Here is a 115,343-nt window from a genome sequence, read left to right as displayed (position 1 = left end):
ATGGCTGAAAATGGAGTATGCCCAAAATCCCAAAAACGACTCATTTTTCTGGATTCTGCTTCAAAGCTATTTACTGGATAGGTATCAAAACTTCTTCCTCCAGGATGGGTTACAAAATAGGTACATCCACCAATAACTTTATTGTTCCAAGTATCTACCAAATCAAAAACTAGCGGGACATCAACTCCAATATTAGGATGCAATGCAGATGGTGGATTCCAAGATTTGTATCGAATTCCAGCTACATATTCTCCTTTAGTTCCCGTATTTCGTAACGGAATTCTACATCCTTTGCATAATAAAATATGACGATCAGGGACAATTCCAGAAACTTTTACTTGTAATCGTTCCAGTGAAGAATCTACAAATCGAGAAGTTCCTGAACTAGAAAGTTCTTCACCCAATACGTGCCAAGGTTCAATTCCGAGTCTAATTTCTAATTGAATATTGTCTATAGTTAAGCTTCCATGATGCGGGTATCGGAATTCGAAAAATGGATCGAACCAAGAAATATCAAAATGATAACCAGCATCTTTTAAATCATTTACCACATCAATCATATCCAAATAAGCAAAATGAGGCAGCAAAAACTTATCATGCAGTTCCGTTCCCCAACGAATGAGTTTTTTCTCGTATGGATTTTTCCAAAACTTAGCGACTAAAGCGCGAACGAGTAAATTTTGAACTAAATTCATATGTTTGTGCGGAGGCATATCAAAAGCACGAAGTTCTAAAATCCCAAGTCTGCCTGTGGATGAATCAGGTGAATATAGTTTATCGATGCAAAATTCGGTGCGATGTGTATTTCCTGTAATATCGGTTAATAGGTTTCTGAAAATTCGGTCCACCATCCAAAAAGGCACTTCTTTATCCTTAGGGATTTGCTCAAAGGCAATTTCCATTTCGTACAAACGTTCGTCTCTTCCTTCATCAATACGCGGTGCTTGACTGGTTGGCCCAATAAAAGGACCTGCAAACAAATAACTTAAAACAGGGTGATGTTGCCAATAAGTGATAAGACTTCGCAATAAATCAGGTCTTCTTAATAACGGACTGTCTTCGGGTCTTTCGGCACCCAGAGTAACGTGATTTCCTCCGCCAGTTCCAGTATGTCTACCATCAACCATAAACTTATCGGTTCCTAAACGGGACAAGAAAGCTTCTTCATATAAAGCGGTTGTATTGTCAACAATTTCTTGCCATGTTTTGGCGGGATGTACATTTACTTCAATGACACCAGGATCAGGAGTCACCATCATCTTTTCTACCCTATAATCTGTTTTAGGTTGGTAGCCTTCAATTCGCACTGGCATTTGCAATAATTCTGCGGTATTTTCAATAGAAGTAATTAAATCTACATAATTTTCTAAATAGTCTGTTGGTGGTAGAAAAACATACAGCATACCATCTCGTTCTTCCACACATAAGGCAGTGTTAAAAGTGTCGACCTCAAATAACAAAGCATCTTTTTCTTTGTCTTCGGTTTCTTTTTTGGTTAAAATTCTTTTAGCTGCTTCGAATAGTTTCGAAATGGTTCCGTAGCGTTTTTTTACTTTTTCATTGTAGTCGCCTAAGGCAGGTAAATCTTCAAATAGACTTCGGTCAACAACCGTCTCTCTTTTGTTTTTTGAAACTTTTGGAAGAGAATCTAATGGCAATCGCAATCCTATTGGGGAATTTCCAGGAATTAAAAAGCAGTTTCCTCTTCTGAATTCCCAAGCGCAACTTTCCCAATTATCTTCCACATGATTTTTGCGTATGGGTAATACAAAACCCGATGGATTATTTAGTCCTTTTTCTAAAGTTTTTGCCAGATTGTGTCTTTGTATCGAATCTTTTAAATTTACTTTTAAAGGATCTAAATTTACGGGGAGTTTCCCTTCTTCTAAAGCCCAATAAATAGGGTCTTCATAGGTTGGAGTAATGTTTTTAGTGTCAATTCCTAAGTATTTGGTCAATTCGGTAGTGAATTTTTCAGCATCATGAAAAGTGAATTTTGTTTCTCCTTCTTTGGCTACTAAAGCATCGTTTTTCCATAATGGTAATCCGTCTTTTCTCCAGTATAAAGCATATTGCCAACGCGGGAATAATTCTCCAGGATACCATTTTCCTTGTCCAAAATGCAACAATCCTCCGTGTGCAAATCGTTGTTTTAAACGAAGTGCTAGGTCATAAGCTAATTTTCTTTTTAGAGGTCCATCGGCTGCGGTATTCCATTCGGGAGATTCGTAATCATCAATGGAAACAAACGTAGGTTCACCTCCCATAGTCAAACGGACATCGCCATCAACCAAATCTTTTTCGACCACATTACCTACTTTCATGATGTCTTCCCATTGTTTCTCGGAGTAAGGTTTTGTAACTCGTGGGTCTTCGTGAATGCGGCTAACTATATTTTCAAATTCAAAACCAACTTCACATTTTTCGGTGGCTCCCGTTACAGGAGCGGCGCTTTTATAATGTGGCGTGCAACATAACGGAATGTGTCCTTCGCTTGCAAAAAGTCCTGAAGTAGGATCGAGCCCAATCCAACCTGCTCCAGGCAAGTAAACTTCTACCCAGGCGTGCAAATCTGTAAAATCATTTTCTGGACCTGAAGGACCATCAAGAGATTTAATATCAGGAGCTAATTGAACGATATAGCCAGAAACGAATCTGGCTGCTAGTCCAAAGTTTCGTAAAACATGAATTAACAGCCAGGCAAAATCTCTACAAGAACCACTTTTTATCCTTAGGGTTTCTTCGGGTGTTTGAACTCCCGATTCCATTCGGACATTGTATTTTAGTGTTTTGTAAATTTCTTGATTCAAGTAAACTAAGAAATCATTGGTTTTAATCGATTTATTTAATGAGATATTTTCAATGAATTTTAGAAATATAGGACTCTCTTCACTTAATTCTAAATAAGGAACTAATTCTTGTTGCAGTATTTTATCATAAGTAAAAGGAAATTCTTCGGCATATTCTTCTACAAAGAAATCAAATGGATTAATAACTTGCAGTTTAGCAATTACTTCTACTTCTACTTTTAATTCTTTAATTTTCTCTGGAAAAACAATTCGGGCTTGGTAATTTCCAAAAGGGTCTTGCTGCCAATTGATAAAATGATTTTCGGGGCTAATTTTAAAGGAATAGCCTTCAATTGCTGTTCTAGAATGTGCGGCGGGGCGAAGTCTAAAAACATGAGGGAATAATTTAACACTTCGGTCAAATTTATACGTTGTCTTGTGTGAAATAGCGATTTTTACAGACATAATATCGGGTTTTTAGTTTCTAAAATTTACTTAAAAATACGGTATTAATGTTGTTTGATAATTAAAAAAAAATCAACTAAAACAAGAAATAGCAGAATGATAATTTAGAGAGGTGAAATTATGTAATGTGTAAAATTTACATCACTTTAATATGAAATAAAAAATAAGTCTGAAGGAGAAAATGCTTCAGAATCACCGTTTAAGGAAGAACATTCGGTATTCATGTAGCTACAAAAAGCATTTCCAAAAAAACTGGCTACTGCAATTTCAGAGCCGTCTATGCCATGGGCAATTTTTACGATTTTATCTAAAGAGGCTAATCGGGTAGGGTCAAATAGTATCCAAGTATTTCCTAAATAAACTTCAAAACAGGCGTGAATGTCCGGCGGATTGATATCGCTGGCATAACAGGTAAAATAGCGAGCAGGAATGGTTAATGCTCTGCAAAGTGCAATACCCAGATGGGCAAAGTCTTTGCAAACACCTTCTCTTTGATTCAAAGTGTCTAGAGCAGTTGTATTTGCATCGGTAGAACCTGAGATGTATTGTGTATTATGGTATACCCAATCGTTTATGGCAAGTACTTTTTCTAAATCTGTTGAGAAATGAGCAAAATTAGAAAAAGCAAATTCTACTAATTTGTCAGATGGACAATGTCTACTTGGGGATAAATAAGGAATAATGTCATTTGGTAAATCAAAAACAAAAGTGTTTTTTAAAAGTTTCTTTCTTGAGATCAACTTAAATTTAGTTCTAACTCGAGCTTCATAATTAATTGAAAAAGGAATATATGCGCTAGCTTTTAATTTGATGAATCGAGCCGTTGTGGTTTTTAAATGGTATTCTTTAAATGGTAAACCAGCTGTAATATCTAAGGATTCGGATATTATTTTTTGATGCGATGCACTTTTTAAGGCTTGAATATTAAATACAAACGTGGTGGGTGCGTAAATATCGTAATTTATTGTGGTTTTTAGTTTGAATTCCATAAAGTAAATGTACTAATATTGAGGATATTCAATGCTTTTTTGCGAAAAAATAATGTAGATTTGTTTTACTTAAATACCTTAAATGAGCACGCCATTATCTTATATAGAGTCTTATAAAGAAACTATTAAATCCTACGATGAAGTTATTGATAAAAATGGAGAAGTCAAACCTTATTGGGCTACACTTTTTGAAACTTTAGAGTCGCTTGGCATGGATGAGCTGGCTATTCGCAATAAAGCAATAGTTCATAAATTAAAAGAAAATGGTGTTACGTATAATGTATATGACTCAGAAAACGGATTTGTGCGTCCGTGGAAATTAGATCCTATTCCTTTTGTCATTCATCAATCTGAATGGGAAACCATTGAAAAAGGTTTGATTCAACGTGCCAATTTATTGGATTTAATCTATAAAGATATTTATGGTGAACAACTTTTAATTAAAAATAATATTATTCCTGCTGAGTTAGTATATGATAATTTAGGTTTTTTAAGACCTTGTTTTGATATCAAGCAAAAGGCATTTCATCAACTTTTAATTTTAGCTTGCGATATTGCCCGTGGTCCTGACGGGAAAATGTGGTTGTTAGATAACAGAGTTCAATCGCCATCAGGTTCTGGTTATGCGCTAGAAAACAGAATTGTAATGGCAAATGCTTTTCCAGAGCTTAATAAAAATATAAATAGAAATAAGTTAGGACCTTACTTTTTAGAGCTTCAAAAAACCGTTGGTAAATTTGGAGCTAATACCGATAATCCTAACGTGGTGTTTTTGTCTCCTGGAGGAGGGAACGAAACTTATTTTGAGCATGTGTATTTGTCTTCTTATTTAGGTTATACCTTAGTTGAAGGAAGTGATTTGTTAGTTAGAGAAGGCTATGTTTGGTTAAAAACCATTGATCAATTGGAGCGTGTTGATGTTATTATTAAACGTGTTGATGATGTTTGGTGTGATCCTTTAGAATTGAATAAAAACTCGCTTTTAGGAATTCCTGGATTATTACAAGTCATGCGTTTAGGAAATGTAACAGTGGTTAATCCACCGGGGATTTCTGTTCTAGAAAATCACGGATTGATGGCATTTATACAAAATGCATGTAAATTTTTGTTGAAAGAACCTTTAATAATGAATTCTACCGCTACTTGGTGGTGCGGTCAAACAAAGGAGTTGAATTATGTTATCAATAATTTACCTAAATTAATTATTAAAAAGACCAATAGAAATTCGGGTCAAAAATCCATTTATGGGCGTAAATTGAATGAAGAACAAATAAAGGAACTCAAAGCTGCAATTTTAAAAAATCCCAAAGAATACGTTGCACAGGAAGAAGTAAGTTTGTCAACAACACCTTCTTTAATTAATGGTAAAATACTTCCAAGGCTTGCAGTTATTAGAGCTTATGTGGTTTCTGATGGAAAAAATTTTAAAGTAATGAAAGGAGGACTTACCAGAAGTTCTGTAGTGGAAGATGAATTTCAAATTTCGAATCAATTTGGAGGGATTTCTAAAGATACTTGGGTAATAGCCGATAATCAGCAAGAGCAACAAGAACAGCAGGATCAAATTTTAGAAATTAAAAAAACAAGTCCGGTACCTAGAAGTGCTGTTTTGACTAGTAGAAATGCAGAGAATTTATTTTGGGTAGGAAGATTGTCTGAAAGAACATTAGTGTTGACCAGTTTTTTAAAGATAATTTTCAATAAACTCAATGTAAACGTAAGTAGTAAAGGCAAAAAACAACCTGAGTTTTTAATTGTATTGCTAAAAGCGCTTACGCATCTTACCCAAACTTATCCAGGATTTGTAGGTGAGGATGGGGTAGAAGATGAGGCAATTTTTGAGAAGCCTTTGGCTGAATTAATTGTACTAATTAATGATCCTAAAAAGGAAGGTTCAGTAGCTTATAATGTGCAGTCTTTATTATATTCCATCAATAATATTAGTGAAAAATGGAATCACGATACTAAGAGAATAATCAATTTAATAGAAGATAGTTTTACGGGTATAAAAGCGTGTGGTGCTCAAAACATTAATCAAACTACTCATGGACTAGATAAATTGTATATTAGGTTGATGGCTTTTTACGGAAATACCTATGAAACTTTTCCTAGAGAAAGTGGTTTTTATTTGTTTGAAGCAGGAAAAAATATTGAGCGTTTCTTGTCGCTTATTTCCGTTTTTCAAACTTTATTTTGTTTTAAAAGGAGTAAAGAAGCCGAACAACTTTTGTTAGAATCGGTTTTAGAAAATCATAATTTATTGGCGCAATACAGAAGTATTTATAAATCAGAAATGAATTTAGTGACTATTATAAACATGTTGTTTTTGGAGAAAAATTCTCCTTATACACTAGCTTATATTTTAGATACTCTTTCGTATAATATTTCAAATTTACCTAGAAAATCAGCTTTCAATCAGTTAAATGTTGCCGAAAAACAGGTTTTAGAGGCCAGTACAATTATTAAATTAATTGATCCTGAGGAATTAGAACAAGCTGATGGGAATAATTACAGACAAAAATTAGATGAAACCATTAATACCGTTTCGGATCTAATTTCGTCGGTAACCACTAGTTTGTCCAGTTTGTATTTTAACCATTCGGTGATGCAACTTTCATTTTTAGCCACAGATAAAAACAATTCTGATGAGATATAAACTCATACATAAAACTACTTACAGCTATTTGAATTCGGTTCATAATTACCAATGTATCGTTTGTTTGCATCCTGTAAATTCGGACATGCAAATTTGTGAAGATTTTAAATTAACGATACAACCCAATCCTCAGAATTTATATGCCAGAAAAGACTATTTTAACAATACACAGTATTATTTTTCTATTTTGATTCCGCATGAAACTTTAGAGGTTGTTGCTACCAGTATAGTTGAAGTTTTGCCTCCTAAATTGTTATTTGTAAACAATGGTACTTGTCAAGAAGCTTTAGATTTGTTCCAAACAAATCTAACTTTAAAAAATGAATTGTTGCAATTTCAGTTGGCGAGTCCTTTTATTTTTTGGGATGATGAGGTAAAGCAGTTTGCCGAAACCTGTTTGATTCCGGATCAAGCTTTATACGAGTCTGTATTAAAATTATCCGAAAAAATATTTACTGAATTCGAATTTAAATCGGGAGCAACAACATTAAATACTCCAATTAAAACGGTTTTAAAAGAGCGAAAAGGTGTTTGTCAGGATTTTACCCATTTGATGATTGCTGCTTTGAGAAGTTTAGGTTTTGCAGCCCGCTATGTGAGTGGGTATTTAGAAACACTTCCGCCAAAAGGAAAAGCAAAATTACAAGGTTCAGATGCTTCTCATGCTTGGGTATCGGTGTATGTGCCAGGAATGGGTTGGTGTGAATTTGATCCAACCAATAATTTAGTGCCTGGAGAACGTCATATTGTTACAGCTTACGGAAGGGATTATTCGGATATTTCTCCACTAAAAGGAGTTCTTTTTAGTTCAGGAGCGCATAAAGTAAAAGTAGAAGTCGATGTAATTCCAATTGCATAATTAAGTTTCAATTGGTTTATTTTTATTCCTGTATTTTATTTTCAGAAACACAATTGCTAATATTTTTTTGTAACTTTAAAGTAATCTATTACAGAAATAATTAGTAATTTATACGATATGAAAGTTGTAAAACATTCAGGAGCAGTTGTCAATTTTAATCCAGATAAACTTGTTGCTTCTCTTTTAAAATCAGGAGCTGATGCTTTTACAGCAGAAGCTATTCTTAAAGAAATTACCAATGATATTTATGAAGGAATTTCGACTAAAAGCATCTATAAAAAAGCTTTTAGCTTACTCAAAAAGCATACGAAATCTCATGCAGCCCGCTATAATCTTAGAGCGGCTATAGAAATGTTAGGACCCGAAGGTTTTTATTTTGAAAAATACATTGCGCGCCTTTTTGAAGCCGATAGGTATGAAATCAAAACTAATGTGGTTTTGCAAGGCAATTGTGTCATGCATGAAGTGGATATTTTGATAAAAAAAAGCAATGTGGTTTCTATGGTAGAATGTAAGTTTCATGGAGGAAGAGAAGCTGCTTCGGATGTAAAAGTGCCTTTGTATGTTTTTTCAAGATTTAATGATTTACGAGTGAATGATTATACTCTTTTTTCGAATAAAGAAAAAATAGCTCATTGTTGGATTGTTACTAATACCCGATTTACAGCCGATGCGATTGCTTTTGCAGAATGTTCTGGAATTAATTTATTAAGCTGGGATTATCCCGAAAAAAGAAGTTTAAAATCTAGAAATAACCATGATTGTTTGTATCCAGTAACCTGTTTGACCACCTTAACTAAGGCGGAAAAGGAAAAGTTATTGCTGTTAGATATCATTTTAGTCAAAGAATTAGTAGATAATAGAACGGATTTAAAAGAAATTGGAATTAGTCCTAATCGAATAAAAAATGTTTTAAGAGAAGTAGCCGATTTGTGTAAATGTTATTAATAAAGCCAATAGTATGAAAATTAAATTTATAGGAGCAGCAGGAACGGTAACAGGTTCTAAAACATTAATAGAAAGCAATGGAAGTCGTTTTTTAATTGATTGCGGATTGTTTCAAGGAATAAAACCTTTGCGCGAACTCAATTGGGAGCCTTTGCCTATTTTGGCTTCTACAATTGATTTTGTATTGCTTACTCATGGACATTTAGACCATTGCGGTTGGTTGCCTAGATTAGTTAGTCAAGGTTTTAATGGGAAAATTTACTGCACAAGTCCTACAATGGAAATTACCAAATTAATTTTGGTAGATAGTGCTAAAATTCAAGAGGAAGATGCTAAAAAAGCAAATTCCGAAAATAGTTCTAAACATGAAATAGCCGAACCTTTGTACACCGTGGAACAAGCTAAAAAAGTATTTCCTTTATTGACTGTTGTTCCTCTTGAAAATAAGATTACAATAGAAGAAGGAATTGACGCTGAGTTTTTTTTAGCAGGACATATCATTGGAGCTTGTAGTATTAGTGTGCAATTAGAAGGGAAAATGCTGGTTTTTTCTGGTGATTTAGGTAGAGATAACGATGTTTTATTGACTCAACCAACAAAACCTAAAAAAGCAGATTTGGTTTTTTTAGAAAGCACTTACGGAGACCGACTGCATCCTGATACCGATCCTAAATTAGAATTGGAAAATTATATTAATACCACCTATAGAAAAGGTGGAACAGTGATTATTCCCAGTTTTGCAGTAGAACGTGCACAAAGTATCATGTTTTTATTATGGGAATTGAAAAAAGAAAGAAGAATTCCAGATATTCCTTATATCGTTGATTCTCCAATGGGAGTGGGGGCTTTTGAGGTTTTCTTTAATAATACCCAATGGCATAAATTAAGTATAGCCGATTGTCAGGCTATGAGTAAAATGTTTGTAATTAATTCGGATTACGAAGAAACGCTAGCGGCCATAAATAATAAAGGGGCTAAAGTGGTAATTGCCGCAAGTGGAATGATTACAGGAGGTCGTGTTTTGAGTTATTTAGAAAACTATATTGTCATTCCCGAAACTACAATTATCATAGTTGGTTATCAAGCCGAAGGAACTAGAGGACGAAAATTGATAGAAGGAGCTAAGTCAATTAAAATTTTTGGAGAATATTATAAAGTACGTGCTAAAATTGTAGAAATAAATGGGCTTTCGGCACATGGCGATCAGGCTGATTTGTTGGATTGGTTGTCTGATTTAGAGAAGAAACCACATCGCGTTTTCTTAGTTCATGGTGAACATGTTGCTGCAGATGAATTGCGTATTAAAATTAGAGAACATTACGGATTTAATTGTTCAATTCCTTTAATGGGGCAAGAATTTGATTTTTAATGAAATATAAAAGTGTTTTTTGATAAAAAAAGAGCTTTTTTTATCGTTAATAAAACTTTAAAAGAAATGAATAAATTGTGGTTGAAATAATTTATTCTTACTTTCACGCTCAAAATATTTTGATTAAAATCCGTAAGAATGAATAGCTTTGATTGGAAGAATTTAATTGACCCACTTTTTTATATTCATTTTGATATAAATGGAATAAAATTAGGTGTCTATATTGTATTATTTATTGTTTTTGCGGAGACAGGATTGTTTGCAGGTTTCTTTTTGCCGGGAGATAGTTTGCTTTTTCTTGCGGGAATTTATAATAGAGAATTAATAGAAAATATACTGTTTATTGATAGTGATTTTGTCAATGTAACTTTGTTATCTACTATGGTTGGGTTTGCAGGTATTTTAGGAAATATTGTGGGCTATTGGTTTGGTGCTAAGAGCGGGTATTATTTGTATAACAAAGAAGATAGTATTTGGTTTAAGAAAAAATACCTTATTCAGTCTAAAGATTTCTTTGAAAGGCACGGTGGAAGAGCGATAATATTTGCTAGATTTTTGCCTATTTTTAGAACTTTTGCTCCAATTGTAGCAGGAATTGTAACTATGGATAGAAAAAAATTCATGTTTTATAATGTAGTGAGTTCTTTTCTTTGGTCTTTTACTTTAATATTTTCAGGACATTATTTGTATGGCTTTTTATTGGAAAATTACCAGATAGATTTAAAAGAGCACATTGAGATTATTGTAATCGGACTGGTATTTGTGACATTGTCTCCCGTTATTCTTAAATTAACTAAAAAGACGACTACTAAAGAATAAAAAAAAATCCGAAGTGAAAACTTCGGATTTTTTTTGTGTTATTCAATTGATGATTACATCATGCCTGGCATTCCACCGCCCATTGGCATTCCGCCACCAGCATTTTCTTCTTTAATGTCGATTAATGCACATTCAGTAGTTAAGATCATTCCTGAAACTGATGCTGCATTTTCTAATGCTACACGAGTTACTTTTTTAGGATCGATAATACCTGCTTTTAGCATATCAACATATTCGTTAGTCTTAGCATTGTATCCAAAATCACCTTTTCCTTCAGCAACTTTAGCAACAACTACTGAACCTTCAAGACCTGCATTTTCAACAATAGTTCTTAATGGAGCTTCGATAGCGCGAGAAACGATTTGAATTCCTGTAGCTTCGTCAGCATTGTCAGCAATAAGGGCGCTTAAAACAGTTTTAGCTCTTAATAAAGCTACACCACCTCCGGCAACAATTCCTTCTTCAACTGCTGCGCGAGTTGCGTGAAGAGCATCATCTACACGGTCTTTTTTCTCTTTCATTTCTACTTCAGAAGCAGCACCTACATAAAGTACGGCAACACCTCCTGCTAATTTAGCCAAACGTTCTTGTAATTTTTCTTTGTCATAATCAGAAGTAGTTACTTCCATTTGACCTTTAATTTGGTTCACGCGATTTTTGATCATTTCAGCTTCACCTGCACCACTTACAATTGTAGTATTGTCTTTATCAATAGCCACTCTTTTAGCAGTTCCTAGCATTTCGATAGTTGTGTTTTCAAGCGTGTATCCTCTTTCTTCAGAGATTACTGTTCCTCCAGTTAAGATAGCAATATCTTCTAACATTGCTTTTCTTCTGTCTCCAAAACCAGGTGCTTTTACAGCTGCAATTTTTAATGCTCCACGTAATTTGTTTACTACTAAAGTAGAAAGTGCTTCACCATCAACATCTTCAGCAATAATCAATAATGGTTTTCCTGATTGCGCTACTGGCTCAAGAACTGGTAATAATTCTTTTAATGAAGAAACTTTTTTGTCGTATAATAAAATGTAAGGGCTGTCTAATTCCACTTCCATTTTTTCAGAGTTTGTAACAAAATATGGAGAAAGGTATCCTCTGTCAAATTGCATTCCTTCTACAACATCAACAAAAGTATCAGTTCCTTTTGCTTCTTCAACAGTGATAACTCCTTCTTTTCCAACTTTTGCGAAAGCAGTAGCAATTAACTCGCCAATTACTTCGTCATTGTTAGCAGAGATAGAAGCAATTTGTTTGATTTTATCAGAATCGCTACCTACTACTTGTGATTGTTTAGCAAGGTCAGCAACAATAGCTTCAACTGCTTTGTCAATTCCTCTTTTTAAATCCATTGGATTGGCTCCAGCGGCCACGTTTTTTAAACCTTCTTTTACAATAGCTTGTGCTAAAACGGTAGCGGTTGTAGTTCCGTCTCCAGCTAAGTCGTTAGTTTTAGAAGCCACTTCTTTTACCATTTGAGCGCCCATGTTTTCTAATGGGTCTTTTAATTCAATTTCTTTTGCAACAGAAACACCGTCTTTAGTAACAGTTGGTCCTCCAAAAGTTTTACCAATAATTACATTGCGACCTTTAGGTCCTAAAGTTACTTTTACTGCATTTGCTAATGCATCAACACCGCGTTTTAATCCGTCACGTGCTTCAATATCGAATTTTATATCTTTTGCCATTTTTATGTTTATTTGTTGATTCGTTTATTTGTGTATTTTGATTTTAGATAATTGCTAAAATGTCGTCTTCACGCATAATCAAATAATCTGTTCCTTCTAATTTTAATTCGGTACCTGCATATTTACCGTAAAGTACGCTGTCTCCAACTTTTACAGTCATTTCATGATCTTTTGTGCCATTTCCTACGGCTACAACAGTTCCTTTTTGTGGTTTTTCTTTGGCAGTATCTGGAATAAAAATCCCTGACGCCGTCTTAGTTTCAGCTGCAACTGGTTCGATCAGCACTCTGTCTGAAAGTGGTTTAATGTTTAATGTCATGATTTTTAAATTTTAATTAATTATTAATTTGCTTTTTGCCATTCAGAAATTATGCCATTCCATTTTGACTGACAATTTTTCTTAAAGAAAATGCCAGCTTTGACAGGCTGGCATTTTTTAATCTATATAAAATAAGGATTATTTTGCAGGAGCAGCTGGCTCAGTTGGTTGAGCAGCAGGGGCAGCTGGTGTTGTTGCAGGAGCAGCAGCCTCAGTGTTGTCAATAATTTTAGAATCAGTATCGCTTAAAGATCCTGTAAAGCTTAAGCTTGATAATAAAATCAAAGCGATTAAAACGATGGCTAATGTCCAAGTACTTTTGTCTAAAAAGTCAGTTGTTTTTTGTACTCCACCTAACATTTGTGAACCACCAATTGAAGATGACAAACCGCCACCTTTAGGGTTTTGAACCATGATTACTACAATCAGTAGGAAACAAACTATTGTTATTAAAACTAAAAAAATTGAAAATGTGCTCATTATTACTTAATTATTGTTTTGTTGTAAAATCTTAATGTCCGATATGCGGTCTGCAAAGAAACTACTTTTTTCTGGATATTTCAAAATTAATATTTCATAAGCTTGAATTGCTTTTTGATATTTTTTTTGTTCTAAATATACCTTAGCTAAAGTCTCTGTCATCAGCGAAGTAGTGTCTTCTTTATTAATGTCAATTGTGATGCTAGGAGAAGTTCCTTGTTTCACTGCTGAAATCTTAGGATTGCTTTGGATAAATTTATCTATTATAGCTTCTTTTTTCTTCTTAGATTCGTCCTCAATCTTAGTAGTAGCAGGATTTACTTTGGTTTCCTGCTCTCTGTTTATCGGTTGTATTCTTGAAAGTTGAAGCCATTCTTGGAAGGAATGGGTTTCACTTTTAGAAAATTCTAGTGGCTTGCCTAGTTCTAAATTCTCTTCTGGAGAAGCTGAGCTTGTAGGATCTTCAATTTCGTTCGAAGGTTCAGATTCTAAAACAGGACTGTTTTCTATAGCGAGGATTACTTTATTTGGAACAATTTCGATACTATCAATAACCTTAATGGAAAGCAGTTCGTTTGTTTTCTTTTCAAATAATTCTTTTTGAATGGTATTGAATTCTTCCGAACTGATAAAATCAAATAAAACAGCTCTGTCTGTAGTATGTGCAGCTGTAACTTTTAACGCCGAATTGTATTTAAAACTACTTTCATTATAAAGACCTTTTAATTGCAAGGCTCTAGCACTTTGAAAATACGGAAACTCATCCAATACCTTTTCTAAAGCAAGGGTTTGCTTTTCGGAAATAGTGTTGGGTTTGTTAATTAAATAAGTATAATCGGTGACGTTCATAAGTTTTATTTGGTTATTTGGTTATTTGGTTATCGAATAATCGAATCAACAAATAACCGAATCAACATTTTACCATTTGGCTAATGATTCATTAAAAATATCTTGGGTAATTCTATCAAAAATTTCTTTTAATGCTGTGTTTAATATAGCACCTTGCAGCTGTGTCTGTGCTGGGTAATCATAATAAAATTCAAATGTTTTTTCGAAATCGTCAGTCTCTTTATTTTTATTAAAAAATCGTACGTTTACTCTAATTTTTAATCGGTTTTGCGAAGCTTGTTGGTCAGCGGTAGCCGTCATTGGACTGATTCGGTAATCGACAATTTCTCCTTCATAGGTTAAATCAGCTCCGTTTTTTACTAAGTTTAAATTGGTTTGACTTTGAAGAATATCTTGGAGTGCCAGTGTGAAAGTTCTATCAATTCCTGGTTCAACTAATTCGGCATTGTTTTGAAAAAAATTCACCTGAAAGGTTTTAGCGTCAATTTTTCCGGTTCCGGTAAAGTTGTATATTCCACAGCTGTTAGTGATAAACAAAACGATTAGGAATAATAATAAATGTATTTTTTTCATATGCCTTAAGAGAAATTCCAAATGTTACGATTTTTCAAAAGTAAGCTTTTTCGAATTTGGATATTTAATTTTGTTGTTTTTTTACAAATCGAATTGCTTAATTTTTCGATACAGTGTACGTTCAGAAATACCTAATTCATCAGCCGCTGCTTTTCTTTTTCCTTTGTTTTTTTCTAATGATTTCTTAATCATTTCGATTTCTTTTTGTTCCAAACGTAGTACTTCTTCTTCTTCAATGGTTTCTGCAAACAGGTAATTATCATCAGAATTACTATAGTTGTCCGTGTGTGTTGGTGTCATTACGGCTGTTACGGGTTGTTCTTCAAATTCGATTTCGCTGTCTTGTTCTTTAGAACCGTATATTTTTTGAATTAAATTCGGATTGATATCCTGAGCTTTGGCAGCACCACTTTTCATTAATTCAAGAGTTAATTTTTTTAAATCATTCAAATCGTTTTTCATGTCAAAAAGCACTTTGTATAAAATATCCCTTTCGGTGCTAAAATCGCTTTCGCTTTTATTACTTTTAATTACCGATGGAAGGTTGTTGCCCTCTGTAGGCGGTAAATAAGATTGTAAAGTGGCACCCGAAATATCGCGATTGGTTTCTAATACCGAAATTTGTTCGGCTACGTTTCTTAACTGACGAATGTTTCCGCTCCAACGGTATTTTTGCAATAATTGTACCGCATGGTCATCCAGTTTTAAAGGGGGCATTTTGTATTTATGAGCAAAATCGGCTGCAAATTTTCGAAACAATAAATGGATGTCGTCTTTTCGGTCTCTTAAAGGAGGCAATGCAATATCCACTGTGCTCAAACGATAATACAAATCTTCTCTGAATTTTCCTTTTTCGATTGCATTAAATAAATTGACGTTTGTTGCTGCTACTATGCGTACATCCGTTTTTTGTACTTGAGAGGAACCTACTTTTAAGAATTCGCCGTTTTCAAGAATTCTCAATAAACGTACTTGAGTTGTTAAAGGCAATTCGCCCACTTCGTCAAGAAAAATAGTACCGCCATTAGCTACTTCAAAATAACCTTCACGGGTACTGGTAGCACCTGTAAAAGCTCCTTTTTCGTGACCAAAAAGTTCACTATCAATAGTTCCTTCAGGAATAGCTCCACAGTTTACAGCAATGTATTTGCCGTGTTTTCTATGAGAAAGAGAATGGATGATTCTAGGGATGTTTTCCTTTCCTACACCACTTTCTCCAGTAACCAATACCGAAATGTCAGTTGGAGCTACTTGAATGGCTTTTTCTATAGCACGATTGAGCTTTGGGTCGTTCCCAATAATCTCAAATCGTTGTTTTATTGATTGTACTGATTCCATTTCTATTTTATTTAAAGTGTTCTTTTTCCGGATTAAAAATCCTTCTGAATGAAAGTTTACTTTATGGATTTGTTTGATTAAGACCTGTAGCTGTTTTTTCTACTTTATGTTTTGGGAAATAAGTTCTTATAATGTAGAATGTTGCCCCAAATCCTAGAATAAAAGTAGCTATAGCGATGAGTATTTGTTTTCTTGTCATTTTTCTAAAATTAATTCATCTCACTTAAACCAACAGCTTCTCCTTTCAAAGTTCCGCTGGTGCAAGAAGTAATTTTTACATTTACAAAATCACCTATTTTGTAATTCTCTTTTGGGAAAACTACCGTTATACTTTGCGAATTTCTTCCTGAGAATTCATCCTTAGATTTTTTAGAAACTTTTTCGATTAAAACTTCTACTGTTTTTCCAATAAATTCTTCAGAGCGATACCAAGCGTGTTTTTGTTGCAAATCGACAATTTCCTGTAATCGTCTTGCTTTAGTTTCTTCAGGAACATCGTCTTGCATTTTTCTTCCTGCTAAAGTTCCTGGACGTTCAGAGTACGAATACATGTATCCAAAATTGTATTTTACATACTCCATTAAACTCATAGTATCTTGGTGGTCTTCCTCTGTTTCAGTTGGAAAACCGGCAATCATATCTTGTGAGATGGCTGCTTCTGGAATAATAGTTCTTATTTTGTCAATCAAAGCCATGTATTCCTCGCGAGTATGCAAACGGTTCATTTCTTTTAGAATTCTGTTACTTCCTGATTGTACTGGCAGGTGAATGTGTTTGCAAATGTTTGGATATTTAGCAATAATGTGCAGCACACTTTCGTGCATATCCTGCGGATTAGAAGTCGAAAATCGAATACGCATTTTTGGAAAAGAAACCGCTACCATCTCTAATAATTGGTCAAAATTGACTGCAGTTGCTTTTTGCATTTCGCTGGCGTTTTCAAAATCTTTTTTCAGTCCGCCACCATACCATAAATAGCTGTCTACATTTTGTCCTAAAAGCGTGATTTCTTTAAAACCTTTATCCCATAAATCTTGTATTTCACTCATAATACTTTGCGGTTCTCTACTGCGTTCGCGTCCTCTGGTAAAAGGAACTACACAAAAAGTACACATATTGTCGCAACCGCGAGTGATGGAAACCAAAGCTGTAATTCCGTTACTCATTAATCGAACCGGTGAAATATCACCATAGGTTTCTTCTTTAGATAATATGACATTGATGGCATCACGACCTTCTTCTACCTCGCTTAACAGATTGGGTAAATCCTTATAAGCATCCGGACCAACGACTAAATCGACGATTTTTTCTTCTTCTAAAAACTGACTTTTCAAGCGCTCTGCCATACAACCTAAAACGCCCACTTTCATTTTAGAATTAATACGCTTTACTGCATTGTATTTTTCTAAACGCTTGCGAATAGTTTGTTCTGCTTTATCCCGAATAGAGCAGGTGTTTACCAAAACCAAATCGGCTTCTTCTAAAACTTGTGTGGTATTGTATCCGTTACTGGATAATATAGAAGCAACTATTTCACTGTCCGAAAAATTCATTGCACAGCCATAACTCTCTATGTAAAGTTTTTTATTGTTTTCTGGTTTGTTTTCCAGTACAAGACTTTCGCCTTGTTTACTCTCTTCTATAATCTTTTCCATTCTAGTTGTTTCAAAGTACAAAGATAAGAGAAATCAAACGGATATGACAAGATGTCAGATGAAGAATTAACAGTATTTTTTGATTTAGCAGATTGTTGTTTTCTGTTTTATATTTTAGTTTTTATAAAATACTATTTTTAAGGCTACTAGTTGGCTTTTTGATGAATAATGAAAAAATACATATCTCTTCTTTAAATTTTAGGGAACTCCTTAAAAATTAAATCTATGCTAAAGAAATAGCCTCATGAAAGTCTGGAAATTATAGGTATATATAATTAAGGTATATGGTCAAATCTTTTAAAAATAAATTCTAAAGTCTTTGTATTTAAAAAAAATAGATACTTTTGTCTGAGAAAAATATAGCAATGGCAAAGAATTTAGTAATAGTTGAGTCACCTGCAAAGGCAAAAACAATCGAGAAATTTTTAGGAAGTGATTACCAAGTAGAGTCAAGTTATGGGCACATTGCCGACTTGCCTTCGAAGGAAATTGGGGTAGATGTAGAACATGGATTTAAACCTAAATACGAAGTTTCTCCTGATAAAAAAGCCTTGGTTACTAAATTAAAATCTTTATCTAAGAATGCCGAAACGGTTTGGTTGGCTTCCGATGAGGACCGCGAGGGAGAGGCTATTTCTTGGCACTTGGCGGAAGAATTAAAATTAGATAAAAACAAAACAAAACGTATTGTTTTTCATGAAATTACTAAAAATGCTATTTTAAAAGCAATTGATAATCCTCGTGAGATAGATTATAATTTAGTTAATGCACAACAAGCACGTCGAGTGTTAGACCGTTTGGTGGGTTATGAATTGTCTCCGGTACTTTGGAGAAAAATTAAAGGCGGACTTTCGGCCGGTCGTGTTCAATCGGTTTCTGTTCGTTTGATTGTAGAACGCGAGCGCGAGATTCAGGATTTTAATGCAATAGCTTCCTATTCGGTTGTAGCTGAATTTACAAATGAAGCAGGGAAATCATTCAAAGCTAAGTTGCCTAAAAATTTCAACACTAAAAAAGAAGCCGAAGATTTTTTAAATAAAAATATCGGTTCTACTTATAAGGTTTCAGATTTAGAAACGAAACCCACAAAAAAATCACCTACAGCACCATTTACAACTTCTACTTTACAACAGGAAGCAGCTCGTAAATTATATTTGCCAGTTGGAATTACCATGCAGTTAGCCCAACGTTTGTATGAGGCGGGATTGATTACCTATATGAGAACTGATAGTGTAAACCTGTCTAAAGAAGCCATGGATGCTGCTCAGGCTGAAATTATTAAGTCTTACGGAAAGGAGTTTTCTAATCCTAGGACATTTGCTAATAAAAGCAAGGGTGCTCAGGAGGCTCACGAGGCTATTCGTCCTACTGATATGTCACGTCATACAGTGAATATTGATAGAGACCAAGCGCGTTTGTACGATTTGATTTGGAAACGAACTTTAGCTTCGCAAATGAGTGATGCTAAATTAGAACGTACCAATGTAAAAATTGAAGCTAATAATCATAGTGAATTGTTTACAGCTTCTGGTGAAGTATTGCTTTTTGAAGGTTTCCTAAAAGTATATTTAGAAGGCCATGATGACGATGAAGAGGAACAAGAAGGGATGTTGCCTGCGATGAAAGTAAATGAGAAATTAGGAAATAATTTCATTACAGCCACTGAAAGATATTCTCGTCCGCCAGCTCGGTATACAGAAGCTTCTTTAGTGAAAAAATTAGAAGAATTAGGTATTGGTCGTCCATCTACTTATGCGCCAACAATTTCTACTATTATTAATAGAAATTATGTGGAAAAAGGGAATTTAGATGGGCAAGAACGTAATTATACCCAATTAACATTACAATCTGGGAAACTAGGAGAGAAACTGTTAAAAGAAAACACAGGTTCAGATAAAGGAAAACTAGTTCCTACTGATATTGGAACTATTGTGACTGATTTTCTGGTGAAAAATTTCGGAAATATTTTAGATTATAATTTTACGGCTAAAGTAGAACAGGATTTTGATGAAATTGCCGAAGGAAATATTGAATGGGCAACCATGATGCAGGAGTTCTATGATCAATTTCATCCAACGGTAAAAGATGTTGAAGCTAATGCGGACAGAGAAAGTGGAGAAAGAATTTTAGGAACGGATCCGGCAACAGGAAAACCAGTATCGGTTCGTTTGGGGAAATTTGGTCCAATGGCTCAAATTGGTGATGCGGAAGATGAAGATAAGAAGTTTGCCAGCTTAATGAAAGAGCAAAATATTGGAAATATCACTTTAGAGGAAGCTTTGAATTTATTTTTGTTACCAAAAGCTTTAGGGACTTATAAAGAGGAAGAAGTAGAGGTAAATAATGGTCGTTTTGGTCCTTATGTACGTCATGGTAGTGTTTTTATTTCTTTGCCAAAAGGAGAAGATCCATTAGCGGTTACTAAAGAAAGAGCGCAGGAATTAATTGATGAGAAAATAAAAGCCGATGCTCCAATTGCCACTTATAAAGGTGAAGGAGTGCAAAAAGGAACAGGTCGTTTTGGACCATTTATCAAATGGGGTGGTATGTTTATCAATGTGAGTAAGAAATACGATTTTGATAATTTATCGCAAGCTGATATTGAGGCTTTGATAGAAGATAAAATTCAAAAGAATATTGATAAGGTTATTCATAATTGGGAAGAAGAAGGAATTGTAGTTGAAAAAGCAAGATGGGGACGCTCAGTAATTCTGAAAGGGAAAATCAAGATTGAACTGAGTAAAGATGTTGATGCTTCAAAAATGACTTTGGAACAAGTGCAAGCCTTGATTGCTGAAAAAGCTCCTGCTAAAAAGGCGCCAGCTAAGAAAGCAGCGGCTAAAAAACCTGCAGCTAAAAAAACGACTACTAAGAAGAAATAAATTACTGTTTTTCTCTTGTTCTCGGGAAGTAAAAAAGTTGAGAATAAATATTATGATAGGATTTGATTTTCTGGAGCCAATAAACGAAGAATTTTTAGGTGTGTTACAATCGCTTAGCTCTCAACAGTTGGGAAGTAAAGTGGTTTTTCATACTAAAGATGATTTTCCGGATTTGGATAAAATAAAAATAGCTCTTATAGGTGTTTTTGAAAATCGTGGAAGCGCTAGTGTTGAAAATCAAGGAGATTTATCGGTTATAAGGCAGGAATTGTATAGTATGTATCCAGGAAATTGGGATGCTACTATTGCTGATTTGGGCGATATTTTACCAGGAAACACAAAAGAAGACACTTATTTTGCATTGCGTAAAGTAGTGGCTGATTTGATAAAAAATAAAATTATACCTATAATTATTGGTGGTTCACAAGACTTAACATACAGCATGTATCGTGCGTATGATGAGTTAGAGCAAATGGTTAATTTAGTTGCTATTGATAGTAAATTTGACTTTGGTAAAGAAGATGAACTAATGTCTAGTGATTCATATTTGTCTCAAATTATTATTGATGAGCCTAATAATTTGTTTAATTTTTGCAATATTGGTTATCAGACCTATTATAACTCTCAGGAAGAGATTGACTTGGTAGAAAAGTTGTTTTTTGACGCTTACCGTTTGGGTGAAGTCTCAAATAATATTGCTATTGCTGAACCTGTTTTTAGGGATGCAGATATTGTTAGTTTGGATTTAAACGCTGTCAAATCTGCCGATTCTGGTAATTTTGTTTCTTTTGCGCCTAATGGTTTTAATGGAAAAGAAATTTGTACTTTGGCTAGATATGCTGGAATCAGTGACAAGGTTTCTATGTTCGGTGTTTTTAATCATAGTAATTCAAGGCAAGAATCTGTTTTAATTGCCCAGATTTTATGGTATTTCATAGAAGGGTTTCATTATCGTTCCAAAGAATATCCTTTTGGTAGTAGAGAAAATTATATCAAATACAGTGTGCCTATTGAAGAAGAAACATTGGTTTTTTATAAAAGTGACCGAACAGATCGTTGGTGGATAGAAATACCATTTATTACTAATGGGAATAATAAATTAAAGCGAAATACGTTATTACCTTGTTCATACGAAGAGTATTTGGGAGCTTGTAATCAGGAGTTGCCGGAAAGATGGTGGAAAGCACAACGGAAAAATGTGCTTTAAAGCTGTTTTAAAATAGGTTTTAAAGTTTCTAAAAGAAATGTTGATAATAAGATTGTGTAGTTAAAAAATTACGTTTCATCCGATAAATATGCTTTTAATCGTGTTTTTGTGCATTTTATCGATAAAACATTTTTTTTATAATTTAATTAACTTTACATTTGAGTAAGTATTTAATAAAAGAAAAAAAATATTGTTTTATTAATAAATAATAAATACGTTTACACACTTAAAAAATAAAGAATAAATAACCCGAATTTATATGAAGAAGTTCATTGCATTTATAGCAATTTTGTCACTTTTAATAAGCTGTGGTAAATCGAGTGATAAAGGTGAGTTAGTCGGTGTTAAAGGAGCAAAATGGCATCCTGAGAAACCTTATGGAATGGCTTTAGTTCCAGGAGGTGCCTATATTATGGGTAAATCTGATGAGGATGTAGCAGGTGTGCAAGACGCTCAAACTAAAACAGTAACGGTGCGTTCTTTCTATATGGACGAGACAGAGATTACTAATAGTGAATACCGTCAGTTTGTAGAGTGGGTAAAAGATTCAACAATACGTATGAAGTTAGCAATTTTAGCTGATGAAACAGGTTCTAAGCCAGGTGATGGAAAAGGTAAGAAAGCTGGTAGTATTGGTGATTTTGCATTTAATGATGCTGATCCTGAAAAAATGACTGCTTACGATAAGTATATGTATGATAACTATTATAGTTTAGGTACTGCTGAAGATCCTTATGCAGGTCGTAAATTAAATAAAAAGGTAAAGTTAATTACGGATCCTAAAGCTTATCCAGATGAGTATTATGTAGAGGTAATGGATTCTATGTATATTCCAGTTGAGGAAGCTTATAATGGTTTACGTACAATTGATGTAGATAAATTGAAATTCCGTTATTCTTGGATGGATATTCAAGCAGCTGCTAAAGCCAAAGTTGGTAAAAGAAAAGATTTTATAAGAAACGAAGAAGTAAAAGTATATCCGGATACCACTGTTTGGATTAAAGATTTTTCATATTCTTATAATGAGCCAATGCACAACGACTATTTTTGGCATAAAGCTTATGGTGATTATCCTGTTGTTGGGGTTAAATGGACTCAGGCCAAAGCATTTTGTGCATGGAGAACTTTAAACAAAAACTCTTATATTAAATCTAAAAAATCAGGACGTGATTTGATTAACTCTTTCCGTTTACCAACAGAGGCAGAGTGGGAATATGCAGCAAGAGGTGGACTGGAATCGGCTACTTATCCTTGGGGAGGACCTTATACCAAAAATGATAGAGGTTGTTTCTTAGCAAATTTCAAACCCAATAGAGGTGATTATGCTGCCGATCAGGCTTTGTATACTGTGGAAGCTAAATCGTATGAACCAAATGGTTATAATTTGTATAACATGGCTGGAAACGTATCTGAATGGACTGATTCTTCTTATGATCCTAATGCTTACGAATATGTATCTACTATGAACCCAAATGTATTAGATGCATCAAATAAACGTAAAGTAGTTCGTGGAGGTTCTTGGAAAGACGTTGCATATTTCTTGCAAGTAAGTACAAGAGATTATGAATACGCTGATTCTGCAAGAAGTTATATTGGTTTTAGAACTGTTCAGGATTACATGGGAGTTCAAACTACAGGAACATCTAATGGCTTAAGAAAAAGATAAAAAATACCCTTAAATAAATTAAATAAAACCTACACTAACAAACTATTAAAAAACTTAAGATTATGGCATTATTAGGTAAAAAAGCAATGAATTTTGCATACGGAATGGGAGCAGCAGTTGTAATTATTGGAGCTCTTTTTAAAATTACCCACTTTGAAATTGGACCATTAACAGGTACTTTGATGCTTTCTATTGGATTATTAACGGAAGCATTTATTTTTGCGCTTTCTGCATTTGAACCAGTTGATGCTGAATTGGATTGGACGCTTGTTTACCCCGAACTAGCTAATGGCACTCCAAATGGAAATAGAAAACCAAAAGCTGAATCTCCTGCTGAGGCTCAAGGTTTGTTATCTCAAAAATTAGACAACTTATTAAAAGATGCTAAAATCGATGGTGAATTGATGGCAAGCTTAGGTAATAGTATCAAAAATTTTGAATCAGCTGCTAAAGGAATTGCTCCTGCTGCTGATGGAATTGCGGCTACCAAAAAATACAGCGACGAATTGTCTATGGCAGCTGCTCAAATGGAAGCGTTGAATAGTTTGTACAAAGTACAATTAGAAAGTGCTTCTAGAAACGCAGAAGCAAACAAAGAAATTGCTGAAAATGCGTCTAAATTAAAAGAGCAAATGCAATCTATGACGGCTAACATTTCTTCATTGAATAATGTTTATGGAGGTATGCTTACTGCAATGAATAATAAAGGATAATAATTAAGTTCGAAGACTATAAAACAAAATTACTACAACTAATTATTAGAAAATATGGCAGGAGGAAAACTAACCCCTAGACAGAAGATGATTAACCTGATGTACTTGGTTTTCATCGCTATGTTGGCAATGAATGTTTCAAAAGAAGTAATATCAGGTTTTGGATTGATGAACGAAAAATTTGAAAGTTCAAATGTAAATTCAATTCAATCCAATGAGCAAATGTTAGGTGCTCTAGATGCTAAAGCAGCAGAAGCTAAAGGTGAATTTGCTGTAGCATCACAAACCGCTCATAAAGTAAAAGTAATAACCGATAATTTCTATAATTACATCGCTTCCTTAAAGGAGCAAGCGACTAAAGGATATGAGGTAGATCCTGAAACAGGAAAATTACCTTATGAAGATATGGATAAAGGTGATAATATTGACGACTGGTTCACTGGAGAAGGATATACCAAAAAAGGTAACGAAATCATCGCAACCATCAATCAGTATAAAGCAGATATGAAATCGGCTTTAGAAGGAGATAAAAAATATGCTGCTATCATTAAAGAAGTAGAGGCGAAATTTGATGTTTCTGATGTTAAAAATAAAGAAGGTTTAAAAGACAAATTTTTGGCCTATCATTTCAAAGGTTTTCCAGCAATTGCTACAGTAGCAAAGCTTTCGACTTGGCAAAATGACATCAATAAAGCAGAATCTGATGTGTATAGTGCAGCCTTAGGAAAAGCAGCAGTAGCAGCAGCTTCTTATAGTAAGTTTGAAGCTATTGTTGTTTTAGATAAAAATGCTTATTTCCAAGGGGATCAGGTTACTGGTAAAGTTGTATTGGGTAAATATGATCCAGATGCAAAATTTAGTGGTTTCCAAGGTCCAGGTAAAGTTGTAAATGGTCAGGCATTAATCTCTTTAACCGCTGGTGGTATTGGAGAACAAACAATAGGTGGATCATTTAATATTATGGAAGATGGAAAACCGATTCCATTGAAATTCTCAGGGAAATATGTAGTAGTTCCTAAACCAAATTCAGCTACTATTTCTGCTGATAAAATGAATGTAGTGTACAGAGGGGTTTCAAACCCAATCTCGGTATCTTTTGCTGGTATTTCTGACAAAGATGTTTCGGTTTCAGCTCCAGGTTTGTCTAAAGTTGGAAATGGAAAATATGTAATGAATCCACAAGGTGGAAATGAAGTAGTAATTAATGTTTCTGCAAAACTACCAAACGGACAACCCGTTTCAGATAGAAAAGTATTTAGAATCAAAGGAATTCCTGGACCAACTGGAACAATTAGAGGAGAAATGGGAATCGTTAAAGGGCCTAAATCAAATCTTGAAATTGCTACAATTGGTGCTAAACTAGAAGATTTTGATTTTGATGTAAATTTGAATGTGGTTGGATTTAATTTAAAAGTTACTGGACAGCCTACTGTAGTTGTACAAGGAGATAGGTTAAATGCACAATGTAAATCGGTTCTTTCTAAAGCAGGAAGAGGTGATCAGGTTACTATTTCAGAAATTAAAACAAAATTGGTTGGTGCAGGTAATTATTTATTACCAAGAACAGCTCCGGTTATTTTTGAAATTCAATAATAAATACGTTTTACCCACAGGGTTACATCAATTCTTATTAATGATACTATGATGAATATGAGAAATTTTTTGATACTGGCAATCTCTTTAATTGGAGGAGTGGCTTCTTATGCTCAGTCTAATTTACTGAATGCTAAAATTCCAGAAGAAATTGGATTGAAAACTCCTGCGCAACTCATTTCAGATAATGATAAGCCGTTGGCTTATGGGTATGTTCATGATAGAGATGTATTGATGGGTAGAATGGTTTGGGAAATTATTGATTTAAGTGAAAAAATTAATTTTCCACTATATTTTCCTGTAGATACTGCTAATATTGGTTCAAACAGACGTTCTCTTTATGACGTTTTAACTAGAGCTATAAAAAGTGGAGAAATTACCGAAGTATATGCAGATAGTTATTTCAATACCAAAAAAACCTATAGAGATATACAGGCTTCTTTAAGCAGAATTGATACTACAGATGCTGGTAGAGAACAAATAAATGCAGGTCAACGTGTGTCAGAAGAATATGTCTTAAGATCGGATTTAACAGCTCAGGATGTGACTCAGTATAAGATCAAAGGTTTTTGGTATTTCGATAAACGTCAGAGTGAGTTGAAGTATCGCTTGTTAGCTATTTGTCCAGTGACACCTGATGTTTATACGATGAATAGTGATGAGAAAGATTATATTGAATTGTTTTGGATTTTTTTCCCAGATGCAAGAGATGTGCTTCATGAAGCCAAAGCTTTTAATAATAAAAATTCTGCCATGCCAATTTCTTTTGACCAAATCTTGAATTCAAGACGTTTTAATAGTGTCATCTATAAGGAAGAAAATGTTTATGGTGATAGAGAAATTAAAGAATACATGAAAGATAATGCTCAAAGCCAATTATTGGAAGCTGAGCGTGTGAAAGAAAAAATTCGTGATTTTGAATCAGATATGTGGAATTACTAATATTGATGCCACAACAAAATATAAAAACTCTTACCGGATGGTAGGAGTTTTTTGTTTTCTGTATTTTTGTTCCAAATTAAAAAAGTATGATTGATTATTTAATTGTGGGTTGTGGTTTAGCGGGGATTTCATTTTCTGAATTGGCTTTGGCTAATAATAAAAGTATTTTAGTGATAAGTAATGAATCGCAAAATTCATCCAAAATCGCCGGAGGCTTGTATAATCCAGTTATTTTAAAGCGTTTTAGCGAGGTTTGGCAAGCAAAGGAACAATTGCTTTTAATGAATCAATTTTATGCTGATTTAGAGCGAAAACTTAAGGTGAAGCTTGATTTTAAAAAGCCTATTTTACGTAAATTTTTCTCTATTGAAGAACAAAATAATTGGTTTGCTGCCTCAGATAAAGCTGCTTTAGCTCCTTTTTTATCCGCCAAAATTATTACAAAAAAATATGAAGGTATTGATTCTCCGTTCAATTATGGCGAAGTATTACATACAGGTTATGTAGATACGGCTTCTTTATTGGAATTGTATAAAAAATATCTTTTAGGCGAGCAGTTTTTGTTGCAGCAAACATTCGATTATGAAGGATTAGAAATACTTCCAAATGGAGTTAGTTATAGGGGTGTAGAAGCTAAACATATCATTTTTGCAGAAGGTTTTGGTATGCATGCCAATCCTTATTTCAATCATTTGCCCTTAGATGGAACTAAAGGAGAGCTTTTTATTATCAAAGCTCCTGATTTGGATTTGGACGTAATTGTCAATACAAGTGTTTTTATACTTCCTTTAGGTAATAATTTGTTCAAAGTGGGAGCTACTTACAATTGGAAAGACAAAACCGATTTGCCTACCGAGGAAGGAAAACAGGAATTAGTGGAACGGATTAAAGAAATAATCAATTGTGATTTTGATATTGTTTCCCATTTTGCCGGAGTGCGTCCAACGGTTAAGGACAGAAGGCCTATTGTAGGAACACACCCAGATAGCAGCTATATTCATATTTTGAACGGTTTAGGTACTCGTGGTGTAATGCTAGGGCCGGCTATGGCCAAAGCATTATTTGAAAATATTGAATATGGAATTCCTTTGCAAAAAGAAATCAATATTAACCGATTTGAAAAACGTAAAAGATAATTTTAAGCTTTAAAATTAGGGTCGTAATGCACAAACATATTAATGTAAATGTTCCTCGACCATCGCAATACCATTGGCCCTAAAATAATAAGGGTAGCAATTATCATAATAAAGGATGTTTTTATAGTTGCTTCAAAAAATAAATAAGAAACAATAAAAGCGGCAATTCCAATAGCCACATTTAGTCCGTAACTGACATACATGGCTCCGTAAAAAAAGGAAGGCTCAATTTGATATACCAATCCGCAGTGGGAACATTTGGTATTCATTTTTAAAACATTAGCTAAATTGTATGGGTTTTTATCCACATACATGCTTTCATTTTGACATTTCGGACAAGTTCCTGTTAAAATACTATTTAGTTTGGATCCTTTTTTTAACATTTGCAAAAATTTTTATCAAAGGTACATTTTTATAGAAAGTACCCATGTAACATTAGTCACAATATATGCTTAATATACACAATTTATCGGTTTCGTTTGGTGGTACTTATTTGTTTGAAGAAGTTACCTTTCGATTAGGAGCTGGAGATAGAGTCGGTCTTGTAGGGAAAAATGGAGCAGGAAAGTCCACCATGCTTAAAATGTTGGCCGGTGATTTTGCTCCCGATTCTGGAGTAATTTCTCAGGAGAAAGACATGAAAATGGGATTTCTGCGTCAGGATATTGATTTTGAAAGAGGAAGAACTGTTCTGGAAGAAGCTTATGAAGCTTTCACAGAGATTAAAATTGTTGAGAAAAAACTTGAAGAAATCAATCATCAATTGGTTACCAGAACCGATTATGAAAGTGAGGAATATTCTAAGATTATTGAAGATTTAGCAGATTATACCCATCGTTTTGAATTATTGGATGGTTACAATTATGTAGGGAATACTGAGAAGATTCTGTTAGGATTGGGCTTCAAAAGAGAAGTATTCGATAATCAAACGGAAACTTTTTCGGGAGGTTGGCGAATGCGTATTGAATTGGCCAAATTATTATTGCAAAATAATGATGTTCTCTTGTTGGATGAGCCTACCAACCACTTGGATATTGAAAGTATTATTTGGTTAGAAAATTTCCTTCGTAATTATCCGGGAGTAGTTGTGATTGTTTCGCACGATAAAATGTTTTTGGACAATGTGACTAACCGAACCATTGAAATTTCGCTTGGAAAAGCTTATGATTTTAATAAGCCGTATTCGCAATACTTAGAATTACGTGAGGAGCTTCGTGAAAAACAATTAGCTACACAAAAAAACCAACAGAAAAAGATTGAAGAGACTCAAAAATTGATTGACAGATTTCGATATAGTGCTACCAAATCCTCGATGGCGCAGTCTTTAATCAAAAAATTGGATAAGGTAGAGCGCATCGAAGTCGATGAAGACGACAATTCGGTGATGAATATTTCGTTTCCGGTTTCTAAAGAGCCCGGAAAAGTTGTTATTGAAGCTGAAAATGTAACCAAAGCATACGGTGACAAAACGATTTTAAAAGACATTTCGTTGCTGGTAGAACGAGGCAGTAAAATTGCTTTTGTGGGACAAAATGGTCAGGGAAAATCAACTTTTATCAAAGCATTGGTGAATGAATTTGAATACGATGGAACAATCAAATTAGGGCACAATGTTCAGTTGGGGTATTTTGCTCAAAATCAAGCCGAATATTTAGATGGCGAAATTACCTTGTTGCAAACCATGGAAGATGCTGCATTGGATACGAATCGTTCAAAAGTACGCGATATGTTAGGTTCGTTTTTATTCCGTGGAGACGATGTAGAGAAAAAGGTAAAAGTGCTTTCAGGAGGGGAGAGAAACCGTTTGGCATTGTGTAAATTGTTGTTACAGCCAATCAACGTGTTGCTGATGGATGAGCCTACGAACCACTTGGATATTAAGTCTAAAAACGTATTGAAAGCCGCTTTACAAAAATTTGGAGGAACTTTATTATTGGTTTCTCACGACAGGGATTTTCTTCAGGGAATGTCTAATATTGTTTATGAATTCAAAGACCAAAAAATAAAGGAATATTTAGGCGATATCAACTTTTTCCTGGAACAGCGTAATATGGAAAATATGCGTGAAGTAGAGAAAAAAGAAGTGGTTAAAACAGCGGCTCCTAAAGAAAATAAAAAAGTCTCCTACGAAGACCAGAAAAAAGGGAAGACCTTGCAAAACCGTTTGAGTAAAATTGAAAGCCAAATCAGTCAGTTGGAAAAAGACATTCAGCACGATGATAAAATGCTTGCTTCTAATTATGATAAACACATTGAAGATGCTGCCTTTTTTAAAGCCTACAACAAAAAGAAAGCTGATTTAGATCAATTATTACTGGACTGGGAATTGGTTCAGGAAGAGATTGATAATTTGTAGTTTATCTATTGTAATTACGCAGAGATTCCCAAAGGAGTCACAGAGATTCGCCGAGTTTTTTTATTACTCAACGAATATCTGTGATTTTTTTGTTTTTGTGTGTGATTACTTTGTGGATTTTTAAAAAGAATTTTTCGTCAAAAAAAATAAAAATAGTTTTGCAAATTGTTTTTTATTAAATTGCTAATAGATTTATGTTGTTTAGTTTTGAAAGTAGAACTAGAAAATATTTTCGCAAAATCTTTTAAATCATATAAATGAAATGTTTTGACATAATATTGATTAATATTTATAAGTTTTTGAAAATTACAAATTTCGATTATTTTCAAACAAAAAATGTCGATGTCAAATTACATGCTTTTATATTGTTTAGCGGACTTCAAAGTATTAATCTATATAATGCTATAAGTATATTGTATTTTTTTTCTTTTTCTAAAGTTGAACCACAATTACTAATTTATATTGCTTTTATATTGCCTTTAATTTTTAATTATATAATTTATTATAAAAATAAAAGATTTGAGGAAGTATTTAAATCTAAGTTGTCGGATAAAAGTTTTTTAAACTATTTTTTGACTTTCTTATATGTTGTAGTTACATTTTATTTAATGAATATAGTTAGTCAATATATTAGGAATAATTCTTGACTTTTAAGCTCCGCAAAGTTTGTAACCAAGACTGTAAGGAACTAGGCTTTGCTGAGTTTGAAATTAAATTCATATTTGAATCTGCTAAAATGTGCGTGCCATATTTTAAACATAAAGATTAACTAATCAACCCAATTTTCTTAGAATGTGCGATGGCTTCTTTACTTTTCTTAAAATAACAGACCTCTACAGATAGACTTTCCAGATTTTGCAGGGTTTTAATCACTTTGTTTTTTTTTTCTTTGGCTGTTTGTCGGATATAAATGGCCTGAATGGTCAAGGGGAAAATTTTAGCAATGGCTTCGTATAAAAAAGGATCTTCCTGTGAATCATCACCAATAAGCACATATTTTAAGTTAGGGTAAAATTCCAAAATGTGTTTGATCTTCTCAAACTTATGATTGTGTCCGCCTCTGCCGGTCCAGAAAAATTGAGAAAGGCTGGTTTTAATGTCTTTTAGTAATAAAACAGCCTTAGGCAATTGATGAATTTCGGTAAACTTGACAATAAACCGATACAAATTCCACTCACTACTGGAAACATAAAAAAAAGTATTCAGTTCTTGATGGCCATCTCTTCCGGATTGGCTCAAAGCCTGATAATGTACAGTAACGTCTTCAAATATTTTACGTCGGTTGACATTGTGAAATAATAGATTGTATAATTTTCGTAGAGGATTCAAAGTGTAGGAAACCAAAAAAGTGTCGTCTATATCCGAAATAATGCCCAAATGGTCCACTTTTGGACGAATGTAGCTTTCCTTAGCCGCGATGGTTTTTCCCTTATAGGTTAAGCTAACTTCATAGTCTACCCAGCCATAATCATCCTGATTTAGCGGGATACAAAATTTAAAATAGCCATCATTGAGTGTTCGGGTATGGATGGTTTTTTGGTGGTGTTTTAAATAAATATCGGCATTAGACCAGGTTTTCATGCGGTACATTCCTATGATGGAACTCGCATTTTTAAAGTTTTTATCCTGAAAATCATAATCTACTTTTTTGGTGGGCAAAAAAACATGTCCCATTACAATGAGTTCCTGCTCATTCGCATAACCCCGATATAATTTTATAATAGGTTTCATTTAACGCTTTCTTTTGTAATCTATTCTAAATTAGCTAAATTTAAACTAAATAGGAAGAGAAATGCAGAAAAATAATGTCATAATGGTGGTAAATCCCATTTCGGGAGGAATTAATAAGGCTGCTTTGATTGCGCAGGTTTCACATTATGCACAATATTTAAAGCTCAATTTGTATTGTTATGAAACTTCTGGAATTGATGATTTAGAGGGGGTTAGGGATTTTTATAAAGAATATAAACCCCAGCGTGTGATTGTTGCAGGTGGCGATGGAACGATAAAATTAGTAGCCGAAGCTTTAGATGAAGAAGATGTTGTTTTTGGGATTTTGCCTGCAGGTTCTGCAAATGGATTGGCAACCGATTTGGACCTGTTAAAAACGGAAGAGGAAAATATTGCTATTGCTTTTCAAGAGGACTTTGTAATGATTGATTGTATTCTGATAAATGATAAAATCTGCATACATTTGAGCGATTTAGGATTAAACGCTGAACTCATTAAAAATTATGAAAAGAGTGCTCTAAGAGGGAAATTAGGTTATGCTTTGCAACTTTTTAAAACGCTACTATATGCTGTTAAATCATTTCATGTTAAAATAAAAATTAACCAACAAACACTCGAGACCAATGCCCGAATGATTGTTATTGCTAATTCCCAAAAATATGGAACTGGAGTTGTAATCAATCCTATTGGTATTATGGGGGACGGAAAGTTTGAATTGGTGATTTTAAAGCGAATTACTTTTGGTGTTTTTATGAAATTTGTGTTGCGAAAAATTTCAGTTTCCTCTAAAGATGTTATTGTGATTTCTACTGATAAAGCGTCGGTTCAGATTAATAAACCAGTTAGTTTTCAGGTTGATGGAGAGTTTTGTGGCTCAGAAACAGATTTGAATATTAGCATTATTCCCAGAAAATTAAAGATTGCTTTGCCAAAAGCTAATTAATTTCTTTGAAAGGATTTCTTTGTTTCCATTCTAATTTAGGTTCAAAATAATGAAAGGTTTTGGCAACAAATAAATTCAGAAATGAATTATTGTGTTTGATTAACCCATACATTTCAACCGCATTTGCACCTACTGAGCTTTTGATTTCCAATGCTGTTCGGGCAAAAATGATTCGGCTGTATTTTTTGTTTACGGAATAGGCTATCATGTCATACAGCATGTTGAGATACAACATTTTTTCTTTTTGGCAGTTTTCATCATATCCTAAAAAATAGGTATCGATGTCGTTACCATTTTTAATTAAAGTGTTGAACCCAATTAGCTTGTTATTACTGAAATAACCATAAAATAAAAAATGATCTTTTAGATTTTTTTTGAAAATTTTAAAATGATTTTTGCCTAAATAAAAGGTATTAAAAGGTGCTTTTTGAGCCACATTCATATAGAGTTCGTAAATGCGTTCCTGATTCATTTGGATTTCCTCCAGACTCATTTTTTGTTTGTGAAGATCCTCCGATTTTTTTCGGGCTCTTTTGTATTGATCTCTGTATTTTTTAGTAAGTTCTGCTAGATAATTATCAAATGAATGCCATGAATTTCTAATATCGAAAATCATATTGGGTTGGGTAGAAAAACGGTAAAAAGAACGAAATTCAGGAACATCAAAATCTTTAATTTGCTTGTTTGAAAAATCTTTGAAAATAGTGAGATGCGGACCTTTTTCTTGCTTTTGGTATAGCTGTTCCAATGCATCAGCAGCTTGTTTTAGAATTCTGACACAAGTTTTTTCAGGAACTTTTTTGCTAAAAGCGACACCATTTTGTCCCGTTAACATATTGTTTCCAATGATGAGTACTCTGGAGCCAAATCTTTTAAAAACAAAATTTCTAATTTTCATTCGTAAACAATGATCTCTTTCACCAAAAGAAGGAATCTGACTTAAATCCAAAAATTGTGAAACCGCAATTCCAATCAATTCCTTTTTTTGATATAAAGCAATGAATCTACAGTTCATGTTTTTGGGAGCTGCAGTTTCGAGTATTTTTAGATAATTTCGGGAAAGAAAAATGTTTTTATGTGCCAAATCATCCCATGATTCTGGTAATAAATTGATAGTTTCGTATATTATAAAAGAAGAGTCTGATTCCAAATCTGTGAGGGATTAATCGATAGCGAAGTTACTATTTTAAGTGGATTAGTATGTTAAAAGATTCAAAATAACTAACTTTATACAAAAAGAAATATCATGGAGACTTTTAATAAAATTACAGCTGAATCTCTCATGCAGGAATTGAAAAATTGGGTTTTTCAAAAAGATGGAATTGAGAAAAATTTTCAGTTCGAAAATTTTAATCAGGCATTGGCTTTTATAGTACAAGTGGGTTTATTGGCTGAACAACACAACCATCATCCGGAACTCTTTAATGTGTATAATAAAGTAACTATCCGACTATCAACACATGATGCGAATGGAGTAACCCATAAGGACTTTGATTTGGCTAAAGCCATCGATAAATTATCTTAAAAGAGACCTCTCTTAAAAAATGTATAAGAGAGGTTGTGTTTTTATTGCCAAGCACAAATTATTCCGCCCATAACCATAAAGCATAGGGTCCAATATCCACTGTTGATTAAGGTGTATTTCCAACTTTTTCTTTCAAATAGAGCGTTAGTTGCAATCATAGGAAATGCCAGAAAAACTCCAGTTAAAAAACCATGAAGTGCTCCATGTTTAAATGTTCTAAAAGCAGTGCCATAATCAGCCATGAATGCTCCATAAGATGGTTTGATGTCAACTGCTCCTCCGCCACCTACCATACTAAAAGCACCCCATTGATGTATGGTGAGAAATTGTAATATCATTGAAATTAAGAATGCAAAAAAGACAGCCATGATAAAAATCAAGGGCATGTTAGCTCCTTTCATTTTGTCTTCTGTTAATCCAGATTCTTTCATCCAAGCTGTTCCAAAAATCTTTGGATTGTACCAAATAAATCCGATTACTAAAGTCGATAATGCAGCTACAAATAGCGCTAAAAAGTTAATTTCCATAATATTGGTTTTTTTGATTAGTTATTCAAATATAAATAAAAATTCTATTAATTGTTTTTCTGTTTAAAATGTAGGAAAATTATTTTTTAAAATAACTTTAAGGTGTATTTCATCGATTATTTTGGTATTTAAACTGTTTTTTGTACTATATTTATCATTATGAAACTAAAAGCGAGAGTTATGAAAAAAATAGTTACTTTATTTTTAATGGTATTGTCTTCATTTTCAATGATGGCAAATGTGTCGCTTTCTGACAAAGATATTCTCCTAAAATTATATGAGGCTACTAATGGTAGTCAATGGAAAGTAAAATGGGATTTGTCTCAACCGCTAACTTCATGGACAGGAGTGAAAGTAGTAAATGATAAGGTGGTTGCTCTAGATTTACAGGATAATAACTTAGAGGGAGTTATTCCAACTGAATTAGGTGATTTACAAAGTTTACAAGAATTAAATTTGCATAAGAACCATCTTTCAGGAGTCATTCCTGCAAGTTTGGGTAATTTGAAAGAATTAAAAGTTTTAGACTTGTCATTCAATAGTTTATCTGATGCGATTCCAGCTTCTTTGTGTGATTTAAGTAATTTGAAAAGTTTAGAATTGTACATGAATAGACTCACTGGAGAATTGCCTTCTAATTTAGGAAAACTTCAGAATTTGGAAACTCTGGCTGTTTTTAATAATGAAATTCAAGGAGCAATTCCTGCTTCATTCTATCAAATGAAATCATTAAAAACAGTATTGTTAAATAGCAATAAATTAAGTGGAACTTTAAGTTCTGATGTAGCCAATTTGACTCAACTGACTAATCTTAGTTTGTTTGAAAATAATTTTCAGGGTCAAGTGCCTTTAGCTATTGAAAATTTGAATAATTTAAAAGAAATGAATATTTCATATAATAAATTTAATGGTTTGGTGAGTAAAAAGTTGGCTATGTTAGATACACTTAATATGACAATGGTTAACGATAATGGTGTGGCTTATTTAATGAATGTTGCTATTGAAGTTGATAAGAGACCAATTGTGTCTGAGGAATAATAAAGAATGGTTTTTTGGTTAGAGAATTGTTTTTTTTATTAAGTTAGTTTTATAATAAGTTTAGTGTTTGAAAACCTGTGAAAATATTTTTTTCACAGGTTTTTTTGTTTTATCGAAAGTTAGACTCCACTAAATGCGCTAAATCCACCATCAATAGGCAAGACAATTCCTGTGATGAATCGTGAGGCTTCGCTACATAAAAAGTGAATGGCTCCTGCTAATTCATCTGCTTCTCCAAAACGTTTCATAGGTGTATTGTTAATAATACTATTTCCTCTGGCTGTATAAGAACCATCTTCATTAGTTAGTAATTTCCGATTTTGATTTCCAATAAAAAAACCGGGAGCTATGGCGTTGACGCGAATTTTTTCGCTAAATTTTGTTGCCATCTCTACAGCCATCCATCTAGTAAAATTTTCCATGGCTGCCTTAGAAGCCGAATAGCCTACTACACGTGTTACGGCTCTTTCTGCCGTCATAGATGAAAAATTAATGATTATTCCTTCTTTTTGTTGTGCCATAAGTTCTCCAAAAACTAGGGATGGAAGTACGGTTCCATTTAGGTTTAAGTCCGTTACGGTTTGAAATGCATCCATAGATAAATCAAAAATGGTTTGATCTTCACTTATAGTTGCACCAGGCATATTGCCACCAGCTGCATTTAATAAAATATCTATTCTTCCGTAATGTTCTATAATGGTTTTTCGTGCTTGTATTAAGGATTCTTTGTCGAGTATGTTTGCAGCTATTCCTAGTGCATTATAGCCATATTCCTTAAGTGAAGCGATGCTTTGATCTATTGTTTCTTGATTTCTTCCTAGAATCACAATTTTTGCTCCTGAAGCAGCTAAATGTTCGGCAATTGAACTTCCCAGAACTCCAGTTCCTCCTGTAATTACAGCTACTTTGTCTTTTATATTGAATAAATTCATTTTTTTAAATTTTAGATGGTATTATTTATTTTAAAAGCTGTGCGAATTAATTAAAATCCACACAGCTTTCGTTAAAAACTAAACTGAGTATTGTGTTAGAATTTCCACCTTACAAAGGCTTCCATAGCAGCATAATTAGATAAGCCTAGTTGGACATATAATTCTGCGGTTTCTTTATTTCTATCTTCGGCTCTTTGCCAAAATTCTCTTGCATCGGTACCTTGGAATACTACGCCATCTTTTTGAGATTGGTGTTTAAAAATACCATGTCTTTTTGCTAATACTTGGTCTGGACTCATTGGTACAGCCATTTCTATTTCGTCAATGCTCCATTCTTGCCAAGCACCACGATAGAGCCACAACCAACAATCATCCATAAAATCGTTTGACTTTAGTTTTTTTACGGCTTCTAAAATGGCATCTAAACATACTTTGTGTGTTCCATGTGGATCGGCTAAATCTCCTGCAGCAAATATTTGATGTGGTTTTACTTTTTCGATAAGATCCATTGTAAGTTGGATATCTGCTTCTCCTAAAGGTTTTTTTTCAATAGTCCCTGTTTCATAGAAAGGTAGGTTCATAAAATGAATTTGATCGTCGGATAAGCCTACAAAGTGTGCTGTAGCTCGGGCTTCTCCTTTTCGAATAAGTCCCTTAAGATGTCTTACTTCTGGAATGTCTTTTTGACTGTTTTTTTTGTTAATTAAAAACTCATGTGCTTTGTTGTAAATCGTATTTGCTTCAGGGCTATTGATTTGGAATTTCTCATTATAATCGCATACAAAACGAGCAAAACGTTCCGCTTCACTATCTGCTACAGCAATATTTCCAGAAGTTTGATAGGCTACATGCACCTCGTGTCCTTGTTCGTGTAAACGCATAAAAGTTCCTCCCATACTAATAATATCATCATCTGGATGAGGGCTAAAAATAAGGACTCTTTTTCGAGCTGGTTCTGCACGTTCTGGTCTGTTACTATCATCTGCATTGGGTTTTCCTCCCGGCCAACCTGTAATGGTGTGTTGTAATTTGTTGAAAATATTGATGTTAATATTGTAAGCAGGCCCTAAATCGGCTAATAAATCGCTCATTCCGTTTTCAATATAATCGGCATCGGTAAGCCTAAGAATTGGTTTTTTTAAATCTAGTGCCATTCTTAAAACTGCTTTTCGAGTCAATTTATCTGTCCAAACTATTTTTTCAACTAGCCATGGTGTGTTGATTCGTGTTAATTTAGAAGCAGCTTCTTGGTCTAAAACAAAAATGGCATCATTATGTTCTTGTAAGAATGAAGCCGGAACCTGATTAGTCACAGTGCCCTCAACAGAATCTTTAACAATGTTTGATTTTCCTTCGCCCCAAGCCATTAGAATGACTTGTTTGGCTTCCATTATTTTTTTTACTCCAAGTGTAATGGCTGTTCTAGGAGTATTGGTTAAACCAGAAAAATCTTTGCTTGCTGCAACTCTGGTGATATGATCTAAAGCTACTAATCTTGTTTTTGAATTTTGTAAGGAACCTGATTCGTTAAAACCAATATGTCCGTTGCCCCCAATTCCTAGAATTTGTAAATCGATGCCACCTAGTGCTTCAATTTTTTCTTCATATTGGGCACAATATTTTTGAATTTCTTCTTTGGATAAAGTGCCATCAGGAATATTGTAGTTTTCAGGTAAAATATCTACTTGGTTTAATAGTAATTCTTTCATAAACCGTACGTAGCTATTGATGCTGTCTGGTTCCATTGGATAATATTCATCCAAATTGAAAGTAATAACATTTTTAAAACTAAGTCCTTCTTCTTTGTGCATACGAACTAATTCGGCATACAAACCTTTAGGTGAAGAACCAGTTGCTAAGCCCAGAACACAAGGTTCTTGTTGTTTCTGTTTCGATATAATTAAGGCTGCTATTTCTTGGGCAACGGCTACCGAAGCTGTTTTTGAATTTTCGAAAACAACGGTGTTGATGTTCTCAAAACGTTTTTCAAATCCTGTAGCTTTATCGATATTGCTTTTTATCATTGTAATTTTTGTTGTTTAAATTTTACGAGAGCATGATGTAAATTAATACAGTTAAGAAAACTAAAACACTGCCAGCGATGTTCATTCCTGACCAAGATTTTTCGTAATTGTTAGCTAGGTTGTCTTCGTATTCTGTGTTTGATTTTGAAGTAGTATACATTCTTGACACTACAAACATAATGATGAAATTTAAAACAAATTCAATTCCCCATAAATGGACAAAATGAATGTTTATTTTAAATACAAATGAGGTTAAGATATAAAAAACGAAACCAAAGAATAATCCTGCTTTTGCACCTACAGCATTAATTTGTTTGAAAAATAATCCTGCTACTAATATAGAAGATATTGGGATAAAGAAAATTCCATTGAGTTCCTGCAACAGGAAATATAAACCAGAAGGAGCGTAAGCTACTAATGGAGCAACGGATATGGATAAAACGGCAAGTACAACAGATGAGATTTTTCCGTAATAAACTAATTTCTTATCGGAGATATTTTTATTGAATGTTTTTTTGTAAATGTCCATGCAAAAAATAGTACTAGCAGAGTTTAAAACACTATTAAAAGTACTTAAAACAGCTCCTAATATTACTGCTGCAAAAAAACCATATAGATAAGTAGGTAAAACTTTTTTAACTAAAAGCGGATAAATTAAATCAGGTTTATCATAATGTTGTTCTTGAAAATAATAAAAACCTATTAACCCTGGAAGAACTATAATTAAAGGCATTAATAATTTAAAAACACCTGTGTAAATTAAGCCTTTTTGAGCTTCAACTAAGTTTTTGGCTCCAAAAGCTCTTTGGATTATAGTTTGATTCATTCCCCAAAAATAAATTTGGTTGATCATCAATCCCGTAAAAAGTGTTGAAAAGGGTAAAACAGAATCTTCGCTGCCAATTATATCAAACTTTTTAGGTGCAAAATGATAAATTGTACTTACCCCATCAAAAACATTTCCTTTTCCAATTTGATACAAAGCAATAGCTGGAACTAATAATCCTCCAAGCATTAATCCGATTCCGTTTAGAGTGTCGGAGAAAGCAACAGCCTTTAATCCTCCAAAAATGGCATATAATGATCCAATGACTCCAATAACAAGAACGGTATATACTAATGATTGCTCCTTGGTTATGGAAAACATTGTTGAAAAATCAAAAATACTTTCGATGTTAATGGCACCAGAATACAATACAATAGGCAATAAGGTCACGACAAAGGAACTCATCAATAAGAAAGCTACAATGGAACGTATTTGTGAATCAAAGCGCTTTTCTAAAAACTCAGGAATTGTGGTGAGTTTCATTTTCATAAAACGCGGAATAATAAAAATAGCCGCAATTACTAAGGCTATAGCCGAGGTGACTTCCCAGGCTATAACGATTATTCCATTTTTGTATGAGCTACCGTTCATTCCTATTAAATGTTCGGTAGAAATATTTGTGAGTATCATTGAACCAGCAATGATAGGGGCAGTTAAACTTTTTCCAGCTAAAAAATAGCCATTTGAAGTGTCAAGGTTATCTTTTCGGAGTTTGTAACTGGTGTAAAAAATGACTAGGAGCGTGAATCCAAAAAAGCCTAAATAGGTGTATAACATTTCAAAAGGATATTAAATTAAGGAATAAGTATTTTTAGAATTTTAATTTGGCCGGTAAATATTTAGCCACTAATTCTTCATAATAAGGTCTTAAAGCCTTTGAATCTGGTTTGACAGGTGCTTTAGTGTATAAATCGTATGGATTGAATTTTTTTACCCATTCAAACATTTCAATGTCTTTTTCTGTCATCAAATGAGCATAGGCATTTTCTCTGTGTTGGGAATAAAATGAATGATAACGAATCATGTACAAGGCTGGTTCTGGTAAATAATCTTTCATGATTTGGTATAAATATTCGTCATGTCCCCAACTCATTTTTACATTGTCTAATCCGCAATTTGGTGAATACACACCGTATTTTGTATTGTATTTTTCATTAGTACTGTCAGGATTGGCTGCAAAAAATTCTGGATAGACTATTTTATCTGAAAACTGACAGCCTACAGGGAAAGTGTCTCCTACAACAGCCCATTGCGGCTCACCAAAAAGGCACAGCACTTTTCCAATATCATGTAAGAATCCAGTTAGCACAAACCAATCCGGATGACCATCGGCGCGAATAGCTTCTGATGTTTGTAATAAATGTTGAAATTGGTCTAAATCAATGTCTGGGTCGCTATCATCAACTAAAGTATTTAAGAAGTCTACTGCTTCCCAAAGCGACATTTCTTTGCGATCAAACTTTAAGAACTCTTTTTCTTTTTCGCACACAAAATCATAGGTTTGATAGGTATGGTTAATTCTATAAAACTCTCTCACTGTTTCTACTCTTTCAGAATCTACATAATTGCGAAATTCTTCTTTTTCTTTGGTTTCAACAGCAGGATCTGGATAACGTTCGATTAGGTTTTCTTCCCAATCGTCAATTTGATGCATTGGATTGTTGAATTTGTCTGTGTTTTTAGCATTTTCCATGTGGTTGATTTTATTTAATATTTTCTAATGAATGAATTGTAAAAAAAGTGATAGCCAAATCGGCTTTTTGTTTAAATCAAAATTACAGACATATTGTTTTTTGAAAATGGATAAATGCTTCAAAAACATGGATAGATTTTTCATACTGATAATTTTTTATGTAAAAAATTATATAATATATATTTAGTGGTTGTGTTTTTTGTTTTTACTAAAGTCTGTTTTCGGTTTCTATTTCATAAAATTAGAAGTCTTACTCTATATTAAAGTTGTACAAGTAGTATTGTTATGTATTATATAGGTGTTTTTATCTAAGATTTAGTTTTTGCATTTTTTTTTGTTAAAAAGTGATTTAGAAATTAACTTAAATATTTATCAATAGAGAAAGTCTAGCTATTAAGTCTAAAATACTGTCGATTAAGGGTTTTATTAGTGATAATTAAAAAAAATAATGGTTTTAAAGTGTAAAATGTATTTTTTTACCGCTTTCATTGCAGCTAATTGATTAGATTTTATATGTTTTTGACGAATTTGTCCATTCCTAACGGGAATGTAACTGTTAATTTTACCATAATATTATTAACTAATACTAATTAAAAATGAAAAAAACCAATTTCAAATTATTGACGTTATTTTTCTTGATAGCGTTTTCAATTAATTCGTGGGCACAAAAAACACAGGTGTCAGGTAAGGTGGTAGACGATCAGAATATGCCTTTACCGGGAGCCAATGTTGTGGAAGGTGGAACGAAAAAAGGTGTAGTTACAGATTTAGATGGTAAATTTAAATTAGAAGTTTCCAATCCAAATGCTGGCATTGTGGTTTCTTATGTTGGTTTTGCAGACCAAAGCGTTAAATTAAGCGGGTCAAAAACTAACTTGGTAATTAAGTTAGTTTCAGGAGCTAATAATTTAGAGCAAGTAGTTGTAGTAGGTTATGGTAAAAGTTCAAGAAAAAACTTGACTAGTGCTGTTACAACTGTAAAAGCGGAAGCATTAAATCGTGGTGCTATTAGTGATGTTGGACAATTGTTGCAAGGTAAATCTTCAGGATTGAATATTTCGGCTAGTGGTGACCCTAACCGTAAAGCTTCAGTAGTATTACGTGGTGCTTCTACCTTAAATAGTTCACAAGGACCATTTTATGTAGTAGATGGAATTCCAGGAGTTGATATTTCAGTAATTTCTCCAGAGGATATTGCTAGTATTGATATTCTTAAAGATGCTGCTGCTACTGCAATCTATGGTAACCGTGCTGCTAATGGTGTTATTATGGTAACTACTAAAAGAGGTAGTAAAGAGAAAGCACAAATCTCTTATAGTACTTATGTAGGATTTGAAAAAGTTTCCAATCAATTGGATATGATGAATGCTACTCAGTTAAGAGCATTCGTTGATAAAAACAATCTTTCTTTTACTCCTGAGAATGATAAAGGAGCGAATACAAACTGGCAAAAAGCAATTTTGCGTTCTGGAGCTCTTTCTACAAGTCATAACTTATCTTTAAGTGGAGGTGGGGAACATGGGAATTATATGGCAAGTTTAACAACTCTTAATAGAGAAGGAGTTATCTTGACAAGTGATTTTTCTCGTGTAATTGCACACCTTGCTATCGAGCAATATGCTTTTGATGATAATGTGAAGTTTGGACTGAATGTTTCAAATTCGAATACAAATTCAAATAATGTAGCGCAACGTAATACGGTTCTTTTGCAGGCTGTAAATCACTTGCCAGTTTCTCCAGTTAAAAATGCTGATGGAAGTTATTTTGAAAACTTTAATAGTACGGGTTATTTTAATCCAGTTGCATTACTTAAGCATGGAGATGATGATACTAAAACAAATAATTTAGTTGGAAGTTTTACAACAGAAATTAAATTACCTTTTGGATTAAAATACAATTTGAATTTAGCGTATCAAAAAGCGACTACTTTACATGGAGAATTCTATGACAGTTATTACCAACAATATAATAGTGCTAACTTTTATAACAATCCTGATCCACCAGCAACTCATAGTTTAATTAATTTTGGAGTTAATGGATCTGCTTTAAGAAATACCTATACAGATACTAATAATATTATAGAAAGTTTCTTGACTTGGGATAAAACATTTGGAAATCATAAAATCAATGCAGTAGTAGGTTACTCTTGGCAAGAAAATGTATTAGGAGATGGGTTCCAGGCTACAACAACTAACTTTCCTGTAGATAATGTAAGTTATAATAACTTGGCTTTAAGTAACTATACTTCAGTATCGGGTTATAAAGTTGATTTTGGAAGTAGTACAATATATCAAAAAACACGTTTGATATCTGATTTCTTCCGTTTAAATTACAACTATAATGATAAGTATCTTATTCAAGGGTCTATCAGAAGAGATGGAGGGTCTGTATTTGGAACAAATAACAGATGGGGATATTTTCCTTCTATTGGTGGAGCTTGGAGAGTTGATAAAGAAGGTTTCATGGCAAACCAAGGTGTATTTGATGATTTGAAATTACGTGCTAGTTATGGTGTAACAGGTAATTCATCAGGATTTAATGCTTACACAGCCCAATTTATCTCTGGAAGTTTGGGAACTTACTATTATAATGGGCAACAAGTAGGAGCTTATGGACCTAATCAGGCAGCTAATCCTGATTTACAATGGGAAAAAACGGCTACATTCAATGCAGGTCTTGATTTTACTGTTTTAAAAGGGAAATTATCGGGGTCTATTGATATTTATGACAAAAAAACCACAGGTATGATTACTAGTTATAGTGTAAATCCGGTTCTTGTACCAATTGGATCTATCGTTGCAAACGGAGGAAGTATGTCTAACAAAGGGATTGAGTTAAGTTTAAATGCTACTCCAGTACAAACTAAAAATTTCACTTGGTCTACAGGAATGAATGTATCTCACAACAAAAATGAGATTACTAAATTGACAAATCCATTCTTTATCGGAGGAGATTCTATCCGTCGTGTTCAACCAGAAGGAGGAGGACAAACAGGAAGTACATTACAAATTTTTAAAGAAGGAAAACCGTTAGGGCAATTCTTTACTTTGCAATATGCAGGAAAAGATGCTAATGGAGTTTCTCAATATTATGATAAAAATGGTGACTTAACAACGACTCCTGGTATCGGAACAGATTACCACTATGCAGGAAGTGCACAACCAAAAGTATTATTAGGATGGTCTAATGATTTTAAATACAAAAACTTTGATTTAAATATCTTTGTTCGTGGAGTGTTTGGTAACAAAATTTTCAATGCAACCCGTGCGGATTTATTCAGACCTTCTACAGCTATGACAACTAATATTTTAGTAGATGCTGCTAATGAATCTCCAAATGATTTAAATTCTTATAAATATTCAACTCGATTTATTGAAGACGGAAGTTACATTCGATTAGACAATGCTACTTTAGGATATAATTTTCCACAAGTTCATAAATACATTAAAAACTTACGTATTTATAGTACTGTAAATAACCTATTTGTAATTACCAAATACAGCGGAATTGATCCAGAGGTTGAACAAGGAGGAACTGCTCCAGGTGTAGATTCAAATAACTTTTATCCAAAAACACGTACTGTATTATTTGGTTTAAAAGCGACTTTCTAAGAATTAATTGTAATTATAAAAATACTATGAAAAAGATATTTAAATATTTTAGTTTACCAATTATCGGTATTGGTTTATTATGGTCGTGCGACAATCTCGACGTGCCAATTACTACTCAGCTAACGCCTGATGTTTTCCCTCAGAATTCTACTCAATACGTTCAAACTGCTGGACCAGTTTATGCAGCTTTCAGAGGTGAATTTTCATTTGCTTGGTGGTGGACACAATCGTTAACAACAGATGAAGCTATTTTGCCAGCAAGAGGTGGTAACTGGTTTGATAATAGAAATTATATTGCAATGCATTACCATGATTGGAATGCAGATAATGGTATTGTAGGAAGTCTTTGGGATTGGACGTCTAAAGTCATTGGGATAAGCAATCAGACTATTTCAATCTTAGATGCTGCCATGCCAGAAGGTGCTGAAAAAAACACTATGATTTCAGAAATAAAAACCATGCGTGCTATTGCTTATTTTATGATGATGGATAGTTATGGAGATGTGCCAATATATACTGACTATGGTGATTTTACTTCTCATCCAAAATCTACCAGAAAGGAAGTTTTTGAATTTATTGAAAAAGAGCTTCAAGATGCTATTCCTAATTTGAGCGCTGTTTCTGATGTTTCTACTTATGGTAGACCAAATAAATACACTGCTTATGCATTACTTGCTAAAATGTATTTAAATGCTCAGGTGTATACTGGTACACAACGTTATAATGATTGTATTGCTGCATGTGATGAAGTAATCAAATCAAATTTATATACTATTGAACCTAGCAGTACATACCTTAAAATGTTTTATCCAAATAATGGACCTCAAATGAAAGAATTCATTTTTGCAGTTCCTTATGATCCTTCTGCTTCTACAGTTGGTTTCAACGGAAATATGTATCATTCTCGTTATGATGTACCTCGTTCTTTACGTGCTAAATTTGGACTGTCATTTACACCAAGTGCACCAAGAAGTACTTTGCCTGAATTCTATGCTTATTTTCAAAACGATGCTAATGATGTTAGAAATAAACAATGGCTTACAGGAAAACAATATTTGAACGATGGTACAACTGCTGTGACGGTTACCACTACTAAAAAAGGATATGACCAATTCTATACTGGTTCTGATGGAGGAGATCCTTATACATATCAAGTGGAGTTAACTCCAGATATTGTTCTTCGTCAGAGTGTAACCTTGACAGATTTAGGTAATGATGAAATTGCATGGAATATGGGATACAGAAACATTAAGTTTTACCCAGATGCTAGTTCAACAAGCAGAAATCAAAACAATGACGTACCATTTTTAAGATATTCAGATATTCTTTTAATGAAAGCTGAAGCTATTCTTAGAGGAGGAACAGCAACTTTAGGACAAACTGCACTTTCTTTAGTTAATATGGTTAGAGACAATCGTACTACTTCAGCGCAATGGACTAATGTTACTTTGGATGATTTATATAAAGAAAGATGTCGCGAATTTGCTTGGGAATCTTGGCATAGAAATGATATGATTCGTTTTGGAAAATTTGAAGGATCTTGGGGGTTTAAAACAGATGCTAATGTTAAATATCGTCTTTTCCCAATTCCTACGGGTGCATTGGTGCTTAATCCAGCTCTGATTCAAAATCCTGATTATGGAAATAATTAGAAGTTTATAGATTGTTTATTGTTAAGTTGGTTGGTGATTTATTTACCTATGAAAAGAGAAGAAGCTACCGTCTTCTTCTCTTTTCTTCTTAAAAAAAATATTTCGTTTTTTAGAATATTACAAACCTTTTTGATAGAATAAACCTAGTTTAAAACAAAAATACTATTTCAATAGTTGCATTTTTTTGTCTTTGTAAAGAAATCCAACTGTTTTAAAAGTTCAGAAAGCTTGGGTATTTATTTTAATTAGGAATCGTAGTTTTTAATGAATTCTGGATGTTTTTAACATTAAAATCAAAAAAACATAAAGCAAATTTAAATTGAATTTTAATTTCAAAAATTAAGTTTACAACCTAAATTAATTCGCTTCATATAAAGCACTAACAGATAAATATGAATTTATCCCGTTTATTAAAATATAGTTCCATTCCTGTTGCTTTAGTATTCGTTTTTTCCTGTTCCGTGAAATCCAAAGGAGCCCGATATGTAGATTTTGTAAATCCTTTAATTGGGACAGCGCCATCAACAACTATTAGTGCTTTACAACACGGTGAAGATGAAAAAGAGAACAATGCTCAAGTGGTGCCTTATGTAACCGTTCCTTTTGGAATGACCAATTGGACTCCGCAAACAAAGGCAACAGAAACCAAATGTATTGCTCCTTATTATTATACGGACAAAACGATTTCCGGTTTTAGAGGAAGTCACTGGTTGAGTGGTTCTTGCGTTCAGGATTATGGAAGTATGACCATCATGCCCATAACGGGGAAATTGAAATGTCAAGCTGAAGAGAGAGCATCGCTTTTTTCTCATGATACTGAAAAAACGAGTCCATATAATTATAGTGTTAATCTAGCCGATTATCATATTGATGTGAATATGACAGCTACTAAACGTTGTGGTTTGTTCCAATTTACATTTGAAAACTCTGGTGAAGCACATATAATTGTGAATCCCAATAGTGATGAAGGGGAAGGTTTTATCCAAATAAATGCCGATAAAAATGAAATTGTAGGCTATAATCCAGTACATAAAATTTACCAAGGTTGGGGTGATAAAGCAGGTTTTAGTGGTTATTTTGTGTTGCAACTCAGTAAAAGTTCTAACAAGTTTGGAGTTTATCAAAATGAAAAAATCCTTGACGGAAATACACAAATTTCGAATCAGGAAAATATAGGAGCTTATGTTTCTTTTAATGTTGAAAAAGGGGAAACAATTGAGGCTAAAATAGGAACCTCATTTACAAGTATTGAACAAGCTAGGAAAAATTTAGAAGCAGAAACAAAAGATTTAGATTTTGCTGAAGCAAAAGAAAATCTAAAAACGACTTGGGAAAATTTACTTTCAAAAGTTAAAGTAGAAGGAACCAATAAAGATGAAAAAGTAAAGTTTTATACGGCTATGTATCATAGTTATTTGCAACCCAGAACCTTTAATGATGTTGATGGAACCTATGTGAGTTTTAATGGTGGACAGCAATTAATGAACAGCGGAAAAGAAGATTATTTTACAGATTATTCTATGTGGGATATCTACAGAGCATCACTTCCATTATTTAATTTGCTTACGCCAAAAGTAAGTGGACAAATGATGAAAAGTCTATTTTCAATGGCTGAGCAAGGGGATTGGATGCCTATATTTCCATGTTGGAATAGCTATACTTCGGCCATGATTGGAGACCATGCAGTAGCAGCAATAGCAGATGCTTATTTAAAAAATAATATTGAAATTTCAGATAAAGAATATGGCTATTTGTTACAAAATGCTTTCCAAACACCAAATAATCATGCTGATTATGTAAAGGGAAAAGGGCGCCGTGCTTTAAACTCGTATTTGAAATATGGTTTTGTGCCTTTAGAAGATGAAGTATTGGAATCCTTTCATAAGGGAGAACAGGTTTCAAGAACATTAGAATATGCTTTTGATGATTTTGCACTTTCGCAAATTGCTTCTAAAAAAGGAGATACTTTGCACGCTAGAATTTTGAAAAAAAGAGCTTTAAATTATGAAAACGTGTATAGCGTAGCGGATTCTTGTGTAAGAGGCCGATTTGCAGACGGAAGTTTTACCAAAGATTTTGACAAATTTATCCGAAAACCCTACATCACCGAAGGAACTCCGTACCAGTATACCTGGTATGTTCCGCAGGATATCAATGGATTAATGAATTTAATGGGAGGAGCAGATGGGTTTAATGCCAACTTGGATCGTTTCCATGCCGCCAAACAATATTGGCATGGAAATGAACCAGGTCACCAAATTCCGTTCTTGTATAATTATTCGGGAAAGCCTTGGAAAACTCAGGAATTAGTAACGCAAATTATGCAAACCGAATACAGCAATGCTGTAGGTGGATTAAGCGGAAATGATGATGCAGGACAAATGTCGGCTTGGTATGTTTTTGCCGCTTTAGGCTTTTATCCAGTAGCACCATCAGTTCCTCAATATGTGATTTCGGGACCGCATTTTGATAAAATTACTTTAAGCTTAGAGAATGGAAAAAAACTAATTATTAATGCTAAAGGAGCTTCGTCAGGAAATAATTATATTCAGAAAATAAGCTTTAACGGAGAGGCTTATGGTAAAACTTATTTGGATCATTTTTCAATTATGAAAGGTGGAACATTAGATTTTGAAATGGGAAACCAACCGAATAAATCTTGGGGAACAACTAAAGAAAACAGACCTTTTTCTTTGTCTAATCAATAAAAAAAAAGAGTATGAATCCAATCAGTCGTAGCGAATTTTTAAAACTAGGAAGTCTATCCTTGCTTGGTGCTTTGGTTAGCGACTCCATTTTTGCAAATGATAGTCTTTTTAGTGCTACGGCTGCAAAGGTGGATTTAGATTTAATGCAAAAACTTCTTGTAAGTAATGATGCAAATGTAAAAAGCATTCTAAAAAAAGAAGCAATTGACGCTAGTATTCCTTTGAGTAGCTATCGTAATCCAGCAGGACAAATAGCTGTTCTAGTAGCTTCAGTTTCACATTCCCATTCGGAATTTTATAAGTCTAAAGCAGTAATTGAACGTTTGAATCATACTGCTGATATCATGTTGAAAGGACAATACATTGACGGAACTGTTGATGCAGGTGGAAACAGACAATCACCGCCTGATACGGCTTTTGTTTTGGAGTCTATTTGTGCTGCAGCCACGGTTTTAAAACTCAATAAAAATAAGGAATTAGATGAGGTAAGAAATAAATTAAAAACCTTCATTCTAAATGCTGGTGAAGCAATGATAACCGGAGGTGTTCACACACCAAATCATCGATGGGTGATTAGTGCGGCTTTGGCCAATATCAATTCACTTTATCCTGATGTTCGTTACATCAATAGAATCAATCAATGGTTAGCCGAAGGAATCTATCTCAATCAGGATGGCCATTATTCAGAACGAAGTGGCGTTTATTCGGCAGTAATTGATAGAGCTTTTATTACCATGGCTCGCTTGCTCAATAAGCCAGAATTGTTAGAGGCGGTGCAAAAGAATTTGACAACTTATTACTATTATACAGAACCTAATGGTGATTTGGTTACAGTGGATTCTAAAAGACAGGATCAGTTTATGAATTTAACGGTGTCCAAGTTTTATTTACAATACCGTTTTATGGCTATTCATACAGCGAATCCAAAGTTTATCTATATGGTCAATTTGATTGAAAATAGTCCTGATTTTGATCATTCTATTTTATCCGATTCTTTGGTTGAATTTATGGCTAATCCAGTATTGCAGCAGCAAATTCCATTGGAAGCAAATGTTGAAAATGATTTTGAGCAATTTTTTGCTGTTTCTAATTTGGCTAGAATTCGAAGAGGAAAAACATCGATAACACTTTTTGGTGGAAATGATAAACCAGTTATAATAGTTTCAGGAAGATCATCAAACCCAAATTTCCTGATGTATCGAAAAGGAGATGCGGTATTAAAATACATGAGATTATCATCTTCCTTTTTCAGAATGGGGTACTTCAGTAGTGATGGTATTGAAAAAATAGGTAATAAATACATTCTGAAAGAAAGCAAACAAGGCGATTATTACCAGCCACTTGCTCCTGAATTCCAAAAAGAAGATGGAAATTATCAATTATCAGAATCTCAAGATGGAAGATTTTGGAACAAAATGGATTTTGATCATCGAGTTGCAAGTAATGTCAAAACACAAAGCACAGTAATTGAAGTAGAAGAAAATAATGGCGAATTGAGTTTGGATTTTAAGGTAGATGGGCCTCCAAATGTGGAAATTACTATCGAAATGTGTTTTAAAGAAGGGACTCAAGTGGTGGGAGCAAGTTTAGGAGAAAAAGGGAATTATTTCTTGAAATCAGGGAACGCTCAATTGAGTATGGGGAAAGATAAAATCGAAATTGGACCAGGATTAGTTGAACATCAAAATATAAATAATTTAGATAGTGAAGAATACACCTATCATCAAGGGACTTTGAGAACAGAGGGAGTACATGTTTATATTACTGGATTTACACCATTTCATCATAAAATGACCATAAGTTAATAATAACAGAATTCTTCGGGCATTGTAGAAAGTTTACTTAATTTTACGAAAATTAAGTTTAATCTATAAATAATTGAAATTATGAAATTATCATTTATGGCTACTTTGCTGTTTTGCGGTATTTGTATTGGTCAAAATAATACAGACACAAGTTTGTATATGAAGGCTGACAAAATAAGTTACCTAACTGATATAGGTTCTGAATCAGGAGATTTGTATCAAACAATTGGTCATCATGGACCAGCGGTAGAAAACGAGTGGATGGCATTGAGAATCTATTTTAGTGATAAAGTAGCTATTGACGTTTATAACAAAGCAAATCCAGGTTTAGAACTGAAAAAAGCACATTGGTACCCAACACCAGAACAACAAAAAGAAGGATGGGGAGCTGATTATTATAAAGTGGGTGCAACTGTTGGTTTAGGGGGAGTGCGTCTTTGGGATGGAGAAAAAGTACTTCCATTGAATCCTGTAACGAATCGATTGGCTCGTGTTGGGAAAACGGACACAACTTCTTGGATGGAAATGATTTCTAAAGGAGTGCCTTACAAAGGAAAAACAGTAGATATCAAAGTTCGTGTTACAGTATATTCAGGAAAAAGAGAAGCTAAAGTAGAAGCTTTTAGTTTGAATGGAGAAAAAGTACAGTTTGTAACCGGAGTAAATTATTTCAAAGGTTTTGAAACTAAAAAAGGAAAAGATTATATCGCAGTTTGGGGAACGCACCCAGAAGATGTAGCTGCAGAAGTGGTTGGAATTGGAGCAGCAATAAAATACAATCCTAAGGATTATGTAAAAAGTACCGATGATGGTACGGAGTATTTGTTAATTTCTAAAGCTACAAAACATTTAGAGACTGAAATTGTTTCAGCATGTGCTAGAGAAAAAGACATGAACGACTTAGATAAGTTAGAAGCTTACGTAAAATAAAGATATAGAAAATACTGCTTTATTTTTTGTAAGATTTGAAATTTTGAATACACAAAAAATAGTGCACAGTTGATACTAATTAAATCAATCGGTGTTAACTGTGTGCTATTTTTTTTGCCTTTTTTTAAAATACAAGCAAAAGAATTTGGTGTGTTAAGTTGTTGTTTTTTAGTTTTTTAATTGTGAAATGAGTTTTAATTTGAAGAAAAATATACCATGTTAAAAATGAAACTAAAATTGTTTGTTACAAGCTTATTTATAAGCCTCTTTTTAGTTGGTTTTAGTTGTGAAGCTCAGAAAAATACCAAAACGCAAAAGGAGTTTTTAGTAACTGATTTTGGTGCAAAAGCTGATGGACAAACGATGAATACCATTGCTATTCAAAAAGCAATTGATGCCGCATTTAATAATAAAGGTGGATGTGTTGTTTTTCCAAAAGGAGCATTTTTATCGGGTAGTATTCAAATGAAAAACAACGTGAATGTACGTCTGGAAGAGGGAGCTGTTTTGTTAGGAAGTACTAATCCTAGGGATTATGCCAAAATAGATTTTCCAGGAAGACCAGATTCACCTAAAAAGGATGATAATTCGCAAATGGCTTTAATTGTAGCACATAAAGCAGCAAATATAAAATTGTATGGCAAAGGAAAAATAGACGGTCAAGGTTTGCAATTGGCTCTGAATATAGACAGTTTACACCATGCAGGAATTGCAGTAGATCCTAATTATACCGTTCGTAGAAACAGGCCAAATGAAACCATGCGACCTAAGTTGTTTCGCTTTTCTCAGTGTGAAAATGTAACCGTAGAAGGTTTAGAAGTTGGTGCTGCATCCTGCTGGGGATTGTCTTTTGAATTGTGTTCTAATCTTAGTATAGATAGATTAAAAATTGTGAATCGTTCGTATTGGAATAATGACGGAATCGATATTACCGATTGTAAAAATGTAAAAATTACTAATTGTGATATTGATAGTGGTGATGATGGAATTTGCTTAAAATCCTATTATCCAGGATATGCTAACGATGGAATTTATATTGCTAATTGTACGATAAAATCCAGTGCTAGTGCTATAAAATTTGGAACAGCATCTTTCGGTGGTTTTAAAAATGTAGTGATAAAAGATATTGAGGTTTCTGATACGTTTCGTTCGGCAATTGCAATCGAATCAGTTGATGGAGGGGGGATAGAAAACGTATCCGTTTCTAATATCAATGCGGTAAATACTGGGAATGCCATTTTTATTCGAATAGGACAACGAAGTGGTGATAAAGCTGGAAGTATTAAAAATGTAAGTATAAAAGATGTAAATGTGCAAGTGCCTTTTGGACGACCAGATTTGAATTATGATTTAAGAGGTCCTGAAGTCGATTTTTTTCATAATCCATTTCCATCATCGATTGTAGGAATTCCAGGATACAAAATAGAGAATGTAAGTTTAGAAAATATTACTATTTCGTATCCCGGCGGAGCGACTAAAGGAATGGCTTATGTACCAATAAGTCGATTGAATCAAGTACCGGAAGTAATAAAAGAATATCCAGAGTTTTCAATGTTTGGCGAATTGCCAGCTTGGGCATTTTATGTGCGTCATGCTAAAGGAATTAGCTTTAAAAATATTAAAGTGACATTAGACGATACTGATTTTAGACCTGCATTTGTTTTTGATGATGTTCAAAATTTGAATATGGAAGCAATTGATTTACCAAAAGAAAAAACAAACCAAGTGGTATTAAAATCAGTCGATCAGTCCAAAATAGATTTGAAAGAAACCAATATAAAAATCATACGCTAAAACCGCTTTAGAATTAAATTTAATATTATGAAGAAAAGCCAAAAATCCATTTTTGTTTGTTTAACACTATTAATACAGTGTTTGTGTTTGAACGCACAAAATCATCGTTTTGTTGATCCTATGATTGGTTCAGAAGGATTAGGAAATGTTTTTGTAGGGCCATCATGTCCTTACGGAATGATTAAACCAGGACCTGATAATGATTTGAATGCCAATAGTGGTTTTACAACCGATTTGAACAAACCTATTTATGGTTTTAGTCAAGTTCACGTGAGTGGAACGGGCGGTGGAGCTAAATATGGAAATGTTTCCATTATGCCAATTTCGGGAGATTTTGAAACTATAAAACAAGAATCGCTTCGTGAAAACGAAAAAGTAGCCTTAGGATATTATAGCGCTGTTTTGAAAAAGTGGAATATTCAAACAGAGATTACCACTTCAGACAGAGCGGCTTTTTACAAATTCGTTTTTAATTCGAATACTAAAAATGCAATCAAAGTTGACCTAGGAAGATACTTAGATGAATCCATCATTCCTGATGGAAGAGAAACGCAACAATTTGTAGGTTCTCAAGTGGAAGTAATTTCAGATACTGAAGTTCGCGGTTATACAAAGGTTCGTGGCGGTTGGAATAACGGTAGTACTTATACGGTTTATTTTTCGGCAGTTTTTGACCAACCTTTTGCTAATTTCTCTACTTGGAAAGACGAAAAGTTTTTTCCAAATCAGAAAAACCAAGTAGATAGCGGAAAGAAAACCGGAGCTATGTTGTTTTTTGAAACTTTGACTAATAAAACGGTGAACATGAAAATTGGAATTTCATTCCTGAGTTCATTAAAAGCTAGAGAAAATATTGACAATGAAATTCCGCATTGGGATTTCCAAAAAGAATTAGCAGAAACCCAACAAAAATGGGAGAATATTTTTCAACGAGCTGAGGTAGATAAAGAGGCTTTGGTTGAAAAGAAAACCATGTTTTACACTGGTTTGTATCATACTATGTTGATGCCGGTGGATCGTACTGGAGAAAATCCGTTATGGGAAAACAACTCACCCTATTATGACGATTTTTACGCCATTTGGGATACTTACCGTTCTTCAAGTCCGTTGATTACACTTTTAACACCTTCACGACAAGTAAATATTGTTAATGCGATGTTGCAAATTTACAAACGTGATGGTTATTTGCCAGAAGCACGAAGTGGAAATTCGAATGGAAGAACTCAAGGTGGTTCGAATGCTGAGGTAGTTATTGCCGATGCTTTTGTAAAAGGATTAGAGGGCATCAATTACAAGTTAGGATTGGAAGCCATGATGAAAGATGCGCTATTTCCTCCGGGAGGAAATGAAGAGAAAGAAGGTCGTGGTGGATTAGTTGATTACAATAGATTAGGATATGTTTCTACAGATTATGTGCGTTCTGGAAATCGAACTTTAGAATATTCGTATAACGATTATTGTTTGGCAATTGTAGCAAAAGGGACGAAACGAAAAGGGGAATACTGGCGTTTTATCAAGCAATCAGACAATTGGCTAAACCTTTGGAGAGACATTGAAGACAATGGTTCCCGTGGATTTATCATGCCTAAAGATTCGAACAGAAAATGGGTGGATAGCATTCAATGTGCTGCTACGAATGGGAAAATTTCGTACGTACGTTATACGCCTTTAGCACAAGATTGGCCCAATTGCGTTTGCTGGTGGTGCGGTGTTTTCTACGAAGCCAGTTCTTGGGAATATTCACTTTCTGTTCCTCATGATGTGGCGATGTTGATTAAAAAAACGGGTGGAAACGAAGCTTTCAAGAAAAGATTGAATACGCTATTTGACAAAGAGTTTTATAATGTGGCCAATGAACCTTCGTTTTTGAGTCCGAATTTATACCACTGGATTGGGCGTCCAGATTTAAGTAATGATCGAATCCATCAAATCATAGACAACAATTACAATACAAGCCGAAATGGAATTCCTGGAAATGATGATTCTGGTGCTATGTCATCTTGGTTGGCTTTTCATATGATGGGCTTGTATCCTAATGCTGGGCAATCCTATTATTTGATCAATTCACCTTATTTCAAACAAACGGTAATTCATCAAGAAAACGGGAAAGATTTTACCATCAAGGCGAAGAATCTTTCTGATAAAAACAAATACATCAAATCGGTAACATTAAACGGAAAAGCATTCGAAAATGCTTTTATAGAACACAGTGATATTGTGGCAGGTGGGGTATTAGAATTTGAAATGGCCGCAACGCCTTCTAAAACATGGGGAACCAAACAAGTTCCGCCTTCTAAATCAGATGAAGTAATTGAAGAATAATGATTTTTATTGATGATTAAAATACTAGAAATGAAGAATTTTAAACCAGGGGTTTTTATTTTATTGATGAGTGTGTTGCTTATTTCTTGTAAGCAAACGGTGAAGAAGGAAAAACTAGAGTCTAAAGCAAGAATAACAAATCCTATTATACCAGGATATTTTGCAGATCCTTGTATTGTAAAAGAGGGAGATACTTTTTTTATTTATGCCACAATCGATCCTTGGGGAGGAGATGAACTGGCGGTTTTTTCAACAAAGGATTTCTTGAAATTTGAACGTCATCATTTAAACTGGCCAACAAAAAAAGAATGTACAAGTCCGGGGTCAAATGGTTCAATGGTATGGGCACCTTCAGTTAAAAAAGCAGCTAACGGAAAATATTATATGTATGTTTCTGTTGGAAGCGAAATATGGGTTGGTGTGAGCGATACTCCTTTAGGGCCTTGGAAAAATGCGAAGGAAGATTTGTCTCCTTTAGTTTCATCAAAAGATTATCCTGCTGTACATAATATCGATGCCGATTGCTTTATTGATGAGGATGGTCAGGCTTATTTATATTGGGGTTCTGGATTTAATTGGATAAATGGTGTTTGTATGGCGACTAAGTTAAATCCAGATATGATTTCATTTAGTGAAGAACCTAAGGCAGTTACTCCTAAAGATTATTTTGAAGCGCCTTATATGATCAAGCGTTTCGGGAAATACTATTTAATGTTTTCGTCAGGAAAAGCAATCGATGCGACTTACAAAGTAGGATATGCGGTAGGGAATTCTCCGTTAGGTCCATTTGAAACAGCAGCGAACAGTCCTATTCTGGAAACTGCTGCAGATAGTACAACTTATGGACCAGGACATCATTCGGTGTTTAGAGAAAAAGGACAGGATTATATTTTGTACCATCGCATTTTTCCGCAAAAGGAAGAATATGTTTTACGCCAAATTTGTATTGATAGTTTGAATTTTGATGCAAATGGCAACATCCTAAAAATAAAACCGACTGGTATTTCCAGTTTCTAATTTTGTATAATAAAATTTTAAAATAGATGAAAACCAATCTGAAATTAGTCATATTGTTTCTTGTGTTTGTTTTTGAATCCGGTATTTGTCAAGTAACAAAACCGAATACAGAAATAACTAATACCGCAAGCCAGCTTATTGCCCGAATTTTGCCCAATCATGTTTCGCAATTTAGTGTCGAAATAGAATCTTCCAATAAAGAAGATTGGTTTGAAATTGTGTCTAAAGGAGATAAAATTCTCTTAAGAGGGAACAATGGAGTTTCAGTCGCTTCGGCTTTGTATTATTATCTAAATAATTTTACAAATAGCCAAATCACCTGGAATGGAACTAATTTGAATTTGCCTAAAAAATTACCGGCCGTTCCAAAATTGATTCATAAAAAAACACCTTACGAATACCGTTATTATTTGAATTATTGCACCTTTAATTACAGCATGAGTTGGTGGGATTGGAAGCGTTGGGAAAAAGAAATTGATTGGATGGCTTTGCACGGAATCAACATGCCGCTTGCCATTACAGGAGAAGAATACATCTGGGATGAAGTCTATAAATCTTATGGTTTCACCGATGAAGATTTAAGTACCTTTTTCAGTGGACCAGCTTATTTTTCTTGGTTTTGGATGGGAAATTTGGACGGTTGGGGCGGACCTTTGTCTAAACATTGGAAAGATACACACCGCGATTTGCAATTAAAAATTTTAAAAAGAGAACGTGAATTAGGAATGAAAACCGTGTTGCCTGCTTTTACAGGTCACGTTCCAGCTTCTTTCAAAAAGTTTTTTCCAAATGCCAAATTAAAGCAAACCAACTGGGGGAATGATTTTGAGGATACATACATCTTAGATTCTGATGACCCGTTATTTGCCGAAATTGGTAAGAAATTCTTAGAAAAACAATCTGAAGTTTATGGAACAGATCACTTGTATTCAGCAGATACATTTAACGAGAATACGCCGCCGTCGAATGATCCTGCTTATTTGTATGATTTGAGTAAAAAGATTTTTGAAGGGATGAAATCAGCTGATAAAGATGCCGTTTGGGTTATGCAAGGTTGGCTTTTTTACAGTCACAGAGAATTTTGGGAAGCGCCACAAATCAAAGGAATGCTGGATGCAGTTCCTGATGATCGTATGATTATTTTGGATTTGGCTACCGAGATTGAACCGGTTTGGAAACGTACAGAAGCTTTTTATGGTAAACAATGGATTTGGAATATGTTGCACAATTTTGGTGGAAATATTTCGATGTTTGGTCGAATTGAAACCGTAGCTAATAAACCGGCTAAAGCTTTAAAAGATCCAAAATCAGGAAAATTAAAAGGAATAGGATTAACCATGGAAGCTATCGAACAAAATCCAGTTTTGTATGAGTTGATGACCGATAATACTTGGAGAGATACACCTATCGAATTGAATTCTTGGTTGGCTAAATATACTTTGAATCGTTACGGAAAATCAAATGCTGCTGTTTCAAAAGCCTGGGATGTTTTAGTGAAAACGGTGTATAACGGACAAGTAATTCGCGATGGTGCGGAGTCGATAATTGTTTCTCGACCTACATTTGAGGGTTTCCGCCGTTGGGCAAGAACCAAATTAAATTATGCACCAAAAGATTTACTTCCTGCTTGGGATTTGTTTATTCAAGCCATTCCTGCTTGTCAAAAATCGGATGGTTTTCAATACGATTTGGTAGATGTTACACGACAGGTTTTGGCAAATTACGCCTTGCCTTTGCAACAGCAAATTACGGTAGCTTATGAAAATAAGGATAAAGCAGCTTTTGATAAATACAGTGCTGAGTTTATAGAATTAATTGACGATATGGATTTATTATTGGCCAGCAGGCAGGATTTTCTGTTAGGTCCTTGGATTGCTGATGCCAGAAGTTGGGGTGTTGATGAAAAGGAAAAAGCCTTGTATGAGCAAAACGCTCGCGATTTGATTACACTTTGGGGCGGAGCTGATAACAGATTGCATGAATACAGCAACCGTCAGTGGAGCGGGTTGTTGACGGATTTTTATAAGCCTAGATGGCAACAGTTTTTTTCGGATGTAAAAGCCAATTGGGGTACATTCAATCAAACTGAATTTGATGAAAAAATAAAACAATGGGAATGGAAGTGGGTAACAGCAAGAAAAGATTTTCCTGTAAAAGCAAAAGGGAATCCGAATGAGATTGCTAAAGCGTTGCATAAAAAATACCGATCTTGCATTATTCCTGTTACCGAAAAGATGACAACAATTAAATACGATTATTAACTATGGGAGCAATTTCTAACCAAAATTCCAATCGATTTCTTTCTCTAGATGTGTTTAGAGGATTAACGATTTGTTTAATGATTGTGGTCAATACACCGGGAACAGGAGCCCATCTCTATCCCTATTTAGTCCATGCCGAATGGTTTGGTTTTACACTGGCCGATTTGGTTTTTCCATCTTTCCTTTTTGCTATGGGAAATGCGATGAGTTTTTCAATGGGAAAAATGAAAGAAGCACCAGCAAATTTGTTTTGGAAAAAAGTAATCAAACGTACGCTTATTATTTTTCTGTTGGGATTTTTAATGTATTGGTTTCCTTTTGTTCGTCAGGGTATTGATGGAGTTTGGGAATTAAAGCCTTTTGCCGAAACTCGTGTCATGGGCGTTTTGCAACGCATTGCCTTATGTTATTTTGCTACTGCAACTGTTTTTTATTATTTATCAGAGAAAGCGGCGATAATTTTATCAGCATTTTTTTTACTTGGATATTGGGCTATTCTGTATTTATTTGGACAATCGGGTGCCGAACTGGAAATGGCGACCAATGCGGTGACTCGTTTGGATTTATCTATTTTAGGAAACGGACATATTTATAAAAGAGATGCCATACCTTTTGATCCGGAAGGAATTTTAAGCACTTTACCTGCCATTGTTAATGTAATTGCTGGGTTTATAGCCGGGACTTTTATCCAAAGAATTGGGAAAACATTTGAAGGAATCGCTAAATTGTTATTAGTTGGTTTTGCTTTGATGGCATTAGCACGCTGGTGGGATTTGGTTTTTCCTATTTCTAAAAAACTATGGACAGGTTCTTTTGTACTTTACACTGTTGGAATCGATTTATCGGTTATGGCAGTTTTAATTTATTTGATTGAATTGAAACAAAAACATTTTGGAGTGGAATTTTGTACTGTTTTTGGTAAAAACCCTTTGTTTATTTACTTGTTTTCGGAACTTTTTTATGTGGTTTTGCGTCTTGTTAAGGTTAATTCCAATCAGGATGTTTTTGTGTGGTTTAGCGAAAGTATAATCCAAAAGTTGTTTCCAGGCAGTTTCGGATCGTTTGTTACCGCAATACTTTTTATGTTGCTTTGTTGGTCTGTAGGTTGGTGGCTCAATAAAAAACGTATTTATATAAAAATTTAATTGGAATTTTAGATTCTGATTTATTAATCTAAAAAATTATGTTTAAGACTAATTCAAATATTTTACTGATACTATTTGTTATTTTTTTTACGAATCTAATTCAGGCACAAAATGGTGATTTTTCAATTGTTTCCGGAAATGAAAAAGCAAGTATTTTAGTGGATGATAAGGAACCTAAAGTGGTTCATATTGCTGCTAAAATGTTAACAGATGATGTTTTTGCTATTAGTAATCAACGACTTGCTATTGGTAGAAACAGTTCGGGAATAGTAATTATGGCAGGAACCATTGGAAAGAGTAAATGGATTGAAAATTTGGTTTCGAAACAAAAAATTTCTGTTGCCAATGTTGAAGGAAAATGGGAAACCTATACAATTCAAGTTATTGAAAATCCTACAGCAGCAATTAAAAAAGCATTAGTAATCGTTGGTTCAGACCGAAGGGCTACAGCTTATGGGTTACTAGAAATTTCCAGAATGCTGGGTGTTTCGCCTTGGGAATGGTGGGCTGATGTTACTCCTGATAAAAAAGAAAATCTAGTTATAAATGTAGAAAACAAAACTTACGGTTCGCCGTCAGTAAAATATAGAGGTGTTTTCCTAAATGATGAAGATTGGGGATTACAACCTTGGGCAGCCAAAACTTTTGAACCAGAAACAGGTGATATTGGACCAAAAACCTATGCAAAAGTTTTTGAATTGTTATTGCGTTTGAGAGCTAATACGATTTGGCCAGCAATGCACAAAAGCACCAAAGCCTTTTACTCTTTTCCAAAAAATAAACAAGTAGCCGATGATTATGCTATCGTGATTGGGACTTCTCACGCGGAACCGATGTTGAGTAATATCAATGCAGAGTGGAATCACAACACTATGGGTGAATATCGTTATGATACGAACTCAGGAGTTATTAAAGATTTTTTTAGAAAAAGAGCTAAAGAAACGGCTCCTTTCGAGAATATTTATACGGTAGGAATGCGTGGAGAGCATGATTCACCCATGATAGTTGGCGAAGACGATTCGGATTCGCAAGTAAAATTATTGGAACAAGTGATTAGCGACCAAAGAGCCATTTTGAAAAAAGCAACTGGAAAAGAACCGAATACTATTCCACAAGCGTTTATTCCGTACAAAGAAGTATTGGATTATTATCAAAAAGGATTGCAGTTACCGGAAGATGTACAATTGGTTTGGACCGATGATAATTATGGCTATATCCGCCAGCTGAGTAATCCAAAAGAGCAAAAACGTTCCGGTGGTGCAGGGATTTATTACCATACTTCTTATTGGGGGCGTCCGCATGATTATTTGTGGCTGAATTCAACAAACCCGGTTTTGTTATGGGAAGAAATGGCAAAGGCCTACGAATTTCAATCCCGCAATTTATGGATTTTGAATTGTGGTGACATCAAGCCTCATGAATACAATATCGAGCTTTTTCTGGATATGGCCTGGGATATGACTCCTTTTGCTAAAAGCGAAAGTGTAAAAACACATATGCAAAATTGGGCTTCGAGAGAATTTGGAGCAGAAAATTCTAATTCGATTACCGCTTTGCTTTTTGATTATTATCGATTGGCTTTTCAACGTCGTCCAGAATTTATGGCATGGAACCATGTGGAGCCTGTTTCAAAGCCTACTGCTACTGCATTGACACAATTTCATTACGGCGATGAAGTGAGCAAAAGAATTGATGAGTATCAGAAATTGATGGAAGATGTTGAAAGAATACGAAAGTATATTCCGTCCAATCGAAAAAATGCTTTCTACGAACTGCTAGCATATCCAGTAATTGGCGCAGCCAGTTTAAATCATAAATGGCTGTATGCCTATAAAAATAAATTTGTTGCCGAACAAGGAAGAGGAAGCGCAACATTTTTTGCTAAGAAATCAGAGGAAGCTTTTAGGAGAATTCAAAAAGAAACCAATTATTTTAATGACGAATTGGCCAATGGAAAATGGAAAAATATCATGAGTATGGCACCAAGATTTTTACCTGTTTTTACTCAAACTACCTCAGTTAATGCCGTTGCAGAAACAAAACCCCAATTGAAATTGGCTCTGGAAAGTTATGAGATGGAAGTCAATCATAAAACAGAGAATTCCTATGCCGATGTATTGCCGGTGTTTAATGCCTATGTAAAGAATCAATATTTTATTGATGTGTTTATGAAAGGAGAGGGAACGGTGAATTGGCAGGCAAAACCCAAAGCCGATTGGATTAAAATTTCGGAACAACAGGGAACTTTAGATAATAAAGAAAATAGTCAGCAACGCATTTGGGTAAGTATCGATTGGAGTAAAGTACCCAAAGGAGAAAACCAAAAAGAAGCACCATTAGGGCATGATTACCAGTTGATTCCGCCAAGTTATAAAGTGAACTCAGCAATCGATTTTGTGAGCAAGGATACAATAATTACTATTGGTGTTTCGGTCTTTAATCCTAAATATGAAGCATTAGAAAATTATAAAGGATTTGTGGAAGACAAAGGATATATATCAATTGATGCAGCAAATTATTCGAATAAAAAAGAGGGTAAAGTAGCAAAATGGGAAACCTTTGAAGGGATTGGATATGCAGGAAAAGTAAGTGTAGCTTTACCTAGAACAGCCGACTCTGAAGTAGATTTGGAAACTATAAAAAATAACAGTCCCGTAATGGAATATGATTTTTATAGTTTTAATTTTGGAGAAGCAACGATTAGAGTACAAGCTATTCCAACACATGCTTTCTACGAAGGAAAAGGAGTGCGTTGTGCTGTGGCTGTTGACGATGCCCAACCTGTAATTGTAGATTTTCAAACTTTTGGACGCAGTGACCAATGGCAACAAAATGTGTTGCGAAATGCAGCTGTGCAATCGGCGAAACAAATTGTGAATAAAGCAGGAAAACATACTCTGAAAGTTTGGATGGTGGATCCGGGAGTGATGATTGATCAAATTCTAATTGATTTGGGAGGATGGAAAGATTCCTATGCTTTTCCGCCAGAAACGAAAATGTAAACTTGAAAATAATTTTAAGAATGAACTATTTTATGAAAGTATTTGTTTGTGCAATTTTTATTTTAACTGCGGTTGCTTGTTCATCAGTTAAAAACGATGAGGTAAAACACACACAAATTGCCTTCTTATCCGATGTTCATTTACTGGATATTTATGGTGAGTTCTCAGATTCTGATTATAAAGGAATTCGAAATCCTGCTGATGGGAAATATACTTTGGCCCGAACTATGAAATCCCAATTGCAATCGACAAGATTGTTCAACGAAAATTATTTTGCTTTTTTGGCTGCCTTGGATGATGTGGTGAAACGAAATATTAAAATTGTGGCTTTACCCGGTGATTTTAGTGATGATGGTCAACCGATTAATATTAGCGGATTAAAGAAAATATTAGACAATTATACAAATAAGTATGGTATTCGCTTCATAATTACCACCGGAAATCACGATGTAGCCAAGCCCTTTTTGACCAATTCGGGAAAAAAAGATTTTTTGGGTATTGACGGTCGAAATCAGGTAATTATGAGTAAAGAAGGAATGTATGTTCCTAAAAATCCCAAAGAACTTCCAGTTGTGATTACCAAAGATATCGGTACGATGGGGTATGCCGAAGTTTTGGATGAATTAAAGGATTTTGGTTTTTATCCTAAAAAAACAGATTTGTATTGGGCAACTCCTTTTTCTAGCTATAATTCGGAAAATTATAGTTTTGAAAAGGCTTTGAAACAGGCTACAATTGCGAAAAGAAGTTATGCGATTCCGCCTTATAATAATCCAATTCCCGACTTGAGTTATTTGGTAGAACCTCAAAATGGGGTTTGGCTTTTGGCAATAGACGGGAATGTGTATGTTCCAAAGGATTCTGCAAAGGAACATCCTGAGAATCCAAATAATTACAATAGTCCAGGTGTTGGTTACAATCAGGTTTTAACCCATAAAAGGCATTTGGTTGATTGGGTGACCAAGGTAGTTCAGGAGGCAAAAAAAAGAGGTAAAAAGCTGATTGCGTTTAGTCATTATCCAATGGTGGATTTTAATGATGATGCTTCAGAAATGATGAGGAAATTGTTTGGAGAAGACAAAATGCAATTGTATCGGGTGCCAAATGAAGAGGTAAGTGCTGTTTTTGCCGAAGCAGGAATTCAGATTCATTTTGCGGGACACATGCATATTAATGATACGGGAGTGAGGAAATACAAAGATGGAAAAGCATTGTTTAATATCCAGATTCCGTCATTAGCGGCCTACATTCCGGGATATAAAATTCTGACGATTCTAAATAAAAACAAGATGCAAATAAATACGGTTACTATTGATTCGGTACTGGGATTTAAAACATTATTTCCTTTGTATGAACAAGAATACAATTATTTGAAAAGTATTGAGGATTCAATGATTTGGAATAAAGAGATTTTAAAGGCTCGAAATTATCATGAGTATACCAATTGGCATTTGAAAGAATTAGTGCGCAGCCGATTTCTTAGAGATGATTGGCCTGAAGAGTTTAGAGAATTTTTGTTAAAAGCATCAGCCAAAGATTTATTAAATTTTGCCCAAGTGACCCAATCGCAACAAAAGAAATTTGAAGATAAAAATTGGACAGGTTTTGATATGATTTTTGATTTTTATCGCTTACATTCAGCCGATGAGTTAGCTATAAAAGATATTGGAAAAGAAAGAATTCATCAATATGATAAGATAATCAATTCTTTTTTAGAACAGTATAAAAATAACAAGCAGCCAAGCAAAATCGAAACTTCCTTTTTTGAATTTTGTTCCGTTTTCAAAAGTTATCTAAATGGAGCGCCATCCGATAAATTTATTATAAATTTGAAGAGAAATACCATTCAAAAATAATTTTATCAAAACCACCTCAATTATGAAATCTAAATTAATTGTAGTTTTCATGCTCTTCTTTTCTTTGTCTCAAATTATCGGACAGAACATAAAATTTGAGCATTATAATGAGAAGAATGGACTTTCCTATAATTCTGTGAGGCATATTGTTCAGGATAAAAATGGATTTTTATGGTTGGGTACTTTTTTTGGTTTGAATCGTTTTGACGGATACCAATTTAAACCTTATACTAGTGCTGTTCTGGGAAATGATAAAATAAACAATGATGATATTACAGCGATTGAATATGATAAAACCAGCAACAATTTATGGATTGGAACCCGAAAAGGACTGACTGTTTTTAATCTGGAAGATAATACTTTTAAAGTTTTTTTACCAAAAAAAAATAATCCAAACAGTTTGCCGGATGAGGAAATTAGAGCGGTACATATTGACAAGTTTAAGCGTGTTTGGATTGGTACTAAGGATGGAGGGCTTTGTGTTTATGATCCCAAAACGAATAGGTTCTCAAAAATTAATTTAAAAGGATTTGATTATATCAAAGATATATTTGAGGATAAAAATGGAGTGATTTGGGTTGGGAGTTATGGCAAAGGTTCTGTAGCAAAAATTATTTTGAGTTCCAAAGGTGCTATTGAAAAAATAACCAGATACATCTTGACTGTTCCAAATTCGAACGAAGTAAATCCATATATCAATTTTATTTATGAAGATGCCAAATCAGATCTTTTTATAGGTTCGCGTGCAGGACTTTATAAATTAGATAAGAACAAAAATACGTTTGTTAATCTCTATATAAATGATGATGCCTTAAGAAATAAATTAGGTCCTTATTTTGTTTCTGTTGCTCAGGCTCCCGATGGCAAATATTGGGTTGGAACTTTAGGAGGACTTTTGGTTTGTGATCAATTGGAAGATATTTCGAAAGGAAAGTTTAATCGTTATTATTCTGTTTTGTCTGATAATACTTCTTTGGTAGATAATTTGATTACCGCTTTGTATTTTGATGCTTCAGGAGTGCTGTGGATTGGTACAGAAGAAGGTTTGGATAAATATGATCCATATGGAAATCAATTTAAAAACAATAAAGATATTTCTTTGTATAATGAAAATCAGGCACCTAGTATTAGGGGGTTTTCTAAAACTTATGATGGAAAAGTAATTGTGCTTTCGCGTTATAATGGTCTTTTTATTTCAAAAGGGAAAGATTTTGTGCCACTTTTTAATCCTAGAAAAGACATCGCAAGTATCTATTCAGCAGATGGGAAAATATTTTATTGTGGTTTATGGAATGGGCAGGTTTTAGTGTATAATTACAAAACAAATAGTTCTAAATTACTTAATTTAGGTTTCACAGATCCAATCATTTGCTTTGTTCAGGCTGAGGCCAATTCTGTTGTAGTTGGTTCTTTTGGTGAAGGTGCCGTTATATTGGATTCGCAAACATTAGCAATTAAAGTGCCAAAAGGTGTGCTTCTTCCAGGATTTCAAATTAATAAAATTGTAACCGATAAGGCAAATAATTTATGGTTTGCCACCGAAATAGGAGTTGTTAAATACAATTTAAAATCAAAAAAACAGAAATTATATTCTAAACACAAAAACAAAAAAATAGGCTTACCTGAAAACAATGTGAGTGATATTTTGATAGATTCAAATGAAGTAATTTGGGCAGCTACAGTAAAAGGTTTGGCAATGTATGTTCCTGTTAAAGATGATTTTGTTGCTGTTTTGGAACAAAAAGATTTTGAAGATAAATGGATTACCGATTTAGCTGAAGATGCTAAAGGAAATCTGTGGATGAATATCAATAATAATAGTGTCGCTAAATATAAAAAAGGACAAAAAACAGTCAATGTATATCAGGTAAATAGTGGAAACAGGCTGGACGTTTTTAGTTCTAAAGGCTTTTTTAATTTTAATGATAAGGAAATCTACTTGGCAGGAAAAAATGGCATTATTTATTTCTCACCAAACAATATAAAAGAAAATAAATGGGCACCTGCTCCTGTTGTAACTGAATTTAAAGTTCATAACGAGGAAATTTTCCCTGGTGTTGTAGTCGAAGGTCAGGTACCTTTGAAAAAAAGCATCAATTATTTAAGAGAAGTTGAGCTTAATTATAGCAATCGGAATTTTTCTGTACAGTTTTCAGCACCTTCCTATACAAACGAAAGGCTCAATAAATTTCAATATATGTTGGAGGGATTTGATAAAGATTGGATTACTACAAATAGCGACTCCAGAACAATTCAATATACCAACTTAAATCCAAATGATTACATATTTAAAATAAGAGCTAGAAATAGTGATGGAGTTTGGAGTAAAACTACAGCTTATAATATTACTATTTTATCTCCTTTTTGGACAAATACTAAGATTTTTCTATTGTTGATTATGATAGCTTCTGTGTCATCTTATTACATTAGGAAAGAATTAAAATCTCGTATTAAATTAAGACAGGCATTATTACTGGAAAGAGTAAAAAGAGATAGTGACGAACGTTTGTCTAATGAAAAACTTCAATTTTTTACCAATATCTCACATGAATTAAGAACACCATTAACACTGATATTAGGTCCCGCTAAACAGTTGTTGGAACAGGATCAGGGTTTTGAATACGATAAGACAAAACTCAATTTAATTTATCAAAATGCCAATAGATTATTGTTGCTTGTAAATCAAATTTTAGATTTTAGAAAAGCGCAGTCAGGTAAGTTGAAATTGAAAGTTTCTAAAACTGAAATAGTTGATAATACACATACTGTTTTTGATTCCTTTAGTCAATTAGCAGAAGAAAAAGATATTAATTTTCATTTTAATTGTGAGAAAGAGAGTATTGAAGGCTGGATTGATGTTGATAAATATCATAAGATTTTGTATAATTTGTTGTCAAATGCATTAAAATTCACCAACAATTACGGTAATGTCGATTTGTATATTGGCACAAAAGAAGAAGATGGAATTAAAAAGTTAATTGTTGAGGTAAGTGATGATGGAGTGGGTATTCCACTAGAAAGTCAGGAGAAAATTTTTTCCAGATTTTACCAAGTTAAGAGTTCTAAAAAAAATAATACGGGTACAGGAATTGGTTTGTCTTTGGTTATTTCATTGGTTGAAAATCATAGAGGAGAATTAAAATTAAAAAGTGCCCCAACTAAAGGAAGTGTTTTTACGCTTGAACTGCCAATATCTAAAAGTAGTTATAAGAAATCGGAAGTTTTTGATATTGAATACAAAGTGCCAGAACAGTCTTTTGCTACAGATAATAAGCTAAAAAAAGCTATTCAGAGTACAGAATTGAAACAAAATGTTTTAGTGATTGAAGACAATGCAGAACTTCGCTTTTTTATAGTTGATTATTTGTCTGATTATTATAAGGTATATCAAGCAGAAAACGGTGATGAAGGCTTAAATTTATGTAGAAAAATTAAACCGGCACTATGTGTTGTTGATGCTATGATGCCGGTTATGGGAGGTTTTCAATTTGTTGAAGCTTTAAAAAGTGATGACAACATAAGCCATACTGCATTGATTATGTTAACTGCATTGTCGGAAAACGAGAATAAAATAAAAGGATATAATTTAGGGATTGATGAATACATGGTAAAGCCTTTTGATCCATCCTTATTGAAGACGCGAATTGATAATATTATAAAAACGCGAACCGAATTAAAGAAGAAATTTTCAGGAGAAATAGAAACCGAGGCCACAACCTTAACACATTCCCAATTAGATATTGATTTCATCTCTAATGTGACAGATTTAATAGAGAAGAATATTAGTGATACTGAATTTACAGCAACAGTCTTGTGTTCAGAATTAGGGATGAGTTCCTCTAAACTATATAGAAAAATTAAACAATTGACAGATTTATCTCCTAATGAGTTCATTAGAACTGTTCGTTTAAAAAAAGCAGCTCAATTGCTAAAATTAAAAACCTATAATGTCTCAGAAGTTGCTGATAAAGTAGGTTTTAATGATCCTTTGTATTTTAGTAGGTGTTTCAAAAAACAATTTGGTTATTCTCCTAGCCGATTAATTAAATAATTGTTTTTCTAAGATTTATGGCTTTCCATGCATATCTTTTAGATTTTTCTTTATGCAATTTCAATTTTAACGAATATTCAATAAAAATTAAGTTTAGGTATAAATTTGACTAATTGACTTAGCTTATTTTAGAATTTAATACATAAATTAGCAGATATTTAATTTAGGAATCTAATTTTTACAAAAAGTGTTTAAATAAGTTGTATTTTTAAAATTTTGTATAAAATATTTGTGTTTCTTATATTAAGAATTATATTTGTGTAATCGATTACATTTGTTGCAGAGCTTAAAAACTGTAAATTAATATGTAACTTGTTGATTTTGAGTGATTTTGTTTTTGATTTGTCGCTGATTTTTGATCTTTTCTACAGTAGCTAAGCTATTAAGGTAAAGGTCTTGTAATGAATATTTAACTTTAACTTTTTTATAAACTTTTTAATTATGAACCAAGCACATAAAGCTGTTGGAAATTATCGCTGGACAATATGTTCGTTATTGTTTTTTGCAACCACAATAAACTATATGGATAGACAAGTTCTATCTTTAACTTGGAGTGATTTTATAGCTCCAGAATTTCATTGGACAAATAACGATTACGGAAATATCACCGCCTTGTTTTCAATTTTTTATGCGGTTTCATTATTGTTTGCAGGAAAGTTTGTAGACTGGATGGATACTAAAAAAGGATTTCTATGGGCAATAGGGGTTTGGTCTCTTGGTGCTTGTTTACATGCGTTTGCCGGAATTGGAACTTCAGGAATAATTACAGGAAACTGGTTTGTAGGTTTTGAAGGAGCTAAAGAGGCTATCCATACTGTTGGCGATACAGGAATGGTAATTAATGTGAGTGTGACTTTGTTTATTTTTGCACGTTTTGTTTTAGCTTTAGGTGAAGCAGGAAACTTTCCAGCTGCTATTAAAACTACTGCTGAATATTTTCCTAAAAAAGATAGAGCATTTTCAACTAGTATTTTTAATGCTGGAGCAACAGTTGGAGCATTGGCTGCGCCAATTACAATTCCTTTTATAGCAGAAGCTTATGGTTGGGAAATGGCTTTTATAATCATTGGAGCCTTAGGTTTCTTATGGATGGGATTCTGGATATTTATGTATGATAAGCCAGAAAATCACCCTAAAGTAAATGCTGCTGAATTAGAGTACATCCAGCAAGACATATTAGCTGATAGTAAAATTGAAGGTTATGTGCCTGAAACCGCTACAAGAGTTACATTTAAAGATTGCTTTAGATACAAACAAACATGGGCTTTTGCTTTTGGTAAATTTATGACTGATGGGGTTTGGTGGTTTTTCTTATTCTGGACACCAGCTTATTTAAGTTCTGTGTACGGAATGGATTCTACGCAAGCAGCTTTTCCATTGTTCGTATTATATATGATTACTTTGTTGTCTATTATTGGAGGTTGGTTGCCAACTTATTTTGTAGATAAAAAAGGAATGAATCCATATGAAGGAAGAATGAAAGCAATGTTGATTTTTGCCTTTTTTCCATTATTAGCATTGGTTGCTCAGCCATTAGGTCATATTAGTTACTGGTTACCGGTAATTATTATCGGAGTTGCAGGTGCGGCTCACCAAGCATGGTCGGCTAATATTTTTACTACTGTAGGAGATATGTTTCCTAAAAAAGCAATTGCTACCATTACAGGTATCGGTGGATTAGCTGGAGGTATTGGTTCCACCGTTATTAATAAAGGGTCAGGAGTATTGTTCGATTTTACTAAAGAAACAGATATGGCTTTTATGGGCTTCCATGGAATAGAGGCAGGATATTTTATTATCTTCTCCATTTGTGCCGTTTGTTATTTAATAGGATGGACAGTAATGAAATCATTAGTACCAAAATATGCTCCTATAACAGATTTATAAAATTTATAAAGCTCTCTTAATATTACAAGAGGGCTTTTTCTTTTTTTTAACTTTTTATAAAGAACTTGTTTTTTATAAATATAGTAATAAACTAAAATAAATTAATACTTTTGTAATCGATTACATTAAAACTAAATATTATGACAAATTATAGTTCTAGATATGCTTCTAGCCCTCAAGCCGTAAAACAATATGATACCAAACAATTAAGAGACGAATTCTTGATTGATAACTTGATGCAGGAAAATGAAATCACATTAACGTATTCTCATTATGATAGATATATAGCAGGTTCAGCGGTACCTGTAAGTGGTGATTTAACTTTAGAAACAATTGATCCTCTAAAATCATCTTACTTTTTAGAGCGTAGAGAAATGGGAATCATCAATGTTGGGGGAAATGGTGCTGTTGTGGTTGAAGGAAAATCATACGAACTAGGTTTTAAAGATGCTTTATATATTGGAAGCGGAAATAAAGAAGTGATATTTAAAAGTATTGATCCTAAAAATCCGGCTAAGTTTTATATTAACTCTGCTCCGGCTCACACAACGTATCCAACAGTTAAAGTGAGTTTAGCAGAAGCAAATAAATTAGAATTAGGAACTATGGAAACGGCTAATCACCGTACGGTAAACCAAATGATTATTGGAAGTGTAGTAACTACTTGTCAATTACAAATGGGAATGACTGAATTGCGTCCAGGAAGTGTTTGGAATACGATGCCAGCTCACGTTCACGATCGTCGTATGGAAGTTTATTTCTACTTAGATATCCCAGAAAATCAAGCAGTTTGCCACTTTATGGGAGAACCACAAGAAACAAGACATATCTGGATGAACAATCATCAAGCAGTTATTTCTCCACCTTGGTCTATTCACTCAGGTTCTGGTACTTCAAATTATACTTTTATTTGGGGTATGGCAGGTGAGAATTTAGACTATGGAGATATGGATGTTTGTAAAATCACAGATTTAAGATAATTGACAATGAATTTATTTGATATAAAAGGAAAAGTTGCTCTTATAACTGGAAGTACACACGGACTGGGAATGGCAATGGCTAAAGGATTAGGACAGGCTGGAGCAACAATTGTTGTAAATGGAAATTCATCACAACAAAAAATTGACGATGCTGTAGCTGAACTTAAAAGTGAAGGAATTAATGCCGTGGGTTATAAATTTAATGTAACCGAAGAGCAGGAAGTTAAGGCCGCTGTAGCTAAAATTGAAAGTGAAGTTGGTGCTATCGATATCTTAATTAACAATGCCGGAATTATTAAAAGAATTCCATTAATTGATATGGAAGTTGCTGATTTTAGAGAAGTTATTGATATTGATTTAGTAAGTCCATTTATTGTTTCTAAGCATGTTGCTAAAGGAATGATTGAAAGAAGAGCTGGTAAAATCATCAATATTTGCTCTATGATGAGTGAATTAGGCCGTAATACCGTTTCTGCTTATGCTGCTGCAAAAGGAGGTTTGAAAATGCTGACTAAAAACATGGCAACGGAATGGGCAAAATACAACGTTCAAATTAACGGAATAGGTCCAGGGTATTTTGCAACGGAACAAACTAAACCTATTAGAGTTGATGGTCATCCGTTTAATGATTTTATCATTAGCAGAACACCGGCGGCAAAATGGGGTGATCCATCTGATTTAGCCGGAGCAGCTATCTTTTTGTCCTCTAAAGCAAGTGATTTTGTAAACGGACATATTTTATATGTTGATGGAGGAATCTTGGCTACCATTGGTAAACCATCAAATGAAGATTAATATATTATTTAATAACATTATATAATGAGCACTTTTATAAACGATAACTTTTTATTAGAAAATAAATTCGCAGAAGAATTATACCATAATTATTCTAAAAACCAACCGATTATTGATTACCATAATCACTTGAATCCTCAGTTTATTGCCGAAGATAAAATCTTTAACAATATCACTGATGTGTGGATTAAAGGAGATCACTACAAATGGCGTGCAATGCGTACATTAGGGATTAATGAACAATTTGTTACGGGTAATGGTTCTGATAAAGATAAGTTTTTGAACTGGGCAAAAACAGTTCCTTACACTATGCGTAATCCTTTGTATCACTGGACACACCTAGAGTTAGCTCGTTATTTTGATATTACGGATTTATTAAACGAAAAATCAGCAGAAAGAATTTACGATGAAACTTCGGCTAAGGTAAATTCTGCTGAATACAGTACCAGAAACTTGTTGCGTAAAGTAAATGCTGAATTAGTTTGTACTACTGAAGACCCAATTGATAGTTTAAATTTTCATGAGCAATTAGCTAAAAGTGATTTTAAAACTACGGTAAGTACAGCTTTTAGACCTGATAAAGCAATTTTAATTGCAAATGACGGATATAATGAGTACCTTGATGTGTTAGGTCAAAAAGCATCTATCGAAATTAATACCTATGCTGACTTATGCGCAGCATTAAGAAATAGAATTGAGTATTTTAATGCTAATGGTTGTCAACTTTGTGACCATGGATTAGATCAAATTTATTTTGAAAACTATACTGAAAGTGAAGTGGTTGCTATTTTCAAAAAGAAAAGAGAAAACCAAGCCATCAGTAATGAGGAAGCTTTGAAATTTCAAAGTGCTATCTTAGTGTTTTTATGTGAAACTTACCATGAATTTGGATGGGTGCAACAATTTCACTTAGGAGCTTTAAGAAATAATAATGCACGTATGCACCGTATCTTAGGTCCTGATACAGGTTGGGATTCTATTGGTGATTACCCACAAGCTCAAAAACTATCTGCGTTCTTGAATGCATTGGATAGTAAAGATAAATTGACTAAAACAATTATCTACAACTTGAACCCTGCTGACAACGAAGTTATGGCTACTATGATTGGTAATTTTAACGACGGAAGTGTTAGAGGTAAAGTACAATTTGGATCTGGATGGTGGTTCTTAGATCAAAAAGACGGAATGACAAAACAATTAAACGCTTTGTCTAACATGAGTTTAATTAGCTGTTTTGTAGGGATGTTAACCGATTCTAGAAGTTTCTTGTCTTTTCCAAGACACGAATATTTCAGACGTATTCTTTGTAATCTTTTAGGAGATGAAATCAAAAGAGGTGAATTGCCTGCTTCTGAAATGGAATGGATTGGTAAAATGGTTTCGGACATTAGCTATGGTAATGCTAAGGAATATTTTAAATTTCCAGTAAAAGGCTAATAAAATAACTAAAGTATAATTTATAAATATTTTTCATTTGAAAAAAGTAGTCACTTTTGGAGAAATTCTACTGCGTTTATCTACTGACAGGCATTTGAGGTTTTCTCAAGCTGAATCGTATAAAGCAACCTATGGTGGGGGAGAATTTAATGTAGCTGTTTCGCTTGTAAATTACGGGATGAAAGCAGAATTTGTTACTAAAGTTCCTAATAATGAATTAGGAAATTGTGCTATTCATGAAATGCGCAAACTAGATGTAGATTGTCATAATGTAATGAAAGGTGGCGATCGTTTAGGGATTTATTTTCTTGAAACAGGAACTAGTACTCGCGCCAGTAATGTAATTTATGATAGAGCAAACAGTTCAATGTCTACTTTGAAAAAAGGAGAATTTGACTGGAAAGAAATCTTAAAAGATGCTACTTGGTTTCACTGGAGCGGAATTACTCCAGCGCTGTCTGAAACGGCTGCCGAAGCCTGTTTTGAAGCTATTAAAGTAGCACACGAATTAGGTTTAACTATTTCTACTGATTTGAATTACCGTTCAAAATTGTGGAATTATGGCAAACAACCTAAAGACGTTATGCCCGAAATGTTAAAATATAGTAATATCATCTTAGGAGATATTGATACGGCTAACTTCATGTTAGGTTTAGATAAAGTAGATCCTGATTATCAAAAGCCAGAAACTTTACCAGCTGTTTATGATGCTGTTTTCAAGTTGTGTCCTGAATTGAAATACATGGCAACTACTTTACGTTATTCGGTAAGTGCTTCTCACCAACGTATTGGAGGAATTCTTTATGATGGAAAAGAAGTGTTCAAAGCTGCAGTTCAAGAAGTAACTCCAGTTGTAGATAGAGTAGGTAGTGGTGATGCATTCATGGGGGGATTAATCTACGGATTAAATGAAGAACCTTTGGATAAACAAAGAGCCTTAAACTTTGCTGTTGCTGCTTGTTGTTTGAAACACACGATTTACGGAGATTATAATTTAATTACTAAAAATGAAATTGAAAAGTTACTTGATGGAGATTTCACAGGTAAGGTTTCAAGATAAAAAAAGATAAAATGGCTCAATTTACACGTATAGAAGTTGCAACTGCAATGAAAGAAACAGGGATGATTCCTTTGTTTTTTAGTAATGATTTGGAATTAAGTAAAAATGTTCTGAAAGCTTGTTATGATGGTGGTGCACGTTTGATGGAATTTACTGCAAGAGGTGATTTCGCTCATGAAGTTTTTGCTGAATTGACTAAATATGCTATCAAAGAATTACCAGGAATGATAATGGGAGTAGGTTCAGTAACAGATGCTGCTGCTGCTTCATTGTATATGCAATTAGGTGCTAATTTTATCGTTACTCCTGTTTTTAGAGAAGATATTGCTATTGCTTGTAATCGTAGAAAAGTATTATGGTCTCCAGGTTGTGGTACTTTGTCTGAGATTGCAAGAGCCGAAGAATTGGGTTGCGAAATTGTAAAATTGTTCCCAGGAGAAATTTATGGACCACAATTCATTAAAGGAGTAAAGGGACCATGTCCTTGGACTAACATTATGCCTACAGGAGGAGTTTCTACAGAAAGAGATAACCTGAAATCTTGGTTTGATGCTGGTGCTTACTGCGTTGGAATTGGTTCACAATTAATCTCTGCTGCTGTTTTACAAAGTAAAGATTACGCTGGTTTAGCTCAAAAAGTGAAAGAAACGATAGCAACTATTGCTGATTTACGAAAAAAATAAAAAAATAAAAAAGTATACAACCAATTATGTCTGAGGTAATGGAAAAATTAAACAGAAAAAGTCAGGGATTAGAAAAATTAAACCCAATAAAAGTAGTTCAATTTGGTGAAGGTAACTTCTTAAGAGCTTTTGTTGATTACGCTTTTCAAAGATTAAACAATGAAGTTGATTTTAATGCTGGTATTGCAATGGTTCAGCCTTTGGCGGCTGGTATGGTAAACATGATTAATGACCAAGATGGTCTTTATACTTTGTTTATGAATGGAATCAAAAAAGGAGAAAAAATAGAAGATATTCAGTTAATTACTAATGTTGTTAAAGGAATCAATCCTTATACTGATTTTGCTGATTATTTAGCTTTAGCTAAAGAAGAGGAACTTCAATTTATTGTTTCAAATACGACTGAAGCTGGAATTGAATTCGTTGCAACTGATGCTCCGGATATGCAACCACCAACTTCATTTCCTGCAAAATTGACGGTTTTATTATACGAAAGATTCAAGCATTTCAATGGTGATGCTTCTAAAGCGGTTACTATCATACCTTGTGAATTAATTGATTACAATTCAGAAGCTTTGAAAAAATGTATCTTGCAATATTGTGAATTATGGAAGTTGGAAGAAGCATTTGTAACTTGGGTTTCAGAGGCTTGTACGTACCACAGTACTTTAGTTGACAGAATTGTTCCTGGATACCCAAGAGCTAATATTGAAGAATACAATGGTAAATTAGATTATCAAGACAATTTAATTGTTGCTGCTGAACCATTTTTCCTTTGGGCTATTGAAGGGGGTGAGGATTTAAAAGCAAAATTACCATTCCATAAAACGGATTTAAATGTGAAGATTGTTGATGATATTCGTCCTTTCAAAATGATCAAAGTGCGTATTTTGAATGGTGCGCATACTGCTATGGTTCCTGTTTCACTTTTATTTGGTAACAAATTAGTTATGGAAACAGTTAATGGTGATTTTACCGGACCATTTGTTGATAGCGTTATCAGTGAAATCAGCGAAACGCTTCCGATGGATAAAAATGAAATTACGGCTTATGCTGAAGAAGTTATGGATCGTTTTAAAAATCCATTTATCAAACATGCTTTAGCTGATATTGCTTTAAATTCAATTTCAAAATTCAAAGTAAGAGTATTGCCTAGTTTATTAGGATATTATAATGCCAAAAAAGAACTTCCAACTAGTTTGACTTTTTCATTAGCTTGTTTAATCCAATTTTATAAAGGAAATTGGAATAATGAGGCTCTACCAGTAAAAGATACTCCTGAATTAGTGGAAGCATTCAAAAAAGCATGGGAATTAGGGAATTTAGAATCAGTTGTAGCTACAGTTTTAGCTAATACCGATTTCTGGGATCAAGACTTAAATAAAGTAGACGGTTTATCACAAGCTTTAGTGCTTGCATTAAATGAAATTGAAACCAATGGGATTGAGCAAGGGTTTATCAATTTTTCTAAGAAAAACTAAAAGAACAAAAAAATCAAGTGTAAGATGCAAAAGAAATTAATAAAAGTAGATCCTTCGGATAATGTAGCTGTAGCTCTAGTTGACCTAGTTGCTGGAGAAACTATTCCATTTGAGGGAGAAGATGTTTTAGTAATATCAGATACTAAAATGAAGCATAAAATTGCGATGAAAGATTTTGAATCTGGAGACAAAATTTATATGTATGGTGTAATCGTTGGGAAAGCAAACCAAAAAATTGCAAAAGGAGATGTTATTACTACTCTTAATGTAAAACACGAAAGTGCTAAAGTAACTGGTAAAACAGATACTATTGGTTGGGAAGTTCCTAATGTGGATAAATGGAAAGATAAAACTTTCATGGGGTACCAACGTGCAGATGGTCAAGTAGGTACTGAAAATGTATGGTTGTTTTTCCCATTGGTTTTTTGTGAAAACAGGAATATCGAAATCTTAAAAGATATTTTTGAGAAAGAATTAATGAAACCAAAAGAAAACGATTACCAATTGTTATTGCGTTCATTAGTAAAATCTGAAACTGGTGGTGCTGGTAACGAAGCAGCTTCAAATGATGCTGAATTGTTCAATAATATTGAAGTGAAATTCATCACGCACCAAGGTGGTTGTGGTGGAATTCGTCAGGATGCTCATAGTTTAGCTAAATTATTAGCTGGATATGTGAATAATCCTAACGTTGCTGGAGCTACTGTATTGAGTTTAGGTTGTCAAAACTTACAAATTTCAATCTTTAAGGAGGCTTTAGAAGCGATTAACCCAAATAATCAAAAACCAGTTTTGATCTACGACCAACAATCTATTGGTACTATCGAAGCGATGTTGAACAGTGTAGTGAAAGATTCGTTTGAAGCTATCAAAAAAGCAAATGAAATTAAGAGAACTCCAGCTCCATTATCTAAATTAAGAATTGGATTAGAGTGTGGTGGTTCTGATGGATTCTCTGGAATTTCTGCTAACCCAACATTAGGAGTATTATCAGATAAATTAGTAGCTCTAGGAGGAACTACTATTCTTTCTGAATTCCCAGAATTATGTGGTGTGGAGCAAGAATTAGTAAACCGTTGTGTAGATGATAAAGACGGAAAACGTTTCTTAGAATTAATGAAATGGTATGAAAAAACAGTTGTTGATGCAGGTTCCGGATTTGACATGAATCCTTCTCCAGGTAACATCAAAGACGGTTTGATTACTGACGCTATGAAATCAGCAGGTGCTTCTAAAAAAGGAGGAACTTCACCTATTGTAGGAGTGTATGATTATGGTGAGTATATCAATGAGCCAGGATTTACATTATTATGTACTCCAGGAAATGACGTGGAGTGTACTACTGCAATGGTAGGATCAGGTGCTAATATGGTATTGTTTACAACAGGTTTAGGGACTCCAACAGGAAATCCAATTGCACCGGTTGTAAAAGTATCGTCTAACACGCAATTAGCTCAAAAAATGTCTGATATTATCGATTTTAATACAGGTGGAATTATCACAGGTGATAAATCGATTGAAGAAACAGCTGACGAAATGTTAGAATTTATTATAAAAGTGGCTAGTGGTGATGTAAAAACTAAGGCTGCTATATTAAACCAAAATGACTTTATTCCTTGGAAACGAGGAGTATCTTTATAAAGATTGTTTTTAGATTTTGTTTTTAGTTAAAAAGGGAGGTGTTTATTTTAATGCCTCCCTTTTTTTAATTATTTGTAATCCTTGTTGAAGACTGACGAATAAGTAGTTTAGGCATAATCACAACCTTATTTTCAGATTTTTTAGTTACGCGATTATTAATCTTATCTAAAAATACCTGAGCGGCCATTTTTCCCATTTCTAAAGGAGATTGGTCAACTGAAGAAATAGATAATTCCATGAATTTAGTAAAGGGTTCATTTCCAAAACCAAAAACACAAAAATCTTCTGGAATTTTAATTCCGTGTTCTTTAAGTTTTTGGATGGCTCCTAAAGCGGCAAAATCACTAGTGGAAAAAATAGCATTTGGTGGATTTTTTAATGCTAATAATTTTTCAACGGCATCTCTTCCTTCGGTAACATTACTTTTTATGTTGATGATATAATCTTCATTTATAGCAATATTATTGTCAAGTAAAGCTTGTTCGTAACCTCTGTAGCGATCTTCGTAAATTTCTAAGGAACGATCTCCGGAAAAATAAGCAATTCTATCACATCCTTGTTCAATAAGATGTTGCGTAGTTTGATAAGAAGCTTGGTAGTCATCAATGGTTACTGAGCTTACGTTGTCCATTTCTTTTTTTCTGTCAAAGAAAATTAGAGGAATGTTTTTCTGAATTACGCGTTCAATATAGTGGTTGTTTTCCTTTGGAAGATTCGATATCGACATTAAAATACCATCAACTTGGGCATTTAATAAAGTATTGACGTTTTCAATTTCTCTGTTTTCATCTTCATGGGTTTGACATATAATTACTTGGTAACCTTCAGGGTGTAATCCTTCTTCGATACCTCTAATTACCGAAGCAAAAAAATTGGTGTTAATGCGCGGTACAATAACTCCAACATTATTACTTTTTCCACTTCTTAGAGCTAGTGCCAATCTGTTTTGCTTATAGTTCATCCTATTAGCAGTTTCGAGAACCAATTGACGAGTGCTTTGACTAATTTTAGGATTATTATTTAGAGCTCTTGAAACAGTTGCAGCAGTTATGTTTAGCTCTTTAGCAATGTCATATATTGTTGTTTTTTCATTCATTATAATTAGTCTATTCGGGTAAAAATAATATATTTTTTTATATAATTATTTGTTTAGAACTTATATTCATGCAAATTTGGTATATAAAGTACTTTTTTAGCTTATTTTAATAGCTTTTTTTACAGAATTTTATACATAAACTACTAATTTTTCTTTTAATTGAAATAAAACATCTTTTTTTTGTTTATATCTGTTTTTTTAAGATGAATTTTATAGTTTTATAAAAAAATATATCTAGCTTTGTGTAATCGATTGCATTAATTTTGCTTTTTTAATGAAACAGCATTCATTTCAATTGGCTTTTTTGAAACTAAATTTAAAATTATTTAATTTTTATCAATGAAAAATAAAATTTACAAATCGCTTTCCTGTTTTTCTGTTACCGTTTTATCAGTTATTTTTTTTAATTGTGCTACTCAAAAAGGAACTGATGTTTTAGCAAATCCTTGGAAAGTAAAAGAACAAATTGAAAAAGAGGTGGTTGTACCAACTTTTGCTAATAAAAACTATAATATTGTTGATTATGGTGCAAAAAGTGGTGGAGTAGCTAATAATTCAGAAGCGTTTAAGAAAGCCATTGAAGCCTGTACTAAAAACGGAGGAGGAAGAGTTGTTGTTCCCGCAGGTAAATTTTTAACAGGTCCAATTCATTTAGATAATAACGTAAATCTTCATTTAGAAGATGGTGCTGAAATTTTGTTTAGCACTAAATCTTCTGATTATCCATTGGTAAGAACTACTTTTGAAGGTACAGAATGTATGAATCATTCGCCATTGGTGTATGCTTACAATAAAAAAAATATTGCAGTTACTGGAAAAGGGATTTTAAATGGTCAGGCTAATAATGAAAATTGGTGGTACTGGTGTGGTGCTACAAAATACGGATGGTCTGAAGGGAAAGGAAATCAGAATGACCCTCAAAACCGTGTTAGACTTGTAGATTCTGGGGAGCAAAATGTTCCAGTAGAAGAAAGAATTTATGGTGAAGGTTCTTATTTAAGACCAAGTTTTGTGGAGTTTTTTGGTTGTACTGATGCTATGATCAAAGATGTTAAGATTATAAATGCTCCTTTTTGGGTAATTCATCCAATGAAATCAACTAATGTAACTGTAGATGGTGTTACTGTGGAAAGCCATGGGCCTAATAATGATGGTTGTGATCCTGAATATTCTAAAAACGTTATTATAAAAAATTGTTCATTTAATACTGGAGATGATTGTATTGCAATTAAAGCGGGTAAAGATGGAGATGGTAGACGAGTAGCGATGAAAAGTGAAAACATCATTGTAAGAGACTGCAAAATGCTTGATGGTCACGGAGGAGTTGTTATGGGAAGTGAAATGACAGGTGGTATAAAAAATGTATTTGTTGAAAATTGTGAAATGGACAGCCCTAATTTAGACAGAGCTATTCGTATTAAATCCAATTCAAGAAGAGGTGGCATTGTAGAAAATGTGTTTGTTAGAAATATTGAAGTAGGCCAGGTTAAGGAATCTGTTTTAAGAATCAATATGTTTTATAATGTATATGGAAATCAAACGGGTAATTTTATTCCGCAGGTTAAAAATGTTACTTTAGAGAATGTAAAAGTTAAAGATGGTGGTAAATATGGTATTTTAGCTAAAGGATATAAAGAGTTGCCTATTGAAAATGTAACTTTTAAAAATGTAACCATCGATAAAGTAAAAGAGGCATTTTCTATTGAAAATGTAAATAATCTTCAGTTGATAAATACTTATATCAACGGAAAAAAAATGGAAAGTCCTAAAAACTAATTCAAATAAATAATACTAATATAAAAATATAAAATAATGAAAGCAAAGCAATTAATATTCACTTTTGTTTTAATAGGAACTTTGGGTTTTACAAGTTGTAAATCGCAATCGCCTAATAAAGATTTAAATTCTTCCAAGTTGAAATGGTCAGAAAGAATGGCTTTAACTTTAATGATGCGTCATCCTAATGCTTATGAAATAGATGATAGAACAACTCCAAAATGGGATTATGTGCATGGATTAGTGTTGAGTTCTATTGAAGAATTGTATAAAAAAACAAAAGATGAAAAATATTATAATTATGTAAAAGGCTATGCTGACGCTTTAATTGATGAGAATGGTAACATTGCTACTTATGATGCCGATAAATATAATATTGACATGGTTGTGGCTACCAATATTTTATTTGCCATTTATGAGAGAACACATGAAAATAAGTATCTAGTAGCTATGCAAACCATAAGAAAACAACTGGATGGACAACCAAGAACTCCAAGTGGTGGTTTTTGGCACAAAAAAATCTATCCAAACCAAATGTGGTTGGACGGTTTGTATATGGGACAACCTTTTTATGCTGAATACACAGCTAAGTTTGAAAATGGTAAAAACTTAAATGATGTAGCAAAACAATTTGAATTGATTCAAGCTAATGATAAAGACCCTAAAACAGGATTGTTATACCACGCTTGGGATGAAAGTAAAATGATGCCTTGGGCTGATAAAGTTACAGGGAAGTCACCTAATTTCTGGTCTCGCGCTTTAGGTTGGTATGCAATGGCTTTAGTGGACGTATTGGATAACTTTCCAAAAGATCATCCAAAACAAAAAGAGTTAGTAGGTTATTTAAATGATTTGGCCGTTGCTTTAGAAAAAGTACAGGATAAAAAAACAGGATTGTGGTATCAAGTAACGGATATGGGTGGTAGAGAAGGAAATTACCTTGAAGCTTCTGGTTCTTCAATGTTTGCTTATGCTTTAGCAAAAGGTGTAAACAAAGGTTATTTACCAGCTAAATTTAAAAAAGTGGCTAATCATGCTTTTGATGGTTTGACAACCAAATTAATGAAAGTAGATGCTGATGGTGGTATTACATTAACACAATGTTGTCAAGTAGCTGGTTTAGGAGGAAATCCATATCGTGATGGTTCTTATGAATATTATGTAAATGAGAAAAAGAAAGACAATGACCCTAAAGCAACAGGGCCATTTATTTTAGCCGCTATCGAATTAAACAGATAATAGTTTTTTAAATTACAAATAGTAATCAACCATTTATCCTAATATAATGAAGTTTATAAAGAATGCAGTCGCAATAGCATTAGTTGTTTTTTCGAATCAATTAATAGTTGCGCAAAAATCAAATGAATATTCTAAAGTTTGGGTTGCTGATAATGGCGACGGAACTTATAAGAATCCTATTTTACATGCGGATTATTCTGATCCAGATGCTATTAGAGTGGGGGATGATTATTATATGACTGCTTCTTCTTTTAACTGTATTCCAGGTTTGCCAATTTTGCATTCTAAGGATATGGTCAACTGGGAATTGGTGAACTACGCCTTGCCTAAACAACTTCCTTTTGATGTTTTTGATAAACCACAACATGGAAATGGAGTTTGGGCACCTTGTATTCGTTTTCATAATGAGGAATTTTATATCTATTATCCGGATCCGGATTATGGAATTTATATGGTAAAAACCAAAGATCCAAAAGGACTTTGGTCAGAACCAATTTTAGTAAAACCAGGAAATGGAATTATTGATCCAGCTCCTTTTTGGGATGATAATGGCAAAGCTTATTTAGGATTTGCATTTGCAGGAAGTCGTGCTGGGGCTAAGAGTTTATTGGCTGTTTGTACGATGAATCCTGAAGGAACGGTGGCTAATGATGATGCTGTTATGGTTTTAGACGGGCATTTTGATGAAGCTACTGTTGAAGGGCCAAAGTTTTACAAACGCAACGGTTACTATTATATTTTTGCACCTGCAGGAGGAGTTCCTACAGGTTGGCAAACGGTTTTACGTTCTAAAAATATTTTTGGTCCTTATGAAAAACGTAAAGTAATGGATCAAGGAAAATCTCCTATTAATGGCCCTCATCAAGGGGCTTGGGTTCAAACGCAAACGGGTGAAGATTGGTTTTTTCATTTTCAGGATAAAGGTGCTTATGGGCGAATTGTGCATTTGCAACCTATGAAATGGGTTAATGATTGGCCAGTTATTGGAAACGACAAAGACAAAGATGGAATAGGAGAACCTGTGGCTACTTATAAAAAACCAAATGTTGGTAAAACCTATCCAATCATGACTCCTCCGGATTCGGATGATTTTAACGAACCCAAATTAGGTTTACAATGGCAATGGCATGCTAATTATCAAGTCTATTGGGGAATGCCTACATCTATGGGATATTTTAATCTGTTTTGTCGTCCAATGCCTGAAAAAGCAATTAACTTGTATGATGTTCCGAATCTTTTATTGCAAAAATTCCCTGCTAATGAGTTTACAGCTACAGCTAAGATGACTTTCAATGCTCGTTTTGATGGAGAAAGTACAGGATTGGTTATCATGGGATTGGATTATAGTATGTTAAAAGTAAAACAACAAAATGGCGAATTGTTTATCTCTCAGGTTACATGCAAAAATGCAGATAAAAAAGGTACGGAAACCGAGAATAAACCAGTGAAGCTAGGTAGTAATACTTTTTACCTTCAGGTTAAAGTAAAAGAGGGTGGCATTTGTAGTTTCTTTTATAGTTTAGATGGGAAAAAGTTTCAGGCTTTAGGTGAAGATTTCAAATCTCGTGAAGGAAAATGGATTGGAGCTAAAATAGGTTTCACGGCATTAAGAGAAGGTGTAATCAATGATGCTGGAAATGTTGCCATAGACTGGTTTAGATTTAATAAATAAAATTACAAATTAATGAATATTTTTTCTAGAGTTATAGGGATTCTTACCATTGCTTTTGTTTCAGGAACTAGTTCTTATGCTAGTGTTGCTGTTAATTCCTTATCAAAAGATCTTGTGAGTATAGTTGCTCCTAAAGATGATTATAATGTTATTGTTGCTCAAGATGGTAGCGGCGATTATACCACGATTCAAGATGCAATTTACAACTCGCCTTCTTTTCCATACAAAAGAGTTACTATTACGGTTAAAAATGGCGTTTATCATGAAAAAGTTCGTGTTCTGGAATGGAATACTAAAATTTCGTTGATTGGCGAAAGCAAAGAGAAAACCATTATTAGTTATGATGATTTTTTCAGCAAAATAAATTTGGGCAGAAACAGTACGTTTTTAACTCCTACAGTATTGGTAGAAGCAAATGATTTTATGGTAGCTAATTTGACAATTCAAAATACGGCTGGTCCAGTTGGTCAAGCCATAGCTTTGTCAGTTGTGGCAGATAGAGTAGTGGTTTCTAATTGTAATATTTTAGGAAATCAAGATACTTTATATACTTCGGGCGAAGGTTTCAAGCAATATTTTAAAGATTGTTTTATTGAAGGTACGGTTGATTTTATCTTTGGTAGTGCAACTGCAGTTTTTGATAACTGCACTATTCATAGTAAAAGTAATGCTTATGTAACGGCGGCTTCAACTCCTGAAACCTCTAAATATGGTTTTGTGTTTTTAAATTGCAAGTTAACTGCTGATGCCAAAGCGACTGAAGTTTATTTAGGAAGACCTTGGCGTATTAATGCAAAAACGGCGTACATCAATTGCGAAATGGGAAGCCATATTCGAAAAGAAGGTTGGAACAATTGGTCTAAAGCTGATGCTGAAAAGGCTTCTTTTTATGCGGAGTATAATTGCTCAGGACCGGGATTTCAACCACAAAATAGAGTGGCTTGGTCGCACCAATTAACCAAAACGGAGGCTAAAGCATATACTTTAGAAAAGATTCTTGAAGAATCACAATCAAACTTAAAATGGTATTCAAATTTTAAATAAAAAATGATGAGAATTAAATTAGTACTTTTTTTATTGATAGCAACGACTTCATTTGCTCAAAAAATAACGGTTTATGGTATTGGCGATTCAACAATGGCTAATAAATCCAATCCAACAGAAAACCCAGAACACGGTTGGGCACAGGTCTTACAACAGTTCTTTGATAACAATGTTGTGGTTGATAATAGAGCTCAAAATGGTCGTAGTACGCGTAGTTTTATTAATGAAAATCGTTGGGATTCCATTTTGAAAACCTTGAAAAAAGGAGATTATGTTTTGATTCAATTTGGACATAATGACCAAAAAGAAAATAAACCAAGTGTGTATACCAATCCGCATACGGCTTATCGCCAGAATTTAATTCGATTTGTAAATGAAACTCGTGCTAAAGGGGCAACTCCTATTCTGTTATCTTCTATTGTTAGAAGAAACTTTAACGAACAAGGTACTTTAGTAGATACGCATGGCGAATATCCAATGGAAACGAGATTAGTGGCAACGGATTATAAAGTTCCTTTTATTGACTTACAATACTTAACAGAATTGTTAGAAGAGTCTTACGGTGTGGAAGGTTCTAAAAAATTGCATTTGCATTTTGAAGCAGGAGAAAGTTCTTTCTACAAAACGGAAAAACATGACAATACCCATTTGTCATTGCTTGGTGCAACTGAAATATCTAAATTGTTCATTTCTGAATTGAAAAAAACGGATTTAGATTTAAAAAAACATATCAAATAAATTATTAGATTATGAAAAGCAATTCTTTCTATATCGTTTTGTTATTATGTTTTAATGCGTTGTTTTCGCAAACTAAAATTGTGGATAAGACGGTTGAAATAGAAAAAATTGTGAATCGTATTCAGTTACCTTCTATTCCTAATTATAAAATCAAAGTTACTGATTTTGGAGCCAAAGGTGATTCGGTAACCAATTGTAAACAAGCTTTTGATAAGGCTATGAAAGCTTGTTCTAAAAAACAGGGAGGGACTATTGTGGTTCCTAAAGGTGTTTATACCATCAATGGACCTATCCATTTTGTGAGTAACGTAGAATTGCATTTAGAAACGGGTGCTAAAATTCGTTTTGGTTCTAATCCAAAAGATTATCCATTGGTTTTAACCAGCTGGGAAGGAACTATGCTTTATAATTATAGCCCGCTAATTTATGGCAATAATGTAGAAAATGTAGCTATTACAGGAAATGGAATTATTGATGGTGAAGCTAAGGATACTTGGATAAAATGGAAGCCACTTGAAGAAAAAGACAAGTTGTTGAGTCGAGAGATGAATCACAATAATGTACCTTTAAAAGAGCGTGTTTTTGGTAAAGGGCATTTTTTAAGACCGCAATTGATTCAGTTTTTTAATTCGAAAAATATTTTAATTGAAGATGTAAAAATTGAAGATTCTCCTTTTTGGTGTGTGCATTTATTAAAATCCAAAAGTATTACCCTTCGAGGTTTAAAATACGATGCTCAAAATAACAATAATGATGGGATTGATCCTGAATATTCGAGCGATATCTTAATTGAAAACATTCAGTTTGATAATGGTGATGATAATGTGGCTATAAAAGCAGGACGTGATGACGAGGGACGTTCTAATTCAAATACTCCTTCTGAGAATATAGTAATTAGAAATTGTGAGTTCAAAGGATTACATGCTGTAGTTATTGGTAGCGAAATGTCTGCTGGAGTGCGCAATGTGTATGTCGATAATTGCAAAACGAGAGGGTATTTAAAAAGAGGAATTTATATAAAAACAAATTCTGATAGAGGTGGATATGTGAAGGATTTGTATTTTTCAAATATTGCCTTTGATCAGGTTGAGGATTGTATTTACATGACGGCTAATTATCATGGAGAAGGTAGTGGTTGGTATCCTTCAAAAATTTCAGATATTTCAATTTCTAATGTAAGTTGTGAATCGGCATCAAACACGGCTATTATAATTGAAGGTTTTCCAGAAATGAAAGTTGAAAATGTTGTTTTAGATGCTATTACTGTTAAATCGGCTAAAAACGGAATGACTTTAACCAATACAAAAAACATTAGTGTAAACGAAATTGTAATTGGTGATAAAATTGGAGTTCCCAGCTCTGTAAAATAATAGAAATTACATTTAGAATATATTTTCTAAAAGAAAACTAAGTATCAAAATAATCGTGCAGTTCTTGTCTTGTTCTCTTAAAAATGCATACGCTCTCTTAATTTGAGTTTTTACAGTATTTATAGAAATATTATGCGTTTCTGCAATTTCTGCATAACTATGTCCTTCTATAACATGTGATATAAAAATTTCTCTTCTCGCTTTAGGGATTTTATCTACTAAAGCAAGGAGTCTGGATTTTTTGTTTTCATCTGTTTTTTCAAAAACCTCTTGTTCTTCAAATTTAGGAAGAATTATTTTAGTGTTTTCTAAAGTGATTTTTTTGTTTTTGTCTATATGTTGAAGGCTTAAATTTTTCACCGCTTTTGCTGAGTAAGCTTTAAATGAAATAGTAAAGTTTACGGCATTTTCTTTTTCCCATAAATAAATAAAATAATCTTGTACAATATCTTTTGCTGCATCTTTATCCTTAGTGATGTTATATGAAACAAGAGATAAGAAGACAAAATGCTCTTTGTACAGGCTTTCAAATGTGTTTAAATCTTTGCTTAGGGGCATTTTTCAATAATTAGTATTCTATTCAAATGAACTCTATTTCATTAAATATAGAATAAAAAGTTGGTTTTTTTATAAGATGTATAAAAAAAATAAAAATTTTTTACAGATACTGTCACCCTAAATCTATTTTTTTATAACAAATATTTAACATGTTGCAAATAGTAGATTAATTAAGAAAAGTGTAATGCTTTGCTGTAATGTATAAATTAAAAAAAAAAGAGAATTTAATTTTATTGAAAGTGCAAGATGTTTTTTTGAAAACAAATTGATAATTACTTTTTAATAAGATAGTTTAAAAGCTAAAACCAATTTACTAACCACTAAACCAAATAATATATGAATTGAGTCTTTTTTTAAGAATGAAATACTCAAATAAAAAAATCGGAAAACAGTACCAGTGTTTCCCGATTTAGTAAGGTGTTTCAAACGACGTATCGAAATTAAATCATTTAAAACCAAGCAAAATTATGAAAAAAATTTTACTTTTCTTGACCATCCTGTTTGCCTCCATGCAGATGTACGCGCAAACAGTAACTATTACAGAATCTGCGGGATGGTTAGAATCTGCTTATGTGAAATGGCAACCCGTCTCAGGGGCACAAAGCTATAATGTATATTATAGCGGTAATGGAATTACAAATCAAAAGATTGATAACCAATTAATTCGTAGCTACGGAACTTATTTTCGTGCCGATGTATTGGGACTTGCTGCAGCAAACTACACGGTAACAGTAAAAGCTGTTATCTCCGGTATTGAGGGAGCGGGATCGACTACTTCAAGTCTTACTGTTTTACCTCATGATCGTAACGGATTTGCTTTTCAAGGAGGGCGAATTCCAGGCGGATACAATATGGATGGTACTCCTAAGGCTAATGCGGTAATCGTTTATGTAAGCGAAAATACTAAAAATACAGTATCTCTAAATGTAACAGGAGCAACTACCAATCCTTGTGTAGGAATTCAAAATATTTTGTACGGATTTAAAAAAGGAGTGGATACACGTCCTTTAATTGTCCGTTTAATTGGAAATGTTACCGATTTTGATGTAATGGAAGGTGGTGATATGGTAATTGAAAATAAAAACAATACAGCTGCTTCTATTACCATAGAAGGAGTTGGAAACGATGCTGTTTGTAATGGATGGGGAGTGCGATTGAAATCGGCATCTAATATTGAAGTGAGAAATCTGGCTACTATGAATGTGAATAGTACTGCTGGAGATGACATCGGAATGCAGCAGGATAATGACCATATATGGATTCATAATAATGATTTGTTTTATGGGAATGCTGGTAGTGACGCCGATCAAGTAAAAGGAGATGGAGCCTTAGATAATAAAACGTCAACTTATTGTACTTTTTCCTACAACCATTTTTGGGATTGTGGAAAATCCAGTCTTTTAGGATTGAGTGAAGATACAACTTCAGGCTTGTATGTAACGTATCACCACAACTGGTTTGATCATTCTGATTCTCGCCACCCACGTGTACGTTTTTATTCAGCACACATTTACAATAATTATTACGATGGTATTGCAAAATACGGTGCGGGATCTACAATGGGTTCCTCATTATTTGTAGAAAATAATTATTACCGTAATGCTAAGCATCCTATGATGATTTCATTGCAAGGTACAGATGTTTGGAATGCTACAAAGCAAGCTAATGACCCTAACAATTATGGAACTTTTTCAGGTGAAGATGGGGGGATGATTAAAGCATTCAATAATACTTTTGACACTGATATTGCTACTAACGATATGCGATTTGTAGCTTATGGAGATACAAATCCATTGTATAACATTTCAGGAAAAATTAGCTCAACAATTGATTTTGATGCTTATGTTCCAACAACGAGAAGCGAACAAGTTCCTAATACGGTCAAATCTTATGCAGGGGCTAATGTTTATAATAATTTTGATACTGATGCTAATTTGTACGTGAACAGCTTAGTGCCCGATTCTCCAGCAGATGCTAAAACTAAAGTGATGCAGTATGCCGGGCGTGTGGGCGGTGGCGATTTTAAGTGGACTTTTAATAATAGTGTTGATGATTCAGCTTATTTGGTAAACGATCCATTAAAAGCAGCTGTTACTAATTATACCACAAGCTTGGTGGCAGTTCAGGGAGAATCAGTGATTTCAAGTCAAACTTTAGTGGCAACAACTAATAATAATAGCCAAACAATAGCAAGTGGTTCAGCTATAGCTCCAATTGTCTTTACTTGGGGTGGTGATGCAACAGATGCTAATGTAACAGGTTTGCCTGCTTCAGGACTTACTTTTGTGAAAGATGCTACCGCTAAAATAATTACAATTTCAGGTACACCAACAGCCAATGTGTCTTATTCTATTGCGACTACAGGAGTTGCCGGAAATCCTGCTACAGCTTCAGGGACTATTACAGTCGTGCAACCTGGAACTACAACAGGAGGAGAAATTCATAATTTTACAGTATCAGGAAAAACAAGCAGTTTTTATACTATTACAGGAAATATGAATTCAACTGATGGTTCACAAAACTATGATGGTTTGAATTTAACGGCTCGATTGAAAATAGAATCTGCAACTTCGATTGCATATACTACAACTGGAGTTTCAACTTTAACTCTTGTTTTTGATAATACATTTGTGGGAAAAATTAAAGTTAATGGTGTGTCTTACACAGCAACTGCGGGTATTGTTATTATACCATCTCTTCCAGCTGCAACATATACTATTACAAAAGGAGATACAGCAAATCTTTTTTACATAAAAACAGTATATGACACGCCAACTTTAGTCAATCCTACAATTTCTAATTTTGCAGTTCCAAATAAAACAGTTGGTGATACTGCATTCAATTTAACAGCTCCTACATCTAATAGTGATGGAGCATTTACTTACACAAGTAGTAATAGTAGTGTGGCAACAATTAGCGGAAGCACTGTGACTATTGTGGGAGCGGGAACAACTACAATTACTGCAAATCAGGCTGAGACCTCAACCTATACCGCAGGAAGCATCACTGCAGATTTAGAAGTAGCTCCAGGAGTAACGGTTTTAAATCCAATGCCAACATTTTCTGATTTTACAGTTCCAAACAAAACAGTAGGTGATGCTGCTTTTACTTTGACAGCTCCTACATCTAATAGTGATGGAGCATTTACCTATACCAGTAGTGATGCTAATGTGGCTACTATCAGTGGAAATACAGTAACCATTGTGGGGGCAGGTACAACTACAATTACTGCAAATCAGGCTGCCACTTCAACTTATGAAACAGGAACTATTGCTGTATCATTTGTAGTTTTACCGGCAGCAACTTCATCTAAAATGGATGTTTGGGATTTTGGAGCAGAACAATTGGATGCTAATTTGTATACGAATAATTTAGATGTAAGCACAATTAATGCATGGTATTCGGGTGTTGCTGAGGGAACTTCAGCTGTTGTATTGCCTCCATCATTCACAGCGGGCGATTTAGGCTGGGTTACTGCAGGAACTAATGACCGTCTTAGAACCACAAATACATCTTTAACCAGATATGATTCAACTGTAGGGGCAGGTGCTACTGATGGTTATACAGGAAGAATTTATGTGAATTCAGGAGCCAAATCGGATCGTTACTTAACTTTTGATCTTAAAGAAAATGATGAGTTAACTGTTGTGGCAAATTCTGATGCAGCGGGTAGATTGAATTTTGTCTATCTTTCTGATGCAGCTGTGCAATCAGATCTTGTTGAAACTACAGCAACAACAGCAGAATATAAATTTGTTGCGAAACAAGCAGGTGTTTATAAGATTTACGATCAGCTAAGCAAGCCTAGTTATTACAGGGTTATCAGAAAAGCGGCTTCTTCATCTTCCGTATCTTTAACAGCTACAACATTATCAAATTTTAATGTACCAAATAAAGAGGTAGCTAATGCTGATTTTGCTTTGACAGCACCAACTTCTAACAGTGATGGTGCGTTTACCTATACCAGTAGTAATACTGCTGTGGCAACTATCAGCGGAAATACAGTAACCATTGTAGGCGCAGGTTCAACAATAATTACAGCTAATCAGGCTGCAACAGCTACTTATACTGATGGTAGTATAGCTGCAACATTAACAGTTACTGCTGCTACTGTTGTTCAAACTCCAACAATTTCTAATTTCATAGTAGGTGATAAGGTAGTAGGAGATTCAGCTTTTGCATTAACAGCTCCAACATCTAATAGTGATGGTGTTTTTACTTATACAAGTAGTAATACTAATGTTGCAACTATAAGTGGTAATATGGTAACTATTGTAGGTGCTGGTTCAACTACAATTACTGCAAATCAAGAGGCTACATCAACTTATGCGGCAGGAAGTATTTCGGTAACATTTGATGTTTTACCAGCAGCAACTTCATCTAAAATGGATGTTTGGGATTTTGGAGGTGAGCAGTTGGATACGGAATTGTATACTAATAATTTAGATGTGACTAAAATCAATGCTTGGTACCCTAGTACTTATGTTGTGGGATCAGCTGGTACAACTAATGTGATGCCCTCTTCTTTTACAGCTGGTGATTTAGGATGGGTTGGGGGAACCAATGATCGTCTTAGAACTTCAAATACAGCTTTAACCAGATATGATGCCAATGTTGGTTCGGGTGCTGCTGCGGGTTATACAGGAAGAATTTATGTAAATGGTTCAGCTCAAGCTGGTCGTTATTTAAGTTTTAATCTTAAGGAAGATGATGAATTGACTGTTGTGGCAAATTCTGACGCCGCAGGTAGATTGAATTTTGTATACCTTACGGATGCTAATGTACAATCTGACCTTGTAGAAACAACAACTACAACAACTGAATACAAATTTGTAGCAAAGCAAGCAGGTGTTTATAAAATTTACGATCAGGTTAATAAACCAAGTTATTACCGAGTGATTAGAAAAGCTGCGAGCTATGTAGCTGTTTCTGGTTCTATTGATGTGACTAAAGCAGCGGACATTCCTTCGGGATATACTGTCGATTTTACAAATGAAGCAGGAAAAACTTGGAGCGGAGTAGTTTCTAATGGGGCATATAATGTAATCTTGCCAGCAGGATATAATTATGCTTTAAGTATTGGTAACGCAAATGGTTACTTGATAACAAGTGGTGATACTTTTGAAGTTGCTGTTGATGCAACGGTGAATGATATTGCTATTTCAAAAATTACGTTATATACTGTAACGGGTAATGTAACAGGATTGGGTTCTGATATTTCTGCTTTAAGTTTAAAATATACTCCTAACCCAGCGGCAAATAGTACTTTTGTGCCAGTGCCGGTTGTAAATACTAGTACAACTCAGTATTCAGTAAAGTTAGAGGATGGGGTGCAATATACTATTTCAGGAATAGGTGTAAATGAATATGAAATTTTAGCAAATAGTATTACGGCTACTGCTAATACTACAGCAGACGTAGCATTTACGCAGAAACCTAAATACAATGTTACTATTACAGCTCCAACTTTAGATGCGACTCAGTTATCTAAATTAGGTTTGAAGTTTACTAATAGTAATGAAGCAGGAGTAAGTTATACTTTTACGGATATTAACAATATTAGTTTAAGAAACGGAACTTATTCGGTTGCAGCTATAGGTCTTGATGATTATCCGCTGGAGTTAGCTTTAACTTCTAATTTAGTTATTTCAAATGCGGCAGTGTCTAAAGAGTTAGCCTTTAAAGCGGTGACTAATTGGTCATTTGATGATAAAGTAATTACTAATGGAACCACCAGTTATAAAGGAATGTTGTTTACAGGCTCAGTTGCCAATGAAATTGCTAAAGGTCATTTGAATGCTGCTGCCGGATCCACTTTAACTGTACCTGTACAGCCAAATCAAAAAGTGATAGTTACGTATTATTACGCTGCTAATTTTACAATTGAAGGGGGGGATCCTGTAACTTCTTCCAGTGGAAGCACATCGCTTTTAGAGAAAACAGAATATGTATATACAGGAACTGCTGCTGGATCGGTATCGATTGCTGTAAACGGAACCACTTATTTTACGGAGATTTCGGTTGAAGATGTTGTGCCTTATGAATCGGTTATTACAGTTGGAACGGATAAGGATTATCAAACTATAAATGCAGCTTTGAAAGCAATTTCAAAAATGGTTCGTACTGCTGATCAAAGAGTAGCTGTGGTAATTGATCCAGGGAATTATGAAGAAATGATTGTAGTAAAAAGTCCTAATGTAACTTTCAAAAATGCTTCAAGCACTCCAAGTATTGCTTTGAAAAATAAAGGGGTTGATATTGATGCTAATGCAGTTCGTATCACATCTTATTATGGATACGGATATAGTTATTTTAGTCAGGGTAATGATAACAAATGGAATGCAGATGTTTTAGCGGTAAACAAAGCTAATAATAGTTATTCTTACGAAAATGTGAGCGGTACTACCAATGGCTCCTATTGGGATGCTACAGCGGTAATTGCTGCCAATGGTTTTGAGGCTGAGAATATTATTTTTGAAAATTCATTTAACCAATACATTTCTAAAAAAGAATCTCAGGACAAAGTAGTAATGTGGGCAGTAGGAAATAAAGGTTTGCGTCCTACTGATTACGGAAATACTGCAGTTCAAAACAGAAGTTTTGTAGAAAGAGCTGCTGCAATTGCAATACCAAACGGAGTTGACAAAACAATTTTGAAAAATTGTAGAGTAGTGGGTCGCCAGGATTCTTTTTATGGAGGCCAAGGTTCGAGAGTTGCTATTTACAAGGGAGTAATGATGGGAGCTGTGGATTATATCTTCGGAGGAATGACAGCAGTGTTCTACAAAACTGATTTTGCTATGAACGTGAGTGATGTGGCTGGAGATGCAGCTTACTTAACTGCGCCACAACAAAGTAGCGGAAGAGGATATTTGTTATACGAATGTAAGGTGACTTCGGCAGAGCCAGGAGTAGAGACAGCTTCTGCTTTTAGGGCAAAACCTGGTTATTTTGGACGTCCTTGGGCTGCTAATACTAGTGAAGTGGTGGTGTATAAGGCTAAAATTGAAACGTCTAATTATACAGCTTCGGAAGGATTATCATTAATTGCTCCTGAAGGATGGTCTAATTCATTAAGCGGAACATCGGACAATATCTATGAATATGGAACAATGGAAGATTCAGGAGTTGATAATTCTGGAAATCGTGTAAGTTGGTCTAAAGTGTTGTCAAGTCCTGTTTTAGGAGATGGTTCGGATATTACCACCTTCAATTTTACAAAAGGAACAGATGGTTGGGATCCATTCCCATTATTGGAAACAATTACTAGTTTGCCGGCTAATACCTTCTCGGTAAAGCTGAGCAGTGCTACTTGTAATGGATCTGACAATGGAGCTATTACTGTGGCTTCAAATGAAAATACATTGAATTATACGGTAACAATTAATGCAGTTAATGTGGCTTTAGATAGTGCTACTGGATATACTAAAACAATAGAAAATTTACCAGCAGGTATGTATACAGTTTGTTTTTCAACGCCAAGTATTCCAAATTACTCACAGTGTTATGAAGTTAAAATTGAAGAGCCAGAGAAAATTGTAGTTGCTTCTTTTGTTTCTAAAAATTCAAACACAATTAAGTTAATGTTGAGTGGAGCAAGTACTTATAAAGTATCGCTTAACGGGGTGGATAAAACGATTACAGCTTCTGAATACAATGCAGTTCTTAAACCAGGTCTGAATACTTTGAAGGTAAGTACTGATTTAGAGTGCCAAGGAGTGTATAATGAATCGATATTCTTATCTGAAGGAATTCAATATTTCCCTAATCCAACATCGGGTCCGGTTGAAGTATATTTGGCAGGAGAAGATGCAGAGGTAAATGTTAAAATTTTCAATATCTTAGGAAATAAAGTGTTTGAAACAACAAAAACTATTGCTGAAAATAGAAACTTCCAATTAGAATTGTCTTCTTATGTAAATGGTGTTTATTTAGTACAAGTAGAAGGAAAAACAATTAGTAAAACATTTAAAATTGTAAAAAAATGAGAAAATTAGTAATATATTTTGCTCTTTCATTGTTGTTTTTAAATACTGCTTGCAGTAATGATGATAATAATAATGATGAAAAAGGAACTCCTAAAGTTGGAGAATTGAATTTGGCTAGTCCATTAGAAAATTCTACTTGCGAAGGAAATTCTATCTCAACTACTAAATGTGAAGTTACTTTAGAATGGGAGCCTATGGACGATGCTGATAGTTACACGTTGACATTGGTTAATCTGGAAACAAATAAAGTGCGTCTGATCCAGAATGATATTAAAACGACAACTTATAAAGTAACATTGGATAAAAATGTTCCGTATTCTTGGAAAGTAACATCTGATGACAAGCGAACCAGAAAGATTAATAATGCAAGTCCGGTTTGGAAATTTTATACTTCTGCTGGGGTAAGTGTTACTAATTATGCGCCCTTTCCAGCTGATTTAATCACGCCTATTCAGGATAAAATGGTATCGGCTGTGGATGGTAAAATTACTTTAAAATGGATGGGTGCTGATACAGATAGTAGTGAGTTGAAATATACTGTGTATCTGGATAAAGTAGATGGAATGCAAACTCCAGCAACCGAGTTGACTAATATTAGTGTTTCTCAAGTTGATGTGGCAGTTACTAGTGGTGTGTATTATTGGAGGATAAAAACTTCTGACGCTAATAGTAGTTCTTTTTCTCAAATAGTCAGTTTTACAGTGAATTAACTATTTAGAAAAATAATATTGTTTCTTTGTAAAAAGCATAGCCTGATTTTTCAGGCTATGCTTTTTTTATAGAGATTCATTGGCTTTTTTTTAAAGTAAAAGCATAGCAAATTCTCCTTAGGAAACCGAGTCTTAAAGTATCTTAAATTTTCTTTTAAAAAAGATAATGGCTATTTAATGTTTGAACCAAAAATAGAGAATGATGGTTAAGGTACTAGTGTTTTCAAATTCTCTTAAAAAAGCATAAGCTCTCTTCATTTGAGTTTTTACAGTATTGATAGAGATGTTATACATTGCTGCAATTTCTGCATAACTATGTCCTTCTACTACATGTGACATGAAAATTTCTCTTCGAGCCTGAGGAATGCGCTCTACTAAAGTGTGGATTTTAGATTTTTTATTTTCTTCGGCTTTTTCAAAAATGACTTGTTCTTCAAAATTAGGAAGAATGATTTTAGTGTTTTCTAAAGTGATTTTTTTGATTTTTTCAATGTGTTGCAGACTTAAATTCTTAACTGCTTTTGCCGCATAAGCTTTAAAAGAAATAGTAAAGACAGTGTCTTTTTCCTTTTCCCATAGGTAAATGAAAAAATCTTGCACAATATCTTTTGCTGCATCCTTATCCTTAGTTATGTTAAAAGAAACTAAAGATAAAAAGACAAAATGCTCTTTGTATAAATCCTCGAATATTTTTAAATCTTTATTGATAGACATCTATAAATAGTGTTTATTCTTTTTGTAATGGATTACATTGTATCAAATATAAAATAAAAAGTTTGTTTTTTTAAGGTATGTATAAAAAAAAATATTTTTTTTTATAATCTTGTCACCCTAAAGTAAAATTTTCTGAACATAAAATTAACATACAATTATATATATGAATTCAAATCCCAATTTGGTTAATATCCTAAAGGAAATAGTAAATAATGGAAGTGTTGACACTTCTAAGCTAAAATTGTTGTCTCAGGAAGAGCAGGAATTAATTAAAGAGCTTGAAAAGAATCAATTACTTGATAAAGCATTGTTGTATGCAGAATCAATGGACGCTGATAAAAACTGGGAAGAATTAAAAGAAAGAATTAATCCCAAGAAGGAATCGGTGGTGATTAATTGGAGAACTGTTTTTCAGTATGCAGCCATTTTGCTGTGTTTGTTAGGTTTGGTTTATGTTTTTCAATTTAGAACCAATAAGCAAACAACAGTGGATATTCCTGATGATGCTATTCAATTGGTTTTAGAAAATGGAGATATTCAGGTTTTAAGCCCAAATGGGGAACAACAAATTATTAAAAAAGACGGAGGAGTTGTGGTTTCTCAAAAAGAAAACAAGATTAGTTATAGTGCCGAAAAATCAATGGATAAATTGGTTTATAACGAAATTAAGATTCCTTATGGTAAAACCTTTACCGTTACATTATCAGATGGAACTGTAGTGAGTATGAATGCAGGTTCTTCTTTGAAATATCCGGTTCAATTTATTAAAGGTCATAATAGAGAGGTGTCATTAGAGGGAGAAGCTTTTTTTGAAGTGACAAAAGACAAAGCTCATCCGTTTATTGTTAAAACAAGAGGAGTAGATGTCAAAGTTTTGGGTACAAAATTCAATGTAAGCTCCTATAAAGAAGATGCTGATATTAATACAGTATTAGTGGAAGGTTCAGTTAGTTTATCAAGTACAGCTAAGCCAAATGAAAAAACAATGCTTGTTCCTGGTGAAAAAGGAACTTGGAATAATAATGAAAATTCGATAGGAGTTGAGAAAGTAGATACCCGAATTTACACAGAATGGATGACAGGTGAACTTGTTTTTAGAAAAACAGCTTTCAAAGATATTATTATAAAACTAGAACGTTCTTATAATGTAACAATTCAAAACAATAAGAAAGAACTATTAGAGAAAAAATTCAATGGAAGTTTTAATAAAAACATTGAAAACATTGATGATGTATTAACAGCAATGAGTAAAATACAAAGTTTTACCTTTAAAAAAGAAGGAAAACAAATAACAATAAACTAACTATTTTTTTTAACTAATTTAAAAAGCCAGCAATATATGAGGTAATAGTGTAATTTTTTTAAGAAGAAGGACATGAAAAAAAATCGGAAAATAGTACCAGTATTTCCCGATTTAGTAATGTGTTTCAAACGACGTATCGAAATCAAATCATTTTAAAACGAACTAAAAGTATGAAAAAAATAATTAACGGGAGATGGCTCAGTCCGTATTTGCCTAAAATAAGCCTAAAGATGAAATTAACCACGCTATTATTGATAGTCTCTTTGGTAAAAATCCAAGCGAGTAGTTATTCTCAAAATACTAAATTGTCATTGAATTTTAGAGGTGCAACAGTTGAGCAAGTTTTCAACAAAATTGAATCTGTTTCTGAATATCGATTTCTGTTTGAAAGCAGTCAAATTGATCTTAGTAGAAAAATAAACCTCAATGTTGAAAAGCAAAAGATTGTTGATATTTTAAATGTTTTGTTTAAAGGGACTAATGTGTCTTATAATGTCAACGATCGCCAAATTATATTGACAAAAAATAAAGAAATCCTCAATAAGGAATCAGTTGCCGAAGACCCAAAAAAAGTTGAACAAGGTATTCAGGTGACAGGAGTTGTTACCGATGCCAGTAATATGCCTATTCCAGGGGTAAATATTATTGAGAAAGGAACTAAAAATGGAGTACAAACTGATTTTGATGGAAAATATTCGATAAAGGTAAATAGTGCAAATAGTGAATTAGTGTTTTCATTTATTGGTTATGAAACATTTACTAAAATTGTTGGAGGCAGTAAAACATTGAATGTTGTTTTAAAAGACGAAAGTGCTAAACTGAATGAAGTTGTTGTAATTGGTTACGGCACAACGAAAAAGAAAGATTTAACGGGTTCAGTGGTTTCAATTTCAGGAGACGATTTGAGAAAACAACCTATTTCAAATGTAGCCGAAACTTTAACGGGACGTTTGGCCGGGGTACAGGTAGCTTCAGCAGAGGGCTCACCAGATGCTGATATTAAAATTAGAGTTCGTGGTGGTGGATCTTTAACTCAGGATGCTTCACCATTAATAATTGTAGATGGATTTCCTGTAAATAGTATCAATGATATTTCACCTTCTGATATTGAGAATATTACAGTTTTAAAAGATGCTTCTTCTACAGCTATTTATGGTTCAAGAGGAGCTAATGGAGTTATTATCGTAACTACTAAATCAGGTAAAGATGGGAAAATCACGGCAAGTTTTAATACATTTTATGGAATTAAAAATCTAGCTAAAACTATTGATGTTTTAAATCCGGAAGATTATGTGAAATGGCAATATGAATATGCTTTATTAGCCAAAAGCGATGTGAGTTCTTATGAAAAATATTTTGGATCATGGCAAGATTATGATCTATACAAAGGTTTAAAAGGAAACAACTGGCAAAAACAAATTTATGGTCGCACTGGAGAAGTACAAAGCCGCGATTTAGGGATTAGAGGAGGTTCGGATAAAGTTAATTTCAATTTCAATTATGCGCATTATGATGAAAAGACCATCATGTTGGGTTCTAATTTTAAAAGAAATAACATCTCTTTGGCATTAAAAGCAAAAGCTGGAGATAAAGTAGATTTAAATTATACTTTCCGTTATTCGGATACGCAAATTAATGGTGGAGGTACTAATGAGCAAAATGAAGTTTCTGCAGCCGATGCTCGTTTGCGTCATAGTGTGGGATACTCTCCAATACCATTACCGGGTTTAACTACGGATAATACTGATGAAGCTTTATCGAGTTATCTGGTAAACCCTTTTGTAGCTGTGGATGATAATCAGCGTTTACAATTGAGAAAAAATTTCAATATGTTAGGAAGTTTTGCCTGGAAAACATTTAAAAATTTTCAGCTTAAATCAGATTTAGGATTGGATAATTACAATTATCTGGATTATCGTTTTTACGGTCGTTCTACTTATTATGCTAATAACAGACCGTCTGCCGAAAATCAAGGACTACCTTCTTTGGTGATGAGTGACGAAAAAAGAGTACGTTTTAGAAATGCCAATACTTTAAATTATGATTTTAAAGACCTGATAGGAGAGAATCATAGATTAAAACTTCTTTTAGGAGAGGAAATGATAGTGTCCCATACTAATGAAGTAACTAGTGAAATTCAAGGTTTTCCAAAAACTTTTGATTTTGAAAGAGCTAAAAATTTAACTTCTCAGGGTACACCTTTAACAGTCGATAATTATTACAGTCCTGATGATAAATTGTTGTCTTTTTTTGGTCGTGTAAATTATGATATACTAGATCGTTATTTGTTTACGGCTACTTATCGTATGGATGGTTCCAGTAAGTTTTTAGGAAATAACCGTTGGGGCTATTTCCCTTCAGCAGCTGTGGCTTGGAAAATTAATGAAGAAAACTTTTTGAAAAATGTTTCCTGGGTTAATGCTTTGAAATTGAGAGTGAGTTATGGTGAGGCAGGGAATAATAATATCCCTTCCGGTCAAACGATTCAAACGTTTCAGTCTAAAACTACTACTTATGTTAATGATGTGTCTAATTATTGGGCAGCACCTAATACAATGATAAATCCTGATTTGAAATGGGAAACTACGGTTACTCAAAATATAGGGCTTGATTTTGATTTGTTTAGAGGAAAAATCACAGGAGCTTTAGAGATGTATAATAATAAAACCAAAGATTTGTTGTTGGAATTTCCTGTTCCAGGTTCTGGTTATGGATCTCAGTTTAGAAATTTTGGTTCCACACAAAATAGAGGAGTTGAGGCTTCTTTAAATTTAGTGGCTTTAGATCATAAAGATTATGGTTTGAATTTCTCTTTTAATATTGGAGTTAATAAAAACAAAGTAACTTCTTTGGGAACTTTACCATATTATATAGCTAATACAGGTTGGGCTTCTACTCAAATTGCCGATGATTTTATAGTAAATATTGGTCAGCCTTTAGGTATGATGAATGGCTATGTTAGCGATGGTCGTTATGAGGTTTCTGATTTTAATTACGATGCAGCTACCGGAAAATATACTTTAAAAGAAGGTATTGCCGATGCAACTGCTATCGTAGGTGTTTTAAGACCAGGTATGATGAAGTTAAAAAACATAGACGGTTCAACCGACAATAAAATATCCGCTACTGACAGAAAAATTATTGGAAGTGCTATGCCAAAACACACTGGAGGGATGACTATTAATGCGAATGCTTATGGATTTGATTTCTCAGCCGCTTTTAACTGGAGTGTTGGGAATAATATCTATAACGCTAACAAAGTGGAGTTCAACACTTCTAATGATAATGGACAATACCGAAATTTAAGCACAGTAATGGCAGATGGAAAAAGATGGACAAATTTAGATCCGGCTACAGGAACTTTAGTAACCGATCCTGCTGAGTTGGAAGCTTTAAATGCTAATACTACCATGTGGTCACCTTACTCTAAGAATTTTGTTTTTAGTGACTGGGCGGTAGAAGATGGTTCTTTTTTAAGATTGAACAATCTTACCGTAGGTTATACAATTCCTGAAAAATTAATTTCTAAAACGGGAATTGCGAAATTAAGATTTTACGCAACGGGTACCAATATTTTTGTGATTACTAAATATTCAGGACCGGATCCTGAAGTTTCAACAAGAAGTAAAACACCGTTGACTCCAGGGGTAGATTATTCTGCATTTCCTCGTAGTAGACAATTAACTTTAGGATTAAACCTTAATTTTTAATTAAACAGCATTTCAAAATGAAAAAATATATAATAATTACAGGATTAATTATTGCAGGAATTTTTAGTTCCTGTCAGGAATTGGATTCCGATTTTTTAGATACAGAATCTACATCCACTTTGGATGAGTCAGTGATTTTTTCGGATGCAACTTTAGCTAAAGGGGCTGTCGATGGAATCAAAGATCAGTTTGGACAAACGAACTCTTACAGAGGACGTTTTTTACCTTATTATGGTTTGAATACCGATGTGGAGTGGAATCTTAATTTAGGAGCAGGTGATGCTGGAGCTGAATTGAGTAATTATGCTGCAACTCCTACGAATACCGTTATGAATATTGATCCAGGGTCAAATCTAAATTCTTTGAGTACTTGGGGAATTATGTATTCTGGAATCGAAAGAGCCAATATTTGTATCCGTGGATTGCGTTTATATGGGAATCCACAACCGGGAACAGATTTGGGGTATCTTTTAGGAGAGGCGCTAACTTTAAGAGCTATTTATTATGCCGATTTATTAAAGGCTTTTGGAGATGTTGTAGCGCGTTTTGAGCCCATCAGTACAGAAACTTTATATTTAGCCAAATCAAATCGTGATGTAGTTTACAAACAACTGCTTGCTGATTTGGAAGAAGCAGCAACCTTAGTGCCTTGGCCGAATGAATCATCAAGAACTGTATCGGTAGAGCAGGTAAATAAAGCATTTGTTAAAGCATTTCGTGCCCGTTTAGCGATGGCTGCCAGTGGTTTTCAAAGGTATCCAGATGCGGTACGCAGAAGTACTGATCCAGATCTTTCCGTTGCAAAAATGTATAAATTAGCATTAGACGAATGTCGTAGTGTTATCAGTAGTGGTACGGCACATTTAGAATCCTCTTTTGAAACTTTATGGAAAAAGTATAATGCTGAGGTGGTAACAGCTGGAGGAGAATCACTTTGGGAAATTCCATTTTCTTCTGGTCGTGGACGTATGCTATTTACTTTTGCAGTAAAACATTCCGGAGTAGATCAATTTCAGGCGCAAGGTGCCAGAGGAGGTTCAGCAGGACCGCTTCCAACGGTTTTTTATGATTATGATCAGGCCGATAGCCGTAGAGATGTAACCTGTGTGCCTTATAAATGGGGGAATCCTGTGAATGAAATTGCCAAACAGGAATTGGTGAAATCAGATACTTGGTATTTTGGAAAATTCCGTTACGAATGGATGACCAGAAGGGTGACTTCTACTAATGATGATGGGGTGAATAAAATTTATATGCGTTATGCCGAGGTGCTTTTAATTGCTGCTGAAACAGCTAACGAATTAGAAGGCCCTGCTGCTGCTGCGCCTTATTTAAAAGAAATTCGTAAAAGAGCTTTTGCTCCTGCTGTTCAGGCTGAAAAAGTAGATGCCTATGTAAATGCCTTGACTACTAAGGAAGCTATGTTTAACGCAATTGTAAATGAACATAAATATGAGTTTACAGGTGAAATGGAACGCAAACAGGCTTTAATTCGTTGGAATTTATTAAAAACAAATTTAGAACAGGCTAAAATCAAAATGACCAACTTTAAAGACCGCGTTGGTGAATATGCCGATGTGCCAACAACTTTGTATTACAAATATAAAGAAGATGGTATAACCCTTGATATTTATGGACTAAACAGAGGGGAAACAGTGAATCCTGGTGTCGATTATTCTAGTTTCGTATGGACGAAGTTTGATGATGAAGCGGCAAAACCAAAAGTGATTAACTTGTTCAAAGAAGGTGTTAATCCGGATGATAGACAGTTTTGGCCTATTTGGCAGGTTTTCATTACGGCTAGTAATGGTAAATTAGTGAATGATTATGGCTATAATGGGGTTAATTAATTAAATGGACGAAATTATGAACAAAATAAAATATATAGTAAAAGGGCTGTTAGCATCTCTTTTTTTAATACTGTCGTTTGCTAGTTGTGACAATTACAATGTGGATGTAATAGATGAATTGTTAGTGGATAGGGCTTTCTCTCCAATAGATTTGAAAGCAATTGTTAGAAATCAGACCAATGTTGAGTTGAATTGGACTACAAAGAACGATGTAGACCATTATGTGGTTGAATTTAGCGCTGACGATGAAACTTTTTCAACAATTTATAAAACGGTTAATGTCTTAGCTTCAGAATTACCGGTAACAGTTGCACTTGAAGGAGAAACCAAATATTCGATTAGAGTAAAAGCTGTTAGTGCTGGAGGATTGGAAGATTCAAAATGGTCTTTGATAACTGCTACAACTCTTTCTGAACAGATTTTTAAGAGTATCGCTGATGGAGATATTGTAGGTACACAGCTAACTTTACGATGGACAGCAGGAAGCAATGTAACTCAAATTGTATTAATGCCGGGGAATATTACACATACTATTACTGCAGATGAAAAAGCGGCCGGAGTGGCAACTATAACAGGATTGGTTGGAGAAACTTCATATACAGCAACCTTATATAACGGGACAAAAATTAGAGGTATACTTTCTTTTGTGAGTGGGGTTGATCTTGCAAGTAAAATAGTAGTGAATCCTACAGATGACTTGTTGCAAAAAATTGCTGACGCTCCTTCTGGTTCGACATTGATTTTACAACCTGGAGATTATACATCGCAATCAGGAACTATTACTTTGGCAAAATCTATTAGAATACAAGGCTATTTAAGTTATGATAAGCCAAAGTTAAATGTTACTTTTTCTTTAACTAGCGGGACATCAAATGTAAGTTTAATTGATTTAGATTTAACCGGTACAGGAATTACAAATGCAAGTGTTATTACTATTTCAAGCGCAAGCTCTAATTACGGAGATATTTTAATTCGAGGTTCTTATATTCACGATTTTGAGCGTTCTCTAATTGCGGCAAATGCGGCAACTTCCAAAGTGAATTCATTTACTGTGGATAATAGTATTGTAAAAAATGTAAATACCAATGCAGGTGCCGACTTTATTGATTTTAGAAATACTTATGTAGCCAACATTACTTTAAAGAATTCTACATTTGATACTTGTTCTACAGGACGTGATTTTGTGAGAGCTGATGCAGTTGCACCTACAAATGGTTTTTCAGGGACTGGCTTGACAACAACGGTTTTAATAGATGCTTGTACACTCTATAAAGTTTCGGATACATCCGCACCAAAGAGAATCTTGTACGTACGTTTTAATAGTAATGCTTCAACAGTAAGAAATACTTTAATCGCAAATACGACTGCAATTTATACCAATCAGTCTACGACAACTTTGCCTATTTATACTAGTAATTACTATTTTAACGCTCCAAGTTTTATGGATAGTACTATTTCTGGTAATAAAATTGATACAGGAGGCATTGTTGCAGATCCAGGATTTACAAATGCAGCAACTGGAGATTTCACCATCAGTAATCAAACTTTAAAAGATAACGTAATTGGTGATCCACGTTGGATTAAATAAATAATTGTCTATTCTATATTTTTATGAAGAGGTGTGCCAAGTGCATGCCTCTTTAATTATAAAACTGTTTTGAATTTAACATTTCTTTTAATGTTAAAAAAGCAGGCTATTTACATAATCAAACAAATCAACTATGAAATATTTAATAATACTCGTGTTGCTTCCTTTTACTCTTTTTTCTTGTTCCAAGAGTGATGCAGAAACAACAGATACTGATACTGAAACAATTGTTTATGTTTCCTCAATTGTACTATCGGGTGCTGATATCACTAACGGAACCACAACGCAACTTTCGGCAACAGTTTTACCTGCCGAGGCCACTTCTAAAAACTTAGTTTGGACTTCATCAGATAATACTGTGGCTACCGTTTCTTCAACGGGTTTAGTTACCGCTCTTAAAAATGGTACCCTAACTATTACGGCTGTGGCTTCAGATAAAAATACAGTTAAGGCTACTAAAACCATAACTATTTCTTCATTTGCCATAACCCCAACATACGATTATACAGTGTCTAATGCGGCTGAATTACTGACTGCTTTGTCTAAAGTTAAGGCTGGAGAAACGGTCTATTTGAATGGAGGAACTTATGTAATGAACGCTAAAATTACCTTAAGCACTTCTGGGTCTTTAGGCAACGAAATTACCATTTTAGGTCAAATGGACGGCACGCGTGCCAAACTGGATTTTTCATCCATGCCTGAAAATTCATCCAATCAAGGAATTATTGTTGCCGGAAGTTATATTCATATCAAAGCAATTGATATTTATAAAGCGGGTGACAATGGAATAGAGCTAAAAGGAAATAATAATGTAATTGAATTTTGTTCTTTTTCTGAATGTTCAGATACTGGACTGCAAATAGATAACGGTGCGTCTAACAACACTATTCTTAATTGTGATTCTTATTTTAATGCCGATTCTACACTTGAAAATGCCGATGGATTTGCTTGTAAATTAACTGCCGGAACCGGGAATAAGTTTATTGGTTGTCGTGCTTGGCAAAATTTGGATGATGGATGGGATGGTTATTTAAGAGGAACCGATAATATTACGACTACCTATACCAATTGCTGGGCTATTAAAAATGGCTATCTTAAAAATGGAACTAAAGGAGCCGGTGATGGAAATGGATTTAAAACCGGAGGTAGCGATGATAAATTGTTAAAACACAACGGAATTTATAAGAACTGTATCGCCGCCGGGAATGTAGCCGATGGTTTTGATCATAACAGCAACAGGGGAAATGTTGAAATATACAATTGTGCTGCTTATAGCAACGGAAATAATTATAATTTCAGCAGTACCAATCCTTTGGCTAAATTAACCATTAAAAATTCCTGCGCCATTGGAGCTTACGGCAGTGTAAAGGCAGATGTTTTGGATGTGACTAATAATGGCTGGCAAAACGGTCTTGTAACTGATGCTACTGATTTTGAAAGTACAGATATCAGTTTATTGATTCAAGCGCGTAAAACCGATGGAAGCTTGCCAGATGTGACTTTTATGAAACTAAAATCTACAAGTGATTTGATTGATAAAGGAGTGGTAATTGACGGTATTCCTTTTTTAGGTACAGCACCGGATATTGGAGCATTTGAATTAAAATAATTGTATCTTTTTTTGAATTAAAACATTAGTAAGCCTCTGTTTATTAATGTTTTTTTATATTTGTTTTAGTCGTAATTTTCTATTTCCTCGTTAGTAATTGCTATGGGACTTGAAAATTAATTTTGATTAATTGAAACGACTCATAATTTATATAAAGGAATTAAATTAATCATTGTAAGAACTAGATTTATGCAAAATAGTAGCATCAAGTGTAAAACACTATTTATTTGTTGTTTCATGGGATTCATATCATCTCTAAATGCGCAATATTTAAAGGGATTAACACAGCAAAGAGATACGTCCTATGCAACCTATAGTGCTTTTAAAAAAACATTGAAATATTTTCCCAATACTACCATTGTTCCTGAAATGCATTTTGAAAATGTAAGGCAAAAAAACAATATTACCTATTGTAGCTATGGCAAACGCAAAATGAAATTGGATGTTTTTTATGATAAAAATGCAACGCAAAAACAAACAGCAATTATCATTATTCATGGTGGAGGTTGGCGTTCCGGTAACAGGCAACAACACCATCAGATGGCACAAAAATTAGCTAGTTTAGGGTATGTGTGTTTTACTCCTGAGTACCGACTATCGACCGAAGCGCTTTTTCCGGCAGCTATTTACGATATAAAAGCTGCTATACGTTGGCTTCGAATAAATGCGGCAAAGTATAATGTAAATCCGAACCAGATTGTAGCACTCGGATTTTCTGCAGGTGGTGAAATAGCAGCCTTTATGGGAACTACCGGGAATATGCCGCTGTTTGAGGGTATAGTAACCAATTCCGATTCGCAATCTCAAGTCAATGCGGTTGTTGATATTGACGGAACCTTATCCTTTGTACATCCTGAAGGAGGAGAAGGGGATGATAGCAAAAATATTTCGGCAGGAACCTATTGGTTTGGCTATTCTAAAAAAGAGCAACCCAAACTTTGGGAAGCCGCTTCACCTTTAAGTTATGTAGGTGCTCAAACTCCGCCCTTTGTTTTTATCAATAGTTCTGTAGCTCGAATGCATGCCGGCAGGGATGATTTTAGAAAAGTTTTGGATGCAAACGGAATCTATTCGGAAGTGCATGAATTTGAAAATTCTCCACATTCGTTTTGTTTATTCGAACCTTGGTTTAGTCCTACTATTCAATACATCGATGGCTTTTTGAAGAAAGTATTTCCTAAATAAAAGCTGATTTTCATAAACAACAAAGCCGCAGAAAATATTTCTTGCGGCTTTTTCATTTGTTTTGGCACGGGCGGAGGGATTCGAACCCCCATCAACGGTTTTGGAGACCGCTATTCTACCCTTGAACTACGCCCGTAGTAAAAGGTTTTGCGGTCGCAAATATAGCCTTATTTGGCAAAAAAACTAACGCTAAAGCCTACTATCACGAATAAATTTTTGTTGTATTTTATAACCAATTGGTTGTCAGTAAAATGATTTTTTAATTCATACGAAAGAATTGATGTATCGGTCTAGTCTTAGCCTGGTCATTAGAAAAAAGTTAGTAGAACGACACCAAAATTGGAGTTAAGAAGCCTATAAAAATCAACCAATCCCAACTTTAATATTGATATAGTAGAGGAACTAGCTAATTGTTGAAAACCTCTGGACGTTGGTACAAAAAAAACAGCCTTCTAAAAAGGCTTTATTTGGATGGGAGATTTGAATAAAAAACGAGGTTTTTTCACAGCCTGACGTTTGGCAGATTTGCGATGGGCGGGATTTTCAGCACAAATGCCAGTGCAGAGAACCAAACTTTCGGCTACCACAAAACTGTCTGCGGAGAACGAAACCCCGCCTATTGAAAATGTGCTGTTAGCTGTTCGCCCTTCTTTTGTGTCAATCATGTCAACCTAAATTTTGAGCTATAAAATTAAGTCCTGTGTAAATCCAATTTATTGCCTGACTTGCTTCATGTGTCAAAACGACATTTTCAATAACTTTTTTAGTGTTCGTCAACCATTTGGCTATTCTTGATTTGTCAGGCTCTTCCTCGTCTTGGATTTCTTCTCTTACTTTATCGAAATTTGTAATTATAGTTTGTTTACTATCTTCTGGAATATTTTCTTGGCGAATGATTTTAATGAGTTCTTCAATTTTATCCGCTAAATCTTTCCTGTGATCTTTTGAAGTGGAAATGGTAATATTTTTCCCGATAGCTATTTGTCCAGTATTGTTGGTAATGTTTCCAACTTGTATTTTGTCTCCCATGATTATTTCGTTTACAATTGTTTGATAGTTATTGCTTTTGAATTTTTCGCAAAGCCTTATTATTGAGTTGCCATATTTTTCGTCCTTGATTTTATCATAACAACCATATTCGGTCTTTGAACATAAATAGTAACCTTTTTGAAGTTTAAGGTTAAATGAAGTAAGTCTCAGGTTTAAATCTAAAAGACATCCAACATCGTTATGTGCTGTTAAGTGAGTATAAGAACCTATAAGTCCACAAACAATTAAATGTAAAATGGAATGTTTTTGAACTTCGTAGTTATATTTCTCTTCTAAAATGTTCCACCCCAAATACTTTAAAGAAATGACACTTGTGCAAGGATATTCTTCGTCATATCGAGAGCCTGCACAAAATAAATTTGAAAGTCCATGGCTTGTTGCCATCAAAGTTCCGTTATAGAAACACAAAACAAGGTCTTCGCTTTCGTATTTAAACTGCTTTTTGATTTCTTCAAGGTATTTCAAAGCGTCATAGACTTCCAAGGTCGGTCTGTAAAATGGTGAATTGTCAGAGTTGATTTGAGGAGTCAAGTAGAAGTCAAAATCACTTTGGCAAGTATTAGCAAAAGTTACTGCATCTCTGCAAATATTTTCAACTTGTCTATCTGCTATGATAATTACTTTAGGCATTTAATAGTTTCTTTAATGTTTGTTGGTCGTCTTTTTAGGGTGGTAGCTAACGTCCCATGGCTTTGCGAAGTTTGGGACGAGTTTTCCCAAAAGTATAAATTTAAGACAAAGTTTACAAATACAAAACCAACTTTAAATTAAGCCTTAAAGCCCAAATTTTGCAAAACCACTGTTACCTGCTGGCATTTATTCTTTCAATTAATTCTTTGTATAGTTTAATTAAATTAATTACTAATTTTTCATAAACATCGAAATGACTTGCTTCTTCTTTTAATCCTAATCTTTGTTTACAGAACGTGTACTTTTCTTCAAAACTTTTATCTGCTAAATGACCTTGCAATTGTCTTAAATCACTTAAAACATAAATTGGAGAGATAATTTCACTAGCATTTTCAATTTTTAAAACATGTGATAAGAAATTTTCTAATGTCTTGATACTCCCAAATTTTTTGATTTCGTCTTTTTTAAGAGATGTATTTTCTATTAGTTTATTTTTTAAAAGATCGGTTTGTATATTTTCAACTATAAGTTTATTTAGACTTATATAAGCATTGAAAATTTGTTCCTTTTCTTCTAGAATAGGAGGTTTGTAATAATCAAATAAGTCATCTACGATGACTTTTGTTAATTTGAAACCAAATAAGGAATAAAATAAATCATCAAGTTTTTCTTTTAAGATAAATATTTTAGCTTCATTATCCGATTCTTGAAATGCATCTTCCGGACTAAAAGGATTTTGACTTAAATAAAACTTTGAATATATATCATGATCAGATTCAATATTACTAGCTTGAAATCTTTTCAAATGTGGTTTCATTTCTTCGCTTTCGAAATCTTCATTTAAATCACCTAACCATTTAAATATTTTTCCATTTCTATTGATTCCAAAGCCCCATCTAAACATTGATTTTCCTTTATGATAAATATTCCCAGATGAAAATGAATATAGTTTTACTGAATAATCAGGGTGATTATTGTAATAAAGTAGTAAATCTTTGTCAAAAAACACCGGACAAAGATATCCTTCATCAAATTCTCTATACAATCCAGGAATTAAGTAATAGTCTTCAGATGAATATTCAAACTCAAGATGTGAGAACCTAGTAAATTCTTTGCCTTCGTATTTGAATTCAATAGTAGTAAATTCACCTTCTTTAAGTTTTACATATTCTTCTTCTACAAGTTCATCATAATATTCTTTAGGATGTAAAGGATCTTTACTTCCGCAAGTAGGACAAATATAGAATGGAACATTAATTCCAACAGATTTATTGTCTTTTTCCCATCTAACACCAAATATTTTTAAATATCTGTAGTCATGACATTCTTTACATTTTAAAGGGTGTTTCATAGTATAGTTGAGTTATGCTTGCAGGTAACGTCAGTCTGTGAAAAAACTTTCGTTTTTGTTTCAAACAAATATAAAAAATAGTTTCATAGAAAAGCAGATTTTTCGTATTTTTAAGAATGGAACACATTACAGGAATTTCGCGCTATCAGCTCCAAATTAGCAGTCTGGAAGACAAAATAGCTTCGGACAATCCCGTCCATTTTATGGAGGGCTTTGTTGAACATATCTCTCTGGAAGGCTTTATTTGGGTTGTAGATTATGAAAATGGGGAGATTTTAAAGAAAAAACGAGGTTTTTTACAGCCTGACGTTCCGCGGCTTCACGCAGTGGCGGCGATTTAATAAATATTCGAAAGATAATCAAAATTTGAATTACCTGAGTATTTTCCAAGAAAGATGAACGAGCCATTGCGTGAAACCGCTGTTAGCGGTAGTTGCGTTTTCCGGTAAACTATATTAACCACTTCCATATGTCAACAAAAATCATGAAAATGGTAAATAATACTAGTCCAATTGCAAACTTTGAAGCTTTTGTTGTTCCATTTTTTGTTGAATAGATTGCTGTCACTAAAGAATATAACAATGGAATTATATATAAAAATTTAGAGTAAAAATAACCCAGTTCTCTTATTCCAAACAATGCTTTGGTTTTTCCATCAGCGTTTTTATATATTCCGGCAATTTCTATATTAGCTTTAACTAAAAAGAACAAACAAGTCAAACTTATGATTATTGATATGTAAACGGCTTTGTTTTTCAAATTGGGTTCTAATAAAAGTTGTTGTCGAGCAATTACCGCTAACGTCAGTCTGTGAAAAAACTTCCGTTTTTGTTTCAAACAAATATATAAAATAGTTTTATGAAAAAGCAGATTTTTCGTATTTTTAAGGATGCAACACATTTCAGGAATCTCCCGCCAACAGTTACAAATTATCAGTCTTGAAGACAAGATTAGTTTAGACAATCCCGTTCGTTTTATTGAAGCCTTTGTTGAACATATCTCTCTGGAAGGCTTTATTTGGATGGGAGATTATTAAAATTGGGATATTTTGAAGAAAAAACGAGGTTTTTTCACAGTCTGACGGTTTCGGGCTTTGCGTTCGGGCGGGTTTCGGAGCACAAAACTGTCAACCAGCACTGAACTTGAATAAAAGCACAAAGCTCCAAGTTTGCACGTCACCCCGCCTGACGCAAAACCCGTGTTAGCTGTAGTAGTTATTTTTCGTTTAGTCATTAAATAACAGAATAATAGTTGTCGCACAATAAACAAAAAATAAAATAAAGTCAATTACTGTTACTCGTCTTTCGTCAAATAGGTCTGTTCTGCTGCCCTTTGAAGGACAGACTAATTCTTGTCCTTGAGTCCTTGCACTAACAAAACGTAAAACTTGAAAAAGTAAAAGTAAAATAATAGTATTTCTTAGTCCTGTTGCTGAATGTCCGCGAACATTTTGCAACATTCCATTGTCCTTTAATTGATAATAAATAAATAGATGTATTACTCCGATTATAATCCAAAAAAAATAGACTGACAAATTTCGGAGTGATTTGTAATTGAAAAAATAAAAGAAGAATTGTGTCCCAAATGCATACCAAAATAGGATGTCTCGTTGTGTTTTATTACTAGTTGAATTGTCAAAATAAAACCATAAAACAATCGAAATGAGAACATACAAACTCATTGTAACTTTGTCCCAAATTTTTAATTTGTCGAAGTAGAATATTGGTCGTTGCATTCTTGTCCTTTACTATTACAGCTAACGTTCTCGCACCTTGCGCCGTTTGCGACTTACGAAGACGAGTATTTTCGGCTAAACGAAGATATGATAAAAAACGGTAATTCCACTAAATTCGCAAATGGCGCAAGACGTGTGTTACCAGCAGATTATTTCTTCACAATAATTTTATTTTCAACGAAATCTAATATTTTTTTAAAATTTTCTTCCCCAACTTCTACTTCTGCTAAGATTAAAGGTTCGTATTTTTTTGTAATCATAAGCAAGTTATCTTCTTTTATTAAATACGTTCTAAATTCTTTCCATTCAAAGACTCTTTCTGTTTCTTGAACTTTTGTAATTAAGCTTTCTTCAGTAAATTCATAAGTAAAATTAGTTATGCTTCGGCACGCTTCAATTTCTTTAGTTTTAACTTCTTCAAATCCTTTATATGATGATTTTATTTTAAAATAGTAATAGATGAATGGGATTAAAATTCCTAATCCAAAAAGTATAAATGCAAATCCAAAAAAGCTCGGTCTGTCAAAAGTGATAAGAGAACCGATTATTAATAAAGTTAGACCAAGAAAATGAGAGTTTTTATAATATGCAATTTTTTCTTTCCATGCTAAATCACGAAGCAAATCCATTTGTTTTATATAAATATTTTCATCAAAATTTAATTCAAATTTCATATTTTCAACTCGTTATATGTTAATTTGCTGGTAACGTCAGTCTGTGAAAAAACTTCCGTTTTTGTTTCAAACAAATATATAAAATAGTTTTATGAAAAAGCAGATTTT

At 33.8% G+C, this 115,343-nt stretch carries 78 protein-coding genes and 1 tRNA gene (1 of these 79 running past the window's edge); 53 read left to right on the top strand and 26 right to left on the bottom strand.

Annotation, left to right across the window (positions count from 1 at the left end):
- Both AC4FRF_RS00395 and AC4FRF_RS00390 read right to left on the bottom strand, forming a co-directional pair.
- Positions 1–3,254, bottom strand: the 5' portion of a protein-coding gene (locus AC4FRF_RS00395; RefSeq protein WP_491157466.1) for a transglutaminase family protein. Its footprint begins 172 nt before the window's first position; 3,254 of the gene's 3,426 nt are visible here — the first part of the coding sequence; the start codon lies at positions 3,252–3,254; its stop codon lies beyond the left edge, outside the window.
- 146 nt (positions 3,255–3,400) lie between these two features.
- Positions 3,401–4,243: a transglutaminase-like domain-containing protein gene (locus AC4FRF_RS00390; protein WP_491157465.1), complete on the bottom strand. Its 843-nt coding sequence runs from the start codon at positions 4,241–4,243 to the stop codon at positions 3,401–3,403.
- An 82-nt stretch (positions 4,244–4,325) separates the two neighbouring features.
- Between AC4FRF_RS00390 and AC4FRF_RS00385 the strand changes: the two genes are divergently transcribed.
- From AC4FRF_RS00385 to AC4FRF_RS00365, 5 genes are all read left to right on the top strand, one after another.
- Positions 4,326–6,899, top strand: coding sequence for a circularly permuted type 2 ATP-grasp protein (locus AC4FRF_RS00385; RefSeq protein ID WP_491157464.1), 2,574 nt, complete (start codon positions 4,326–4,328; stop codon positions 6,897–6,899).
- The gene (locus AC4FRF_RS00380; RefSeq protein WP_491157463.1) at positions 6,889–7,758 is read left to right on the top strand and encodes a transglutaminase family protein; all 870 of its coding nucleotides are present in this window, start codon (positions 6,889–6,891) and stop codon (positions 7,756–7,758) included. Before AC4FRF_RS00385 ends, AC4FRF_RS00380 begins: the two co-directional genes overlap by 11 nt.
- Positions 7,759–7,875: 117 nt before the next feature.
- Positions 7,876–8,706, top strand: coding sequence for a restriction endonuclease (locus AC4FRF_RS00375; RefSeq protein ID WP_491157462.1), 831 nt, complete (start codon positions 7,876–7,878; stop codon positions 8,704–8,706).
- Positions 8,707–8,719: 13 nt separating this feature from the next.
- Positions 8,720–10,075 carry an MBL fold metallo-hydrolase RNA specificity domain-containing protein gene (locus AC4FRF_RS00370; protein ID WP_491157461.1) on the top strand — a complete coding sequence of 452 codons (1,356 nt, stop codon included), beginning with the start codon at positions 8,720–8,722 and terminating at the stop codon, positions 10,073–10,075.
- Positions 10,076–10,213: 138 nt separating this feature from the next.
- A complete protein-coding gene (locus tag AC4FRF_RS00365; RefSeq protein ID WP_491157460.1) occupies positions 10,214–10,894 on the top strand; it encodes a DedA family protein in 681 nt (226 codons plus the stop codon).
- A gap of 53 nt (positions 10,895–10,947) precedes the next feature.
- On the opposite strand, the gene groL is transcribed toward AC4FRF_RS00365, so the two are convergent.
- The 8 genes from groL to miaB form a co-directional block, all read right to left on the bottom strand.
- Positions 10,948–12,579, bottom strand: coding sequence for a chaperonin GroEL (gene groL, locus AC4FRF_RS00360; RefSeq protein WP_491157459.1), 1,632 nt, complete (start codon positions 12,577–12,579; stop codon positions 10,948–10,950).
- A 43-nt stretch (positions 12,580–12,622) separates the two neighbouring features.
- Positions 12,623–12,898, bottom strand: a complete 276-nt coding sequence (locus AC4FRF_RS00355) for a co-chaperone GroES (protein WP_491157458.1) — start codon at positions 12,896–12,898, stop codon at positions 12,623–12,625.
- A gap of 138 nt (positions 12,899–13,036) precedes the next feature.
- Positions 13,037–13,378, bottom strand: coding sequence for a preprotein translocase subunit SecG (secG, locus tag AC4FRF_RS00350; RefSeq protein WP_491157457.1), 342 nt, complete (start codon positions 13,376–13,378; stop codon positions 13,037–13,039).
- Positions 13,379–13,384: 6 nt separating this feature from the next.
- Entirely contained in the window at positions 13,385–14,227 is an 843-nt protein-coding gene (locus AC4FRF_RS00345) for a tetratricopeptide repeat protein (RefSeq protein ID WP_491157456.1), read from the bottom strand.
- A 69-nt stretch (positions 14,228–14,296) separates the two neighbouring features.
- Complete coding sequence (locus tag AC4FRF_RS00340; protein ID WP_491157455.1) at positions 14,297–14,800, bottom strand: LptE family protein; 504 nt, start codon at positions 14,798–14,800, stop codon at positions 14,297–14,299.
- Between the two features lie 81 nt (positions 14,801–14,881).
- Entirely contained in the window at positions 14,882–16,138 is a 1,257-nt protein-coding gene (locus tag AC4FRF_RS00335) for a sigma-54 interaction domain-containing protein (protein WP_491157454.1), read from the bottom strand.
- A 61-nt stretch (positions 16,139–16,199) separates the two neighbouring features.
- On the bottom strand, positions 16,200–16,337 hold the full coding sequence (locus AC4FRF_RS00330) for a hypothetical protein (protein WP_491157453.1): 138 nt from the start codon (positions 16,335–16,337) through the stop codon (positions 16,200–16,202).
- Positions 16,338–16,347: 10 nt separating this feature from the next.
- The gene (gene miaB / locus AC4FRF_RS00325) at positions 16,348–17,793 is read right to left on the bottom strand and encodes a tRNA (N6-isopentenyl adenosine(37)-C2)-methylthiotransferase MiaB (RefSeq protein ID WP_491157452.1); all 1,446 of its coding nucleotides are present in this window, start codon (positions 17,791–17,793) and stop codon (positions 16,348–16,350) included.
- A gap of 365 nt (positions 17,794–18,158) precedes the next feature.
- Between miaB and topA the strand changes: the two genes are divergently transcribed.
- The 7 genes from topA (at position 18,159) to AC4FRF_RS00290 (ending at position 27,932) form a co-directional block, all read left to right on the top strand.
- A complete protein-coding gene (gene topA / locus AC4FRF_RS00320) occupies positions 18,159–20,675 on the top strand; it encodes a type I DNA topoisomerase (protein ID WP_491157451.1) in 2,517 nt (838 codons plus the stop codon).
- A gap of 55 nt (positions 20,676–20,730) precedes the next feature.
- Positions 20,731–21,882, top strand: coding sequence for a formimidoylglutamase (locus AC4FRF_RS00315; RefSeq protein ID WP_491158282.1), 1,152 nt, complete (start codon positions 20,731–20,733; stop codon positions 21,880–21,882).
- 259 nt (positions 21,883–22,141) lie between these two features.
- On the top strand, positions 22,142–23,548 hold the full coding sequence (gene porK / locus AC4FRF_RS00310; protein WP_491157450.1) for a T9SS ring complex lipoprotein PorK/GldK: 1,407 nt from the start codon (positions 22,142–22,144) through the stop codon (positions 23,546–23,548).
- A gap of 62 nt (positions 23,549–23,610) precedes the next feature.
- Positions 23,611–24,261, top strand: a complete 651-nt coding sequence (gene porL / locus AC4FRF_RS00305; RefSeq protein ID WP_491157449.1) for a type IX secretion system motor protein PorL/GldL — start codon at positions 23,611–23,613, stop codon at positions 24,259–24,261.
- Positions 24,262–24,315: 54 nt separating this feature from the next.
- On the top strand, positions 24,316–25,854 hold the full coding sequence (porM, locus tag AC4FRF_RS00300; protein WP_491157448.1) for a type IX secretion system motor protein PorM/GldM: 1,539 nt from the start codon (positions 24,316–24,318) through the stop codon (positions 25,852–25,854).
- A 51-nt stretch (positions 25,855–25,905) separates the two neighbouring features.
- Positions 25,906–26,796, top strand: coding sequence for a type IX secretion system ring subunit PorN/GldN (gene porN, locus AC4FRF_RS00295; protein WP_491158281.1), 891 nt, complete (start codon positions 25,906–25,908; stop codon positions 26,794–26,796).
- Between the two features lie 86 nt (positions 26,797–26,882).
- Complete coding sequence (locus tag AC4FRF_RS00290; RefSeq protein WP_491157447.1) at positions 26,883–27,932, top strand: NAD(P)/FAD-dependent oxidoreductase; 1,050 nt, start codon at positions 26,883–26,885, stop codon at positions 27,930–27,932.
- A gap of 2 nt (positions 27,933–27,934) precedes the next feature.
- Here the strand turns inward: AC4FRF_RS00290 and AC4FRF_RS00285 are convergent, their stop codons facing one another.
- Complete coding sequence (locus tag AC4FRF_RS00285; protein WP_491157446.1) at positions 27,935–28,315, bottom strand: DUF983 domain-containing protein; 381 nt, start codon at positions 28,313–28,315, stop codon at positions 27,935–27,937.
- 65 nt (positions 28,316–28,380) lie between these two features.
- Between AC4FRF_RS00285 and abc-f the strand changes: the two genes are divergently transcribed.
- Positions 28,381–30,288 carry a ribosomal protection-like ABC-F family protein gene (abc-f, locus tag AC4FRF_RS00280; RefSeq protein WP_491157445.1) on the top strand — a complete coding sequence of 636 codons (1,908 nt, stop codon included), beginning with the start codon at positions 28,381–28,383 and terminating at the stop codon, positions 30,286–30,288.
- 765 nt (positions 30,289–31,053) lie between these two features.
- On the opposite strand, the gene AC4FRF_RS00275 is transcribed toward abc-f, so the two are convergent.
- A complete protein-coding gene (locus tag AC4FRF_RS00275; RefSeq protein ID WP_491157444.1) occupies positions 31,054–32,019 on the bottom strand; it encodes an App1 family protein phosphatidate phosphatase in 966 nt (321 codons plus the stop codon).
- Between the two features lie 61 nt (positions 32,020–32,080).
- On the opposite strand from AC4FRF_RS00275, the gene AC4FRF_RS00270 reads away from it, so the two are divergent.
- Positions 32,081–32,962: a diacylglycerol/lipid kinase family protein gene (locus tag AC4FRF_RS00270; protein ID WP_491157443.1), complete on the top strand. Its 882-nt coding sequence runs from the start codon at positions 32,081–32,083 to the stop codon at positions 32,960–32,962.
- On the opposite strand, the gene AC4FRF_RS00265 is transcribed toward AC4FRF_RS00270, so the two are convergent.
- Positions 32,955–34,112, bottom strand: coding sequence for a peptidogalycan biosysnthesis protein (locus tag AC4FRF_RS00265; protein ID WP_491157442.1), 1,158 nt, complete (start codon positions 34,110–34,112; stop codon positions 32,955–32,957). The two genes, AC4FRF_RS00270 and AC4FRF_RS00265, sit on opposite strands and share 8 nt — an antisense overlap.
- Before the next feature lie 96 nt (positions 34,113–34,208).
- Here AC4FRF_RS00265 and AC4FRF_RS00260 point away from each other — a divergent pair, with 96 nt between their 5' ends.
- Positions 34,209–34,487 carry a 4a-hydroxytetrahydrobiopterin dehydratase gene (locus tag AC4FRF_RS00260; RefSeq protein WP_491157441.1) on the top strand — a complete coding sequence of 93 codons (279 nt, stop codon included), beginning with the start codon at positions 34,209–34,211 and terminating at the stop codon, positions 34,485–34,487.
- Between the two features lie 41 nt (positions 34,488–34,528).
- Here the strand turns inward: AC4FRF_RS00260 and AC4FRF_RS00255 are convergent, their stop codons facing one another.
- Positions 34,529–35,014, bottom strand: coding sequence for a DUF1761 domain-containing protein (locus AC4FRF_RS00255; RefSeq protein ID WP_491157440.1), 486 nt, complete (start codon positions 35,012–35,014; stop codon positions 34,529–34,531).
- Between the two features lie 180 nt (positions 35,015–35,194).
- On the opposite strand from AC4FRF_RS00255, the gene AC4FRF_RS00250 reads away from it, so the two are divergent.
- Complete coding sequence (locus AC4FRF_RS00250) at positions 35,195–36,052, top strand: leucine-rich repeat domain-containing protein (RefSeq protein WP_491157439.1); 858 nt, start codon at positions 35,195–35,197, stop codon at positions 36,050–36,052.
- Positions 36,053–36,171: 119 nt separating this feature from the next.
- Here the strand turns inward: AC4FRF_RS00250 and AC4FRF_RS00245 are convergent, their stop codons facing one another.
- The 4 genes from AC4FRF_RS00245 to AC4FRF_RS00230 form a co-directional block, all read right to left on the bottom strand.
- Entirely contained in the window at positions 36,172–36,984 is an 813-nt protein-coding gene (locus tag AC4FRF_RS00245) for an SDR family oxidoreductase (protein ID WP_491157438.1), read from the bottom strand.
- A gap of 95 nt (positions 36,985–37,079) precedes the next feature.
- Positions 37,080–39,008, bottom strand: coding sequence for a glucosamine-6-phosphate deaminase (gene nagB, locus AC4FRF_RS00240; protein ID WP_491157437.1), 1,929 nt, complete (start codon positions 39,006–39,008; stop codon positions 37,080–37,082).
- Between the two features lie 22 nt (positions 39,009–39,030).
- Positions 39,031–40,611 carry a solute:sodium symporter family transporter gene (locus AC4FRF_RS00235; RefSeq protein WP_491157436.1) on the bottom strand — a complete coding sequence of 527 codons (1,581 nt, stop codon included), beginning with the start codon at positions 40,609–40,611 and terminating at the stop codon, positions 39,031–39,033.
- A 34-nt stretch (positions 40,612–40,645) separates the two neighbouring features.
- Positions 40,646–41,527, bottom strand: a complete 882-nt coding sequence (locus tag AC4FRF_RS00230) for an inositol oxygenase family protein (protein ID WP_491157435.1) — start codon at positions 41,525–41,527, stop codon at positions 40,646–40,648.
- 596 nt (positions 41,528–42,123) lie between these two features.
- On the opposite strand from AC4FRF_RS00230, the gene AC4FRF_RS00225 reads away from it, so the two are divergent.
- The 21 genes from AC4FRF_RS00225 (at position 42,124) to AC4FRF_RS00125 (ending at position 79,645) form a co-directional block, all read left to right on the top strand.
- Complete coding sequence (locus AC4FRF_RS00225) at positions 42,124–45,138, top strand: SusC/RagA family TonB-linked outer membrane protein (protein ID WP_491157434.1); 3,015 nt, start codon at positions 42,124–42,126, stop codon at positions 45,136–45,138.
- Between the two features lie 26 nt (positions 45,139–45,164).
- Positions 45,165–46,790 (top strand): RagB/SusD family nutrient uptake outer membrane protein, encoded by a 1,626-nt coding sequence (locus AC4FRF_RS00220; protein WP_491157433.1) that lies wholly within the window; start codon positions 45,165–45,167, stop codon positions 46,788–46,790.
- 392 nt (positions 46,791–47,182) lie between these two features.
- On the top strand, positions 47,183–49,498 hold the full coding sequence (locus tag AC4FRF_RS00215) for a GH92 family glycosyl hydrolase (protein WP_491157432.1): 2,316 nt from the start codon (positions 47,183–47,185) through the stop codon (positions 49,496–49,498).
- 11 nt (positions 49,499–49,509) lie between these two features.
- Positions 49,510–51,303: a hypothetical protein gene (locus AC4FRF_RS00210; RefSeq protein WP_491157431.1), complete on the top strand. Its 1,794-nt coding sequence runs from the start codon at positions 49,510–49,512 to the stop codon at positions 51,301–51,303.
- Between the two features lie 81 nt (positions 51,304–51,384).
- Positions 51,385–52,233 carry a DUF4861 family protein gene (locus tag AC4FRF_RS00205; protein WP_491157430.1) on the top strand — a complete coding sequence of 283 codons (849 nt, stop codon included), beginning with the start codon at positions 51,385–51,387 and terminating at the stop codon, positions 52,231–52,233.
- A gap of 225 nt (positions 52,234–52,458) precedes the next feature.
- Positions 52,459–54,027 (top strand): glycoside hydrolase family 28 protein, encoded by a 1,569-nt coding sequence (locus AC4FRF_RS00200; RefSeq protein ID WP_491157429.1) that lies wholly within the window; start codon positions 52,459–52,461, stop codon positions 54,025–54,027.
- A gap of 27 nt (positions 54,028–54,054) precedes the next feature.
- Positions 54,055–56,349: a GH92 family glycosyl hydrolase gene (locus AC4FRF_RS00195; protein ID WP_491157428.1), complete on the top strand. Its 2,295-nt coding sequence runs from the start codon at positions 54,055–54,057 to the stop codon at positions 56,347–56,349.
- A gap of 30 nt (positions 56,350–56,379) precedes the next feature.
- Complete coding sequence (locus AC4FRF_RS00190; RefSeq protein ID WP_491157427.1) at positions 56,380–57,366, top strand: family 43 glycosylhydrolase; 987 nt, start codon at positions 56,380–56,382, stop codon at positions 57,364–57,366.
- Positions 57,367–57,392: 26 nt separating this feature from the next.
- The gene (locus AC4FRF_RS00185; protein WP_491157426.1) at positions 57,393–59,627 is read left to right on the top strand and encodes an alpha-N-acetylglucosaminidase; all 2,235 of its coding nucleotides are present in this window, start codon (positions 57,393–57,395) and stop codon (positions 59,625–59,627) included.
- 2 nt (positions 59,628–59,629) lie between these two features.
- A complete protein-coding gene (locus AC4FRF_RS00180; RefSeq protein ID WP_491157425.1) occupies positions 59,630–60,772 on the top strand; it encodes an acyltransferase family protein in 1,143 nt (380 codons plus the stop codon).
- Positions 60,773–60,810: 38 nt separating this feature from the next.
- On the top strand, positions 60,811–63,774 hold the full coding sequence (locus tag AC4FRF_RS00175; RefSeq protein ID WP_491157424.1) for a glycosyl hydrolase 115 family protein: 2,964 nt from the start codon (positions 60,811–60,813) through the stop codon (positions 63,772–63,774).
- A 32-nt stretch (positions 63,775–63,806) separates the two neighbouring features.
- Positions 63,807–65,630, top strand: a complete 1,824-nt coding sequence (locus AC4FRF_RS00170) for a metallophosphoesterase family protein (RefSeq protein ID WP_491157423.1) — start codon at positions 63,807–63,809, stop codon at positions 65,628–65,630.
- Between the two features lie 22 nt (positions 65,631–65,652).
- Complete coding sequence (locus tag AC4FRF_RS00165) at positions 65,653–69,681, top strand: hybrid sensor histidine kinase/response regulator transcription factor (RefSeq protein WP_491157422.1); 4,029 nt, start codon at positions 65,653–65,655, stop codon at positions 69,679–69,681.
- 441 nt (positions 69,682–70,122) lie between these two features.
- Positions 70,123–71,568, top strand: coding sequence for an MFS transporter (locus AC4FRF_RS00160; RefSeq protein ID WP_491157421.1), 1,446 nt, complete (start codon positions 70,123–70,125; stop codon positions 71,566–71,568).
- A gap of 140 nt (positions 71,569–71,708) precedes the next feature.
- Complete coding sequence (gene kduI, locus AC4FRF_RS00155; RefSeq protein ID WP_491157420.1) at positions 71,709–72,548, top strand: 5-dehydro-4-deoxy-D-glucuronate isomerase; 840 nt, start codon at positions 71,709–71,711, stop codon at positions 72,546–72,548.
- Positions 72,549–72,554: 6 nt separating this feature from the next.
- A complete protein-coding gene (locus AC4FRF_RS00150) occupies positions 72,555–73,343 on the top strand; it encodes a gluconate 5-dehydrogenase (protein WP_491157419.1) in 789 nt (262 codons plus the stop codon).
- 24 nt (positions 73,344–73,367) lie between these two features.
- Positions 73,368–74,780 carry a glucuronate isomerase gene (uxaC, locus tag AC4FRF_RS00145; protein ID WP_491157418.1) on the top strand — a complete coding sequence of 471 codons (1,413 nt, stop codon included), beginning with the start codon at positions 73,368–73,370 and terminating at the stop codon, positions 74,778–74,780.
- Between the two features lie 37 nt (positions 74,781–74,817).
- A complete protein-coding gene (locus AC4FRF_RS00140; RefSeq protein WP_491157417.1) occupies positions 74,818–75,840 on the top strand; it encodes a PfkB family carbohydrate kinase in 1,023 nt (340 codons plus the stop codon).
- 11 nt (positions 75,841–75,851) lie between these two features.
- Complete coding sequence (locus AC4FRF_RS00135; protein ID WP_491157416.1) at positions 75,852–76,523, top strand: bifunctional 4-hydroxy-2-oxoglutarate aldolase/2-dehydro-3-deoxy-phosphogluconate aldolase; 672 nt, start codon at positions 75,852–75,854, stop codon at positions 76,521–76,523.
- Positions 76,524–76,561: 38 nt separating this feature from the next.
- Positions 76,562–78,004 carry a tagaturonate reductase gene (locus tag AC4FRF_RS00130; RefSeq protein WP_491158280.1) on the top strand — a complete coding sequence of 481 codons (1,443 nt, stop codon included), beginning with the start codon at positions 76,562–76,564 and terminating at the stop codon, positions 78,002–78,004.
- 24 nt (positions 78,005–78,028) lie between these two features.
- Positions 78,029–79,645 carry a UxaA family hydrolase gene (locus AC4FRF_RS00125; protein ID WP_491157415.1) on the top strand — a complete coding sequence of 539 codons (1,617 nt, stop codon included), beginning with the start codon at positions 78,029–78,031 and terminating at the stop codon, positions 79,643–79,645.
- Positions 79,646–79,709: 64 nt separating this feature from the next.
- Here the strand turns inward: AC4FRF_RS00125 and AC4FRF_RS00120 are convergent, their stop codons facing one another.
- Positions 79,710–80,741 carry a LacI family DNA-binding transcriptional regulator gene (locus tag AC4FRF_RS00120; protein ID WP_491157414.1) on the bottom strand — a complete coding sequence of 344 codons (1,032 nt, stop codon included), beginning with the start codon at positions 80,739–80,741 and terminating at the stop codon, positions 79,710–79,712.
- A gap of 339 nt (positions 80,742–81,080) precedes the next feature.
- Between AC4FRF_RS00120 and AC4FRF_RS00115 the strand changes: the two genes are divergently transcribed.
- The 6 genes from AC4FRF_RS00115 to AC4FRF_RS00090 are packed head-to-tail and all read left to right on the top strand — an operon-like array spanning position 81,081 to position 88,580.
- Positions 81,081–82,517 carry a glycoside hydrolase family 28 protein gene (locus AC4FRF_RS00115; RefSeq protein WP_491157413.1) on the top strand — a complete coding sequence of 479 codons (1,437 nt, stop codon included), beginning with the start codon at positions 81,081–81,083 and terminating at the stop codon, positions 82,515–82,517.
- Positions 82,518–82,553: 36 nt separating this feature from the next.
- Positions 82,554–83,756, top strand: coding sequence for a glycoside hydrolase family 88/105 protein (locus tag AC4FRF_RS00110; protein ID WP_491157412.1), 1,203 nt, complete (start codon positions 82,554–82,556; stop codon positions 83,754–83,756).
- Positions 83,757–83,802: 46 nt separating this feature from the next.
- On the top strand, positions 83,803–85,428 hold the full coding sequence (locus tag AC4FRF_RS00105) for a glycoside hydrolase family 43 protein (RefSeq protein WP_491157411.1): 1,626 nt from the start codon (positions 83,803–83,805) through the stop codon (positions 85,426–85,428).
- Positions 85,429–85,440: 12 nt separating this feature from the next.
- Positions 85,441–86,472, top strand: coding sequence for a pectinesterase family protein (locus AC4FRF_RS00100; RefSeq protein ID WP_491157410.1), 1,032 nt, complete (start codon positions 85,441–85,443; stop codon positions 86,470–86,472).
- A 3-nt stretch (positions 86,473–86,475) separates the two neighbouring features.
- Positions 86,476–87,210, top strand: coding sequence for a rhamnogalacturonan acetylesterase (locus AC4FRF_RS00095; RefSeq protein ID WP_491157409.1), 735 nt, complete (start codon positions 86,476–86,478; stop codon positions 87,208–87,210).
- A gap of 11 nt (positions 87,211–87,221) precedes the next feature.
- Positions 87,222–88,580: a glycoside hydrolase family 28 protein gene (locus AC4FRF_RS00090; protein ID WP_491157408.1), complete on the top strand. Its 1,359-nt coding sequence runs from the start codon at positions 87,222–87,224 to the stop codon at positions 88,578–88,580.
- A 12-nt stretch (positions 88,581–88,592) separates the two neighbouring features.
- Here AC4FRF_RS00090 and AC4FRF_RS00085 read toward each other — a convergent pair whose 3' ends face one another.
- Positions 88,593–89,138, bottom strand: a complete 546-nt coding sequence (locus AC4FRF_RS00085; RefSeq protein WP_491157407.1) for an RNA polymerase sigma factor — start codon at positions 89,136–89,138, stop codon at positions 88,593–88,595.
- A 467-nt stretch (positions 89,139–89,605) separates the two neighbouring features.
- Here AC4FRF_RS00085 and AC4FRF_RS00080 point away from each other — a divergent pair, with 467 nt between their 5' ends.
- Positions 89,606–97,126, top strand: a complete 7,521-nt coding sequence (locus AC4FRF_RS00080) for a T9SS type A sorting domain-containing protein (RefSeq protein ID WP_491157406.1) — start codon at positions 89,606–89,608, stop codon at positions 97,124–97,126.
- Entirely contained in the window at positions 97,123–97,836 is a 714-nt protein-coding gene (locus tag AC4FRF_RS00075) for a hypothetical protein (RefSeq protein ID WP_491157405.1), read from the top strand. Before AC4FRF_RS00080 ends, AC4FRF_RS00075 begins: the two co-directional genes overlap by 4 nt.
- A gap of 174 nt (positions 97,837–98,010) precedes the next feature.
- Here the strand turns inward: AC4FRF_RS00075 and AC4FRF_RS00070 are convergent, their stop codons facing one another.
- Positions 98,011–98,550, bottom strand: a complete 540-nt coding sequence (locus AC4FRF_RS00070; RefSeq protein ID WP_491157404.1) for an RNA polymerase sigma factor — start codon at positions 98,548–98,550, stop codon at positions 98,011–98,013.
- A gap of 163 nt (positions 98,551–98,713) precedes the next feature.
- Between AC4FRF_RS00070 and AC4FRF_RS00065 the strand changes: the two genes are divergently transcribed.
- From AC4FRF_RS00065 to AC4FRF_RS00040, 6 genes are all read left to right on the top strand, one after another.
- Positions 98,714–99,853: a FecR family protein gene (locus tag AC4FRF_RS00065; RefSeq protein ID WP_491157403.1), complete on the top strand. Its 1,140-nt coding sequence runs from the start codon at positions 98,714–98,716 to the stop codon at positions 99,851–99,853.
- Positions 99,854–100,023: 170 nt separating this feature from the next.
- Positions 100,024–103,563, top strand: a complete 3,540-nt coding sequence (locus AC4FRF_RS00060) for a TonB-dependent receptor (RefSeq protein WP_491157402.1) — start codon at positions 100,024–100,026, stop codon at positions 103,561–103,563.
- A 17-nt stretch (positions 103,564–103,580) separates the two neighbouring features.
- On the top strand, positions 103,581–105,413 hold the full coding sequence (locus tag AC4FRF_RS00055) for a RagB/SusD family nutrient uptake outer membrane protein (RefSeq protein ID WP_491157401.1): 1,833 nt from the start codon (positions 103,581–103,583) through the stop codon (positions 105,411–105,413).
- Between the two features lie 16 nt (positions 105,414–105,429).
- Complete coding sequence (locus AC4FRF_RS00050; protein ID WP_491157400.1) at positions 105,430–107,001, top strand: DUF5123 domain-containing protein; 1,572 nt, start codon at positions 105,430–105,432, stop codon at positions 106,999–107,001.
- A gap of 133 nt (positions 107,002–107,134) precedes the next feature.
- Positions 107,135–108,610: a right-handed parallel beta-helix repeat-containing protein gene (locus AC4FRF_RS00045; RefSeq protein WP_491157399.1), complete on the top strand. Its 1,476-nt coding sequence runs from the start codon at positions 107,135–107,137 to the stop codon at positions 108,608–108,610.
- Between the two features lie 237 nt (positions 108,611–108,847).
- Complete coding sequence (locus tag AC4FRF_RS00040) at positions 108,848–109,795, top strand: alpha/beta hydrolase fold domain-containing protein (RefSeq protein ID WP_491157398.1); 948 nt, start codon at positions 108,848–108,850, stop codon at positions 109,793–109,795.
- Between the two features lie 62 nt (positions 109,796–109,857).
- Here the strand turns inward: AC4FRF_RS00040 and AC4FRF_RS00035 are convergent.
- From AC4FRF_RS00035 to AC4FRF_RS00025, 3 genes are all read right to left on the bottom strand, one after another.
- Positions 109,858–109,931 (bottom strand) — tRNA-Trp (locus AC4FRF_RS00035).
- Positions 109,932–110,461: 530 nt separating this feature from the next.
- On the bottom strand, positions 110,462–111,475 hold the full coding sequence (locus AC4FRF_RS00030; RefSeq protein ID WP_491157397.1) for a hypothetical protein: 1,014 nt from the start codon (positions 111,473–111,475) through the stop codon (positions 110,462–110,464).
- A 172-nt stretch (positions 111,476–111,647) separates the two neighbouring features.
- Complete coding sequence (locus AC4FRF_RS00025) at positions 111,648–112,826, bottom strand: hypothetical protein (protein ID WP_491157396.1); 1,179 nt, start codon at positions 112,824–112,826, stop codon at positions 111,648–111,650.
- A 116-nt stretch (positions 112,827–112,942) separates the two neighbouring features.
- Between AC4FRF_RS00025 and AC4FRF_RS00020 the strand changes: the two genes are divergently transcribed.
- Positions 112,943–113,167: a hypothetical protein gene (locus tag AC4FRF_RS00020; protein WP_491157395.1), complete on the top strand. Its 225-nt coding sequence runs from the start codon at positions 112,943–112,945 to the stop codon at positions 113,165–113,167.
- A gap of 109 nt (positions 113,168–113,276) precedes the next feature.
- Here AC4FRF_RS00020 and AC4FRF_RS00015 read toward each other — a convergent pair whose 3' ends face one another.
- Entirely contained in the window at positions 113,277–113,585 is a 309-nt protein-coding gene (locus AC4FRF_RS00015; protein ID WP_491157394.1) for a hypothetical protein, read from the bottom strand.
- A 130-nt stretch (positions 113,586–113,715) separates the two neighbouring features.
- Here AC4FRF_RS00015 and AC4FRF_RS00010 point away from each other — a divergent pair, with 130 nt between their 5' ends.
- On the top strand, positions 113,716–113,862 hold the full coding sequence (locus tag AC4FRF_RS00010; RefSeq protein ID WP_491157393.1) for a hypothetical protein: 147 nt from the start codon (positions 113,716–113,718) through the stop codon (positions 113,860–113,862).
- Between the two features lie 848 nt (positions 113,863–114,710).
- On the opposite strand, the gene AC4FRF_RS00005 is transcribed toward AC4FRF_RS00010, so the two are convergent.
- On the bottom strand, positions 114,711–115,235 hold the full coding sequence (locus tag AC4FRF_RS00005; protein ID WP_491157392.1) for a hypothetical protein: 525 nt from the start codon (positions 115,233–115,235) through the stop codon (positions 114,711–114,713).
- Positions 115,236–115,343 lie beyond the last annotated feature (108 nt).

Source organism: Flavobacterium sp. ST-158 (assembly GCF_058309975.1).
Note: the sequence above shows the minus strand (reverse complement) of the source record. Positions and strands in the feature narration are given on the sequence as shown.

Bases quoted from the DNA above. Each gene is read 5' to 3' on its own strand.
- AC4FRF_RS00390 (WP_491157465.1), bottom strand. From the start codon at position 4,243: ATGGAATTCAAACTAAAAACCACAATAAATTACGATATTTACGCACCC.
- AC4FRF_RS00385 (WP_491157464.1), top strand. From the start codon at position 4,326: ATGAGCACGCCATTATCTTATATAGAGTCTTATAAAGAAACTATTAAA.
- AC4FRF_RS00380 (WP_491157463.1), top strand. From the start codon at position 6,889: ATGAGATATAAACTCATACATAAAACTACTTACAGCTATTTGAATTCG.
- AC4FRF_RS00375 (WP_491157462.1), top strand. From the start codon at position 7,876: ATGAAAGTTGTAAAACATTCAGGAGCAGTTGTCAATTTTAATCCAGAT.
- AC4FRF_RS00370 (WP_491157461.1), top strand. From the start codon at position 8,720: ATGAAAATTAAATTTATAGGAGCAGCAGGAACGGTAACAGGTTCTAAA.
- AC4FRF_RS00365 (WP_491157460.1), top strand. From the start codon at position 10,214: ATGAATAGCTTTGATTGGAAGAATTTAATTGACCCACTTTTTTATATT.
- groL (WP_491157459.1), bottom strand. From the start codon at position 12,579: ATGGCAAAAGATATAAAATTCGATATTGAAGCACGTGACGGATTAAAA.
- AC4FRF_RS00355 (WP_491157458.1), bottom strand. From the start codon at position 12,898: ATGACATTAAACATTAAACCACTTTCAGACAGAGTGCTGATCGAACCA.
- secG (WP_491157457.1), bottom strand. From the start codon at position 13,378: ATGAGCACATTTTCAATTTTTTTAGTTTTAATAACAATAGTTTGTTTC.
- AC4FRF_RS00345 (WP_491157456.1), bottom strand. From the start codon at position 14,227: ATGAACGTCACCGATTATACTTATTTAATTAACAAACCCAACACTATT.
- AC4FRF_RS00340 (WP_491157455.1), bottom strand. From the start codon at position 14,800: ATGAAAAAAATACATTTATTATTATTCCTAATCGTTTTGTTTATCACT.
- AC4FRF_RS00335 (WP_491157454.1), bottom strand. From the start codon at position 16,138: ATGGAATCAGTACAATCAATAAAACAACGATTTGAGATTATTGGGAAC.
- AC4FRF_RS00330 (WP_491157453.1), bottom strand. From the start codon at position 16,337: ATGACAAGAAAACAAATACTCATCGCTATAGCTACTTTTATTCTAGGA.
- miaB (WP_491157452.1), bottom strand. From the start codon at position 17,793: ATGGAAAAGATTATAGAAGAGAGTAAACAAGGCGAAAGTCTTGTACTG.
- topA (WP_491157451.1), top strand. From the start codon at position 18,159: ATGGCAAAGAATTTAGTAATAGTTGAGTCACCTGCAAAGGCAAAAACA.
- porK (WP_491157450.1), top strand. From the start codon at position 22,142: ATGAAGAAGTTCATTGCATTTATAGCAATTTTGTCACTTTTAATAAGC.
- porL (WP_491157449.1), top strand. From the start codon at position 23,611: ATGGCATTATTAGGTAAAAAAGCAATGAATTTTGCATACGGAATGGGA.
- porM (WP_491157448.1), top strand. From the start codon at position 24,316: ATGGCAGGAGGAAAACTAACCCCTAGACAGAAGATGATTAACCTGATG.
- porN (WP_491158281.1), top strand. From the start codon at position 25,906: ATGAATATGAGAAATTTTTTGATACTGGCAATCTCTTTAATTGGAGGA.
- AC4FRF_RS00290 (WP_491157447.1), top strand. From the start codon at position 26,883: ATGATTGATTATTTAATTGTGGGTTGTGGTTTAGCGGGGATTTCATTT.
- AC4FRF_RS00285 (WP_491157446.1), bottom strand. From the start codon at position 28,315: ATGTTAAAAAAAGGATCCAAACTAAATAGTATTTTAACAGGAACTTGT.
- abc-f (WP_491157445.1), top strand. From the start codon at position 28,381: ATGCTTAATATACACAATTTATCGGTTTCGTTTGGTGGTACTTATTTG.
- AC4FRF_RS00275 (WP_491157444.1), bottom strand. From the start codon at position 32,019: ATGAAACCTATTATAAAATTATATCGGGGTTATGCGAATGAGCAGGAA.
- AC4FRF_RS00270 (WP_491157443.1), top strand. From the start codon at position 32,081: ATGCAGAAAAATAATGTCATAATGGTGGTAAATCCCATTTCGGGAGGA.
- AC4FRF_RS00260 (WP_491157441.1), top strand. From the start codon at position 34,209: ATGGAGACTTTTAATAAAATTACAGCTGAATCTCTCATGCAGGAATTG.
- AC4FRF_RS00255 (WP_491157440.1), bottom strand. From the start codon at position 35,014: ATGGAAATTAACTTTTTAGCGCTATTTGTAGCTGCATTATCGACTTTA.
- AC4FRF_RS00250 (WP_491157439.1), top strand. From the start codon at position 35,195: ATGAAAAAAATAGTTACTTTATTTTTAATGGTATTGTCTTCATTTTCA.
- AC4FRF_RS00245 (WP_491157438.1), bottom strand. From the start codon at position 36,984: ATGAATTTATTCAATATAAAAGACAAAGTAGCTGTAATTACAGGAGGA.
- nagB (WP_491157437.1), bottom strand. From the start codon at position 39,008: ATGATAAAAAGCAATATCGATAAAGCTACAGGATTTGAAAAACGTTTT.
- AC4FRF_RS00235 (WP_491157436.1), bottom strand. From the start codon at position 40,611: ATGTTATACACCTATTTAGGCTTTTTTGGATTCACGCTCCTAGTCATT.
- AC4FRF_RS00230 (WP_491157435.1), bottom strand. From the start codon at position 41,527: ATGGAAAATGCTAAAAACACAGACAAATTCAACAATCCAATGCATCAA.
- AC4FRF_RS00225 (WP_491157434.1), top strand. From the start codon at position 42,124: ATGAAAAAAACCAATTTCAAATTATTGACGTTATTTTTCTTGATAGCG.
- AC4FRF_RS00220 (WP_491157433.1), top strand. From the start codon at position 45,165: ATGAAAAAGATATTTAAATATTTTAGTTTACCAATTATCGGTATTGGT.
- AC4FRF_RS00215 (WP_491157432.1), top strand. From the start codon at position 47,183: ATGAATTTATCCCGTTTATTAAAATATAGTTCCATTCCTGTTGCTTTA.
- AC4FRF_RS00210 (WP_491157431.1), top strand. From the start codon at position 49,510: ATGAATCCAATCAGTCGTAGCGAATTTTTAAAACTAGGAAGTCTATCC.
- AC4FRF_RS00205 (WP_491157430.1), top strand. From the start codon at position 51,385: ATGAAATTATCATTTATGGCTACTTTGCTGTTTTGCGGTATTTGTATT.
- AC4FRF_RS00200 (WP_491157429.1), top strand. From the start codon at position 52,459: ATGAAACTAAAATTGTTTGTTACAAGCTTATTTATAAGCCTCTTTTTA.
- AC4FRF_RS00195 (WP_491157428.1), top strand. From the start codon at position 54,055: ATGAAGAAAAGCCAAAAATCCATTTTTGTTTGTTTAACACTATTAATA.
- AC4FRF_RS00190 (WP_491157427.1), top strand. From the start codon at position 56,380: ATGAAGAATTTTAAACCAGGGGTTTTTATTTTATTGATGAGTGTGTTG.
- AC4FRF_RS00185 (WP_491157426.1), top strand. From the start codon at position 57,393: ATGAAAACCAATCTGAAATTAGTCATATTGTTTCTTGTGTTTGTTTTT.
- AC4FRF_RS00180 (WP_491157425.1), top strand. From the start codon at position 59,630: ATGGGAGCAATTTCTAACCAAAATTCCAATCGATTTCTTTCTCTAGAT.
- AC4FRF_RS00175 (WP_491157424.1), top strand. From the start codon at position 60,811: ATGTTTAAGACTAATTCAAATATTTTACTGATACTATTTGTTATTTTT.
- AC4FRF_RS00170 (WP_491157423.1), top strand. From the start codon at position 63,807: ATGAAAGTATTTGTTTGTGCAATTTTTATTTTAACTGCGGTTGCTTGT.
- AC4FRF_RS00165 (WP_491157422.1), top strand. From the start codon at position 65,653: ATGAAATCTAAATTAATTGTAGTTTTCATGCTCTTCTTTTCTTTGTCT.
- AC4FRF_RS00160 (WP_491157421.1), top strand. From the start codon at position 70,123: ATGAACCAAGCACATAAAGCTGTTGGAAATTATCGCTGGACAATATGT.
- kduI (WP_491157420.1), top strand. From the start codon at position 71,709: ATGACAAATTATAGTTCTAGATATGCTTCTAGCCCTCAAGCCGTAAAA.
- AC4FRF_RS00150 (WP_491157419.1), top strand. From the start codon at position 72,555: ATGAATTTATTTGATATAAAAGGAAAAGTTGCTCTTATAACTGGAAGT.
- uxaC (WP_491157418.1), top strand. From the start codon at position 73,368: ATGAGCACTTTTATAAACGATAACTTTTTATTAGAAAATAAATTCGCA.
- AC4FRF_RS00135 (WP_491157416.1), top strand. From the start codon at position 75,852: ATGGCTCAATTTACACGTATAGAAGTTGCAACTGCAATGAAAGAAACA.
- AC4FRF_RS00130 (WP_491158280.1), top strand. From the start codon at position 76,562: ATGGAAAAATTAAACAGAAAAAGTCAGGGATTAGAAAAATTAAACCCA.
- AC4FRF_RS00125 (WP_491157415.1), top strand. From the start codon at position 78,029: ATGCAAAAGAAATTAATAAAAGTAGATCCTTCGGATAATGTAGCTGTA.
- AC4FRF_RS00120 (WP_491157414.1), bottom strand. From the start codon at position 80,741: ATGAATGAAAAAACAACAATATATGACATTGCTAAAGAGCTAAACATA.
- AC4FRF_RS00115 (WP_491157413.1), top strand. From the start codon at position 81,081: ATGAAAAATAAAATTTACAAATCGCTTTCCTGTTTTTCTGTTACCGTT.
- AC4FRF_RS00110 (WP_491157412.1), top strand. From the start codon at position 82,554: ATGAAAGCAAAGCAATTAATATTCACTTTTGTTTTAATAGGAACTTTG.
- AC4FRF_RS00105 (WP_491157411.1), top strand. From the start codon at position 83,803: ATGAAGTTTATAAAGAATGCAGTCGCAATAGCATTAGTTGTTTTTTCG.
- AC4FRF_RS00100 (WP_491157410.1), top strand. From the start codon at position 85,441: ATGAATATTTTTTCTAGAGTTATAGGGATTCTTACCATTGCTTTTGTT.
- AC4FRF_RS00095 (WP_491157409.1), top strand. From the start codon at position 86,476: ATGATGAGAATTAAATTAGTACTTTTTTTATTGATAGCAACGACTTCA.
- AC4FRF_RS00090 (WP_491157408.1), top strand. From the start codon at position 87,222: ATGAAAAGCAATTCTTTCTATATCGTTTTGTTATTATGTTTTAATGCG.
- AC4FRF_RS00085 (WP_491157407.1), bottom strand. From the start codon at position 89,138: ATGCCCCTAAGCAAAGATTTAAACACATTTGAAAGCCTGTACAAAGAG.
- AC4FRF_RS00080 (WP_491157406.1), top strand. From the start codon at position 89,606: ATGAAAAAAATTTTACTTTTCTTGACCATCCTGTTTGCCTCCATGCAG.
- AC4FRF_RS00075 (WP_491157405.1), top strand. From the start codon at position 97,123: ATGAGAAAATTAGTAATATATTTTGCTCTTTCATTGTTGTTTTTAAAT.
- AC4FRF_RS00070 (WP_491157404.1), bottom strand. From the start codon at position 98,550: ATGTCTATCAATAAAGATTTAAAAATATTCGAGGATTTATACAAAGAG.
- AC4FRF_RS00065 (WP_491157403.1), top strand. From the start codon at position 98,714: ATGAATTCAAATCCCAATTTGGTTAATATCCTAAAGGAAATAGTAAAT.
- AC4FRF_RS00060 (WP_491157402.1), top strand. From the start codon at position 100,024: ATGAAAAAAATAATTAACGGGAGATGGCTCAGTCCGTATTTGCCTAAA.
- AC4FRF_RS00055 (WP_491157401.1), top strand. From the start codon at position 103,581: ATGAAAAAATATATAATAATTACAGGATTAATTATTGCAGGAATTTTT.
- AC4FRF_RS00050 (WP_491157400.1), top strand. From the start codon at position 105,430: ATGAACAAAATAAAATATATAGTAAAAGGGCTGTTAGCATCTCTTTTT.
- AC4FRF_RS00045 (WP_491157399.1), top strand. From the start codon at position 107,135: ATGAAATATTTAATAATACTCGTGTTGCTTCCTTTTACTCTTTTTTCT.
- AC4FRF_RS00040 (WP_491157398.1), top strand. From the start codon at position 108,848: ATGGGATTCATATCATCTCTAAATGCGCAATATTTAAAGGGATTAACA.
- AC4FRF_RS00030 (WP_491157397.1), bottom strand. From the start codon at position 111,475: ATGCCTAAAGTAATTATCATAGCAGATAGACAAGTTGAAAATATTTGC.
- AC4FRF_RS00025 (WP_491157396.1), bottom strand. From the start codon at position 112,826: ATGAAACACCCTTTAAAATGTAAAGAATGTCATGACTACAGATATTTA.
- AC4FRF_RS00020 (WP_491157395.1), top strand. From the start codon at position 112,943: ATGGAACACATTACAGGAATTTCGCGCTATCAGCTCCAAATTAGCAGT.
- AC4FRF_RS00010 (WP_491157393.1), top strand. From the start codon at position 113,716: ATGCAACACATTTCAGGAATCTCCCGCCAACAGTTACAAATTATCAGT.
- AC4FRF_RS00005 (WP_491157392.1), bottom strand. From the start codon at position 115,235: ATGAAATTTGAATTAAATTTTGATGAAAATATTTATATAAAACAAATG.